Below are 115,343 nucleotides of genomic sequence, written 5' to 3'. Positions count from 1 at the left end.
AAGCCTTCGGCGTGGCGTGTGAGGACGTCGATCTCGTCCTGGCGGGAGGGGAGGGGGATGGTGAGTTTCAGGAGGAAACGGTCCAGCTGGGCTTCGGGGAGGGGGTAGGTGCCCTCGTATTCGACCGGGTTCTGGGTGGCGGTTACCAGGAACGGCTCGGGGAGGGGGCGTGGGGTTCCGTCGACGGTGACCTGGCGTTCCTCCATGGCTTCGAGGAGGGACGACTGGGTCTTCGGTGGGGTGCGGTTGATCTCGTCGGCGAGGAGGAGGTTGGTGAAGACCGGGCCGGGCTGGAAGGAGAACTCGGCGGTGCGGGTGTCGTAGACGAGGGAGCCGGTGATGTCGCTCGGCATGAGGTCGGGGGTGAACTGGACGCGTTTGGTGTCGAGTTCGAGTGCGGAGGCGAGGGCGCGGACGAGCAGCGTTTTGGCGACTCCGGGGACTCCTTCAAGGAGAACGTGTCCGCGGCAGAGGAGGGCGACGACGAGTCCGGTGACGGCGGGGTCCTGGCCGACCACGGCCTTGGCGATCTCGGCGCGCAGGGCTTCCAGGGAGGCGCGGACGTCGCCCGGGTCCCCGGTGTTCCCGGCGTTGTCAGTGGTCGGGTCCATCATGGACGGCGTACCTCTCTTTCGAGGGCGTCGAGTTGGTCGGCGAGGGCGATCAGGGCTGTGTCGTCGCCGGGTGGCGGGCCGAAGAGGAGGGAGTGCAGGGACTGTCCGTCGCCGTTCAGATGGGCGGACAGGGCAGGGATGAGGGCTTCGGGCGTGTGCGCCTGGGTGACGGGGATGCCTACGGGAGGGGCGAGGCGGGTGCGGGTCGTGGAGCGAAGAGCGGTGGCCGCGCGGTCGCGCGCGTTGGCCTTGCGGTAGAGGCGGGCGCGGCCTTCGACGGTTTCGGAGGCGCGGATCGCGACGGGGAGTTTTTCGGGGACGAGGGGGCCGAGTCGGCGTGCCCGCCAGAGGGCGGCGAGGGCTGCCGCGACGAAGAGCTGCAGTGTGGCCCAGAGCCAGCCGGAAGGAAGCAGTTCGGCGAAGCTTTTTTCGTCTTCCGGGTCGGCGGCGGAGGTGTCGGAGAGCGAGGGGAGGTACCAGACCAGATGCGGGCGGGAGCCGAGGAGTTGGAGGGCGAGCGAGGCGTTGCCCTGCTTGTCGAGACGGTCGTTGTGGAGGATGTCGGGCGCGCCGAGGACGATGGTGTCGCCGTCGCCGGAGGCGTCCGGGACACGCAGCAGGGTGGCCAGGCGGTTGCTGGGGTAGCACTCGTCCACGTCGAGGTGGAGCGTGGTGTAGCGGACGCCGCCGGTGTCGGCGGTGCCGGCCCGTTGAGCGGCGGGAAGGTCGCAGTCGGGGGAGAGCGTGGAGCCGCGGCTCGTGGCGGGGTCCGCGGTGACGCCGGGGGCGAGTGTTTCCACGGACCAGCTGCCGGGGGCGACGAGGACGGTACGGCCGCCGGAGCCGGCGGTCACCGAGTGCAGTTCCTTCTGTTGACGTTTCGTCAGGAGGTCGGGGGTGGCGACGAGGAGGGTGGTGTCCGGGGCTGTGGCGGCGCGGGCCTCGGCCAGGGTGGTGACGATGCGGGTGGAGACGCCGCGGTCGGCGAGGAGTTCGGCGACGGCGCGGCTGCCGTAGGGGTCGGCGGAGCGCGGGTCGAGGGCGCCGTGCCGGGCGTCGGAGCGGAGCACGGCGAGGGCGACGGCCCCCGCCAGGAGGAGTACGAAGGCGAGTGCGATCCCTCGCGTGCGGGTCCACAGGTGGCGGGCGGTGGGCGAGGCCGAGGTGGACGGGAGCGTGGCCTCGTCGGTCATTCGGCGGCTCCCTGGCGAGGGTGGTGGTCCGCGGTCGGGGCGCTGCTGTGGGCGAGTTGGGGCTTGGTGTTGTCCAGGTCGTGGTCGAGGTCGGCGATGCGGTGGTATGCCTGCTCGGTCGCCGTGCGGCCACCGTATGTGACGTCGTCGAAGTCGCGGGCGGCGGCGCGCAGTCGGTCGGTGTGGGCCGGCAGGGTGCGGCCGGCCTCGGCGGCGGCCTCGTCCGCGGTGCGGCCTGGGCGGACGTCGAGGAGGGCGCGCTCCTCCAGGGATCGGACGATGGCACGCATGCGTTCCTGGACGGCCTGGTTCCAGTGGCCCTGGGCGGCGTGTGCCTCGGCGGCCGCGCGGTGGTCGGCGGCGCTGCGGGGGCGATCGTCGAACAGGGCGGCGGTGGAGGCGGGTTGGCGGCGGGGAGTGCCGAGGCGCCACCAGAGGGCAGCCACGACGGCGACGACGGCCAGGACGATGACCACCAGGCCGAGTGTCCCGCCCGGGGCGGCGGTGGAGGCGGCGCCGAACAGGCTGTCGATCCAGTCCCACAAGGTGTTGAGGGCGCGCTCGAAGAGGCTGGGGTCGTTCTCGTGGTACAGCTGCTTGGACAGCTCGCGCCGGGCCGCTTCCCGTGCGGGATCGCGGGGGATGGTCACCGGCGGCTCGTCGCTGCGGACCCATGACAACGCGGAGCCGTCGCCGGCCAGGGGGTTGTGCGAGCCGTCGTCGGCCCGTAGGAGGGCGTGCACCGCCCGGCCGGCGGCGTGTGACAGGGCCGCCGGGGCCGGGGTGCCCGTGCCGGGCAGCGCCGGGGCGGGCATGCCGCCGCTCGGTGCTGCCGGCAGGGCCGTGAGGACTGCCCCCGTCAGGCTCACCGCATCAGCTCCCCGGGGTGGTGCCGGGGGTGGGGTTCCCGTAGCCCTGGACGCCAGCGGCGCGGGCCAGGTCGAGGTCGAGGGCCTCGCGGCGGATGCGCTGGTCGATGTAGAGGAGGACGGTGACGCCCGCGGTGATCGGGAACGTGATCAGGGAGCCGATCACCGAGCCGACCCCGCTGACGATGAGGTACGTCCACCCGAGTTCGCTGCTGCCGTCCGCGAAGGCGCCGAGGCCGCCGTCGCTCAGAGCGGCACCGAGGAGGGCGAAGGGGACGGCGACGATCATCGCGACCATGTTCGCGATGAACAGGGACAGCAACTGGATGCCGAAGACCCGCCACCAGGAGCCGCGGACGAGCTTCGCGGAGCGGCTCAGCGCCTTCTTGATGCCCTGCTTCTCCAACATCAGCGCGGGGGAGGCGAGGGAGAAGCGGACCAGCAGCCACACCACGGCGACAAGCCCGCCGATGATGCCCAGCGCCGACAGCCCGCTGCCCGCGTCGCCGCCCACCAGGCGACCCGGCAGGGCGCCGAGGACGAGGACACCGGCGGCGATCAGCAGTACGAAGAAGATCAGGCCGAACAGCCTGAGCACCTGGGGGCGGGCGTCCCGCCAGGCCTCGCCGGTGGTGACCGGCTTGCCGAGCACGGCGCGGCTGGTGACGGTCGTCAGAAGGGCGGTCGCCATGATCGTACCGATCAGGGCGATCAGAGCGACGACACCGGAGTTCCGCATGACGTCGCCCATCGCGCGGGTCTGCTCGTCGAGAGTGGCGCTCGGGTCGGTGAGGGCGGTCGTGCTCGTCGTGTCGTTCAGGACCAGGCCCTGAAGCAGGACGACGATGATCTCGATGACGAGGGCGACCGCCAGCGAGATGCCCAGGACCGTACGCCAGTGGGTGCGCATGGTGGAGACGGCGCCGTCGAGGATCTCGCCCACGCCGAGCGGGCGCAGCGGGATCACTCCGGGCTTGGCCGCGGGGGGAGGGCCGCCCCAGCCGCCGGGAGCGCCGTAGCCCCCGTATCCGCCGTATCCGCCGGGGCCTGTGGGGCCGCCGTAGCCGCCGGGCGGGCGGGGGCCCCAGCCCGGGCCGGGCGGGGGAGGGGGAGGAGGCTGGGCGGGGTTCTGGGGGCCTGTGGGCGCGGACCACTGGCCCGGTGGCGGCTGCTCCTTGGACCACTTCGTGCCGGTGCCCTCTGGGTTCGCGGTCGGCTGGTCCGCGGGCTGCGTGCCGCCGGGACGGTCGGCGGGCTCGGCGGGGTGGGACGCACCGGGCTCCTGTCCGTCGGACGGGGCGGATCCGGGCGAGGCCCAGCCCGGAGTGTCTTTCATCGTCGCTCCTTCACGGTGCCCGTCCGCGGGCGCGGCGGCAGGTTGGGAGCCATCGTGCCATGGGGTGGTCATCGAGGGTCCGGCTGCGGTCGGGGCTGCACACCTTCAATTGTCCGCCGGATAACGGGCAGACTGACCGCATGGCTGATCAGTACGCGCAACCCGGCGAGGACAAGCGGCCCACCGACATACCGGCGATCCGCTGGGAGGAACCACCCGAAGGTCCCGTACTGGTGCTCCTGGACCAGACGAGGCTGCCGGCCGAGGAGGTCGAGCGGGTCTGTACGGACGCGTCCGCGCTGGTGGAGGCGATTCGTTCGCTCGCCGTGCGCGGAGCGCCGCTGCTCGGTATCGCAGGGGCGTACGGCGTCGCGCTCGCCGCCGCGCGTGGCTTCGACGTGGACGAGGCCGCGATGGCGCTCGAGGGCGCCCGGCCCACCGCGGTGAACCTGTCGGTCGGCGTGCGGCGGGCCCGGGCCGCCTACCGGTCCGAGCTCGCCGGGGGAGGTGATCCCGAGCAGGGCGCCCGGGCCGCGTTGGCTGCCGCGCGACAGCTGCACCAGGAGGACGCCGAGGCCAGCGCGCGGATGGCGGAGCACGGTCTGGCGCTCCTCGGCGAACTGCTGCCCGGCGGCGGGCATCGGGTCCTCACGCACTGCAACACCGGCTCGCTGGTGTCGGGCGGTGAGGGGACGGCGTTCGCGGTGGCGCTCGCGGCGCACCGGGCGGGACAGCTGCGGCGGCTGTGGGTGGACGAAACGCGTCCCCTGCTGCAGGGCGCTCGTCTGACGGCGTACGAAGCGGCCCGCAACGGCATGGCGTACACCCTGCTCACGGACAACGCGGCGGGTTCGCTGTTCGCGGCCGGGGAGGTGGACGCGGTGCTGATCGGGGCGGACCGCATAGCGGCCGACGGTTCCGTGGCGAACAAGGTGGGGAGCTATCCGCTCGCGGTGCTCGCGCGGTACCACCATGTGCCGTTCATCGTGGTGGCGCCGGTGACGACGGTGGATCCGGACACCCCGGACGGGGCGTCGATCGAGGTCGAGCAGCGTCCCGGGTTCGAGGTGACGGAGGTGACCGCACCACAGGCGCCGGTGTCGGGAGCGGGCGGCGGGGCTCCGGTGGCGCCTCTGGGGACGCAGGCGTACAACCCGGCGTTCGACGTGACGCCGCCCGAGCTGGTGACGGCGATCGTCACGGAGGAAGGCGTCGTGTCACCCGTGACGGCCGGGGCTCTGGCCGAGCTGTGCGCGAGGTCGCGGCAGGCGACCGCCGGATGAGGGACGATGCCGGCCCTGAGCGCCGGGGACGGCCGTTCCACCCGGCGCGGTCCGCAGGAGGGGCGGTCGCGGCATCGTCCCAGCAACGGAACCGATGAAGGGGAGCAGTGCGGGCACGTGCAGCGTCACCGTGCCGGAGCAGGCGGCCGCGCAGAGGTGGACGGTGAGCGCGCTCCCCGGTAGGACTGCGCCCCTGAGGCTCTGCATGGCCTGTCACGGCGGCACCATGCAGGCCTGATCATCAGTGCTGAGATCAACGCCGACCGAACGGGGCAGACAGTGACGGTTCCCTACGACTATCGTCACGGGCCAGTGACCCTGCTCACCAGCGCCACTGTCACTGTTATGAGAATGGGATGCTCCCAGCCTGATCGATGAAAACGACCCCTCTACCTGCGACGATGCGCGGGGAGAGGGGCCGTGACATCCAACGGCTACATCAAGCGGCGGTTTCCAGGTCCGATCCGGCCTCCAGTTCCCGGATGCGGGCTGGCTGCCTAAGCAGACGATCGAGCTGGCCGACGGCCTCGACGACGTCCTGGTCTAGGGCCTCAGCGTAGATGTCCATGGTCGTCGCGATCCGGCTGTGCCGCAGGATCGTCTTGACGATGCGCGGGTGCACCCGCAGGTGGACCAGAAGGGTGCCGCAGGACTTCCGGAGCCCCTTCGGGTTCATCTTGGTGAGCCCCTCCACCCTGATGATCCGTTGCAGCACCAGGTAGAGCTGATCCGGCGTGAGCGGCCGACCGGTACGGGTCACGAACACGTGGCCGTCGGGGTCCTCGAACCAAGGCTTCCCCTGGCTGATCGCACGCTCCCGCAGCATGGCCGTGCGCATCCGCGTCCAGCGCAGAGGCGCGATGCACTGCGCGGGCAGAGGCAGAGGAGCCTTGGATGTCTCGGTCTTCAGTTCCGCGTCGATCGTGCCAGCGCTGGCGCGTTGCCGCTGCTGCTCCACCCAGATGATCCGGTTATCCAGGTCGATGTTCTCCCATCTCAGCCCGCACACCTCAGCGCGGCGCAGGCCGAGGAGACAGAGCAGGAGGAACGTCGGGTAGTACGGGGTGAGACGCCGGGCAGCGGCCAGGAAGCGGAGTACCGTCACGGCATCCCAGCTCTTCCCGCTATCCGTGGAGGCCCGCACGTGGACGAGCTTGGTCACGTTCCGGGTCAGGCCGATGTCCTCAACCATCGCGGCCGTGAGAGCCGCTGAGAGGACCCGCAGCGCCCGCTTGGCGGTCTTGGCCCCCTCATCCTCTGCGAGCGCCTGTATGGCCCCTCGTAGCTCCTTGACGCCGAGCCTCACCATGATCTTGGAGCCCAGACGTGGGCGGAGGTGGTGACGCACTGCTGTCTCGTAGGCCCGATAGCTGTTCGCCGCGAGGTTGGGCTTGACGACGATCTCTAGCCAGTAGTCGAACCACTGGCCCAAGGTCATGTCGCGGGTGGGTGTCGGGATGCCGCCGTTGGAGCGGTCGATCAGCTCACGGCGCTTACGGTCGCATTCCTCGTAGGTCTTGCCGTACGCGTACTTCCGCTTTGTGGTGCCGTCTGGCTGAGGGACGTACACCGCAGCTTGATACCGGCCGTCAGCCCGCTTCGTGACGGTGCCAGAGCCGTTGGGGTTGCGCTTGCGCGGAGGCATTCAGCAGGCCTCCTCAAGCTGCGTGCGGATGTAGTCCTGGAGGGCACTTTCCGGGATGCGCCGGCACCGGCCCTCCGTGAACGACGCGAGACGCTTCGAGCGGATCAGGTCGTACACCTTCGAACGGCTGTACTTGAGCCTGCCCATCACCTCAGGCACCGTGAGCAGCACCGGGACAGCGGTGGTCATGCGGCGGCTCCTTCCAGGTGGAGCAGGGCAGGTAGCTCCTCACGGGCGGTTTCGCGGTTGCGTTGGAGGTCGCGGGCGATGGTGGCGGCGAGGGCGGATTCACCGGGGGTGTGGCCGTGTCCGGCGTACTGCCAGTCGGCCAGGACCAGGACGGTGTCCGGCTCGATGTCGTCCAGGCCGAGGGCGGCGTGTTCCTGGGCGGCTCGGTAGTCGGCGCGTTCCTGGCGGAGGGCGCCGAGGGTGGTGGAGTAGCGGCGGGACTTGGAGGAGAAGTGGCCACGGAAGCCGAGCATGTGGGCCCAGGCCCACAGGCGGCGGTCGGGGTAGAGCGGGTCGAGTTCCTTGCAGGCCTTGATGAGGCGGCGGGCGTGGTCGGGGACCTGGTGGCGGTCGAGTTCGGAGAGTTCGCCGATGCGGTGGTCGAGGGTGCCGGTGGTCTCGGCGGCTTTGGTGGCGTACTTGGCGACGTAGGCGGCGACGGCCTGTTCGGTGATGTCGGAGCCGTCGCCGAAGGCCTTGACCGGGCGGACGTCGAGCTGGGCGCCCCAGCGGAAGGTTCGGGCCGGTTGGTCGTCGGCGGCCGGGACGGAGACGGACGTGTAGGAGTGGGCGGCGGCAGCTCGGATCGCGTCGGTGAGGAGGTCGACCGTCGCCCAGGCCGGGGGCGGGGTGTCCGGTCCGTCGGGACCGTCGAGACGGATCACGGCGTGAAAGTGGAGAGCACCGCGCTTTTGGAACTCGGCGACCTTGCCGTAAGAGACGCGGACGTGGTCGGGGAGTTCGCGGCGGGTGAGCCCGGCGCGGACGGCGATCTCACGGCGCAGGCGGGTGGTGAAGCGCTGCCAGAGCTGTCCGGCGTGGTTGTTGAAGAGGACGGCGCCCGCATAGTCGTAGGTGGCCGGGTCGAGAGGGGTGCCGAGTGCGGGGTCGTCGGCCGGGTGGCGGGTGCCACAGCGGCAGGTGCCACGGTCGGGGCGGTTGTGGACCGGGCCGAAGGACGGGGCGGTGAGGGTGGCGAAGACGCGGGGGTGGTCGCGGACGGTGGCGGGGATGTCGCGGCGGTCGTCTCCGGCGAGGCCTGCGCGGATGAGGTGGTAGGTGTCGCCCGCGTACGTCCAGGCGCAGGACGGGCAGCGGGAGGCGCGGCGGTTGCCGCAGGCGAGGCGGAGGCGTCCGCCGGGCTCGTTCTCGGTGGAATAGTGGTGCAGGGTCTGGCCGGTGGTCTTGTCCTTCGTGAGGGTCCAGCCGGTCAGGTGGATGGGGTCGGCGCAGCCGCCGGTGCGGCGGATCTGGTCTTCCCAGCGGGTGTAGTCGGAGGCCGAGGCCACCCTCAGCAGGTCGCCGAGGGTGGCCGGGTCGAGCAGGTCAGGCACGGGCGCCCTCCCGCGTGTGGAGGGTGCGGGCGACGATGCCGAGGCCGTTGCAGGCCGGGCAGTGCGCGGTGATGGTGCGCAGGTGGCCGTGGCGGTCACGTCCGCCGAGTGTGATGGCGACGGAGGCGAAGCCGTCGCAGGCCGGGCAGATCCTCACCGGGGGCGCGGAGTGGTGGGCCATGATGGTGATTCCTTTCGATTGCGGTTGGAAGGAACGGCCCCGGGTGGCGGCGTGCTTGGCGGCTTGTGCGCCACCCGGTGGCCGGTCAGCGGCGCTTGGTCTCGGCGTTGATCAGGGAGCGGATCACCAGGGCGCAGATGGCGACGGACGCGCCGGTGATGGCGACGGCGAGGAGCATGGAGACGAGGACGGCGCCGACGACCAGGACCACGGCCGTGCCGCCGCCGACGAGGGCGAGGACTGCGCCCGGGGTGAGCTGGATGGTGGGCCGGGGCGGGGCCTGAGCGGCCGGAGCCGGGGCCGGGGCGGGCGTGGTGGGGGTGTGCTGGACCACGGTGGTCGGCTCGACGGGGGCGGGCGGGGTGACGAGTCCGGTCGGGGTGGGCATGGTGGGGATCTTCGGGCGGAGCATGGCGGTTCTCCCTTCGCAGGCGGTTACTTGGTGAGGGCGGTGTCGATGGCGGGGGCGAGGACGCTGTCGGCGAGGAGGTAGCCGCCCAGGAGGAGGACGGCGACGAGCCACCAGGGCGGGCGGAGGAACTTGACGCCGAGGTAGCCGACGACGGCGAGGGCGAACCAGAGCGGGACGTCCATGACGGGTGGTCTCCTAGCGGACGCGGCAGCGGTGGGTGCGGGCGGCGAGCTGGGCGGCACTCTGGCTGGAGTAGTCGGCGGACCAGCCGCAGCGGTCGGCGGTGCACACGGCGGCGTGCTTGGTCTGGCCGTTGCGGTCGCGGTGGGTGCCGATCTGCACGGGGCCGATGCGCATCACGGAGTGGAAGTTGTCGCGGGCAGGCATGTCAGTTGCTCTCCTTCCGGGCGGTGGTGGGGTCGGGGAAGCTGGCACGGATGCCGGCGGCGGTGGCCGGGTCGGTGGTGCGCCGGGCGGCTTCCTCGGCGAGCAGGTGGGCGAGGTAGAACCGGCCGACGGCGGTCATCTCGCGGGCGCCGTCGAGGTAGTCGGCAGCGGTCAGGTCGGCGGGGTCGGAGGTCATCTGTCGTCCTGCCTTCCGGGTCAGGCGAGTTGGGCGGCGATGGCGTCGGCGAGGTGGGGCGGGACGCCGAGGCGGGTGCGGAGGGTGTCGGTGTCGATCGGGGCGCCGGTGCGGTCGCGGTACTCGGCGGCGACCTTGCGGGCGTGGTCGACGAGGACGGCGGGAACTGCGGGCGCCGGGTCGGCGGGCGGAAGGGCGGGGGGCTCTTCCGCCGGAGCGGGTGTCGGATCCGGTTCGGGCACGGGCATGGGCTCGGAATCGGGCTCGACGACGTCGGGCTCTCCGGCCGGGTCGGGTGCCGGCGGGGCAGGTGTCGGGTGCTTGGTGGAGTGGGCGAGGAGGGTGCCGCCGAGGAAGGCGAGGGCAGGCCATCCGGCGATGCCCAGGCGCAGCAGGGCGGGCGGGTCGGCCAGGTCGAGGAACCCGGCCGTGGCGACGTTGGCACCGAGCGAGGCGAACAGGGCGATGAGGAACCAGCACCAGGCCAGCCGCGACGGCCCTTCCGAGCGGAGTCGTCGCCAGGCGGCGACCAGGAGCAGGTCCACCGAGATCGGGTAGGCCCAGGCCTTCCAGCCGTCCTGTCCGGCAGCGGCGGCCAGGTCGTGCAGGTGGGCGAAGGACAGGGCTCCGGCGATGACGGCCTGGACCAGGACGGCGTCGACGCGCAGGCCGTGACGGGCGGCCATCAGGACTCCTCACCGGTCGGCGGCTCGGGGAGCGAGGCGGCCAGGGACGGGCTGACGGCGTCGACGAAGTCGAGGTCAGCGCCGGTCGTGTCGGCGTAGAGGGCGAGCTGGCCCAGCAGCAGGACGGTGCGGGCGAAGTCCTCGCAGTCGGGGCACATGGCGGGGGTTCTCCCTTCATCAGGCATGGCGGGGGTAGGGACCTGGCGCGAAGGCGGTCACGCCGACCGGAAAGCGGGGGATGGTCAGGCCGTGGCGGGAGCCGTCTTGGACAGCGGCACCGGGGCTTCCGGGGTGCCAGTCAGCTCGGGCCGGAAGGGTGCCAGTTCGGGCAGGGCCGGGGTGCGGTCGGCGTGCCGGTTGCAGGTGTTGACGGCCTGGCGCAGGGAGGTGTGCGGGGCGCGGATGCGGTGCCAGCCTCCGGTGGAGTCCCCGGCAACAGCGAGGCCGCGCAGTTCGGCGGGGATCTGGATGGCGGCCAGGACGGCGTCCGGGGAGATGTCGCCGAAGGCCATGTTGGCGGAGGTCTCGTCGTTGACGCGGTGGGCGGTGCGGCCGGTGAGCTGGGCGCGGAGCATGGTGATGCCCTTGCCGAGTTCGGAGCCGAAGCGCTGCCCGCAGATCTCCAGGTAGATGCCGGCCGCGCGGCCGAGCTGGGCGAGGCGGACGAGGGCGGTGATGATGCGGTCCCGCCGTTTCTCCTCGTCCTTGCTGGCGAAAAGGGCGAGTTCGGCGACCTCGTCGACCAGGACCACGACCGGCACCGGCTGCAGGTGTTCGGGCAGGTCCCAGATGTCGGCGGCTATCTCCGCATCCGGCACGTCAGCGGTGATGCGCTGTTCGGCCCGGATGAGCTGGTAGACGCCTTCCATGCGGGACACGAGCGCATCGAGCAGCTCGGCGGCGGTGTCGGGGTTGTCGGCCAGGGCGGAGAACCTGCGGGCGAGGGGGAACAGCTCAACTCCCTGTTTGCAGTCGATGCCGACCAGGGCCACGTCCATGGGAGCGAGACCGGCGACGAGGTTGCGCTGGTAGACGGACTTGCCGGACTCGGTGGCGCCGAGGGTGAGGGCGTGCGGGACGGCGCGGTAGTCGCGGTAGTGCACCGAGCCGTCTTCGCGGAGGGCGACCGGGACCCGCAGGGGGCGGGTGTCGAGCTTGGCGGGCATCTGCACCCGCTTGAGGACGTCGTAGCCGGTCATCCGCACTTCCACGACCCCGGAGCGCACCTCACGGGAGGTGACCCCGTATATGGAGAAGGAGTGGCGGAGCCGGTCCGAGGCGGCGGCGATGTCGAAGGCGTCCTGTCCAGGACGCAGGCCCAGCCGCAGGACCAGGCCGGTCCGGGTCGGGCGGAAGCGCAGGATGCGCGGCGGGCGGGACTCCGGCACAGGCCGGTTGGTGACCCGGGCTAAGGCCAGGCGCCAGCGGGAGGGCGGGACCGTCAGGCCGCACGCGTCCATGACGGAGGCGTAGCGGACCAGGACCCGCAGGCTCGCGAGGGTGACGCCGAAGGTCATCCAGTACCAGGCGGGGCGCCGCCACCGCAGGAGACCCGCAGCAGCGACGACCAGCACCAGCGCGACCATGAAGGCGGTCATGATCAGGCCGCCTTCGAGTTCGAGGCAGCGGCGGCAAGAGACGTGACCGCGACCGCGCGGAAGGCGATGCCGTGCCGCTTCTGCCCGTTGAAGTCGTTCTCCCACGGACGGGCGATCAGACCGGTCAGCGCGACCGGCGTGCCCATGGTCAGCTCACCGGTGATGCCGGTCTCGGGGACGGTGATGGACAGGATCTCCACCTCGTCGTTCGCCGCGAACATCACGTCGACGGTCATCAGCTTCGCGCCGGTCTCCATGTCGGTCGCGATCTCGCCGGTACGGCGGTCGCGGATCTTGGGCTGCGGGATCTTGGCGACCATCACGGTCGCGGCGGAGGTGTCGACGGGGATCTGACGCATGACGCGCTCCTTGGCTCGAATTCTTAACGTACTTAGTACGTCATCTCTGGTCTGAGCATGAACCTGTACTACTTGGTGTGTCAAGTGGCTGTTCTCGACTCCTGTCACAGCGATGTGCTGCACTAGGTACGACAACCACGGAGAGGGGCCATGGCCGACTTCACTGCCGGACGCGCTGCCTACTTGCAGATCGCTGATGAGTTCAAGCGCAGGATCCGGGACGGAGAGATGGAGCCAGGCGAGAAGCTGCCCTCAGAGGCGGAGCTGATGGCTCAGCACTCGGTGTCGCGTACGGTCGCCCGGCAGGCGATCGCACGGCTCCGCGAGGACGGTTACGCCATCTCTCACCAGGGCAAAGGCAGCTTCGCCGCGATGCCGGGCGAAGGTGGTCCGAGCAAGCGCAGCCCTGAGTTCGAGCAGATCACGGAGTACCTGTCGGAGGTTCGCCGTGATGTGCGCCGTCTCGCGGAGCGGATGGACCAGCTTGAAGATCTGGTTCGGCAGCAGGCGCAAGGACGTTGACCAAGGCGTCGGACCGACGCGCGAGATCTGCCAGCTCATCAACAAGTCCCCTTATCAGGTCGATCAGTTCGCGCTTCTCTGCCGGGGTCAACACGCTCACAGTCCTTTCGTCGCCCTGTTGGTCTGACAGCCCCTCGGCCTGTCAGCAACGCTAGGACCGGTCGGACTCACCACCCCGGAAAGTCCTTCCGGGGCCGTAGAGAGAGACGGGTGGACGCTCTTCCCATGCGAGGAATGACGACGAACCTGACGATCGGTGAGCGAGTCGCGTGGTACCGCCGCAGGCGCGGCATGTCCCAGGAGGTCCTGGCCGGACTCGTCGGCCGGACGGTCGACTGGCTGAGCAAGGCCGAGAACAACCGGCTGGAGCTGGACCGGCTATCGGTCATCAAGTCACTGGCAGACGCACTCGACGTCTCACTCGGGGACCTGCTCGCCGAGCCGACCCTCATGGACTGGACCCCGGAGAGCGGCAACCGCACGGTGCCGGCGCTTCGGTCGGCGCTGATGAACTACCGCCAGCTCACACCCCTGCTAGGGGTGCCCACTGAAGGCGAACCGACGCCGCTGGCGGAGCTCCAGACCAGCGTGACGGACGTGCTGGACGCCTACCAGGCGTCGCGATACGGCTTCGCGACCCGCCGCCTGCCCCTGGTGCTGGCCGATGCGCTCATCGCGGCGCAGTCGTACGAAGGCGTCGACCGCGAGCGCGCCAACGCGTTGCTGGCGATGACGTACCAGAGCGCGGCAATGGTGCTTGGCAAGGTGGGCGAGGTGGATCTCGCGTGGATCGCGGCGGACCGCGGGCTGGGGGCGGCGCAGCAGAGCGGCGATACGGCGGTGACCGGCTCCCTCTTCCGGTCCGTGGCTTTCTGCCTCCTGTCGACCGGCCGGTTCGATGCTGCTGTGCAGCTGGTCGGCGACGCGGCCGACTACCTCCGCCCAGGGCTCACGGATGCCAGCCCGGAGTTCCTGTCGATCTACGGCACGCTCTTCCTGTCTGGTTCCATGGCCGCCGCCCGCTCAGACGACCGCTCGACCGTGCGTGAGTTCCTCGCCGAGGCCGACCAGGCAGCGCGGCAGCTCGGGCAGGACGCCAACCACATGTGGACCGCATTCGGCCCTACCAACGTCGCCATCCACCGGGTGGCCACCGCCGCCGAGCTGGGCGACATGCAGATCGCCGTGGAGCTGGGCCCCCAGATCGACACCAGCAGCCTCCCGACGGAGCGACGGACCCGGCACAACATCGAGGTGGCCCGAGCGCTCAGCGCCCACAACCGCGTGGACGACGCACTGGCGATGATCCTTGAAGCCGAGTCCTGGGCCCCTGAACAGGTACGGAGTCACTACCTCGCTCGCGAACTCGTGCTCTCGTGGGTCCGGAACTACCGAGGCCGACCGAGCCCGGCCATGACAGGACTCGCCGACCGGCTGCACGTGGTCTAGGTGGGTACGCTCGGCTGCATGGCAGTGAACGAGCACGAAGCGAAGATGGCGCATCCGCGCATGGCCGCGGGTGCGCTTTTCTTTGATGCCGGCGGGCGCGTCCTCATGGTGGAACCCACGTACAAGGACTACTGGGACATCCCAGGGGGCTACGTCGAGACCGGCGAATCGCCGCTGCAGGCCGCCAGCCGCGAGGTACAGGAGGAACTCGGGATCACGCCGAAGCTCGGCCGCCTCCTGGCGGTCGACTGGGCTCCCAACGCCGCCGAGGGCGACAAGGTGCTGTACCTGTTCGACGGCGGCCAGCTCGACCCGGAGACCGTAGAAGGCATCCGCCCGCAGGCCGAGGAGCTGAAGGGCATCAGGTTCGTAGCACCGAGCGAGGTTGCAGATCGCACGATCCCTCGACTGGCCCGCCGCATCCTTGCGGCCATCGAGGCCCGGGCGGAGAACGCCCCGGTGTATCTCGAGCACGGTCAGGCGCCGAGCCCCGCAGCGGCGTAGCGCAGCCAAGACGACGAGCCCCGGGAGCCGGGTCAGCGGCAGAGCTCCATGATGGTGTCATCGAAGTCGGGGAACTCACGGGTCGCCTGCTCAATGACGGCAGTTGCCGACTGCTGCCGGTCGGCTGCGAATCGTTCCGCGACGGCCACCAGCTGGCGGTTGGGAGACGGGGTCCAGTCTGGTTCGTCCGAGGTGGCTGCTTCCCAAGGGCCGAAGCCGCCAGCCAACAGCCACAAGAAGGCACCCAGATCACGCGCCACGACACCGGTCTCGCCCTCGGAACCGAGGAAGACCACAGGCTGGTCGACGAGCGGACAGCTCGGGCGGACCAACCAGAACGCCGCGTATCCGCCCGAGCCGTCCTGGCCGAACACACGGAAGTCGTCGCCACTTAGCTCCGCGTTGCCCGTCCAGGCCCGGAGCCAGTCGGTGGTCTCGTCCGCGGACAGGAAGGCTGGGAAGGGCTCGAAGTCGACCCCCTCGCCGCCGTTGTAGTCGAACGGAATCGCCAGCGCGGCGGCGAGGGCAGCAGGGAACTGCCGATCATCGGTATGAATCACTCGGACAGGCTAGCGACCACCAATGTCACTGGATGACCGCGGCGCAAGGATTGCCCTGGTCGGCACGTGCCTTGCCCGACACTCCACCCGGCGTCAAGCATCTCCCGGGACCGGACAAACGAGCCCCATCCCAGCGGGATAAGACTTTCCCTACTTCATCAAGGCCCGCGCACGGCGCGGGCGCGCGCCGCCTCTGCGGCGCGGCCTGCCTCCTGTCTGCGCCCCGGCTGGCCGCGCCCGGCGGCGCGCTGCGTGCAGCAGGCAGAGGCGGGAAGGTCACCCGCGGGCCAAAGACATGCCTCCGGCGGGGGCACTCAGGCTCCGAGATGGAGGGGGCGCCGTTCGCGAGTGCCGGCCGAGTGTGGCGTGCGCAGGGGAGCTCCCATCCCGCCTGCCGTCGACCCAGGCAGAGCCGAGCAGACGCGACCCCTGGCGTCCAGGTCGTTCGTACAGTGGCGCGCTCCACCTGGACGCCAGGGACCACGTCCGCTCCACGGTGTGTGGGTCGACGGCAGACGGGATGGGAGCTGGGGAGGGTGGTGGGCCGAGGAAGGAATTGGGCTGGGCCCTATGCTTCGGCCCGGGGGTGCCATGACCAATCGAGACTGGTACGACGACAGCGACTACCAGCGCGCAGTCGAACAGGCCGAGCGTATGACCCGGGTCAGTTGGAAAGCGATCGCGGGCGTGACGGGACTTCTGGGCGTCGCAATGATTGCTGTTGCCGTTGCCTGTCTGGTTCTCGCCGTCGCCCTGGCGTACGCCGTGGCCGGGCCTTGAGTCTTTGCCGACCTAGCGATCATGCAGGGCAAGCAACACGGTGCCGAAGGGGCGCCAGGGGAACGAGCCCTGGGCGGTCGATCTGACATCAGTGCTGACATCAACGCCGACGGACGGGGGCAGACAGTGACGGTCCAGTACGACTATGGTCACTGGCCGGTGACCCTGCTCACCTGCGCCACCTTCACCGTTATGAGAATGGGATGATGTCGTTTATGAAGGGACGAGTCCTTGTCGTCGACGACGACACCGCACTGGCCGAGATGCTCGGCATTGTGCTGCGTGGTGAAGGTTTTGAGCCGTCTTTCGTAGCCGACGGCGACAAGGCGCTGGCCGCTTTCCGTGAGACCAAACCCGACCTGGTGCTGCTGGACCTGATGCTGCCCGGGCGGGACGGTATCGAGGTGTGCCGTCTGATCAGGGCGGAGTCCGGGGTGCCGATCGTGATGCTCACGGCCAAGAGCGACACCGTCGATGTCGTCGTGGGGCTGGAGTCGGGCGCCGACGACTACATCGTGAAGCCGTTCAAGCCGAAGGAACTGGTGGCCCGCATCCGGGCGCGACTGCGGAGGTCGGAGGAGCCCGCGCCGGAGCAGCTCGCCATCGGTGACCTCGTCATCGACGTGGCCGGTCACTCCGTGAAGCGGGACGGGCAGTCGATCGCGCTGACACCGCTGGAGTTCGACCTGCTGGTCGCGCTGGCGCGCAAGCCGTGGCAGGTGTTCACGCGCGAGGTGCTGCTGGAACAGGTGTGGGGCTACCGGCACGCGGCCGACACCCGTCTGGTCAACGTGCACGTACAGCGGCTGCGGTCCAAGGTCGAGAAGGACCCGGAGCGGCCGGAGATCGTGGTGACGGTTCGTGGCGTCGGATACAAGGCAGGGCCCAGCTGACATGTCGGGAGACAGTGCCGCTTCGGCGCCCGGCCGGTCCGGGGCCGGCGCGGGGCGGCCTGTCGGCCGGAAGTCGGCGGGTTCGCGCCTCGGGCACCTTTTCGACGGCGGGTTGCTGCACGGCGGAATCCACAACAGCCCCGTCCTGAGGTTGCTGCTGCGCTGGGTGCGCCGGCCGCTGCTGCCCCTCATGCGGCTGTGGCGGCGCAACATCCAGCTCAAGGTCGTCGCGACGACCCTGCTGATGTCGCTGGGCGTCGTCCTGCTGCTGGGCTTCGTCGTCATCGGACAGGTGCGCAACGGGCTGCTCGACGCCAAGGTCAAGGCCTCCCAGAGCCAGGCCACCGGCGGATTCGCCGTCGCCCAGCAGAAAGCCGACGAGGCGGCCGGCGCGGCCGCCGGCGACGGGACCACGGTGGACGGCGGCTCCTCGCAGAACGTCATCCAATGGATGAGCGAGCTCGTGTCGTCGCTCTCCAGCGGCGGCCAGGGCGCCTTCGACGTCGTGACCCTGCCCCCCGGCGGCGGGCGCGGCCCGCGCGCCTCCGGCGACGTCAACCCCGACAAGAGCATCCCCCAAGCCCTGCGCACCCGTGTCAACACCAACACCGGCGCCGCTCAGAGCTACACCCGCATCGTCTACTTCAAGGACAAGGAGTCCCAGCCGGCCCTCGTCATCGGCAAGCAGGTCAACGACCCCAACGACGACCCCTACGAGCTGTACTACCTCTTCCCGCTCACCCAGGAGGAGAAGTCCCTCAGCCTGGTCAAGGGCACCCTCGCGACCGCCGGGCTCTTCGTCGTCGTACTCCTCGGAGCCATCGCGTGGCTCGTGGTGCGGCAGGTCGTCACGCCCGTGCGGATGGCCGCCGGGATCGCCGAGCGGCTGTCCGCCGGACGCCTGCAGGAACGGATGAAGGTCACCGGCGAGGACGACATCGCGCGGCTCGGCGAGGCCTTCAACAAGATGGCGCAGAACCTCCAGCTGAAGATCAACCAGCTGGAGGACCTGTCCCGGATGCAGCGACGGTTCGTGTCCGACGTGTCACACGAACTGCGGACACCGCTGACGACCGTCCGCATGGCCGCCGACGTCATCCACGAGGCACGCGAGGACTTCGACCCGGTGACCGCACGGTCGGCGGAACTACTCGCCGACCAGCTCGACCGCTTCGAATCGCTGCTCGCCGACCTGCTGGAGATCAGCCGCTTCGACGCCGGAGCCGCCGCCCTCGAGGCCGAACCGATCGACCTGCGGGAGGTCGTGCGCCGCGTCGTCAGCGGGGCCGCGCCGCTCGCCGAGCGCAAGGGCACGACCATACGTGTCCTCGGCGACCAGCAGCCCGTGGTCGCCGAGGCCGACGCACGCCGGGTGGAACGCGTCCTGCGCAACCTCGTCGTCAACGCCGTCGAGCACGGCGAAGGCAAGGACGTCATCGTCAAACTCGCCGCGGCCGGCGGCGCGGTCGCCGTCGCGGTACGCGACTACGGCGTCGGACTCAAACCGGGCGAGGCCACCCGCGTGTTCAGCCGCTTCTGGCGGGCCGACCCGGCACGCGCGCGTACCACGGGCGGCACCGGACTGGGGCTGTCCATCGCCCTGGAGGACGCGCGGCTGCACGGCGGCTGGCTCCAGGCCTGGGGCGAACCGGGCGGCGGCTCACAGTTCCGGCTGACCCTGCCCAGGACGGCCGACGAACCGCTACGGGGTTCGCCGATACCCCTGGAACCCAAGGACTCACGCCGCAACCGCGGACTCAACGACGCCGGCCTACCGCGCGGAGGAGGCGAGAAGAGCGCCACCGTGCCGGTGCAGCCCGCCCGGGAACAGCGGGCCCCGCTCACGCCCCGGCTGGCCACCGTCGCCCCCACGGCCGACCCCACGGCGCTGCCCGGCAACGGCGCACGCGTCGTGCCCCGGCCCTCCTCCGGCGCACGCCCGCAGGACGACCCGCCCGCCACAAGGACGGCACGCGGCGAGATACCGGACCGGACGACGGACACGGGATCCGACGGCCCGGACGAGCAAGGGGAGGCATTTCGTGGGCGCTGACCGCCCGAGGAGCCACCGGCGCACGCCGGGGCGCACGGCGGCGTACGCCGCCTGCGGCGTCGTACTGCTGGCAGGATGCGCCTCCATGCCCGACAGCGGGGATCTGCGGGGCGTCGAGTCCACCACGCGCCAGGACACTCAGGTGCGGGTGTTCGCGATGCCGCCCCGGGACGACGCACTGCCCTCCGAGATCGTCCAGGGCTTCCTCGAAGCGCTGACCAGCGACGACCCGCGCTACTCGACGGCGCGGCAGTACCTGACCACCCGCGCCGCCCAGAGATGGGAGCCGGAGCGGTCCACCACGGTCCTCGCCGACGGGCCGGTCACCGCTCCCGGCCGGTCCGGCGGCCGGGAGGAGGGCGACGACCTCACCTTCACCCTGACCGGCACGAAGGTCGCCACCGTCGACACCCAGCAGTCGTACGCGCCGGCCTCCGGCAACTACAGCCAGACCGTGCACCTCACCCGCGACAAGAAGACCGCACAGTGGCGCATCGACGCGCTGCCCCAAGGCGTCGTCATGGGCAAGTCGGACTTCCAGCGCAACTACATGTCCGTCAACAAGTACTACTTCGCCTCCGACACCACCTCCGCCGGCTCCGGGCAGCCCATGGCCGTCGCCGACCCCGTCTACGTGCGTGAACGCGTCGACCCCATGACCCAGATGGTGCGCTCCCTGCTCAACGGACCCACCAGCTGGCTGCGGCCCGTCGTCAGATCCAGCTTCCCCACCGGCACGGCGCTGACCAAGGGCGTCACCTCGCTCACCCCCGACGACCAGAACAAGCTCACCGTGCCGCTCAACGACAAAGCGGCACGCATCGGCCACGGCAAGTGCGACGAAATGGCCGCCCAGCTGCTGTTCACGCTGCAGAGCCTCACCCCGACAGTCGACGAGATCGAGCTGCGAGCGGGCGGCAGACAACTGTGCGTCCTCAGCGACGACCGGTCCACGGCCGTGGCCGAACGCGGCGCGGAGATGAGCCCCGACCACCTGTACTTCATCGACGGCCGCCACCGGCTCGTCCGGATGACCAACAGCGGCGGCAACAGCGCCAGCCCCGAACCCGTACCGGGAGCGCTCGGCGACGGCAGCAAGGCACTGCGCTCCGTGGCCGTGGCCCGTGACGAGAACAGCGCCGCCGGAGTCGCCCTCGACGGCAAGGCCCTCTACGTCACCTCGACCGTCACGAGCGGCGCCCTCCCCCAACCGGTCCTGCAGAGCAAGGGCCAGACCGAGGCCGACCGGCTCACCACACCCAGCTGGGACGCCCAGGGCGACCTGTGGATCGCCGACCGCGACCCTGCCGCGCCTCGGCTGCTCCTTCTGGAGAAGGGCGGCGGCCAGCCCCTGGAAGTCCGCACCCCGGGGCTGGACGGGCGGATCAACGCCGTACGGGTGGCCGCCGACGGCGTACGGATCGCGCTCGTCGTGGACAAGGGCGGCAAGCAGTCCCTGCTCATCGGACGGATCGAACGGGACAAGAGCGCAGAACGGCCCACCGTCTCCGTCCAGGAACTGCGCTCCGCGACCCCTGACCTGGAGCGGGTCACGGCCGTGTCCTGGGCCGGGGACAGCCGGCTCGTCGTCGTCGGCCGCGAGGCCGGCGGAGTCGAGCAGGTGCAGTACGTGCAGTGCGACGGCTCCATCCCCGAGACGGGAACTCTGCCCGGCCTCACCGAGGTGACCAGCATCGCCGCCTCCGAGGACAGCGAAGCCCCGCTCTTCGCAACCTCCAAGGACGGGCTGCTGTGGCTGCCCGGGGGGAGCGGGTGGCGGACGTTGAAGGAGGCCGCCTCGGTCGCGTTCTACCCGGGGTGACCTGCCTCTTCTGCCGCGTTGATCTGCTCGTTCTCGGGGGCTGACCTGCTCGTTCTCCGGGGCTGACCTGCCTCCTGCCGGAGTCGCCGAGTTATCCACAGGCAGTTTTCCACAGGGGTGGCCGGTCACTGCCCGTGCGGGCACAGTGGTCGGCGTGGAAGGCGTTCGGCGGTGGTGGCAGGAGCTCACCGGCCTGGTGCTGCCGGCCGAGTGCGGAGGCTGCGGACGGGCCCGTACGGTGCTCTGCCCCGCGTGCCGCGCCGCGCTCGGCGGGACCGCGCCTCGCCGGGTGCGGCCGCTGCCCGAGCCGCCCGGGCTGCCCGCCGTGCACGCGGCGGCCCGGTACGCGGACGAGGTACGGGCCGTGCTGCTGGCCCACAAGGAACGCGGGGCGCTGGCGCTGGCGCGACCGTTGGGGGCGGCGTTGGCGGGGGCAGTGTGGGTGGGGCTGGGGTGGGGGGAGGGGGAGGGGCCCCCACCCCCCGGACACGTACTTCTCGTCCCCGTACCCTCCGCCCCCCAAGCCGTCCGAGCCCGCGGCCACGATCCCGCCCGTCGTATCGCTCTCGCGGCCGCCGGTGAGTTGCGCAGGGCGGGGGCGTCGGTGCGGGTGGCCGCGGTGTTGCGGCAGCGGCGGGTGGTGGCCGATCAGTCGGGGCTCAACTCCCGGCAGCGGCTGGAGAACCTGGTGGGCGCGCTGACGGTGGTGCCCGGGGGCGCGCGGGTGCTGTGCGGCGGTTCGGTGGTACTCGTCGACGACCTCGTCACGACGGGTGCGTCTCTCGCGGAGGCGGCGCGGGCCGTGCGGGCGGCGGTGGCGGCCGAGTGGCGGGCGGCCGGTGATGTCATGTGGACGGAACGTGATGAAGGCGCGGCGGCTGTGTACGGGGGCGTCACTCGGGAAGGCAGAGGGGTACGTCGATCCGGAGCGCGGGAGGGAGGTGCGGGCCGGGTGCCGGCCGGGCCGGTGGGCGTGGCTGCCGGCGGTGACGTGGTGTGCGCGGCCGTCGTCGCAGCGCCGCCGGACTCTTTCGAAATAAACCGGAACTGAGGGGGATCTTGAGTCGTTGCAGGTAATGAGAAGGCCATTTCACCTGAACGGAGGTACGCCGCAGTAGAGGGTGACGACATCCGTCCGGGCGAGATATGTTCGGTTGTGAGGGAAAGCCGCAGGCCACACCTCTCAATTCCGAATGCCGTGCTGCGGTTTTCGGCAATCACCCGCAGCACCTGGGTGGAGATCTTGTCCATGGGGGAGGAGGAGGTGGAAGTCACCGAGTCCGAGGTTCCGGTGCTCACCGGAACCTGGTGCAAAAGGGAGATGCTCCGCCGCTGATGCGGAGCGATCCGGGAACGGAGTTCTGCGTGGACATCGTCGTCAAGGGCCGCAAGACCGAGGTGCCCGAGCGGTTCCGCAAGCACGTGGCCGAGAAGCTGAAGCTGGAGAAGATCCAGAAGCTCGATGGCAAGGTGATCAGCCTCGACGTCGAGGTGTCCAAGGAGCCCAACCCCCGACAGGCCGACCGGAGCGACCGAGTGGAGATCACGCTCCGCTCGCGTGGTCCGGTGATCCGGGCGGAGGCAGCGGCCAGCGACCCGTACGCGGCACTCGACATGGCGGCGGAGAAGCTGGACGCCCAGCTGCGCAAGCAGCACGACAAGCGTTACACGCGACGCGGCGCACGCCGACTTACGGCAGCGGAGGTCCCCGACCACGTCCCGGGCGTCGCGACACTCAACGGCAACGGCCACGCCGTCCCGGCCGAGGAGTCGGACAGCGTGCCCACCAAGAGGATCGGCTCGCTGGAGGTGCAGGGCGACGGTCCCCTCGTGGTGCGCGAGAAGACCCACGTCGCCGCCCCGATGACCCTTGACCAGGCCCTCTACGAGATGGAACTGGTCGGGCACGACTTCTACCTCTTCGTCGACTCCGAGACGAAGGAACCCAGCGTCGTCTACCGGCGGCACGCCTACGACTACGGCGTGATCCATCTCAGGACGGACACGATGGTCACACACGCGCACTCGCCCGAGGCGGGCGGCGCGCTGGGCGGCTGACCCGACCCGGCCCGTGGCAGCTCGGCAGGTGCCCCTGGAGCGCTTGTGCGCCCCCAGGGGCATCCGTGTGCGACCCCTTCGCGCACCGCTCTGTCACCGCGTTGCCGTCCGGGCATGGAATCATGGCGAGCAACGGCTCAATCGGTGGGCCGTTGCCTTGCGTTGGCGATGGCACAGGACCACGGCCGCAGCCTTCAGGGGGAGGAACGATGGCGGACAGCTTCGGACCGTTGCATGACGGGGATGCCGACGACGGCGTCGTCGGCATGGGCCCGGATGCGGGCACTCCCCGCAAGGAGCCGATCAGAGTCCTTGTGGTGGACGACCACGCCTTGTTCCGTCGCGGACTGGAAATCGTGCTCGCGGCCGAGGAGGACATCCAGGTCGTGGGTGAGGCGGGCGACGGTGCCGAGGCCGTGGAAAAGGCGGCCGATCTGCTGCCGGACATCGTGCTGATGGATGTACGGATGCCCAAGCGCGGTGGGATCGAGGCGTGCACGTCCATCAAGGAGGTGGCTCCGAGCGCGAAGATCATCATGTTGACGATCAGTGATGAGGAAGCCGATCTCTATGAGGCGATCAAGGCGGGTGCGACGGGATATCTCCTGAAGGAGATCTCCACGGACGAGGTCGCGACGGCCATTCGCGCGGTGGCCGACGGGCAGTCGCAGATCAGTCCGTCCATGGCGTCGAAACTGCTCACCGAGTTCAAGTCGATGATCCAGCGAACCGACGAGCGCCGGCTCGTTCCGGCGCCGCGGTTGACGGACCGTGAGCTGGAAGTGCTCAAGCTTGTCGCGACGGGGATGAACAATCGGGACATCGCCAAGGAGCTGTTCATCTCCGAGAACACCGTGAAGAACCATGTGCGCAACATCCTGGAGAAGTTGCAGCTGCACTCCAGGATGGAGGCGGTGGTGTACGCGATGCGGGAGAAGATCCTCGAGATCCGGTAGTTCCGGTGGCCCAGCGGCCCAGCGGCCCAGCGGCCCAGCGGCCCAGCGGCCCCAGTGGCCTGGTGCCGGTCAGGCGAGGGTGCGGGCGAGTTCCGTCGTGAGAGGTTCGCGCAGTTCCGGGGCGTCCACGCGTTCGACGCGTACGTCCGTGCAGTCGACCCAGGTAGCCGCCTCGATGAGGGCCTGTGCCACCGCCGGGACGGCCTTCGCGTTGTCCAGGGTGACCTGTTTGGCGACGAGGGTGCGGCCCTCGCGGGCGGGGTCGACGCGGGCGACGAGTCGTCCGCCGGCCAGCACCGGCATGGCGAAGTAGCCGTGGACCCGCTTCGGTTTGGGGACGTACGCCTCCAGGCGGTGGGTGAAGCCGAAGATGCGCTCGGTGCGGGCCCGTTCCCAGACGAGGGAGTCGAAGGGGGACAGGAGTGTGGTGCGGTGGCGGCCGCGGGGCGCTGTCTCCAGGGCGGCCGGGTCGGCCCAGGCCGGCTTGCCCCAGCCTTCGACGGTGACGGGGACCAGGCCCGAGTCGGCGATCACCGCGTCGACCTGTTCGCCCTTGAGGCGGTGGTAGTCGGCTATGTCCGCGCGGGTGCCGACGCCGAGGGACTGGCCGGCCAGGCGGACCAGGCGGCGCAGGCATTCGGTGTCGTCCAGTTCGTCGTGCAGGAGGTCGGCGGGGACGGCGCGTTCGGCGAGGTCGTAGACGCGTTTCCAGCCGCGGCGTTCGACGCAGACCACCTCGCCGTACATCAGGGCGCGCTCCACGGCGACCTTGGTGCCGGACCAGTCCCACCATTCGCTGGTCTTCTTCGCGCCGCCCAACTCGGTGGCGGTGAGGGGGCCTTCGGTGCGGAGTTGCTTGATGACCTGGTCGTAGGTGCCGTCGGGGAGGGGGTGGTTCCAGTGGGGGCGGTTGCGGTAGGCGCGGCGGCGGAAGGCGAAGTGGGGCCATTCCTCGATGGGGAGGATGCAGGCGGCGTGGGACCAGTACTCGAAGGCGTGGGTGTCTTTCCAGTAGGCGTTCTCGATGGTCTTGCGGCCTATGGCGCCCAGGCGGGCGTAGGCGATGAGTTCGTGGGAGCGGGCGAGGACGGAGATGGTGTCGAGTTGGACGGCGCCGAGGTGGCGCAGGACGCCGCGGACGCCGGCTCTGCGGTTGGGGGCGCCGAGGAAGCCTTGTGCCCGTAGGGCGATGCGGCGGGCTTCGTCTGCGGAGAGCTGTGCGGGGCGCGGGGTCGTCATGGTCCGCACGATAGGGGGTGGGGCTGACAGTGGGCTCCGGGTCTCGTCCTCGAACTCCACCGGAGGGGGTGGCCCGGGCGGGCTGATCTCATCGTGCCTCGCTCACGCGCCGGCCGGGCCCGCCGGTGCCGGCAGGTACGGGGCCGCTGAGGGCAGGCCCAGGTCTGAGGGGAGGAGGGAGGCCACCCAGCAGTCTCGGCGTACGCCCTTGTTGTTGATCGCGGAGCGCAGCGTGCCTTCCAGGGTGAAGCCGGCGTTCTGTGCCACGGCGAGGGAGGCGGTGTTGCCTACTTCGGCGCGCCATTCGACGCGGTCGACGGCGAGGTCGGTGAAGGCCCAGCGGGAGGCGGTGAGGGTGGCCTCGGTGGTGTAGCCGTGGCCGCGGTGTTCCTTGGTGGCCCAGAAGCCGACCTCGGCGGTGCCCAGGGAGCGCATCGTGAGGCTGAGCACGCCGGTGAGGGTGTGGTCGGGGAGGAACACGCCGAAGGTGAACATCGAGCCGTTGGCCCAGCCTTCCGGGGCCAGTTGTTCGGTGAAGTTGCGGGCGTGTTCGGGGAGGTAGGGGGAGGGGATGGTGGTCCAGCGCTGGATGTCGGGGTCCTGGGCGGCGGCGTGGACCGCGTCGGTGTCGTGCGGGCCGACCGGGCGCAGGACGAGGCGGTCGGTGGTGAGGGTGACGGGCTGCATCGGCTGATTCTGTGCGGGGGCGTCGCGCGGGCGCCATGTTTTCGCGGTGTGTGAGCGGGTGATCACACTTCGCGCAATTCGTTTGCCGGATCCGGCACCATCCGCGCGGCCCGGCCGTTGTCCTCTGTGAAGAAGGAAATTCCAAGCCGTGCGCGGCTGAGTGCGGTCCTCGTCGTGCCAGGCCTCCCGGCGTGGTGGTGTCCTCGCATACGATGGCCGTTGCTCAGTAAGTCAAATGGAAACCGACCGTCCCAGGCCCGACCGGCAAGGAGACCAACCCCCGTGTCCGTCCTCTCGAAGATCATGCGTGCAGGCGAAGGCAAGATCCTGCGCAAGCTGCACCGCATCGCGGACCAGGTCAACTCCATCGAAGAGGACTTCGTCGACCTCTCCGACGCCGAGCTGCGGGCCCTCACCGATGAGTACAAGCAGCGGTACGCCGATGGTGAGAGCCTCGACGACCTGCTTCCGGAGGCGTTCGCCACGGTGCGTGAGGCGGCCAAGCGCGTCCTCGGCCAGCGGCACTACGACGTCCAGATCATGGGCGGCGCGGCGCTCCACCTCGGCTACGTGGCCGAGATGAAGACCGGTGAGGGCAAGACGCTCGTCGGCACGCTGCCCGCATATCTGAACGCGCTGTCCGGCAAGGGCGTCCACCTGATCACGGTCAACGACTACCTGGCCGAGCGCGACTCCGAGATGATGGGCCGCGTCCACAGGTTCCTTGGCCTGAATGTCGGCTGCATCCTCGCCAACATGACGCCGGCCCAGCGACGCGAGCAGTATGCGTGCGACATCACGTACGGCACGAACAACGAGTTCGGCTTCGACTACCTGCGCGACAACATGGCGTGGTCCAAGGACGAACTCGTCCAGCGCGGCCACAACTTCGCCATCGTCGACGAGGTCGACTCCATCCTCGTCGACGAGGCCCGTACGCCGCTGATCATCTCCGGTCCGGCCGACCAGGCCACCAAGTGGTACGGCGACTTCGCCAAGCTGGTCACGCGCCTGAAGAAGGGCGAGGCGGGCAACCCCCTCAAGGGCCTCGAGGAGACCGGCGACTACGACGTCGACGAGAAGAAGCGCACGGTCGCCATCCACGAGGCCGGTGTCTCCAAGGTCGAGGACTGGCTGGGCATCGACAACCTGTACGAGTCGGTGAACACGCCGCTGGTGGGCTACCTGAACAACGCCATCAAGGCGAAGGAGCTCTTCAAGAAGGACAAGGACTACGTCGTCATCGACGGCGAGGTCATGATCGTCGACGAGCACACGGGCCGTATCCTCGCCGGCCGTCGTTACAACGAGGGCATGCACCAGGCGATCGAGGCGAAGGAAGGGGTGGACATCAAGGACGAGAACCAGACGCTCGCCACGATCACCCTTCAGAACTTCTTCCGCCTCTACAAGCGCCAGGACCACGACGGCAAGGAAGTCCCCGGCCTGTCCGGCATGACCGGTACGGCGATGACCGAGGCCGCCGAGTTCCACCAGATCTACAAGCTCGGTGTGGTGCCGATCCCGACGAACAAGCCGATGATCCGTAAGGACCAGTCGGACCTGATCTACCGCACCGAGGTCGCGAAGTTCGAGGCGGTCGTCGACGACATCGCCGAGAAGCACGAGAAGGGTCAGCCGATCCTCGTCGGCACGACGTCGGTCGAGAAGTCCGAGTACCTGTCGCAGCAGCTCAGCAAGCGGGGCATCCAGCACGAGGTGCTGAACGCCAAGCACCACGAGCGTGAGGCGCAGATCGTCGCCCAGGCCGGCCGCAAGGGCGCGGTGACCGTGGCCACGAACATGGCGGGTCGTGGTACGGACATCAAGCTCGGCGGCAACCCTGAGGACCTCGCCGAGGCGGAGCTGCGTCAGCGCGGCCTCGACCCGGAGGAGCACATCGAGGAGTGGGCGCACGCCCTGCCTGCCGCCCTGGAGAAGGCCGAGCAGGCCGTCAAGGCGGAGAAGGAAGAGGTCGAGGAGCTCGGCGGCCTGTACGTGCTGGGTACCGAGCGGCACGAGTCGCGTCGTATCGACAACCAGCTGCGTGGTCGTTCCGGCCGTCAGGGCGACCCGGGCGAGTCGCGGTTCTATCTGTCCCTCGGTGACGATCTGATGCGGCTGTTCAAGGCGCAGATGGTCGAGCGTGTGATGTCCATGGCGAACGTGCCGGACGATGTGCCGATCGAGAACAAGATGGTCACGCGCGCGATCGCGTCCGCCCAGTCGCAGGTCGAGCAGCAGAACTTCGAGACGCGTAAGAACGTCCTGAAGTACGACGAGGTCCTCAACCGTCAGCGTGAGGTCATCTACGGTGAGCGGCGCCGTGTCCTGGAGGGCGAGGACCTGCAGGAGCAGATCCAGCACTTCATGGACGACACGATCGACGCGTACGTCGCCGCCGAGACCGCCGAGGGCTTCGCGGAGGACTGGGACCTGGACCGTCTGTGGGGGGCGTTCAAGCAGCTCTACCCGGTGAAGATCACCGTCGACGAGCTGGAGGAGGCGGCCGGTGACCGGGCCGGTCTGACGGCTGAGTTCATCGCCGAGTCCATCAAGGACGACATCCACGAGCAGTACGAGGCGCGTGAGGCGCAGCTCGGCTCCGAGATCATGCGTGAGCTGGAGCGGCGGGTCGTGCTGTCGGTGCTGGACCGCAAGTGGCGTGAGCACCTCTACGAGATGGACTACCTCCAGGAGGGCATCGGTCTGCGCGCGATGGCGCAGAAGGACCCGCTGGTGGAGTACCAGCGTGAGGGCTTCGACATGTTCACCGCGATGATGGACGGCATCAAGGAGGAGTCCGTCGGCTACCTGTTCAACCTGGAGGTCCAGGTCGAGCAGCAGGTCGAGGAGGTCCCGGTCGAGGCCGCCGCGTCGCCGGTCGACATGGAGAAGCAGGACGCGGTGCCGGCGCAGGCGGGCGGGCGTCCGGAGATCCGTGCCAAGGGGCTGGACGTTCCGCAGCGGCGGAACCTGCACTTCTCGGCGCCGACCGTGGACGGTGAGGGCGGCACCATCGAGGGGGACTTCGTCGGCGACGACGAGCCGGTTCGTTCCGAGGCCGACGGTCTCACGCGCGCGGAGCGGCGCAAGCAGGCGAAGGCCGGGCGGCGTCGTAAGAAGTAGCCGCAGGCAGCGGCAGAAGTAAGGGTCTGCAGGGCTTGAGGGCCGGGTCACCTGAGGGTGGCCCGGCCCTTCGGTGTTGCCGGGTCAGTCGTCGGTGGTCCGGGGCCTGCGGGGGCCGCCGAGTTCGACGGCCGTGCAGCGCCAGCGGCGGTCGGGGCCGCGTTCCAGGCGGAAGGCCATCGCGCGCAGGCGGTCGCCGGCGCCGATGCGGGCGAAGGCCTCGATCGCGCCGGGGCGGGGGACGTAGTAGCCGATGTCGCGGACGACCGGGCGGGTGCCGTGGGCGGTGCGCAGGGGGCCGCGTTCGGCGAGGTGCGCGAGGTCGTCGTAGGCGCGGCCGACGGTGTGGCGGAGCATGGAGTGGACGGGGCGTTGGCCGCTGAGGACGGCGAGGAGGCGGTCGGCGAAGAGGTCGGTGGGGCGGGGCTGGGGCTGCGGGGGCTGGGCGAGGGGGCTGCGTGGGGTGGGGGCGGGGTCGGGCGTGCGGGGCGGTGAGGGGAGGGCGGGGACGGTCGTGGGGCGGTTGTCGGTGGGGCGGGTGCGGGAGGAGTTGCCGGGTGAACCCGGTGGGCGGCCGCCGGTGGGTGTCGTGCGGGAGCTGCCGCCCGGGGTGCGGGGTGGGGCGCCGGCGGGGCGGCGGGTGTCGCGGCGGCCCGGTGGGCGGGTGCCGTGGGTGTGCTGGGCCCTCGTCATGACCTTGTTCATGGGTGTCCCCGTTCGCTGGGCCCGGTCGGCGTCTCTACCGGGCGGTAACTTGCGGTGCTGATCTTGTACGGGGACGCGGTCCGTGACGGCAAGGAAGCGGACGGTCGCGGTGGCGGTCCGGCGGGATTCACCTATCAGGGTGGTCGGCGGCGGGAAAAGCGCGGGAAGGCGGGGTGCGCGGGGTGAGTTCCGAGGCCTGGGGCTGACGCTTTCCGGGGTGCGGGCGGGGACCCGAAAGGGGACTCCCGCACGTATCCTGAAGCCCTCCGGGAGGCGCGGGACCCTGCCCTCCCCGGGGCACCGAACGGAGCCTCCGATCAGGAAAGAGCGGCCCACCATGCGCGTCTACGTCCCCCTGACCCTCCCCGGTCTCGCCGAGGTGCACAAAACGGGGGAGCTGGGGTCCGGGCCGCTCGTCGCGTACGCCGTCACGCCCGCCCTGCGCGAGTGGTACCTCTCCGACGACATCGAGGAACTGGAGTACGCCGCCCTCAGCCGGGCCGCGCTCGCCTCGCTGCGGCTGCTGGCGGCCGACCCCGGTGCGCCGCGCCGGCGGGTCGTGGTCGCCGTCGACGTACCCGACGGCGCGGCCGCGGCCGACCCCGACCGGGGGCTCGACCCCGCGGCGCTCGGCGAGGTGCGGGTCGCCCGGGCCGTACCGCTGGCCAAGGCCGCGGCGGTGCATGTCGACGCCGGTGACGCGGAGGCGGACGTGGCCGCCGCGGCCGAGGCGCTCGCGGCGGCGGACGCCGGGGACGACGACGCGCAGTTCGTGGTGGACGGCGCCGAGGACCATGAGCTGCTGTGGTTCGCCACGCAGGAGATCCCCAACCTGGTGGGGTCCGGGGACTGAGGCCGTCGCCGGCGACACCGGGGCCGATGCGCCGGCGTTCTCTTGATTGTCAGTGGCGGCGGGTACGTTTGCGGGCATGGGGAAGTCAGCGGCGCACATCGTCTGGGACTGGAACGGGACGCTGTTCCACGACAACGACGCGATCATCGGGGCGACGAACGCGGCGTTCGCCGAGTTGGGGCTGGAGCCGATCACCTTGGAGCGGTATCGGGCGCTGTACTGCGTGCCGGTGCCGAAGTTCTACGAGCGGCTGATGGGCAGACTGCCCACGGACGCCGAGTGGGAGATCATGGACGAGGTCTTCCACCGGTACTACGCCGAGCACCGGGTGCGGTGCGGGCTCACCGAAGGGGCGGCCGAGCTGCTCGCCGGGTGGCGGTCGGCGGGACGCAGTCAGTCCCTGCTGAGCATGTACGTGCACGAGGAGCTGGTCCCGCTGGTGCGCGGCTTCGGGATCGAGCCGCACTTCGTACGGGTCGACGGGCGGACCGGGCCGTCCGGGGGGAGCAAGGCGGAGCACATGGTGCGCCACCTCCGGGAGCTGGCCGAGGTCGACGCGGAGCGCACGGTGGTGATCGGGGACGCCGCCGACGACGCGGTCGCGGCGCTGCACGTGGGGGCGCGGGCGGTGCTGTACACCGGCGGTTCGCACAGCCGGGCCAGCCTCGAGGAGGTGGGGGTGCCGGTGGTGGACACGCTGGAGGAGGCCGTCGAGGTGGCGGAGTGGGCAGCCGCGTGAAAGGGTGCGGCGCCCCTGGAGGCGCCGCACCGACAGTGGTTGCGGGGTGGGTCAGGTCGCCGGTGCCTTCGCGCGCAGGACCGTGAGGAACTCACGCATCCAGGCCGGGTGGTCCGGCCAGGCGCGGGAGGAGACCAGGGTGCCGTCGACGACCGCCTCGCTGTCCTGGAAGGTGGCGCCGGCGGTCTGCATGTCCAGCTCCAGCGCCGGGTACGCCGTGACGCGGCGGCCGCGGAGGCTGTCGGTCGCGGCGGTGAGGAGGGGGCCGTGGCAGATCTGCGCGACCGGCTTGTCCGCGTCGAAGAACGACTTGAGGATCTTGCGCAGTTCGGGGTCGTTGCGAAGGTACTCGGGGGCGCGGCCGCCGGGGATGACCACGGCGGCGTACTCGCCGGGGTCGACCTCGGAGAAGGCGAGGTCGGCGGGCCAGGTGTAGCCGGGTTTCTCGGTGTAGGTGTCGAAGCCGGGCTCGAAGTCGTGGACGACGAACCGGAGCTGTTTACGGGTGGGGGCCGCGATGTGGACGTCGTAGCCCTCCTCGCGGAGGCGCTGATAGGGGTAGAGGACCTCCAGGGACTCCGCTGCGTCGCCGGTGACGATGAGGATTTTCGCGGTCATGTCGGGCGGCTCCTCTCGGGCGGGCGCTCTTCATGGCAACGTGCCTCTTGGGGGCGGCCTTGCCAAGAGGTGCGGTGCTTTCAGGGTGCCTCCGGGGCGGGGCTCGCGGCGACTTTTCGAAAGGGTCCCTTCACACAGCGCCCCCGCTCCCGCCCCTGTGCAGAACGTCAAACTTCCACCCCCGGTTTTGTACACATACGGCTCATGACGGGCCCCCCGTGGGGAGCGATAGCCTTGGTGGCGTGATCAGCGCGATATCTCGCGGGGGTGCTGTTGCCCCTGCCCTGCGCCCGGTGACCTCGGACGACATCCGTGGCCGGGCGGCAGTCGCTGGTCCTCGCGGGCGGGGCGGGGTCGCAAGGGCCCCCAGGACGCCGTACACCCCCTGGGAGCAGGCGACGCAGAGAGCAGCGTCACACCGCCGGGGAGCGTCGAGAATGGCTGATAACCCCCCGCTCATCTCACCTTGCGGCATAGCGTCGGAACAGACCGGAGATCCCGGGCCGTGGCGTCGAGCCGCAGGGGAAGAGACCGTACTTCCTTCTACGTCACGCAACGGCGCGCGACAGGAGTCAGAGGACAATGCAGACCAAGCTGGACGAAGCCAAGGCCGAGTTGCTCGAGAGGGCGGCCCGGGTCGCTGAGAACAGCCCGGTCGGGGGGCACCTACCGACCGGGACGACGGGCGAGGGCGGTCCGGGGACCCCGGGCATCCCCGACCACGACTCCGTGCTCTCGTTCCTCCAGCGCTACTACCTGCACACCGCCCCGGAGGACCTCACCGACCGCGACCCGGTCGACGTCTTCGGAGCCGCCTTCTCCCACTACCGGCTGGCCGAGAACCGGCCGCAGGGCACCGCGAACGTACGCGTCCACACCCCGACCGTCGAGGAGAACGGCTGGACCTGCAGCCACTCCGTCGTCGAGGTCGTCACCGACGACATGCCCTTCCTCGTCGACTCCGTGACGAACGAGCTGACCCGGCAGGGGCGGGGCATCCACCTCGTCATCCACCCGCAGATCGTCGTCCGCCGCGATGTCACCGGCAAGCTCATCGAGGTGCTCGCCGTCCCGCCCGCCTCCCGGGATCTTCCGCACGACGCGCACGTCGAGTCCTGGATCCACGTCGAGATGGACCGCGAGACCGACCGCGCCGACCTGAAGCAGATCACCTCCGACCTGCTGCGTGTCCTGTCCGACGTCCGGGAGGCCGTCGAGGACTGGGAGAAGATGCGGGACGCGTCCGTGCGGATCGCCGACCGGCTCGGAGAGGAGCCCGTCCCCGCCGACCTGCCCTCGCCCGAGGTCGAGGAGGCCCGTGAGCTGCTGCGCTGGCTCGCCGCCGACCATTTCACCTTCCTCGGCTACCGGGAGTACGAGCTGCGGGAGGACGACTCCCTCGCCGCCGTCCCCGGCACCGGCCTCGGCATCCTGCGCTCCGACCCGCATCACGCCGGCGGCGACAGCCACCCCGTCAGCCCCTCCTTCGAACGGCTCCCGGCCGACGCCCGCGCCAAGGCACGTGAGCACAAGCTGCTCGTCCTGACCAAGGCCAACAGCCGGGCCACCGTGCACCGGCCCTCCTACCTCGACTACGTCGGCGTCAAGAAGTTCGACGCCGAGGGCAACGTCGTCGGTGAGCGGCGCTTCCTCGGCCTGTTCTCCTCCGCCGCCTACACCGAGTCCGTCATGCGGGTCCCGGTCGTCCGGCGCAAGGTCGAGGCCGTCCTGAGGGGCGCCGGCTTCTCGCCCAACAGCCACGACGGGCGCGACCTGCTCCAGATCATGGAGACCTACCCGCGCGACGAGCTGTTCCAGACGCCGGTGGACGAACTCCGGTCCATCGTCACGTCCGTTCTCTACCTGCAGGAGCGCAGGCGGCTCCGCCTCTACCTGCGGCAGGACGAGTACGGCCGCTACTACTCCGCCCTCGTCTACCTGCCCCGCGACCGCTACACCACCGGCGTCCGGCTGCGCATCATCGACATCCTCAAGGAGGAACTGGGCGGCATCAGCGTCGACTTCACCGCCTGGAACACCGAGTCGATCCTCTCCCGCCTGCACTTCGTCGTCCGCGTCCCGCAGGGCACCGAACTGCCCGAGCTGTCCGACAGCGACAAGGAGCGCATCGAGGCCCGGCTGGTCGAGGCCGCCCGGTCCTGGGCCGACGCGTTCGCCGAGGCGCTCAACGCCGAACTGGGCGAGGAGCGGGCCGCGGAGCTGCTGCGCCGCTACAACAACGCCTTCCCCGAGGGCTACAAGGCCGACCACACCGCGCGTGCCGCGGTCGCCGACCTCGTCCACCTCGAACGGCTCACCGAGGAGCAGAACTTCGCCCTCAGCCTGTACGAACCGGTGGGCGCCGGCCCCGGTGAGCGCCGCTTCAAGATCTACCGCAGGGGCGACGCGATCTCCCTGTCGGCCGTGCTGCCGGTCCTCAACCGCCTCGGCGTCGAGGTCATCGACGAACGGCCGTACGAGCTGCGCGCCGCCGACCGCAGCGTCTCCTGGATCTACGACTTCGGTCTGCGCCTGCCCCGCTCGGCGGGCGGCGCCAACGGCGACTACCTCGGTGACGACGGGCGCGAGCGGTTCCAGGAGGCGTTCGCCGCCACCTGGACCGGCAAGGCGGAGAACGACGGCTTCAACGCCCTCGTGCTGGGCGCCGGGCTGACCTGGCGGCAGGCGATGGTGCTGCGCGCGTACGCCAAGTACCTGCGGCAGGCCGGTTCCACCTTCAGCCAGGACTACATGGAGGACACCCTCCGCACGAACGTCCACACCACCCGGCTGCTGGTGTCGCTGTTCGAGGCGCGGATGTCGCCGGAGCGGCAGCGCGCCGGACTCGAGATCGTCGACGCGCTCCTGGAGGAGCTGGACGCCGCCCTCGACCAGGTGGCCTCCCTCGACGAGGACCGGATCCTGCGGTCCTTCCTCACCGTCATCAAGGCGACCCTGCGCACCAACTTCTTCCAGCGGACCGCCGCGGGCACGCCGCACGACTACGTGTCCATGAAGTTCGACCCGCAGGCCATCCCCGACCTGCCGGCGCCCCGCCCCGCCTTCGAGATCTGGGTGTACTCGCCGCGGGTCGAGGGCGTGCACCTCAGGTTCGGGAAGGTCGCGCGCGGGGGTCTGCGCTGGTCCGACCGGCGTGAGGACTTCCGCACCGAGATCCTCGGCCTGGTCAAGGCACAGATGGTGAAGAACACCGTCATCGTGCCGGTCGGCGCCAAGGGCGGCTTCGTCGCCAAGCAACTGCCCGACCCGGCCGCGGACCGCGACGCGTGGATGGCCGAGGGCGTCGCCAGCTACAAGACCTTCATCTCCGCGCTGCTCGACATCACCGACAACATGGTCGCCGGGGAGGTCGTGCCGCCGGCCGACGTCGTCCGGCACGACGAGGACGACACCTACCTGGTGGTCGCCGCCGACAAGGGCACGGCGACGTTCTCCGACATCGCCAACGCGGTCGCGCAGTCGTACGACTTCTGGCTCGGGGACGCCTTCGCCTCCGGCGGCTCCGCGGGCTACGACCACAAGGGCATGGGCATCACCGCCCGCGGCGCCTGGGAGTCCGTGAAGCGGCACTTCCGGGAGCTGGGCGTGAACACGCAAGCCGAGGACTTCACGGTCGTCGGCATCGGCGACATGTCCGGTGACGTGTTCGGCAACGGCATGCTGCTCAGCGAGCACATCCGCCTGGTCGCCGCCTTCGACCACCGGCACATCTTCATCGACCCGCACCCCGACGCGGCGACCTCGTACGCCGAGCGCCGCCGCCTGTTCGAGCTGCCCCGCTCCAGCTGGGCCGACTACAACACCGAACTGCTGTCCGCCGGCGGCGGTGTCTTCCCCCGCACGGCGAAGGCGATCCCGGTCGGCAGCCACATCCGGGAGGCCCTGGGCATCGAGGCGGGCGTCACCAAGCTGACCCCGGCCGACCTGATGAAGGCCATCCTCAGGGCGCCGGTGGACCTGCTGTGGAACGGCGGCATCGGCACGTACGTCAAGTCGAGCACGGAGTCGCACGCCGACGTCGGCGACAAGGCGAACGACGCCATCCGCGTCGACGGCGCCGACCTGCGCGTCAAGGTCGTCGGCGAGGGCGGCAACCTGGGCCTGACCCAGCTCGGCCGCATCGAGTTCGCCCGGGGCGGCGGCAGGATCAACACGGACGCCATCGACAACAGCGCGGGCGTCGACACCTCCGACCACGAGGTGAACATCAAGATCCTGCTCAACGGCCTGGTCTCCGAGGGCGACATGACGGTCAAGCAGCGCAACAAGCTGCTCGCCGAGATGACCGACGAGGTCGGCCGGCTCGTCCTGCGCAACAACTACGCGCAGAACACGGCCATCGCCAACGCCCTCGCCCAGTCCAAGGACATGCTCCACGCCCAGCAGCGCTTCATCCGCCACCTGGTGCGCGAAGGCCACCTCGACCGGGCGCTGGAGTTCCTGCCCACCGACCGGCAGATCCGTGAGCGCCTCGGCGCCGGTCACGGCCTGACCGGCCCGGAGACGGCCGTGCTGCTGGCGTACACGAAGATCACGGTGTCGGACGAACTGCTGCAGACCTCGCTGCCCGACGACCCCTACCTGCGCGGTCTGCTGTACGCGTACTTCCCGACCGCCCTGCGTGAGCAGTTCGCCGAGCAGATCGAGCACCACCCGCTGCGTCGCGAGATCACCATGACCGTCCTCGTCAACGACACGGTCAACACCGGCGGTACGACCTATCTGCACCGGCTGCGGGAGGAGACCGGCGCCTCGCTCGAGGAGATCGTGCGGGCGCAGACCGCGGCCCGGGCGATCTTCTGCTCGGCGCCCGTGTGGGACGGGGTCGAGGCCCTCGACAACCAGGTCGAGGCCGACGTGCAGACCCGTATCCGCCTGCACTCGCGCCGCCTGGTCGAGCGCGGCACGCGCTGGCTGCTCAACAACCGGCCGCAGCCGCTCGAGCTCGCCGAGACGGTCGACTTCTTCGCCGACCGTGTCGAGCAGGTCTGGTCGCAGCTGACGAAGCTGCTGCGCGGCGCCGACCTGGAGTGGTGGCAGAAGATCTACGACGAGCTGACGGGCGCCGGCGTGCCCGACGAGCTCGCCACGCGGGTGGCCGGGTTCTCGTCCGTCTTCCCGGCGCTCGACATCGTGTCGGTGGCCGACCGTACGGGCAAGGACCCGCTGGACGTCGCCGAGGTGTACTACGACCTCGCCGACCGGCTGCACATCACAAAGCTCATGGACCGCATCATCGAGCTGCCGCGCGCCGACCGCTGGCAGTCCATGGCCCGTGCCTCCATCCGTGAGGACCTGTACGCGGCCCACGCGGCGCTGACCGCGGACGTCCTGGCCGTCGGCAACGGCACCTCGACGCCCGAGCAGCGCTTCAAGGCCTGGGAGCAGAAGAACGCGGCGATCCTGGGCCGTGCACGGACCACGCTGGAGGAGATCCAGGGGTCGGAGACGTTCGACCTGGCCAACCTGTCGGTGGCGATGCGGACGATGCGAACGCTGCTGCGGACGCATTCGTAAGCTTGTATGCATTGAGAGGGTGCCCCCCGATGGTTCGGGGGGCACCCTTGTGTCTGCCCGGCCGCGCGGCCGACCGGCTAGGCGGCAGGCTTGGGGGCGGGCTTCTTCTTCGCCCCGCCGGTGAACGCCTCGTAGGCCTGCATGACCTCCTCCGTCGGGCCGTCCATGCGCAGCTCGCCGCGCTCCAGCCACAGCACCCGGTCGCAGGTGTCGCGGATCGCGGCGTTGCTGTGGCTGACCAGGAAGACCGTGCCGGCGTGCGCCCGCATCTCCTGGATGCGCTCCGCGGAACGCGCCTGGAACCGCGCGTCACCGGTGGACAGCGCCTCGTCGATGAGCAGGACGTCGTGGTCCTTGGCGGCCGCGATGGAGAAGCGCAGGCGGGAACCCATGCCGGAGGAGTACGTGCGCATCGGCAGGGAGATGAAGTCGCCCTTCTCGTTGATGCCGGAGAAGTCGACGATCTCCTGGTAGCGCTCCTTGATCTGCTCCCGGGACATGCCCATCGCGAGGCCGCCGAGGTAGACGTTGCGCTCTCCGGTCAGGTCGCCCATCAGGGCCGCGTTGACGCCGAGGAGGGAGGGCTGGCCGTCGGTGTAGATCTTGCCGCGCTCCACCGGCAGCAGGCCCGCGACCGCCTTGAGCAGCGTCGACTTGCCGGAGCCGTTGGTGCCGATCAGACCGATCGCCTCGCCCTTGTACGCGACGAAGGAGACGTTCTTGACCGCGTGCACCGTGCGCACGCCCGCCGCCTTGTCGGCCTGTTTGCGGCGCAGGATGCGGTTGAGGGCGGCGGTCGCGGAACCCCGGCCGCCGCTGGTGCCGTTGACGCGGTAGACGATGTCGACGCCGTCCACGACGACGGTGGGGTCGGGCTCGTCGGTGGGTTCGGTGAGCTTCGCGTTGTCAGCCACGGCCGTACGTCTCCTCAGCCTTCCAGAAGTAGATGAAACCGCCCACGCCCGCGAGGAGGGCCCAGCCGGTCGCCCACGCCCACACGTGCGGGGGCAGCTGGCTCGCGTGGAAGCTGTCGATCAGCGCGAAGCGCATCAGGTCGATGTAGACGGCGGCCGGGTTGGCCCGCAGCACGTCGTCGGCCCAGACCGGCAGGTCCTGGTGCTTGCTGAGCAGGTTGTCGATGCTCCACATCACGCCCGACACGTACATCCACGTGCGCAGGAAGAACGGCATCAGCTGGGCGATGTCCGGGGTTTTCGCCCCGAGCCGGGCCAGGATCATCGACACGCCCGCGTTGAAGACGAACTGCAGCAGCAGGGCCGGGACCGCGAGCACCCAGGAGGCGGCGGGCGGCACCCCGACGACGAGCAGGATGATCACCAGGGCGGCCATCGAGAACAGCAGCTGCTGCAGCTGCTGCAGACAGAACGAGATCGGCAGCGCGGCCCGCGGGAAGTGCAGGGCCCGCACCAGGCCGATGTTGCCGGAGATGGCCCGCGTGCCCGCCATGATCGAGCTCTGTGTGAACGTCCAGACGAACACCCCCGTGACCAGGAACGGGATGTAGTCCGGCACGCCCTTCTTGGTCTGCAGCAGCACGCCGAAGATGAAGTAGTACACCGCCGCGTTCAGCAGCGGGGTCATCACCTGCCAGACCTGACCCAGCTTCGCCTGGCTGTACTGGGCGGTGAGCTTGGCGGTGGCGAACGCGCTGATGAAGTGGCGGCGTGCCCACAGCTGGCGGACGTACTGCGGCAGGGACGGGCGGGCGCCGCTGACCGAGAGGCCGTGACGGGCGGCGAGGGCCGCGAGGTCTTGGGGGGCCTCGGCCCGCGTCCGGGTCCGGGGCGGTGTGTGGAGGACCTGGCTCACATCCGCTGCTTTCACTCGGGGGAGGGGGTGGGTGCGCTTCGGGCACCGGTGACCGGCGTTTCCTTACGTTTCTCTTGACGTCTTCTTACGTCGGGACGGGACCGTATCGTCGCAACGTGAGCGTAGGCCGAGTGGGCGTCGGAACGCAACCGTTTCGTCGTGACGGCGGCGCGGTTCCGTTGCGGCGCCGAGACCGTTCCGTCGTGAGGGCGAGACCGTTTCGTCGTCGCGCCGAGACCGTTGCGTCGCGGCGACGACACGGACCCGTCGCGGCGTTATGCGTGGGGACGGGCCCGTATCGTCGTAACGCCCTATGCTGTTCCGCATGACGACGAACGCCGACGGGCACCAGACGCGTCCGCGCCGCCGGACCCCCGCGGGAGCGGCCGTGCTCCGGGAGGATGTGACGGAAGCCATCCGGGCGGCCGTGTTCGAGGAGCTCGCGACCGTCGGCTACGCGCGCATGTCCATCGAGGGCATCGCCCGGCGCGCCGGTGTGGGCAAGACCGCGGTGTACCGGCGCTGGCGCTCCAAGCTGCACCTGGTCCTGGACATTGTCTCGGCGATCGCCGTGCAGGGCCTGCCGGCACCGGAGACGGGGAGTCTGGAGGGCGACCTGCGGGTGCTGTACGAGGTGACGTCACGGGCGCTGCGGCATCCGGTGGCCTCGCAGATCATCCCCGACCTCCAGGCCGAGGCGGCCCGCAATCCCGAGATCGCCGAGGCGATGCAGAAGGCGCTGCGCGACGGGCAGGAGGGTGTCGCCCTGAAGATCGTGGCGGCGGCGACGCGGCGCGGCGAGGTGAGTGAGGACCTGGACGACGAACTGGCGCTCGATCTGATCTCGGGTCCGCTTTACTGGCGTTCGGTGGTGATCCGCAGTCCGAAGCTGCCCAAGGGATACCTGGACGCGCTGGCGCGGGCCACCGCCGAGGCGATCAAGGCGCTGTGAGCGGAGGGCTCGGACGCCGTGACCGGGGTCGAGGTGGCATGAGAGTCGTGATGGCCGAGGACAACGCCCTGCTCAGAGAGGGCCTTGTCCTGCTGCTGACGTCGGCCGGGCACGAGGTGGCGGCCGTCGCCGGCTCCGGCCCCGAGATCCTGCCGGCACTGCTGGAGCACCGGCCGGACGTGGCCGTGCTGGACGTCCGGATGCCTCCCGGCTTCCGGGACGAGGGACTGCGGGCCGCCCTGGAGGCCCGCGAACGCATCCCGGGCCTGCCGGTGCTGGTGCTGTCCCAGTACGTCGAGGAGTCCTACGCCGCCGAACTCCTCGGTGGCGGAGCGAGCGGTGTCGGCTACCTGCTGAAGGACCGCGTGGGCCGAGTGGACGAGTTCCTCGACGCGCTGGAGCGGGTCGCCGCCGGGGGGACCGCCCTCGATCCCGAGGTCGTCACCGAGCTGATGAGCCGCCGCAAGGACTCGCCCCTGGACTCCCTCACGCCGCGCGAGCGCGAGGTACTGAAGCTGATGGCCGAGGGCCGCGACAACACCACCATCGCGAACACCCTCGTCATCACCGAGCGGTCGGTCAGCAAACACATAGGCAACGTCTTCCTGAAACTGGGCCTCCCCCCGAGCGACAGCGGCCACCGCAGGGTGCTGGCGGTACTGGCGTACCTCAACAACGCGTAGCCGGCCCAGCTGCGACGGGACGGCCGTAAGGCCCGCCCCGGAAGGGACCCCCTAGTCGCTCAGCCGCCGCGCCAGTTCGCTCAGCTCCTCCACCCGGAGCACCCGGAGCACCCGTTCGCCGAAGCCGGGCAAAGGGACGTGCAGGATCCGCGTCCACCGTTCCGGGACGGCCGCGGCGCCGTACACCGCGCCGGCGAGGCCGCCCGTGACCGCGGCGACGGTGTCCGTGTCGCCGCCGAGGTCGACGGCGGCGCGGACGGCGTCCTCGAAGGAGGCGGTGGTGCGCAGAGCCCAGACGGCGGAGCCGAGGCAGGGCCAGACGGCTCCGTTGAACTCGGTGGCCAGGTCGGGGTGCCAGTCGGGGGCGAGGACGGTCGCGTAGCGGGCGCGGTGGTCGGGGTGGACCTCGGCCAGGGTGTCCGCAAGTGCGGCCAGCGGGTCGGCTCCCGCCAGGGCGGTCCGCAGCAGCTCGTGGAAGATCGCCGTGCCCTCCCAGGCCGCGCGGTCGCCGTGGGTGAGGGCGGCGAGGCGGCGGGCGGCGTCCATGGTGGCGGCGCGGCCCCGCCGGGCGAAGTGCACGCCGGAGGTGGTGGCCCGCATCAACGCGCCGTTGCCCGCCGCCCGTTGGCTCACCTGGAAGTGCAGGGCGGCGGCCGTGTCCCACGGGTCGCCGCTGCTCAGGACCGCCTCCGTCTGCAGGCCGATGTCCTTGGGCTCGGCGGCCGCCCACCGCTGGAACCGCCGGAAGACGTCCGCCGGTTCCAGCCCGCCGCACTCCAGCAGGGACTCCCCGACGAGCACCGCCATCTGGGTGTCGTCGGTCGCCTCACCCGGGTCCCAGCCGCCGCCTCCACACATCTCACCGCCGTCCCCGGTGGACGGGAAACGGGCGGAGAAGGCGCCCTCCGGCCCGAACTCGAAGGGTGCGCCCAGCGCGTCCCCCACGGCGGAGCCGACGACGGCACCCACGGCGCGCACGAGATCGATCACCGGGTCAGCTTCCCACTCCTTCGCACCCGAGCCCCTTCACACCCGAGCCGCCTCCGGATGCAGCCGTACCCACCCCTCCCACGCCGAAGTGATCATGTCCTGGACGTCGTACTTGGCCTTCCAGTCCAGCTCTGTGGCGATGCGGTCGGCGGAGGCGACCACGCGGGCCGGGTCGCCGGGGCGGCGGGGGGTGACCGTGGGTGGGCGGTCGTAGCCGGTGACGGCGTTGACGAGGTCGATCATCTCGCGGACGGAGACTCCCTCCCCGCGGCCGATGTTGAGGGTCAGGTGGTGGCCCGGGGAGGACTGGAGGGCGCGGGCGGCGGCGACGTGGGCCTCGGCCAGGTCGACCACGTGGATGTAGTCGCGCACGCAGGTGCCGTCCGGGGTCGGGTAGTCGTCGCCGAAGATGCGCGGCGGCGCGTTCTCCGTGAGGCGTTCGAAGACCATGGGGACGAGGTTGAAGACGCCGACGTCCGCCAGCTCGGGGCTCGCCGCGCCGGCCACGTTGAAGTAGCGCAGCGAGGCAGTGGACAGGCCCGTGGCCCGGCCGGTCGCGCGGACCAGCCACTCGCCGGCCAGCTTGGTCTCGCCGTAGGGGGACAGGGGAGCACAGGGGGTCTCCTCCGTGACCAGGTCGACGTCCGGCATGCCGTAGACGGCGGCCGAGGAGGAGAAGACGAACGACGGGACCTCGGCCTCGGTGACCGCGTCGAGGAGGACTCTCAGGCCCTCCACGTTCTGCCGGTAGTAGTGCAGGGGCCGGTTCACCGACTCACCGACCTGCTTCTTCGCCGCCAGATGGACGACGCCGGTGACCTCGTGCTCGGCGAGTGTGCGGGCCACCAGTGCCCCGTCCAGCGTCGAGCCCTCCACCAGCGGCACGCCGGCCGGTACGCGTGCGGCGATGCCTGTCGACAGGTCGTCGTAGACCACCGCCCGCTCGCCCGCCTGGGTCATCGCCCGTACGACGTGCGTGCCGATGTAGCCGGCGCCGCCTGTGATCAACCAGGTCACTCGTGACCTCCCCCTAGTCGGTCGGCCTCGTGGTCGTGCGCTTCATCCGTGACGGACCGCAGTCGGCCGCGGTTGCCCGCAGTCGACCGTAATGATCCGCTTGGATCCGCAATGGTCTTGTCTCACAGTGAAGCAGGCACCGGCCTCTCCCGCAGGACCTGTGGACGACTCCCCGTGTCCCGCCCGGTACGTGCCGTGCCCGAGCGCCACAGGCGGGCGAAGGACAGCGCGGCGGCCGCGGCCAGCAGCCCGTTGCGGACGAGCATCAGCGTGACGCCCGTCCAGGTGCAGGTCGTGACCTCGTGGTACAGCGCCGGGTATACCGCCGCGCTCACCGCGGTCGCCGCCGTGACCAGTGCCGCGACCGGGCGCTGTGTGGTGTGCCGGGAGGTCAGGCATACGGCGGCCAGGCCCAGCAGCCAGATCATGTACTGCGGGCTGATGACCCGGCTGGTGACGGTGAACAGCAGTACGGCGCTCAGCGCGGCGTCGTGCGGGGTGGTAGGCGTCCAGTGCCGGCAGCGGAGCCGCCACAGGAGCAGCAGGCCGAACGCGACGGCGGTGAGGGCGAGGGAGGCGTCGGCGACGAGGGCGACATGCGGGCCGGTGAACTCCATCGCCCCGTACTGGTAGCGCACCTCGCCCGGCCAGCCGGCGTGGGTGGCCAGCAGCAGGACCGTGCCGCCGAGCGACTCGATCTGCACGCCCCGGCCACCCTGGTGGCGCAGGAACGCGAACGGGTGGTCGAACAGGGCGGTGACGAGCGCGAGGAGCACGGTGGCCGTCACCGCGGCCGACGCCCACGCCGCCGCCCCCGTCCGCGGCCCCTTGAACCCCGTCCACGCCCCGGGCTCTTTCCGCCGGTCCGTCCGCCGCTTCGCCCCCTCCCGGCCCTTCTGCCTCCTGTGAATCCCCAGCAGCACCAGCACCGGCCACACTTTCACCAGCGCCCCCAGCGCCGCGAGCGCGCCGCACGCGCGCGTGGAGCGCGGCAGGGCCAGCAGTGACAGCACGGCGAGGGCGGTGACCTGCACGTCGTAGCGGGCGAGCGGTACGTGCAGCAGCAGGGGCAGGCCGCCGACCCACAGGGCGGCCCCGCGCAGGGAGCGGCCGGGGCGTGCGCCCGCGCGGGCCAGGGCGAGCGCGGTCACGGCGTCGGCGGCGAGGGTCAGCGCGACGAACGCCTGGAAGTACGTCAGGCCCGGCAGCAGCGCGGGTGACAGCAGGAGCGGGCCGGCGCCCGGCGGGTACTGCCACAGCGGGTCGTCCGCCGGGAAGGCGCCGTGCGTGAGGACGCCGTACCAGTGGTGGTACCGGTGCCAGACCTCTCGCGCGACACGGCCCTCGCCCAGCCGCGGCAGGGTGGCGTCGTGGGCGAGCAGCCACAGCATCAGGGCACGGGTGGCGAGCCAGGCGGCGGCGAGGGTGAGTGAGTGACGTCGCGTCAGCAGGGTTGTCGCCGTGGGCATCAGGGCGTTCGGTACGGCATTCATCACGTCGGATAGTAAGTCCGGCGAATGACATGAAAGTGCTTAAATGCCGTCAATCGTCACTAATCGCTCGCCAGCAGCACAGAATCGGGTGTGTGGTGAGCGGACAGACGAGGAAAGCCGGCGTTACGGAGGCCGTGGCCGTGGCCGTCCCCGCGGCCGTCATGCTCGTGGTCGGCCTCTGGGGGGTGAACCGCGGGGGCATGTGGCGCGACGAGGGGGTCACCTTCCAGGTCGCGCGGCGGACGGTGCCGGAGATCTGGCGGCTGCTGCACGGCGTGGACGCGGTGCACGGCCTGTACTACTTCCTCATGCACGCCGTCCTCGCCGTCCGCCCCGGCGAGATCGCCCTGCGTCTGCCGTCGGTCCTCGCGGCGGCCGCCACCGCGGGCCTGGTCGCCGCCCTCGGCGTACGACTGTGCCGCCCGCGCGTCGGCCTGTGGGCGGGCCTGCTGTACGCGGTGAACCCGCTGGCCGGCCACTACGCCCAGGAGGGCCGGTCGTACGCGCTGGTCGCGGCCGGGGCGGCGGGTGCGACCCTGCTGATGGTGCGACTCGTTGACGGACCGGCGGGACCGGCGGGACCGGCGGGGCGGGCGGAGCGGGCGGGGTCGGTGGGGCGGGGGTGGTGGCTGTACGGGGGTGTCGTCGCCGTGACCTGTCTGCTGCACGAGCTGGCGGTGCTCGTGCTGTGCGCCCACGCGGTCACGCTCGCGCTGCTGCGGGTGCCGAGGGCGGTGTGGTGGCAATGGGGACACGCGGCCGGAGCGGTGGGCGCGGTGGTGCTGCCGCTGGTGCTGGTGTCGCGGAACCAGTCGGCCCAGGTGGGGTGGTTGCCGGTGCCGGACTGGGAGAGCGTGGAGCGGTTGTTGCGCGGCTTCGCCGCGGGGCCGAGGGGGGTGGTGTTCTGGGGGTGCGTGGTGTTGATGGCGGTGGGGTTCCTGGCCGGGCGTGCGGCGGCTTTCGCGGCGCCGTTGATGCTGGTGCCGCCGGGGATCCTGATGCTGCTGTCGCAGGTCAGGCCCCTGTACCACGACCGGTATGTGCTGTACGCCCTGGCGGGAGCGCCGCTGCTGATCGCGGCCGGCGCCGACCGGCTCGCCCGGATCGCCGGGCGACGGTCGCGTTCACGGGCCGTCGCCGTCGCGGGTGTCCTCGCCGTCTCCCTCGTCTTCCTGCACGTCCTCCCCCTCCACCGCCACTACCGCACCCCCGCCCACCGCCCCGACAACCTCGCCTCGGTCTCCGCCCTGGCCGCCCGTCAGGTACGCCCCGGCGACCCGGTGTTGTTCCTGCCGTCCCTCGGGCGGCGCGCGGCGCTCGCCTATCCGAAGGGGTTCCAGGGGGTGCGGGATCTGGCACTGGAGGTGCCCGGTGCCCGGTCGGGCACGCTGTACGGCCGCGAGGTCGGGCCCGGGGAGCTGCGGCGCCGGCTCGCCGCGGTGAACCGGGTGTGGGTCGTCGCCGCACCGTACGCGCTGGGCACGCGCTGGTATCCGCGCGACCTGACCGAGCGCGTCAAGCTCGTGGCCGTGGAGGAGTGGTTCGTCCCTGCGTCGGAGTCCGTACGGGACGGCGTGACCCTCCGGCTCTACGTCCGCCGTCCGGCTACCGGTTCCCCGGCAGTTCCTGAGCCGCCGCGGCGTCCAGTGCCGCGGTGAGCTGGTCGAGGCGCTCGCGCAGTGCGCCGATCTCGGCGAGGTCGAAGCCGGTTGCCGTGACGATCCTGCGCGGTACCTCCAGGGCCCGGTCGCGCAGCGCGACGCCCTCCTCGGTCAGCCGCACCTCCACCGAGCGCTCGTCGCGGGCGCTGCGCTCGCGCCGTACGAGGCCGGCCGTCTCCAGGCGCTTGAGCAGCGGCGAGAGGGTGCCGGAGTCCAGGCGGAGGTGTTCGCCCAGCTTCTTGACGGGCAGGGTGCCCTGCTCCCACAGGACCAGCATCACCAGGTACTGGGGGTACGTGAGCCCAAGGTCCTTGAGGATCACGCGGTAGACGCCGTTGAAGGCGCGCGAGGCGGCGTGCAGGGAGAAGCAGATCTGGCTGTCCAGGTGGAGCCAGTCCTCCGTGGCGTTCTCCTGGGCGGTGGAGGGCGGGGTGACGGTCATGCCTCCCAGAGTAGCTCTTGCCCGCCATTTAGTTGTGCCCAATTGAATTGTGTGCTCTACTTATGGCTGTGAGGCGGCCGGACCGGGCCGCCGGAACGTGACCTGAGAGGGATGGTTTTCCATGGACGCGCTCTACACCGCTGTCGCTACCGCCACCCACGGCCGTGAGGGTCGCGCCGTCACCAACGACGGCAAGATCGACCTCGCCCTGGCCATGCCCGTGGAGCTGGGCGGCAACGGGCAGGGCACCAACCCGGAGCAGCTGTTCGCCGCCGGTTACGCCGCCTGTTTCGGCAGCGCCCTCGGTCTCGTCGGCCGCCAGGCGAAGGTGGACGTCAGCGACGCCGCCGTCACCGCCGAGGTCGGCATAGGCAAGCAGGGCGAGGGCTTCGCGCTGAAGGTGACCCTGCGCGTGGAGCTGCCCGACTCCCTGGACGAGGCGACCGGCCGCAAGCTCGTCGAGCAGGCCCACCAGGTCTGCCCCTACTCCAACGCCACCCGCGGCAACGTCCCGGTCGAGCTCGTCATCGAGTAGTCCCCGGGGCCTCAGGGCTCCTCAGGACCGCACGGCTCCACAGCCTCGGGGCCTCACGGCCCCGCCCGCTTGATCCGCCGCGCCGCCCCCTCGTGCACAGGGCGGCGCGGCGGCTGTGTTCCCGGCCGGACGCGGCACGCGCGCGTGATCACCCGTGCGGGTTACGCCGCGCGGTGGATCTCGGCGGCCGGGACGGCGCCGGGGCGCGTTCCCGGCGGGATCGGGCCGACGGGCGTGATAGGCCAATCGACCATGTGGAGAACTGAGAGGTTCCTTCGACCGCCGTCGCCGCCCCACGAACGGCGTCTGCTCCTTTTCTGGTTCTTCGTGTTCGCCCTGCTGTTCGCCGGCGCGCAGTCGGCGCAGATCCAGGGGCGTGCCGCCATGGACACCCGTCAGTACGTGGCACACAGCTACATGCTGCAAGGGCTCGGCCGGGAGGAGGCCTCCCGGCGAGCGCTCGAGTACTTCTGCGACAGCGTGCGCGTCGGGTCCGCGCGGAAGGCGAGCGCGGATCTCGCGCACTACCGGGACAACGACGCCGGCAGGACCGCCCAGCGGAAATGCCGCGAGACGATGGAAGCCCGCGTCGCACGGAATGCCGAACGCACCGACGTGACGGGGTACATGGCGCTCTTCAGCCATCCGCGCGTCTCCGAGATCTTCGCGACCAGACCCGGATACCCCCTGTACACGATCCCGTTCACCCGTGTGTTCGGCCTGGTCCTCGGCCTGTGGGCAGCGTCGCTCGTGGCGACGGTCCTGGCCAGTGGCCTCGTGGTCGTCGTCCTGCGGATGCTGGGCGTCTCCGTTCCCGTAACCCTGCTGGGGCAGGTCCTCTACTACGCGCTGCCGACGGGGAAGGAGGCCATGCTGCCCCTGTGCGAGGGGCTGCTGCTGTGTGCCCTCCTCGCCGCCGTCGCCGGGTGCGTCCGCACGCTGCAGGGGCGCATCCGGTCGGGAACGGTGCTGTCCGTCTCGGCATTCGCCGGCGCGGCCTGTGTCAAATACGCGCAGACCCTGCTGGCCGTCGCCGGAATCGCGGCCATGACCGCACTGCTCGTCGGGGTGCGCTGGGTACGGCGGCGTGAGTTCTCACGGCCGGAATGCGCGGTCCTCGCCGCGACGGCGGCTTTCGCGGTGGCGCTTCAGCTCGTCATCTCCGTCCTCGGACTGCCGAGTACCCGGTCGAGTCTCCAGGACCTGTTGTCCGTTCACTACACGAGGAGCATGGTCCCCGATCCCGGGCCCGAGTTCCTGCGCCTGAGCGTCGCCTTCTGGAGGGAGTGGCTGCGCGACGCGCTGGTCCAGCCGCTGGTGCTGCTGCTCCTCGCGGCGGGGGCCTGGGGGGCGTTCCGCCACCACCGTGCGTTCGGCTGCCTGATCGCCGGCGTCGCCGTCGCGGGCGTCGTGAACCAGGCCGGGCACCCCGAGATGTCCATGGGACCGCGGTTGATGGTGATGGCGATGCTGCTCCCCGTGTGCGGCATCCCGCTCCTGGTCGAGAGCCACGCGCGACGGTACGGCAGAAGGGGACCGGACCCGGTCCGGCCCCCTCGCCCGGGCCGTCGGCTGCCGACGGCCGAGGCCGCCTCGCGCTGAACTCGCGGCCGGCCGGGTCGGGTCGAGCTCCCGGTGGGCCGCGGCCGGGTCAGCTGTACTCGGGCTGGCGGGCCGAGCGGTCGGCGGCCGACGGGATGGTGAGCGCCGCCCGGTCGCCGCCGGCCGCCGGGTCGGGCGCCTCGCCCAGCAGGACCTGCCGTACGACGCGTTCCGCGGCCCGCCCGTCGTCGTACTCGCAGAAGCGCTCCCGGAACACCTTGCGCAGCCGGGCCGACTCCGCGTCCCGCCAGGCGCCCGATGTGAACACCGTCGCCAGTTCCTCGTCGGTCCGGGTCACATGGCCCGGTGGCTCGGCGGTGATGTCGAAGTAGGCGCCCCGGGCCGCCAGATACGCGGCCCAGTCGTCGGCGTGCACGACGATGGGCCGGTCGAGGTGGGCGTAGTCGAACATCAGGGCCGAGTAGTCGGTGATCAGGGCGTCACTGGCCAGCATGAGGTCCTCGACGTGCGGCTCGTCGGTGACGTCGGTCAGCGTGCCGCGGCGGTGCAGATCCCGCAGCAGCAGCGCCCGTTCGTGATGACGGGCCAGGCTCGGGTGCAGCCGCACCAGCAGCCGGTGCCCGGCGCCGAGTGAGGCGGTCAGCGCCTCCAGGTCGACCCGCCAGACATGGCGGCCCTTGCGGTAGTCGCGCGGCGTCGGCGCGTACAGCACGACCGTCTCGAACGGCCCGATGCCGAGCCTGTCGCGCACCCTGGCCGCACGCGCGGCGTCGCCCCGGACCAGGACGTCGTTGCGGGGGCTGCCACTGCGCAGCGAGGTGAAGTGGCAGGGGTAGGCCCGCTGCCAGATCTCCTCGGAGTGCCGGTTCGCGACCAGGCTGACGTCCCACCGGTCGCTGCGGCGGAGCATGCCCCGGACGTCCGTGCCGTGCCGGGCGCCCGGACGGTCGAGGAGGTCCAGCGCCATGTACTTGAGCGGGGTGCCCTGATGGGTGTGAACATGTACGGTACCGGGCCGTTTCACCAGGTCACCGGCCCAGTTGCAGTTGTTGATCCAGTACTTCGCGCGCGCCATCACCCGGTAGTAGCGCCAGGATCCCGTCGTCACGTGGTCCGTGCCCGGCGGCAGCAGCCCCACCGCGTCGGGCTGCACGACCCACACGCCCCGGATGTGCGGTGCCAGCTCGGCGGCCCGGGCGTGAATCGCACGGGGATCGCCGTTCACGGCACGGCTGTGCCCGGCGGAGTACACGGCGAGACACGGGTCGAGGGGACGCATCGACTGGACCCGGTACCAGCACCGCTTGATCCGCCGGGCGACCGCCTCCCGTACCTGCTGCGCCCTCCTCCCGGCCGCTCCGCTCGCGCGCCGCAGAACGCCGACCGCGAGATGGACACGGAAAGGAGCGACGGCCAGGAGCCGGATCTCGCCACGGCGGGCTTCCTGCGGCGGCACGAAGCCCCGGGGGGCGCGCTTGCGGTAGAACGCCCGGATCCGCCGGTAGAACGCCTTGCGGTCGCCGCGCAGCACCCGCTCCGGGCGGGCCAGCGTGAACAGCATGTGGTCCAGGGCCCGCTCGAACAGCAGCGGCCGGGCCCAGTCGAGGCCGGGCCGCCCGGCGAGGAAGGCGAAGAGCCCCTCGTACTGCTCGAAGATGTCGAAGTGCCGGCGTCCCGGAGTACGGGTGATCGCGCCCTGGCGTCGCTGCCGGTACTCGACGCCCACACGGTCCAGGCAGGCGATCCGCTCCGCCGTGACCATCGCCTGGTAGGTGACCGGGGCGTCCTCGTACAGCCCCGGCCGGTACTGGAAGCCGTGGCGGAGGAAGAAGTCCCGGCGGTACGCCTTGTTCCAGGCGACGAGGAACAGCCGCAGGTACTCGGGGTGCTCGCGGATGGTGAACGTGCGGGTGCCGGCCTGTTCGAGGAGTCCGGCGGCGTCGCTGCGGCCCCCGCGGCCCCACCAGTGGGTGCGGACGTGGTCGAAGACCAGGATGTCGGGGTCGCCGGTCGCGTCGAGCCGGTCGGCGACCGCCCGCAGCAGACCGGGCGTGTACCGGTCGTCGCTGTCGAGGAAGAGGACGTAGTCGCCGGTGGCGTGCGGCAGGCCGGCGTTGCGGGCGCGGCCGAGGCCCACGTTCTCCGGCAGGTGCACGGCCTTCACCCGGGGATCGCGGGCCGCGTACTCGTCGAGGATCGCCCCGGAGCCGTCGGGCGAGCAGTCGTCGACGGCGATCACCTCGAGGTCGGCGAAGGACTGGCCGAGCACGGAGTCCAGGCATGCGCGCAGGAAGCCCTGGACCTTGAAGACGGGGACGATGATGCTGAAGCGGGGCACGGTGTCAGCTCCTCGGAGCGGTCGTCACGGCGGCGGGCGCGGGCATGCGGTGCGCGAGCGGAACGGGCGGCTCGATGGCCTCGGCCGGTTCCCCGAGCAGGACGCGGCGGACGACGCGCTCGGCGGCACGACCGTCGTCGAACTCGCAGAACCGGGCACGGAACCGGGCGCGCAGCCTGGCCGACTCCGCCCCGGCCCAGCGACCTGAGCGGAAGACGGCGGCCAGTTCGTCGGCGCTGCGGGCGACCGGGCCGGGCGGGGAGCCGAGGAAGTCGAAGGTGACCCCGCGTGTCTCGCGGTACACGTCCCAGTCGTCGGCGTACACGACGATGGGCCGGTCGAGGTTGGCGTAGTCGAACACGATCGACGAGTAGTCGGTGATGAGGGCGTCCGCGGCGAGACAGACGTCCTCGGACGAGCGGTGCCCCGTCACGTCGATCACGCGTTCGTCGTGCAGGTGCTCGCGCTCGTCCTCGTAGAAGTAGTGGGCGCGCAGCAGCACCACGAAGTCGTCGCCGAGGGCGTCGCACAGGGCCCTCAGATCGAGGTGCGTGCTGAAGCCCGTCCGGTAGTCGCGGTGCGTCGGCGCGTACAGGAGCGCGGTGCGGCCCTCGGCGATGCCGAGCTTCGCGCGGACGCGGCGCACATCGGCCGCCGACGCCGTGTAGTAGACGTCGTTGCGCGGATAGCCGTACTCGAGCATCTCGTACGAGGACGGGAAGGACCGCTCCCACACCTCCGTGGAGAGCCGGTTCGAGCTGAGGTTGTAGTCCCAGCGGTCGACCCGGCTCAGCAGGCGGTCGAAGCTGCCGGTGGCGGCGGCGACCACCGGGTACTCGGCCTGCTCGACGCCCATCTTCTTCAGCGGGGTGCCGTGCTGCGTGGACAGGTGGACGGAGCCGGGGCGTTTGACGACGGTCCCTTCGAAGTTGGCGTTGTTGATCAGGTACTTGGCGCGGGCCAGCACCTCCCAGTAGCGGCGGCTGCCGATCACCGCGTGGTCGACGCCCTGCGGCAGCGTCGCCACCGCCTCGGGCTCGACGAGGAACACCGAGCGGATGTGCGGGGCGAGTTCGCGCGCCTTGGCGTGGATCGCGGCCGGGTTGCAGGCATAGCCGCGGCCCCAGTACGCGCAGTACACGGCGAGGTTCGGGTCGATGGGGCGGCGCAGCTCGCGCCGGTAGAACAGGCGCGTGCGCAGCCCGCGCGGGCGGGGCACGCGCTGCAGCGCCTGTGCCGCCGACCGGTTGGCGCCCCGCAGCGCACGGAACAACGCGTACGCCCTGGCCGCCAGCAGCCGGTGCTGCACGCCCAGGCTGCCCCCGGGAGGGCGGAAACCGGCGGGGCGGTGGCGCCGGTACAGCCGGCCCGCCCGCCGGAAGAAGGCGCGCCGCCGGCGTGCGGGCAGCCGCTCCGGATGCGCGGCCGTCCTGAGCACGGCGGCGAAGAGCTGCTCGAACAGCGGGCCCGACCGGTCCCGCGCGAGCCCCTGCTCGGCGGCCCGCGTGAGCACCAGCTCGGCCTGGTCGAGGAGTTCGGTGTGGTGCTCGCCCGGCCTCTCCAGGCGGCTGCCCTGCCTGCGCAGCAGATGCCGTACGACGACGGAGCGCAGCACCGCCAGGCGCTCGGCCCGCAGGGTGACCAGGCCGCCGAAGCCGACGTCCGTGAAGTGCCCGTCGGGGAAGGTGAGGTCGTGCGCGGTGAGGAACGCCCTGCGGTAGGCCGCGCTCCACGCCGGGAGCTGCACGCCGGTCACCCGGGGCGCCTGGTCGGGGGAGAAGGCACCCGCCGGTGTCCCGGCGAGAAGCGGCGCGGCCGGGTTCGCCGGCTCGCCCTTCCACCAGTGCGTCCGCTCGTGCTCGAAGTACAGGACGTCGACGTCACCCGTCTCGTCGAGACGTGCGTCCAGCGCCGCCAGGGCACCCGGCACCAGCACGTCGTCGCCGTCGAGGAACAGCACGTACGCGCCGCCCGCCGCCCGCATCCCGGCGTTGCGCGCCCCGGCCAGCCCGGCCGACGGCGGCGACTGCACCGGCACCACCCGGGAGTCCCGCCCGGCGTGCCCGGCGACGACGGAGGCCGCGAGGGAGCCGGGCGCGTCGCAGACCGGGATCAGCTCGAGGTCGCCGAAGGACTGGGCGAGGACGGAGTCCAGCGCCAGGGACAGCCGGCCCACGGCCTCATGGGTCGGGACGATGATGCTGAAGCGGGGCATTCTGCTCTTTCTCTGTCGAGGGTCCTGAGCTGTCGAGGGTCCTGAGGGTCTGCTCAGGCAGCCGTACGGGCCAACGGCCCTCAGAGGGGATCGGTGACGGTGCGAGGACCGGAAGGTTGCGGCACGGTGGCGAGCGGGGAGCGCGTGAGCGCCGACGGCACGGGCCGGCGCTCACCGAGCGGCACGATCGGCGGCTGCTCCGTCTCGCCCAGCACCACATGCCGTACGACGCGCTCGGCGGCGCGTCCGTCGTCGTAGGGGCAGAACCGCTCGCGGAACGCGGCGCGCAGCCGGGCGGAGCGGGAGCCGCGCCAGTGGCCGGTGGTGAAGATGTCGATCAGCTCGTCCTCGCTGCGGGCGACCGGGCCCGGCGGGAAGGCCCGCAGGTCGAAGTAGGTGCCGCGGACCGCCTCGTAGGCCTCCCAGTCGTCGGCGTGGATGACGATCGGGCGGTCCAGGTTGGCGTAGTCGAACATGAGCGACGAGTAGTCGGTGATCAGGGCGTCCGCGGCCAGGCAGAGGGACTCCACGCTCGGGTGGTCGGAGACGTCGAGGACGCGGCCGCCGCGGGAGAGGGCGCCGGGCTGCCAGTAGTGGGCGCGGGCGAGGATCACGAAGCGCGGGCCCAGCCGGCGCAGGATCCGCTCCAGGTCGAGGGTGGTGCGCTGGGTGCGGCGGTGGTCGCGGTGGGTGGGCGCGTACAGGATGGCGACCGAGTCGTAGGGGATGCCGAGCGCCTCGCGCAGCCGGGCGACGTCCGCGGCCGTCGCCTGCTGGAAGACGTCGTTGCGGGGGTAGCCGTACTCCAGGGTCGTGTAGGTGCCGGGGTACACGCGCTCCCAGGTCAGGGTGGTGTGGCGGTTGGCGGACAGGACGTAGTCCCATTTGTCGACGCCCCGGAGGAGTTCCTCGAAGTCCATGTCGCGTGCCGCGGCCGGGTGTTCCTGCAGGTCGAGGCCCATGTGCTTCAGGGGGGTGCCGTGCTGGGTCTGGACGAACACCTGGCCGGGGCGCTTGACCAGACGGCGGTCGAAGTTGACGTTGTTCACGAGGTACTTGGAGCGGGCCAGCGCCGTCCAGTAGGCGGCCGTGCCGGGGCGCACGCGGCGCGGGCCCGGCGGGACCGTGTTCTCGTGCTCGGGGCGCGCGATCCACGCCGTGCGCACCTGGGGCGCGAACGTACGGAACGCGGTCTCCAGCGCGCCCGGGTTGCAGCCGTGGCCGCGGCCCCAGTAGGCGGCGAAGACGGCACGGTCGGCGCGCAGCGGCAGGCGCAGCTGGATCCGGTAGTGCGCCTGGAGGAGGCCTGCCCGCAGGGCGCGGACGAGCTTCGTGGCGAGCTTGTGCGTACGGCGCCGCACGGTCGCGGCCACCTGGATGGCCCGGTAGGTGCGGTGCAGGCCCAGGTGGACGAGGGTGTGGCGGAGCCGGGAGCGCAGCGGGACGGGCGCGCCGGGCGTGCGGTAGCGGCGGTAGTGGGCGCGCGCCCGGCGCAGGAACTCGGCGCGCGCGCCCCGCGGAAGGCGGCCCTGCTTGGTGAAGACCGTCGTGAAGTGGTCGACCATGCGGCGGAACAGCACCGGCCGCCATCGCGCGAGCTCGGGCCGCTCCTCGATGAACGCGAAGACCCGGTCGTACTGGTCGAAGACGTCGAAGTGCCGGCGGCTGGTGGTGGAGAGGATGTTGCCCCGGCGGCGCTGGCGGTAGTGCACGCAGACCCGGTCGAGGGTCGCGATCGACTCGGCGGCCATCAGCGCCGGGTACGTCCACGGGGTGTCCTCGTAGTAGCCGGACGGGAAGGTCAGGCCGACACGCTCGACGAACTCCCGCCGGTAGGCCTTGTTCCAGGCCACCATCAGCACTCTGAGCAGGCCCGGCCGGTCCTCCAGCCGGAAGGGCGCCGGGCCCTGCTCGGTGAGATGGGCGGCGAACTTGTTGCGCTCCGCCTCGCCCGTCCAGTATGTGTGCGCGTAGTCGTAGACCAGGACGTCCGGCTCGTCGGTCTCCTTCAGCCGGTCGGCGATCGCGTGCAGCGCGTCCGGGGTGAGCGTGTCGTCGGAGTCCAGGAACAGCAGATAGTCGCCGGTCGCCTCCGCGAGACCCGCGTTGCGCGCCCGGCCCAGACCGACGTTCTCCGGCAGATGCACGGGACGGACCCGCGGGTCACGGGCCGCGAACTCGTCGATGATCTCGCCGCAGGCGTCCGGCGAACGGTCGTCGACGGCGATCAGTTCGAGATCCGGGTACGACTGGCACAGCACGGACTCGAGGCACTCGTGCAGGTACGCCTGAACCTTGTACGCGGGGACGATGACACTGAACCTGGGCAAGGTGACATCCATGGGTCGGCGCGGGCAGCAGGCACTTTCGGGCCTGGCCCGGCAACGGCCGATGGAGTGACTTGGTTACGTTTGCCTACGTCATTCGGGGGACACCGGGTGAACGGCGAGGGGTGGGCCGGTGACGGCCCACCCCCCTTGACCACCCTTTCGGTCCACCCCCGTACGGAGTCGCCTACTTGACCGCGCCGGCCATCACGCCGGACACGAACTGCCGCTGGAAGGCGAAGAACACCGCCAGCGGGATCACCATCGAGATGAACGCGCCGGGCGCGAGCACGTCGATGTTGTTGCCGAACTGACGTACCTGCGTCTGCAGGGCGACCGTGATCGGCTGGCTGTCGGCGTCGGTGAACACCAGCGCGACCAGCATGTCGTTCCACACCCACAGGAACTGGAAGATGCCCAGGCTGGCGATCGCCGGCCCGCCCAGCGGCATCACGACCCGCGCGAACAGCCGCAGCTCACCGGCGCCGTCGAGACGGGCCGCCTCCAGCAACTCGCGGGGGATCTCCGCGAAGAAGTTCCGCAGCAGGAACACCGCGAACGGCAGACCGAAGCCCACGTGGAAGAGGATCACGCCGAGCACGGAGCCGAACAGGCCGATCTTGCCGAAGAGTTCGGCGATCGGGATCAGCGCCACCTGCACCGGCACCACCAACAGGCCGACCACGCCCAGGAACCACCAGTCCCGGCCCGGGAACTCCATCCACGCGAACGCGTATCCCGCGAGCGAGCCGATGACGACGACCAGGACCGTCGCCGGCACCGTGATCAGCACCGTGTTGACGATCGAGTTGGTGATGTCGCTGTTCTCCAGCAGCTTCTCGTAACTGTCGACGGTGAGTTGGGACGGCTGCGAGAACACCTTCCACCAGCCGCTCGCGCTCATGTCCTCCGGCGAGCGCAGCGAGGAGATCAGCAGACCGATGGTCGGCACCAGCCAGAACAGGCCGACGACGATCAGGAAGACGCGGACCAGGCCGCCGCCGAGCTTCTCGACGATCCTCGCGCCGAGCGACTGCTTCGCCCGCACGGTCTCGACGGGAGCCGTCATCGCCGCACCTCCCGCCTCAGCCTACGGACGTTGAACCACATCACCGGGATCACCAGCAGCAGCAGGAACACCGCGATCGCGCTGGCGATGCCGGGCTGGTCCTCGGAGAAGCCCTTGCGGTACAGCTCCAGCGCCAGCACGTTCGCGTCGTCCTGGGAGGAGCCCGGGGCGATGATGAACACCAGGTCGAAGACCTTCAGGACGTTGATCATCAGAGTGACGACGACGACCGCGAGGACCGGTGCGAGCAGCGGCACCGTGACCCTGCGGAACACCTGCCACTCGTTCGCCCCGTCGACCCGCGCCGCCTCCATGAGCTCACGCGGGACACTCGCCAGACCGGCCGCGATCAGCACCATCGCGAAGCCCGCCCACATCCAGATGTACGACCCGATGATCGCCGGGGTGACCAGCGACGGGCCGAGCCAGTCCAGGCCGTTGTACGGCTCCTTGAAGTTGCTCGCGGGGAGCCGGAGTTGAGCCCCGTCGGCCGCCTCGGGGAGCGTGAACGTGCCGTCGTCGGCGGCCTTCGTGGACGCGACGACCTTGCCGTCCTTGACCGCCTCGATCCGCATCCCCGCGTAGCCCAGCTCGGACGGGTCGACCTGGCCCAGCCGGCCGACGCCCTTGCCGCGGGTGAAGTCCTGCCAGGTCGTGCCCGTGACCTTGCCGAGCTCGGGCCGCGCCTGGACGGCCCGCTCGGCGTCGTCGGGCATCCGGTCGGGGGCGACACCGACCAGGGGCAGGGCGATCGAGTCGCCCATGGAGACGGTCGCCTTCGTGATGAAACCGCCCCGGTCCGGCTTCAGCGGCGACTCCCGGCCCGGGTGGGCCTTCGGGAACGCCGAGGACTGCGCGAACGTGTCGTGCACTCCGACCCACACCGCGTTCGCGACACCCTTGTCCGGATCCTGGTCGTAGACCAGCCGGAAGATGATGCCGGCCGCGAGCATCGAGATCGCCATCGGCATGAAGACGACCAGCTTGAACGCCGTGCCCCAGCGGATCCGTTCGGTCAGCACCGCGAAGATCAGACCGAGCGCGGTCGCGACCGTCGGCGCGAACACCACCCAGATCACGTTGTTCTTCAGAGCCGTGCGGATGCCGTCGTCCGTGAACAGGGCCTTGTAGTTGTCGACGCCGGCGAAGCCGTCGCCGGACTGGTCGTAGAAACTGCGGACGACCGAGTACCCGATCGGGTAGACCACGAGCGCGCCCAGCAGCACCAGGGCGGGCAGCAGGAACAGCGCTGCCACCGTTTTCCGGGTGCCGGTCACGCTCTTGCGCGAGCGAGGAGGGGCGGGGGCTCCCGGAGCCCCCGCCACCGCAGCCGATTTCATCCCCGGCTCAGTTCCCGTACGCCGCCGCCGCGGCCGATTCCAGCTTCGCCTGCGTGCCGGCCACGTCCGTCGGGTTCTTCAGGAAGTCCTGCAGGTCCTTCCACTCGCCCTTGCCGGGCGTGCCGCCGAAGGCCTGCGGGGCCTGGTCGGACATGTCGAAGCGGAAGTCGTCGCCCGCCTCGATCAGCGACTGGGCGATCTTCCGCTGCACATCGTTGGGGTAGACGGAGAAGTCGACGTTCTTGTTCGGCGAGAGGTAGCCGCCCAGCTTCGCCTGGATCTCCGCCGCGTCCGGCGAGGCCAGGAAGGTCGCCAGGGCCTGCGCGCCCTTCGAGTCCTTCAGGATCACAGCCGCGTCGCCGCCGGAGACCACGGGCGCGGTGTCGCCCACGGCCGGGAACGGGAACGCCTTCGCGTCCGTGCCGACCTTCGCCCCCGCCTGGCCGATGTTGACCTGCGCGAAGTCGCCCTCGTAGACCATCGCCGCCTTCGGCTGGTCGCCACCGGTGAAGGTCTGCGTCACCGAGGCCGGGAAGTCCGTCTGCAGCGCGCCGGTCGCGCCGCCCGCGACGTAGTCCTTCTTGCCCCAGACCTGCGCGAGCGTGGTCAGCGCGTCCTTCACGGACGGGTCCGTCCACTTGATCTCGTGCTGGGCGAGCTGGTCGTACCTCTCCGGGCCCGCCTGGGAGAGATAGACGTTCTCGAACCAGTCGGTCAGGGTCCAGCCCTCGGCGCCGCCCACGGAGAACGGGGTGACACCGGAGTCGTAGACCGTCTGCGCGGTGCTGAGCAGTTCGTCCCAGGTCTTGGGTTCGGTGGCCCCCGCGTTCTCGAAGACCTTGGCGTTGTACCAGACCAGCGACTTGTTGGCGGCCTTGTAGTAGACGCCGTACTGCTTGCCGTCGATCTTGCCGATGTCCTGCCAGCCCTGGGAGTAGTTCTTCTGGACCTCCTTCAGGGCTTCGGCGCCGAGGGGCTTGGCCCACTTCTTGTCCACGGCCTGCTTGATCGCGCCCGGCTGCGGGAGCATCGCGACGTCCGGCGGCTGGCCGCCCGCGACCTTCGAGCCCAGGAAGTTGATGATCGGGTCCTGCGCGGGCACGAACGTCACCTTGGCGCCCGTCCGCTTCTCGAACTCCGCGAGAACCTTCTTGAAGTTGGCCTGCTCGGCGCCGGTCCACACGGCGGCGACCTCGAGCGTCGTGCCGTTCAGCTTGGGGAGGGTGAGGGTGCTGCCCGACTCCTTGGCCGTCGGGCTGCCGTCGGTTCCGCTGCTCTTGTCGTCGTCGCCGCCGCACGCGGTGAGCGAGAGCGCGAGCGCTCCCGCGAGGAGCGTGGCGGCTGCCTTCACGGTCCTGCGTGTCCGGATGGTGTGGCTCGTGCTGCGCATCACTTCCCCGTTCTTCGTTCCTCGTCGAACGTTCGAGCGCTGTCCCGTGGCACTGGTCTACGCCGGGTGCCAGGGGTCGGCAAGAGCGCCGGTACTGTCAACAAGGGGATCGTGACCGCGTCGTGACTGCGGGGTGCATGTGTCTTTGCCCGGACGTTGCGCGCGCCGCATCCAGGGCCGAACGGTGGACACCCCCCTACGACACGGTGGAGACCCCCTACGACACGGTGGACACCACTACAACAGCGACGGCACCTCCGCCGCCGACACCTCGCGAGCCGCCCGCTCCACCGCGCTCGCCAACAATGCGAGGTCGGTCGGGCCGTTGCCCAGTTCGCGGACGGGGCGGCGGGTCGGGGGGTCGCCCATGCGGTGCCACTCCAGGGGGACCACCGTGGGGCGCAGGGTCGCCGTGCGGGGGATGCGGCCGGTGACACGGCCGCCCTGGAAGGGGGTGAGGCGGCCGTCCGCGCCCTTCAGACGGCCTCGGCCGGGGGCGGGTTCGTCCGCGCCCGAGCCGGGGGCTTCGAGGGCGATCCGCAGGGTGGCCCGGCGGGCGGGCTCCGACTCGGCCGTACGGCCTCCCGGTCCGGCCGCCGCCACCAGGTGCACGCCGAGCCGCTCGCCGTCGCGGGCGACCGCCTCCAGCGCACGCATGACGGAGCCCGCGGCGGGGCGGCCGGGGGAGCCGAGGGCGGGGGAGACCAGGGCGTCAAGGTCGTCGACGACAACCACGAGGCGAGGCAGCGGCGGTGCCGCCTCCGTCCGCTGCCGGGCCGCCGCGCCGGGGCGCAGGCGCAGGGTCGAGCTGGGCGGGGTGTCGAGGTCGGCGGCGCCGGCGCCTGGACCGCTCGGCTGGCGCTGCGGGACGATGCGGCCGGAGACCGCGCGGTGCGTGTGCCACTCGGCGAAGTCGGACCGCCCGAGCAGCTCGGCCCGCCGCTTCAGCTCGGCGCTCAGCGACTGCGCGAACTCCCGCATCCGGACCGGGTCGTTGGTGGTGAGATGTGTGGTGACGTGCGGTACGTCCGTACAGACGCGCAGGCCGTCGCCGTGGCCGCCGCCGCCCTTGCCGACGGTGTCCCGGCCGTCCACCAGCACGATGCCCAGCCGGTCGGGGCGCTCGGCGGCGGCCAGCGAGGCGACGACCGCCCGCAGCAGCTCCGTCCGCCCGCTGCCGGGCGGCCCATCGATCAGCAGGTGGGGGCCCTCGGCGGCCAGGTCCACGGAGACCGGGCCGCGTGGTCCGGCGCCGAGGACGGCCCAGGCGCGGCCGCCGAGTGCTTCGGCGTCGTCGGCCGCGTCCGCCCAGCGGGCCATCAGGGAGGCTGGGGTCGCCCGGGCGAGGCCCAGTTCGTCGAGGAGGCGCGCCGACGCGGGGAGCGGTGCCGACACGCGCGTGGGGCGCTCGCCGCCGGCCGTGCCGTCCGGGCGCAGGGGTGCGAGGGCCCGCGCGAAGCGCTCCGCCCAGGCCGGGGAGACCGCGTCCACCGCACCGACCGTGCCGTGGCCCACCGGGCCGGGCCGCTCCGAGTCCGAGCCGGCCGGTGCGACCCGCAGCAGCCGCAGCGCGGTCGCCACGTCCCCGCTGAGCAGCGCGACCGCCCCGCACGCGCGGAACGTCGGCGCCGCCGCACAGGCCGCCTCGTACGTCTCCGTCACCGGCGACGCGGGGGAGGCGGCGGCCGTCTCGGCGAGGCACACGACGTGTATGCCGGCCCGGGGGCCCGCCGTCGCCAGCCGGGCCGTCGCCTCGCGAAGGTCGGCGCCGCCGGGGTCGCCGTCCACGACTACGACCGTGTACGGGCCCGGGAAGCCGTCGGCGGTGTCGTCCGCCAGCGCCCAGGAGGGGCGGCGGGCGGTGCCCCGGGGTGGAGGAACGGGCGCGGGGGCCGCGGTGCCGGCGTCTGCGAGGTCCTCCAGCCGGCGCAGCAGCTCGTCCACGCGGGCCGTGGCCTGGTCGCGGTCGTAGGCCAGGAGGAGGCGGCAGTCCTGGCCGTGCCCGGGGCGCAGATGGGGGAGCCAGCCCAGCCAGGACCACTCGGCGGTGCGCTCCTCCTCGGAACGCGCGCGGTCGGTGCTGATCAGGACGATCTCCAGGATGTCCGGGGAGTGCAGCGCGGCGAGCTGGGCCAGCACCGCGCGCGCCAGCCCGGCCAGGCGCGGGCGCGGCCCGGCCAGCCCCAGCGCCCCGACCTCGCGCAGCCCCGCGGTCACCGGTACGGCGGGCAGCAGGCCCGAGCCGTCGGGCGCCGTCCGGTCCGCCGTACCGAGCCGGACCGCGAGGGTCTCCGGGTGACGCGGCCCGCGCTCCCACAGGCGGGGGCCCGGGCCCAGCGCCGTCAGCAGCAGCGCGGCAGGGTCCGGCCAGGTGTCCGGTATGGGGGCCGCCGGGCCGGCCGACGGCACCACCGTGGTGTCGGCCGCCTCCTCGCCGTAGGGCTCCGGTGCGGCCGTCTCCTGGTCGCCGCCGCGTCCGCCGGTCAGGCGGCGTGCCCAGGCGGAGAGGCCGCCGCGTTTGCGGAGGCCCTGCGGTACGTCGGTGCCGCGCAGGGGGGTGCCCTTGCGGCGGGAGGCGGTGCCGCCCGCGTCGTCGCGGGAGTCGTGGGGGGCGTGGGAAACCTGGGAGCCGTGGGCGTCGCCGGGCGGGGTGGGGACCGGGGATCCGGCGCGGGGCGCGGAGGTGTGCGGGCCGCGGGCCTCGGGGGCCGTCGTGAAGGAGCCGAGGCCCGAGCGGCCGGCGTGGGTGTCGCCGGAGCCGTCGGCCCCGGCGGGGGGCCGTGCGTCTGTGCGGCGCTCGATGGGGGGTGCGCCACCCTGGCCCGGCACCAGGGGGACGTCCCCGGTCTTGCGCGGGCGGTCGCCGCGGCTGGGGGCGGAGCCGGTCCAGTCGACCGTGCCGTAGGTGTGGCCGGTGGGTCCGGTGGGGGCGGCGATGTCGTCGTTGCCGGGCACGCGCGGGTGGGACGCGCTCGCGGTACCGGTGCCGTCGGTGGCCGTTCCGGGGGCGTGGGCCGCGCCTGTCCGGCCGCCGTCTCCCTCCGAACGCCCGCCGCCGGGCACGCGCGTGTGCCCCCCGCCGGCTGCGCCCGCCGGGTCGGCTCCGCCGCTGTCGCCTGCCCCACGCGCGTGGGCCGCACCCGGCGTCGGTGCCGGGCCGTCACCGGCTCCCGCGTCCCCGCACGGCACCCGGACGTGTCCCTCGCCGTCCGGTGTCGTCGCCACCCGCGCGCCCGGCCCTCCGGGCGGAGCGAGCCGCAGGGCCGACTCTCCGACCCTGAGCAGGGCACCGGGGGTGAGGCGGAGGGGGCGGGACCGGACGTGGGTGCCGTCCAGGGTGGTGCCGTTGGTGGAGCCGAGGTCGGCGACCGTGACCCGGCCGTCGGGGGAGAGGGTCACCGCGCAGTGGAGACGGGAGACGTCGGGGTCGTCGAGCGGGACGTCGGCGTCGGCGGAGCGGCCGACGCGGATCTGACCGCCGTGCAGCAGGTGCACCCCGCCCGCGTCCGGGCCCGCCACCACGTCCAGCCGGGCCGGGGCGTCGTCGACCTCCGGATGCGGCTCGGGGTCGGCCGGGGCGCCCAGCGACAGCACGGCGCCGTCGATCAGCGGTGGCTCGCCGAGCGTGCACCGCCCGGCGTCGAGCCGCTCCCCGCCCGCGTACAGCACGGGCTGCGCTCCGCCGGACGGAGCGGCTCCGCCCTCCCCGGAGACCGCCGCGGCCAGGGCGGACACCACCGCGGCCAGAGCCGTGCCGGCGGGCGCGGTGACCAGCACGTCGCAGCTCGCGGCACGGCCCCGGGCCTCGGCGGGCGGGCCCTGCGGGTCTACGACGGTCAGCCGGATCTGCATCGCCGTCAGCGGTCCCTTCTGCCCGGGCGCGGACTTCCCCCACCCCACACGAGCACGTCGGCCAGTACTGCAGGCATCCTCGCACCTGTCACTGACAATGCGCCCGCCACCGAGGGACAAGTGATCTTGATTGGTCGGCTCTGCCCGCAAAAGTGCCTGACCGGTGACCCACCGATGCCCGCTTGAGATCGGTCACGTCCGCCTCCGGCAACCAACGGACCGAGGCGAGCGTCTTTCCTTCGAACATGGACGGGAAGGGGCGCGTAACCGTACGTAAGGCCCATAGGAAGACGACAGCCCGGTGTCGGTGACACGGCACTACAGTGGGTCGGAACAAGTGGGTCCGAACAGATGGCAAGCAGCCAAGCAAGCAGCAGGGAGCGCATGACGTGCGTCCGGTAGGGAGCAAGTACCTCCTTGAGGAGCCGCTCGGACGCGGCGCCACGGGCACCGTCTGGCGCGCCCGCCAGCGCGAGACCGCGGGCGCCGAGGCGGCCGTGCCCGGTCAACCGGGGGAGACCGTCGCGATCAAGGTCCTCAAGGAGGAGCTCGCGAGCGACCCCGATGTCGTGATGCGCTTCCTCCGGGAGCGCTCCGTCCTGCTGCGCCTGACGCACCCGAACATCGTCCGGGTCCGCGACCTGGTGGTCGAGGGCGATCTGCTGGCGCTGGTCATGGACCTCGTCGACGGCCCCGACCTGCACCGCTACCTGCGCGAGAACGGCCCGTTCACGCCCGTCGGCGCCGCCCTGCTGACCGCGCAGATCGCCGACGCGCTCGCCGCGAGCCACGCGGACGGCGTCGTCCACCGCGACCTGAAGCCGGCGAACGTTCTGCTGCGGCAGAACGGCGGCGAGATGCACCCGATGCTCACCGACTTCGGCATCGCCCGCCTCGCCGACTCCCCGGGCCTGACCCGCACCAGCGAGTTCGTCGGCACGCCCGCGTACGTCGCCCCGGAGTCCGCCGAAGGCCGCCCGCAGACCTCCGCCGTCGACATCTACGGTGCCGGCATCCTGCTGTACGAGCTGGTCACCGGCCGTCCGCCGTTCTCCGGCGGCTCCGCCCTGGAGGTCCTCCACCAGCATCTGAACGCCGAGCCGCGCCGCCCGTCCACGGTGCCCGAACCGCTGTGGACGGTCATCGAACGCTGCCTGCGCAAGAACCCCGACGAGCGCCCCAGCGCCGAGAACCTCGCGCGCGGGCTGCGCGTCGTCGCCGAGGGCATCGGCGTGCACGCCAACTCGATGCAGATCGCCGCCGCCGAGGGCGTGGGCCACCTCCTCGCGCCCGACCCGGCGCCCGCGAGCGTGCCGGGCGCCCCCCAGGGCGCTCCCGGGGGCGCGTACGACCCGAACGCCGCGACCAGTGTGCTGCCGCACACCTCCGGCCCCGGGAACCCGCCGGGCGCCGCCGACCCCACCGCCGTCCTGCCCCACACCGGGGGCCCGGCGGGCGCGGCCGATCCGACGGCCGTCCTGCCGCCGGTGCCGCCGCACCAGCCCGGCCAGCAGGGGCAGCAGCCCGAGCAGCCGCACCCCTGGCAGACGCAGCTGCGCGCCGCCCGCGACCGCAACGAGCAGACCCAGGTCCAGTACCTGGACCCCAGCGAGGACCCGCTGCGCCGCCGTCCCCAGCGGCAGGTCGCCCGCCCGCAGCAGCAGCCGCGCCAGCAGCAGCCGAGGCCGCAGCAGCGCCCGCAGCAGCGGCCCCAGCCGCAGGGCGGCTACGGCCACTCGCAGCAGCAGCCGCAGCAGTACGCGCCGCCGCAGCAGCCCCAGCAGCAGCCGCAGCGGTACGCCCCGCCGCCGCAGCCCCAGCAGCCCCGGCAGCGGCCCGCGCCGGAGCCCCGGCAGCCGCGGGAGCCGCGGCAGCGCAGCGCCAACCCGATGAGGATCCCCGGGCTCGGCTGCCTGAAGGGCTGCCTGTTCACGATCGTCATCCTGGTCGTCGCCGGATGGCTGATCTGGGAGTTCAGCCCCCTCCAAGACTGGATCGGCACGGGCAAGGGCTACTGGGAGCAACTCGGCGACTGGTTCGAGAAGGTCACCAAGTGGATCGGCAACCTGGGCGGGGACTCGGGCGGCGGCGGGGCCTGACGGATGGGTCGCCTGACGGACGGGGCGCCTGACGGCGTCCGGAAGCCTCGCCGGGTGACGGAACCCGACCGTGAGTTTGGGGATTTGTCGACATCTGGCGGGTGATTTCCGTCTCCGCGGTGAAGGTTGGCTCTTCGGGCGCGTAGTTTTGTCGGCCGGGGGTTCGGTGGCCCGTGGCGTCAGCCGCTGATGTCGCGGCCCCCGGATGGCGCAGCGTCGGCAACACGCGTCGGTAGGAGCAGTCTTGGCACGGAAGATCGGCAGCCGGTACACCGCCCACCAGATCCTGGGACGGGGCAGTGCCGGCACGGTGTGGCTGGGCGAGGGGCCGGACGGGCCCGTCGCCGTCAAGCTGCTGCGCGAGGACCTCGCGTCCGACGAGGAGCTGGTGGGCCGCTTCGTGCAGGAGCGCACCGCCCTGCTCGGACTGGAGCACCCCAACGTGGTCTCGGTACGGGACCTGGTGGTCGACGGCAACGACCTCGCGCTGGTCATGGACCTCGTCCGCGGCACGGATCTGCGCACCCGCCTGGACCGCGACCGGCGTCTCTCCCCCGAGGCCGCCGTGGCCATCGTGGCGGACGTCGCCGAGGGCCTCGCCGCCGCGCACGCGGCCGGCGTCGTCCACCGGGATGTGAAGCCGGAGAACGTGCTGCTGGACATGCAGGGCCCGCTCGGCCCCGGCGGCTCGCACCGGGCGCTGCTGACGGACTTCGGCGTCGCCAAGCTGATCGACACCCCGAAGCGGACGCGCGCCACGAAGATCATCGGCACGCCGGACTATCTCGCCCCCGAGATCGTGGAGGGCCTTCCTCCGCGCGCCTCGGTCGACATCTACGCGCTCGCGACCGTCCTCTACGAGCTGCTGGCCGGCTTCACGCCGTTCGGCGGCGGGCATCCGGGGGCGGTACTGCGCCGGCACGTCACGGAGACCGTCGCCCCGCTCCCCGGCATCCCGGACGAGCTGTGGCAGCTGATCGTGCAGTGCCTGGCCAAGGCGCCGGCGTCGCGGCTGCGGGCCTCCGAGCTGGCGGCGCGGTTGCGGGAGCAGCTGCCGATGCTGGCGGGGATGCCGCCGCTGGACGTGGACGAGCCGGACGCGGAGGCGGCGGAGGAGGGGACGCGGGGGGAGCCGGACGAGGCCGCGCCGTCCCCGGCGTCCTCGGCGGGGGTGCGGCGGGGGTCGGTGCCGCTGGTCCCCGGGGCCAGGCCGGACTCCAACCGGGACACGCACACGTCCATGCGGGTGCCCGCGCCGGACGAGCTGGCGGGTGGGGCGCACGGGACGGCTCGGGTGCCGCGGGCGGCGGGGGCGCCGCGGCCGGGCTCGGCGAGGAACCGGGCGTCGACGCGGAGGCGGAGGATCACGCTGAGCGTGGCGGGGTTGGTATTGGCGGCGGCAGTGGGCGTAGGCACCTGGCTGGCGACATCAGGAGACGACGCCGGAGCCACACCCCAGGAAACGGGCACCTCCGCCCCGGCAATGCCCTGATCGTCCTGACCGTCGCCCTCGTCCTGGGCGTCCTCGCTTCGGTTATGTAGTGGCGGCCTGGACTGAGGCGCGGTTCTGCCGCTCCGCTAGGAACGTTGAGACGTTTGCGATACATGCGGGGGAATGCTGCGCGTCGTGATTCTCTCTTGACGGAAGGTGACGGAGGGCTCTTGAATGTGATCACTTTATGAGGATCTTGTGACTCTGGGGGCGGGGTTCAGTGCCGATAGGGCTGGGCATGAGAGGCACGGCGGGGCGTCGCAGGTCTGAGTGGCGCAGGGGGAGTGGGACTACGGCGGCTGTGTTCGCCGTGCTGCTGGGGGCGTTGGCGTTGCCCGCCCAGCAGGCATCCGCATCCGCTGGCGAGTCGGATTACGTGCCGCTGACCGAGGGGCAGCAGGTGCTTGCTCAGGCCAAGGAGTCCGGTCGGCAGGTGGAGGTGACGGGAGAGCGGTCGGAGCGGACGACGGTCTTCGCCAACCCTGATGGTTTCACCTTCACGTTGGAGGAGTCGGCCGTTCCGGTGCGTGTGGCTGCGCCGGGCGGTGGTTGGCAGGCGCCGGACGCGACGCTGGAGAAACGTTCCGATGGCTCGGTGGGCCCGAAGGCGGCTGCGGTGCAGATCGCGTTCTCGGCGGGTGGTGACAAGGCACCGTTGGCGTCGATCGAGGATCAGGGCAGGTCGCTGGAGCTGCGGTGGCCGGGGAAGCTCCCGGCGCCACAACTGGACGGTCCCAGCGCTCTGTACTCCGAGGTGCTGCCGGGTGTTGACCTGAAAGTGACGGCGACGCCGGAGAGTTTTCAGCAGGTGCTCGTGGTCAAGACGCCTGAGGCTGCGGCGAACGACGAGCTGAAGAAGCTCACCTTCGGGCTGAAGGCTGAGGGGTTGGACATTCGTGAGGGGGCGCTTGGAAACCTCGCGGCCGTCGACGACAGCGGTCGTACCGTGTTCAAGGCACCACCCGCGCGGATGTGGGACTCGGCGGGCGAGGCGTCCGGGCCGCAGACGCAGCTGGTGATGGCCGACACGCCGGGAACGGCTCAGGCGGTGCCTTCGGATCCTTCGGAGGCAAGGCCGTCGGGTTCGGGGCTGGAGCCCGGCCAGGGTGACAAGGTGGCCCGGATGGATGTGGCCGTCACGAAGAACTCCCTCTCGGTGGTGCCGGATCCGAAGATGCTCGCGCAGACCCAGGCGTCGGCGTTCCCGCTGTTCATCGACCCGACTGTGACATGGGGCGAGTCGGAGCGGACGCTGCTGCGCAGCGACGGCTACGAGTCCTACGGGTGGGGCAACGGGGATGACGACCAGGGCAAGGGCGCGGGCAAGTGCGGTACCTGGAACGGGTATTACTGCGGTCCGGGCTATGTGCAGAAGCTTTACTTCGAGTTCTCCCCGGCGAGCCTGAAGGGCAAGAAGATCCTGGACGCCACGTTCCGGGTGACCGAGCCGTGGGCGTTCCAATGCGACCCACGTTGGGTGGATCTGGTCCGCACCAACAACATCTCTTCCTCCACCACCTGGTCGTCGCGGCCGGCGGAGCTGGATCTGATGGTGGACCGCAATGTGTCGGCGGGCCGGGGTTCGCTGTGTGACCCGGACGCGCCGGACGCGCCGATCGAGTTCAACGACAACCCGGAGGAGACGAACGAGAATCTGACGCCGACGGTGGCGAACTTCGCGGCGGGCAAGTTCTCCCGGCTGACGCTGGAGATCAAGGCGCACGACGAGACGGACCCGTCTGCGTGGAAGCGGTTCAAGAACGACGCCGTGCTCGCGGTGAAGTACGTGGGGGTGCCGGCTACGCCCACAGAGGTTGGTGTGGTCGCGGGCTCTTCCTATGTGTGCTCGACCAACTCGGCCGTTCCGAGCATCGTGTCCGATCCGACGCCGCTGGTGCAGGGGAAGCCGCGTACGGCGTCCGGTGGTTCTGTCGGCGCGAGCCTTCGGATCAGGTGGCGGACGGAGAAGTCCACCGACAACGGTTCGACGTGGACGGTCGCCCACACGGACATCGACGGTCCGACCTCGGGTTATGTCGGGAACCTGGTCAAGCAGTCGCGGAGCTTGCCCACGCTGCAGGAGGGCCAGTTGTACCGGCTGAGAGCGCTCACCCTGTCGTACTACGAGGATGGCAGCAACCGGCTGAACTCCGCTTACAGCGCAGCCTGTTACTTCAAGGTTGATCCGACCGCGCCTAAGGCGCCGCAAGTGACCTTCGGGTCCCCATACACAGAGTGCGTGACCAACGACTGTGTGGCCCATGGCGGCCCGGGTGTGCCGGGTACGTTCACGTTCACGCACGACGCAGCCGACACGAACGTCGTCGCCTACCAGTACAAACTGTCCGCGGAAGACGAGTGGTCACCCGACCAGTCCTCCTCGACGATGCCGATCACCATCACACCCCAACGTTCTGGCACGCACCGCCTGTATGTGCGTGCCAAGGACAACGTCGGCAGCGGCCGCTATGGCGCGGAGAACGTGGTTGACTTCCTGGTGAGCGCTGGTGACGGGCCGGTCGGGCGGTGGAACTTCAGTGAGGCGAGCGGTGCCGCACGGGACTCGGCAACGTCTGACGGAGAGGACAACGCCACGCTGGGCGGTGGTGCGGTGCGGGACGACAGGGGTCGCCGCGGATTGATCACCCACGATGCGTCCGGCGTGCCGCTGGAGAACCGGGTAACGGACAAGGGCATGGCGCTGAACGGCACCAGCGGCTACGCGGCGACCAGTGGGCCGGTGCTGGAGACCCGCTCGGCCTTCACCCTCTCCGCGTGGGTGCGGTTGGAGCGCGACGACCGCAATGCAGCGGTGCTCTCGACGAAGGACAGCGTCAGCAGCCCGTTCCTCCTTTACTACGAGGCCAGTAAGAAGACCTGGGCCTTCGCCATCCGCCAGCCAGGCCAGACCGACTTGTACCAAGGCCAGCTCGCGGCCTACCCGGCGCAGGTCGGCGTATGGACGCACCTTGCCGGTACCTACGATCCGGCGACTGGCAAGCTCATGCTCTATGTGGACGGCCGTATGCAGTACAAGGGCCAGACCGTGCAGGGTTCGTATCCGTCGACCGCGCCGCTGGACTTCGGCCGGCACCAGTACAGCACCGGCCCCGGAATGTACTTCCAGGGCTCGATTGACGAGGTCGCCGTCTGGCAGCGCGCGCTGAGCACGCAGGAGATCGTGAACGAGGCCCGCCTGCTGACCTCCGATGAATTCGCCGGCGTCGAATTGGTGGCGGACTGGTCGGCGGACCGAGGCAGTGGCACCACCATCGCGGACACCATGTCCGGCTACGGCAAGACCCTGAACCTGGCCGACGGGGCTGCGCTGGTAGGTGACGCGATTGAACTGGACGGGATGAAGGCCGCGGCGAGCGTGCAGGGGCCGCTGGTGTATGAGCACGGTGCGTTCACCGTGACCACCCTGGTGCAGTTGGACGGGGCGAAACTCGCAGCCAAGGATGTCGGCTACACCGGCCAGGTCCTCGGGCAACAGACCGCGGACGGCTCGTCCTGGGGCTTCTGGTACGAGCTGACCGGTAAAGACGTCGTCTGGGACGAGGAGACCCTGGAGGAGCGCACCGTGCTGGACGGCAAGTGGCACTTCGGGCGGCTGAACAACGATGGCACCTGGAGCTCCGTGGTCTCCGACCAAGTCGCCGCGGTGGGCAGCCCGGTCCGGCTCACCGGCATCTACGACCCGCTGACCGGGACCATCAGCCTCTATCTGGGCCACAACCAGAACGGCGACAACAAGGCTTACACCGTCAAGCTCGGCTCCGGCGACTTCACGGTCGGCAAGGGCTTCAGCAACAGCACCTGGCAGCACTATCTGCCAGCCAGGGTCAACGAGATCCGGGTCTGGGCTGGCGCGATGGCCAGCAGCGAACAGATCGACGAGACCGTGGGCGACTGACGGCAGTGGGTGAGGACAGCTTCCTCAGGGCTGTCCTCACCCACAACACCCGACAGGCGCGGTACGACAGCCCGCAGCTGGCTTAGGGCACTCTCTGAACGGGACTGGGTGGGCGAGACGTGATTCTTGGCATAGGCACATCAAGGGCGAACCGCGGGAGCATGCGGAGCCGCGCCGGTCGGCTGTTGGCGCGGTCGCTGGCCCTCGCACTGGTCGTGCCAGTGGGCGTGGCGCAGGTCGCCGAAGCCGCGGGGCCTGGCGGTCTGGGACGTCCCGATGTCCCCAAGTCCCGTGTGAGCAAGGTCGAGGAGTTCGACGGCCCTGGCGCGAAGGAAGCCCGTCGGCAGGTCGCCCAGGACAGGAAGACCAACAAGGCTCAGGCGGACCGGGCCCGGGCGGAGCAGCAGGCTGCCTGGCCACGGCAGGGTCAGGCCACGCTCGAGCTGTCCACCGGCAAGAAAACTGGTGCAGCTCCGGGCGGCGTACCGGTCACCCTGGCGCCGCTTGCCGGTGACAAGGCTACGGCGGGCGGTACGGCGCGTGTCGCCGTGCTGGACCAGAAAGCTGCCCGCGAGGCGGGCGTCACTGGCGTGCTTCTGACCGCCGCAGCAGACACCGCCGGCACCGCCGACGTCAGCATCGACTACAGCGGCTTCGCCTCGTCGATCGGCGGCGGCTGGGCCCACCGCCTGCGCCTGGTGCAGATGCCTGCCTGCGCTCTGACGACCCCGGAGAAGGCCGAGTGCCGCACCCAGCGTCCGCTGGCGTCGGACAACGACCTCACCGGCCAGTCGGTGTCGGCGAAGGTCCACCTCGCCGATTCGGCGAGCGGTCCCTCCGCACAGTTCCTGCGCGCCGCTGACAACACTGCACCGGCTGCTACCGTGCTGGCCGTCACCGCGGCGGCGGCCGGTTCCGGCCAGTCGCCCAAGGGTGCCGGGGACTATTCGGCCACCCCGCTGGCCGAGTCCTCGTCCTGGCAGGCGGGCGGCAGCTCGGGATCCTTCACCTGGTCCTACGCCTTCACCATGCCGCCTGCGGCCGCCGGCCCAGTCCCGCCCGTGTCACTGTCGTACGACTCGGGCAGTGTCGACGGCCGCACCGCGACCACCAACAATCAGGGCACGTCGGTCGGTGAGGGCTTCGCGCTCACCGAGTCGTACGTCGAGCGGACCTATGGCTCCTGCGATGAGGACGGCCACGAGGACGTCTTCGACCTGTGCTGGAAGTACGACAACGCGCGCCTGGTGCTGAACGGCAAGTCCACGCGCCTGGTCAAGGACGACGACAGCGGCCAGTGGCGGCTGGAGAACGACGACGCGTCGACGGTGACCAGGTCCACTGGCGCGGACAACGGCGACGACAATGGCGAGTGCTGGACCGTCATCACGGGCGACGGCACGAAGTACGTGTTCGGCCTGGACAAGCTTGAGGGCGCGGGTGCCCAGCGCACCAACTCCGCCTGGACCGTTCCGGTGTTCGGCGACGACTCGGGCGAGCCGGGCTACTCCGCCGGTGACGCCTTCAGTGACCGGGCGCTGACCCAGGCCTGGCGTTGGAACCTCGACTATGTCGAGGACACTCGCGGCAATGCCGCCACCTACTGGTACTCCAAGGAGTCCAACTACTACAAGAAGAACAAGTCGGAGGCCGCCAACGCCTCCTACGCGCACGGCGGTTACCTCAGCCGGATCGAGTACGGCCTGCGCAAGGGTGCTCTGTTCACCGACAAGGCGGATGCGAAGGTCACCTTCGGCTATGCCGAGCGCTGCACGGCCTCGGACTGCTCCAGCCTGACCGAGGACACCGCCGACAACTGGCCGGACGTGCCGTTCGACGCGATCTGTTCCCAGGGCGACGATGAGTGCAACGCGGCCGGCCCGTCGTTCTTCTCCCGTAAGCGCCTGACCGGGATCGACACCTTCTCCTACAACGCCACCACGGTTGCCTACGACCCGGTGGACTCCTGGGACTTCGCTCAGGAGTACAAGGACGGCGGAGACATCGGCGACAGCTCCGACCAGGTCCTCACCCTGAAGGCGATCAAGCGGACCGGCAAGGCGGGCGACACGAGCATCGCGCTCAACCCGATCTCGTTTACGTACCAGATGCGGCCCAACCGCGTGGACGCCACGGACGACATCCTGCCCCTGACCCGGCCGCGGATCTCCACCGTCACCTCGGAGACCGGTGCGATCACCACGGTGACGCTGTCGGGAGAGGAATGCGTGCGCGGCGATGTCCTGGGCGCAGCCCCCGACACCAACGCCCGCTCCTGCTACCCGCAGTACTGGCACATCAACGGTGCCGAGAACGCCTCGATCGACTGGTTCCACAAGTACCGGGTGCTGGCCGTCACCGTCTCCGACCCGGCAGCCGCCAACGAGTCGGTCGAGCACGCCTACTCCTACGGCGGCGCCGCCTGGCACCACAGCGACGACCCGTTCGTCCCGAAGGACGAGCGGACCTGGTCGGACTGGCGCGGCTACCGCCAGGTCACCGCCTGGACCGGCGCGACGGACGTCACCCGCTCGCGAACCGTCTCCGTCTACTTCCAGGGCATGGACGGCGACAAGAACCAGGACGGCACCACCAAGTCCGTCTCCGTCGCCCCCCTGACCACGCCGACCCTGGGAGCTCCGACCTTCAAGGACAGCGACGAGTTCGCAGGCCAACTGCGCGAACAGGTCACCTACAACGGCTCCACCGCGATCTCGGCCACGGTGAACGACCCCTGGTCGCAGGAGACCGCCCGCCAGAGCCCGCCCGGCGCAGGCGACCACGTGGCCCGGTACGTCCGCACAGGAAAGACGCACGACTACACGTACCTGACCGCGGCCCAGACCTGGCGAGAACGGCTGACGAGCACGACCTACGACGACTACGGCATGGCCGTCCGGGTCGAGGACTCCGGTCAGGTCGGCAAGGCCTCGGACGAGACCTGCACCCGCACCTGGTACGCCCGCAACACCGATCTCGGCCTCACCAGCCTGGTCTCCCGCACCCGCACGGTCGCCCGCACCTGCGCGACCGTGGACACCTCGCTCGGCCTGCCCGCGACCATGGACCCCGCCAACCCCCAGCGAGGCGACGTGCTCGCCGACGCCGGCACGGTCTACGACACGACGAACGCCACCACCTGGTCGGCCGCTCAGAAGCCCACCGAGGGACAGGTGACCTGGACCGGCCGCCCGACCGGCTACGCCGCCACCGCGGACGCCAACGGTGAGCGGCTGCCAGCCGGCTGGCAGAAGGTCTCCGCCACCACGTACGACACCCTGGGCCGCCCCGTGAGCGTCAGCGACGCCTCCACGAACCCCCCGACCACCACCACCTACACCCCCGCCGACGCAGGCCCCCTGACCAGGACCATCACCGCGGACCCCAAGCAGTACAAGAAGGTCAGCTTCCTCGACCCGCGGCGCGGCGTGCCCCTGCGTACCTACGATCCCAATAGCAAGAAGACCGAGCTGAGCTACGACGCCCTCGGCCGGCTGACTCAGGTATGGCTGCCGAACCGCTCAAGCAGCAGCCAGGCACCCAACATGAAATTCGCCTACCACGTGGACCCCACCAAGCCCTCCTGGGTGTCGACCTCGACGCTGAAGAAGGACGGCGAAACCTACAACACCACCTACGCGCTGTACGACTCGCTCCTACGCCCCTTGCAGACCCAGTCGCTGACCCCGCAGGGCGGCCGCCTGCTGACCGACACCCGCTACGACACCCGGGGCCTGCCCTACGAGACGTACGCCGACATCTTCGACACCACGAGCACCCCCAACAGCACCTACACCCGGGCCGAGTACGGCGAGGCACCCAAGCAGACGCAGACGGTCTTCGACGGGGCGGGCCGCGCGACGACCAGCACCCTGATCGTCTTCGGCGTCAAGAAGTGGTCCACCAGCACCAGCTACACCGGAGACTCGGTCGCGACCACAGCCCTCGAGGGTGGCTCGGCCCAGCGCACCATTACCGACGTACGCGGCCAGACCACCGAGACCCGCGCATACGAGAGCAGCAGCCCTGCCGACGCCGCCTTCGGCACCAGCCCCGGCGCCGCGTACACGCCCACGAAGTTCACCTACACCCTGGACGGCAAGCAGGAGACGATCACCGGCCCGGACGGCGCCAAGTGGTCGTACGTGTACGACCTGTTCGGCCGCCAGGCCAAGGCCACCGACCCGGACAAGGGAACGGCTGCCACCGAGTACGACATCCTCGACCGTCCGACCAAGAACACGGACTCCCGGGGCACGTCGATCCTGACCGGATATGACGAACTGGGCCGAATAACCGGAACCTGGAAGGATTCCAAGACCGACGCCAACCAGCTCACCGGCTACGTCTACGACACCCTTCTCAAGGGCCTGCCCACCTCCTCCACCCGCTACGTCGACGGCAAGGCCGGCGCGGCGTACACCCAGGCCGTCACCGCCTACGACAGCCTCAACCGCGCCACAGGCACCGAGCTGCGGCTGCCGGACAGCGACCCGTTTGCGAAGGCCGGCGTATCCACCCTGGCGTACGAGACGTACTACAACGTCGACGGTACCCAGCAGTACAATCGCGAGCCCGCCATGGGCGGCCTGCCGTCCGAGATCATCGAATACAAGTACGACGGCCTCGGTAACGTCACCTCGATCGGCGGCGCGACCGGATACCTGCTGGACGTGTCCTACTCGGCCCTCGCCCAGCCACAGCAGCTGACCCTGGGCACTGGCGGCAGCGGCAACAAGAACATCTACGTCGGCAACGACTTCGAGGAAGGTACCGGCCGCCTGACCCGCAGGCACGTGACGGACCAGACCCACCCGTACATGCTGCAGGAGCTCAACTACACCTACGACCAAGCCGGCAACGTCACCGCGATCAGCGATCCCACCACCCTGGGCGGCACCAGCTCCGCGGACACCCAGTGCTTCACCTACGACGGCCACCAGCGCCTCATTGAAGCCTGGACACCCGCCTCCCAGAACTGCGCCGACACCCGCAGCGCGTCCAGCCTGTCAGGACCAGCCCCCTACTGGACCAGCTACACCTACAACAACGCCGGCCAGCGGACCAGCGAGACGGCTCACAAGAACACCAGCACCACCAAAACCACCTATTGCTACACCAGCACCATCCAGCCGCACACCCTGACTGGAACCACCACCGGCACTGACTGCACGAACCCCGAGCGCCCCTACAAGTACGACAAGACCGGCAACACCTGGCAGCGCCCCGGAACCACTCAACCGCAGACCCTGGAGTGGTCACCCGAAGGCAAGCTGACCAAACTCACCGAGAACGCGACGTCAACCGACTACCTCTACTCCGTCGACGGCACTCTTCTCATCCGCAGCACGCAGAACGGTGAACGCGTCCTGTACGCCGGCACCACGGAACTCCACCTGCGTGCCAACGGAACGACGTGGGCTCAGCGCACCTATGGGGCCGGCGACATCACAGCCGCTGTACGCTCGAACCAGTCAGGGACCAACAAGCTCACCTACCTGACCAGCGACCACCACAACACGGCCTCGCTGGCGATCAACACCGACACGGGCCAGACCTTCACAAAGCGCTACACCACCCCCTTCGGTGCCGACCGCGGCACTCCGCTTTACGGGCCTTGGCCCGACGACAAAGGGTTTCTCGGCAAGACGCGGGACACCACCACCGGCCTGACCCACATCGGCGCCCGGGAATACGACCCCGTCATCGGCCAGTTCATCAGCGTCGACCCCGTCCTGGCCCCGGACAGCCCGCAGCTTCTCAACGGCTACAGCTATGCCGGCAACAATCCCATCACCAACTCCGATCCCAGCGGCCTCTGCCCGAAGGACGTTTGCGACGGACACGGCCAGATTACGGGATCAAAGCCACACCCCCTGCCTGGAGGCTCTGGCGGCAGTAACTCGTCCGGAGGGGGCACGAGCGGCACGGCCTCGTCGACCAGTGGCGGCGCCGCCGGAGCGATGGACGGATACGGAGTCGGCGGGAACACAGTCGCTCCGATCACCGGCACTGTGACGGATGACCCCTACTATGCGATTCGCATGCAAGCCGCTCAGATCTGGGCAGGGCTGCCGGGCTTCTGCGCCAACTCCCCCGTCTGGTCCTTCTGCGGAGGAGCGGTCGCGAGCAGCCCTGCAGCAGCAGAGGGCTATACGCCGGATACGCTCGTATGGAATTGGCTGCTGGGACGGGGGCCGAAGCGGGTCGTGTATGGAGACGAGAGTCTGATGTCTGAGTACATGGCCGCGACGTCGGAGGCAAAGGAAGCGCGCGCCAACGCAGTCGCCGCTTGGAAGAGCAGTCACAAGAAGGACCTGGAAACTCTTGCGACGTACAGTCTCGGTAAGATGAGTACCAAGGAAAAGGCGAAGCACGTCGGAGCCGACCTCTGGAGTCTCTATAGGTACGTCACGAGCGCTGGAACGGTGGCGGATGTGAACTCGACCAGAGTGGCGCTCGGGTCATACGCAATTAAAGGAAAGATCCTCGGGGCAGATAAAAGCGGCATCAATGTTCGCTTCACGGTCGAGGAGACTCTGAGTATTCACTCTGCCGCTCACATCATCACCGGGTACGGAACCCGAGCGGAGCGGGTGGCGAAGGGGCTTGACAGGGAGTCGGGCATGATGGCGAATGTCACTCATGTGATCACCTGGAAGGAAACCATCCTCTTCGATCAGAATTAGCTTGATGTGCGGGGCGGCGGGGTGAGCCGTCCCGCACATGGCTTGGGAGTGAACTGGATAGCATGAATATTTTCCGCATGGGCCGTAGAGCGGCCCGGGTTGTACTGGCGTGTTGCACGCTAGGAATTTTCTGCTCCGGCTGCGCGCTTCTTTCTTCAGATCTTCCGACAGGGTCGAATCAGGTCATGTCTCGAGATGGTTTGGTGGGTACCTGGAAAGACGCGCAAGGTGGGTCCGTCACATTTGGCGAGTCGGGAACTTTCACCGCGGATAAAATCTGTGGCGATTCGGTGGTCAGGACGGGTTCGTGGTGGATATTTACTCCGAGCCCAAGTGTCGAGCCGAATGCCGCTACACAGGTGAAATTGGATTTCGCGGGCGAATCCGGTAAAGTTCGGGAGTATACAGCTGGCGGATCGTCCAATAAGGTCATCCTGTGGGCTGCCATCGGAGACCTCGATGACTCGAATTACTGTCTCCTGGGCAAGGAGTGAGCCTCCTGAACGGCTACGGCCCCCTGCGCCGATGGCTCCGGCGTCCAAGCTCGTCTCCGTCGTGCCGTTCTCCCAGGGACTTCGTTGCTCGTCTCAGCCGACTTCACGCCCCCAGCCGGATCCTTCAACCTGAAGGCAACCCTGACCAGCTACAACAGACTGAACCAGTGCGGAACAGTGGAATTCGAGATCACTCGGAAGATGACCGTTGAGTCGCTTACCCGTGGGGTGCCGAAGGAAAGGTGCGAAAGCGGAGTAAAGGACCGATGGCGACGGCCATATCCAACGTCACCTGCGCGGCCTTCCCAATGGTCAACAGCTGCGCCAGGTGCCGGTGACTTTCGCCGCTGGAGGGCGAACGCCAATGCGTCAACCGTGAAGCTGGACGGCCGGGAGTTCAGCTTCGACGACGACGGGAGGATGACGGGAACGGGAACCTGGCGCCTCCTGAACCCGGGCGCCTATCGCGGCGGCCTTGGAGGTCAACTCCGCGGCGGCCAGCAAGCCGACAGCATTGCCTGTGCCCTCCGCCGTCCGGACCCGACAATCGCTGCGTCCCGCACCGCATCACCGCCCAAACGGGCGACCTGGGACCTGGGCGTCACCAAGGGCAAGAAGGGGGAACTGCTCCTCGTCTTCTTGACGGCGGACACTGACATGCGTGACACCTATTACCTCACGAAGGACGGTGTGGGGACCTCGTAGCTCACATGCAGGAAGAGGTGCGGCGGCCTTCAGGGTGTCCCCGCGTTCGCCGTCGCCCGGGCGGTGTGCCGCCAGGCTTCCTCCACTTCTCGATGAATTACGGGTACGACGATCCCTACCCCGCCGTGTAGGACCTCGCCCTCGGGACGGCAGTCCCAGTCGGCGAGCAGGTCGTCGACGAGGCGAGGGAGTCGGCCGAGCCAGTCGGCGCCCGGCTCTCCCTCGCGCTCGATCGTTCCCCGTACGAAGGTCTCGGGGACCTGGATCATGCCTTCGCGGCGGCGTACGGGAGGAAGCCGGCCCAGGCGGTGGGGGAGAGGTTCAGTTGAGGGCCGGTGGGGTTCTTGGAGTCGCGGATGTGGATGGTCTGCGGGCAGGCGGCGACTTCGAGGCAGTCGCCGCCTTCGCCGTCGCTGTACGTCGACTTGCGCCAGGTGTAGGCGGCCTCCAGGCAATCCCCGCCTTCACCGCCGCTGTAGCTGGACTTGAACCAGGTGAGGTTCCGGCTGTTCATAGCTCCTCCAGCTTCTTTTCGATGAGCCTTTGGGTCTCCCTGGGCGAGAGAGCCATCGCCCGCATGATCCCATAGCGGTCTGCGATCTTCCGGACCTCGTCGCAGTCGGTGATCAGGCGGGGGTAACCCTGGATCTCGGTGTACGCCACCTGCCCGTGCTTCTTGGGGGTCAGCAGGTTGAACGCGCCGTCCATATTGGGGTGTTCTTCCACGCCGGTCGGCATCACCTGGATCTCCATGTTCCGCAGGGCGCTGACCCTGAGCAGGCGCTCCAACTGCTCGGCGTGGACCTTCCGTCCGCCGATCGGCCGGTCCAGTACGGCCTCCTCGATCACGTAGCTGACGAGGGGCGCGGGCCAACGCTCGAAGACCTGCTGTCGGGAGAGTCGGTCGGCGACTCGCTTCTCGATCGTCTCCTCGCTCAGCAAGGGACGCCGTTTGGCGAACACCGCGTGGGCGTGGGCCTCCGTCTGCAAGAGCCCGTGCAGCGCGTGGCTGGAGTAGTGGTGCAGCTCAACCGCCTCCGCCTCCAACGCCGCATACCCCCGATACCACTCCGGATGCCGAGTCCGAGCCCTGCTCATCGCCTCCCGCACCTCGGGAATCGCGTCCTTCAGCATCCCCCCGGCATCCAGCAGCGCATCCGCCTGTTCCAGCACCTCAGGCCGGATGATCCGCACCCCTCGCTCCATGGACGAGATCGCGTCCGGTCCGTATCCGACGAGCTGCCCGAACTCCTTCTGTGTGAGTCCCTTGCGCTCCCTCAGCCGCTTCAGGATCTTCCCCAGGGCCGTGAACAGCCCCGTCGTCCCATCAGCCTCCGCCGGCGTCTCCGGCCTCCGCTCCCGTTCGTCCGTCGTCATGCGACCCCACCGCCTTCACGCCCTCGTGGTCACGGTCGACGACCCGTACGGGCACCCCACAGCAGCCGTACGGCTACGCAGAGTCGCCGAGTCGCCCCTGGCCAGCGTAGATACAACCGAGCACGCTCAGTCAGGCGAACTCACAAATCTCCACCCAGAGCTCTACGTCAGCAAGCTCACTGGGCAGGCCGCTGCCTGCTTCGGTACTTCCGTCGGCAAGATCTGTGGTCCGCGCGACTGAGCGCATGCTGATGCATTCGGTCGGCAGTGGCACTGCCTCTTTCGCAACAGTGAGTGGGACCTCCACCCCTCGACCGGCAGAGTCGGGTGGTGGGGGCAGGATCCGCGGGATTTCGGAGGGTGGAGTCCCCGGTGACGCCCGCGCCGGTGCCGGGTGCCTTCTCGGCCGGGGTCGCCCGGCCCTGCTTTGCTCGGCGGAGCCGTTACGCTGGAGGCGTGGCAGTCGTCGATGTATCCGAAGAGCTCAAGTCCCTCTCCTCGACCATGGAGTCGATCGAGGCCGTTCTGGACCTCGACAAGCTGAGGGCAGACATCGCCGTGCTCGAGGAGCAGGCGGCCGCGCCGTCCCTGTGGGACAACCCGGACGAGGCGCAGAAAATCACCAGCAAGCTGTCCCACCTCCAGGCCGAGGTCAGGAAGGCCGACACGCTGCGCGGCCGGATCGACGATCTCGCGGTGCTGTTCGAGATGGCCGAGGAGGAGGACGACCCGGACACCCGCGCCGAGGCCGAGGCCGAGCTCTCCGCCGTCCGGAAGGCGCTGGACGAGATGGAGGTCCGGACGCTGCTCAGCGGGGAGTACGACTCCCGCGAGGCGCTCGTGAACATCCGCGCCGAGGCCGGTGGCGTCGACGCCGCCGACTTCGCCGAGAAGCTGCAGCGGATGTACCTGCGCTGGGCGGAGCAGAAGGGCTACAAGACCGAGATCTACGAGACCTCGTACGCCGAAGAGGCCGGCATCAAGTCGACCACCTTCGCCGTGCAGGTGCCGTACGCCTACGGCACCCTCTCCGTCGAACAGGGCACCCACCGCCTGGTCCGTATCTCGCCCTTCGACAACCAGGGGCGCCGGCAGACCTCCTTCGCGGGCGTCGAGGTCCTCCCCGTCGTCGAGCAGTCCGACCACGTCGACATCGACGAGAGCGAACTGCGCATCGACGTCTACCGGTCCTCCGGGCCGGGTGGTCAGGGCGTCAACACCACCGACTCCGCCGTGCGCATCACGCACCTCCCCACCGGCATCGTCGTCTCCTGCCAGAACGAGCGGTCGCAGATCCAGAACAAGGCGACGGCCATGAACGTTCTGCAGGCGAAGCTGCTCGAGCGGCGCCGGCAGGAGGAGCAGGCCAAGATGGACGCCCTCAAGGGCGACGGCGGCAACTCCTGGGGCAACCAGATGCGTTCGTACGTCCTGCACCCCTACCAGATGGTCAAGGACCTGCGCACCGAGTTCGAGGTCGGTAACCCCGAGGCCGTGTTCAACGGCGAGCTCGACGGGTTCCTGGAGGCCGGAATTCGCTGGCGCAAGCAGCAGGAGAAGTAGGTTTGTCGACAAGGCAACTGCCTCCGAGTCGGGGGCAGTTGCCTTTTGTCTGCCCTGCCGCTCCCGTGATGTCTGGGTTTTGCATCACAATCACGGATCCCAACACACGGCAAAGCGTGCCGACTTGGACATTGCGTGCGCAATGACCTTGACGTTGCTTTGAAAAATGGGAAGGGTGAAGTGTGGCATGCGTATCTCTGGGGCGCATGTGAACCGGGGGGCTTCAGCTACATCTCAGCTACCAGCTATCCCCGTCGATCACCGCCCCGAGCGCGGCCTCATCGACAATTCGGCTACTGGGGGTAGCAACCATATGACCAAGAAGACGCGGATCCGGGTCGCGCGCATCGCCGCCGGCGCCGTGATCGCGGCGGGCGCCTCGCTGACCGTGGCGGGTGTGGCTTCGGCCGCCGGTGACGAGGGCGGCCTGAGCGGCCTCGTCGAGACGTCCGTCGACGTCGACGTCACCACGCAGGACTGCACCATCGAAGTCACTCCGGACTGCGACCCCGGTGGTACCGCCGCCGGCAACGACGGCGGTGCGGGCAACGACGGCGGTGCCGGTAACGACGGCGGTGCCGGTAACGACGGTGGCGCGGGCAACGACGGCGGTGCCGGTAACGACGGTGGCGCGGGCAACGACGGTGGCGCGGGCAACGACGGCGGTGCCGGTAACGACGGTGGCGCGGGCAACGACGGTGGCGCGGGCAACGACGGCGGCGCGGGCAACGACGGTGGCGCCGGTAACGACGGTGGCGCCGGTAACGACGGCGGTGCCGGTAACGACGGCGGTGCCGGTAACGACGGCGGTGCCGGTAACGACGGCGGTGCGGGCAACAACGGTGGCGCCGGTAACGACGGCGGCGCGGGCAACAACGGCGGTGCCGGTAACAACGGCGGTGCCGGCAACAACGGCGGTTCGTCCAGCACCGGTGGTAGCTCCACCACGGGCGGCGACTCCACCGGCGGCAGCACCAGCACCACCGGCGGCTCCGGCACCACCCCCGACGGCACCTCCGTCCAGGAGGCCGGCAGCTCCGCGCTGACCGACACCTCGGACTCCACCTCCGACGCGGCCGCCCAGGGCGGTGGCAAGGAGCTGGCCGAGACCGGTGCCGGTCAGACCACCTTCCTGATCATCGGCGCCGCGACGATGATCGCCGGCGGCATCGGCTTCCGTGTGCTGCCGCGCCTTGTCGAGGGCCGTGGCGGGGCGGCCGCCGCCTGACGGTAGTCGCGTCCGTACGTACCGTACGCGCGCATGTGAAGGGGCCCGGAGCTTGCCTGCTCCGGGCCCCTTCGGCGTCGTACGACGTCTTTACGCGGTCTGGTGGGCCAGCAGCGCCACCGCCGCCACCAGCACCGCCAGCAGCGCGATCAGCGCCATCGGGTTGAGACCCGCGAAGAAGTTCTCCTGCTGCATCCGCTCGCGGTTCGCGCGGCACACGGGGCACCGGCCCTCGCTCACGGGCGCCGCGCAGTTAGCGCACACCAGCCGGTCGTACGTCATGCGCTCGCCCTCCTTGCACCGGTTCCATGTACACAACGCTCACAGAAGCGCGAACGTTCCCCCTCACCACTGTGCCAGGTTCCTCCGGAGGCTGCGCGGGCGCCGGGAGAGCTGCCCTGCGACCACTCCAGAAGCCCTGCCCGGTACAAAAGTGCACAAGCCCCGCGCAACCGCAACCGGTGACTGCGCATGCGTACCCGGTTCGCGTATGGTCACGCTCATCTACCCCCGGCGACCCGTGGTGCATCCGTGATCCGATTCGACAACGTCTCCAAGGTCTACCCCAAGCAGACCCGCCCCGCACTCAGGGATGTGTCCCTCGAGGTGGAGAAGGGCGAGTTCGTGTTCCTCGTGGGGTCCTCCGGCTCCGGTAAGTCCACCTTCCTGCGGCTGATCCTCCGCGAGGAGCGGTGCAGTCACGGTCAGGTGCACGTCCTGGGCAAGGACCTCGCGCGTCTCTCCAACTGGAAGGTGCCGCAGATGCGCCGCCAGTTGGGGACGGTGTTCCAGGACTTCCGGCTGCTGCCGAACAAGACGGTGGCGGAGAACGTCGCCTTCGCGCAGGAGGTCATCGGCAAGTCGCGCGGCGAGATCCGCAAGTCCGTGCCGCAGGTGCTCGACCTCGTCGGGCTCGGCGGCAAGGAGGACCGGATGCCCGGTGAGCTGTCCGGTGGTGAGCAGCAGCGGGTGGCCATCGCGCGGGCCTTCGTGAACCGGCCCAAGCTGCTCATCGCCGACGAGCCCACCGGCAACCTCGACCCGCAGACCTCCGTCGGCATCATGAAGCTGCTCGACCGCATCAACCGGACGGGCACCACCGTGGTGATGGCGACGCACGACCAGAACATCGTGGACCAGATGCGCAAGCGCGTCATCGAGCTGGAGAAGGGCCGCCTCGTCCGCGACCAGGCACGCGGCGTCTACGGCTACCAGCACTGACCGCGACCGTCCACGGAAAGGCCTCAAGAACACGCCATGCGCGCCCAGTTCGTACTCTCCGAGATCGGTGTCGGTCTCCGTCGCAACCTGACGATGACCTTCGCCGTCATCGTCTCCGTCGCCCTGTCCCTGGCGCTCTTCGGCGGCTCGCTCCTGATGAGCGACCAGGTCAACACGATGAAGGGCTACTGGTACGACAAGGTCAACGTCTCGATCTTCCTCTGCAACAAGAGCGACGCCGAGTCCGACCCCAACTGTGCCAAGGGCGCGGTGACCGACGACCAGAAGAAGCAGATCAAGACCGACCTGGACAAGATGTCGGTCGTCGACACGGTCAGCTACGAGTCGCAGGACGACGCCTACAAGCACTACAAGGAGCAGTTCGGCGACTCCCCGCTGGCCGCCTCCCTCACGCCGGACCAGATGCAGGAGTCGTACCGCATCAAGCTGAAGGACCCGGAGAAGTACCAGGTCATCGCGACCGCCTTCGACGGGCGGGACGGGGTGCAGTCGGTGCAGGACCAGAAGGGGATCCTGGACAACCTCTTCGGGCTGCTCAACGGCATGAACTGGGCGGCGCGGGCCGTGATGGCGCTGATGCTCGTCGTGGCCCTCATGCTGATCGTCAACACCGTGCGTGTCTCGGCGTTCAGCCGACGGCGTGAGACCGGGATCATGCGGCTCGTCGGTGCCTCCGGCTTCTACATCCAGGCGCCGTTCATCGCGGAGGCCGCGGTCGCCGGTCTCATCGGCGGTACGGTCGCCTGCGGATTCCTCGTCGTCGCGCGGTACTTCATCATCGACCACGGGCTCGCCCTGTCCGAGAAGCTGAATCTGATCAACTTCATCGGCTGGGACGCCGTCCTGACGAAGCTTCCGCTCATCCTCGCCACCAGCCTGCTGATGCCGGCGCTGGCCGCGTTCTTCGCGCTGCGCAAGTACCTGAAGGTGTGACGCATGCCAAGGGGGTCGTACGGGCAAGCGACCGTGCGGCCCCTTCGCGTTCCCCTAGACTCACCGCCATGTCAGGCCGTGACCCGTTCTGTCCGTCCCGCCGCTTCGGCCGTGGGGCTGCCCTGACGTTGGTGTTCGCGAGTGTGCTCGTCGCGGGCGCGGCGACCGGCTCGTTGCCGGGCGACGGCGGCGGGAGCGCGTCCGGCGAGGCCCGTGCCGCCGCCCCCGTCGGCAACCCCGAGGCGGTGACCAGGGCCGCCGAGGAGGCGATGGCCGACGGAAAGTCGCCCCTGGAGGCCGCCGAGCGGGCCGTCAGCCGCAGCGGGGACCGGTGGGCCGCGGTGTACTCCGAGGGCGAGTACGAGGAGTTCGCGGAGTCCCTCGACGGCCGGTACACCGGTGTCGGTCTTGAGGCGCGGCGCGAGCGGGACGGCCGGATCGAGGTCACCAAGGTGCAGTCCGGGTCGCCCGCGGCCGCCGCCGGGATCCGCGCGGGCGACCGGCTGCGCAGCGTCGACGGGCAGGCGGTCGACGGACGCCCGGTCACCGAGGTCGTCTCCTTACTGCGCGGTGACGCCACGGACGCGCCCGCCGGCACCACCGTCCGTCTCGGCCTGGAGCGCGGCACACGCGCGTGGACCGAGACGCTGCGCCGGGCCCGCCTGTCCACCGACTCGGTCACCGTGCGCACCCTCGCCGGCGGCGTCACCGTCATCAGGATCGCCGCGTTCACCAAGGGCGTCGGCGACACCGTCCGTACCGCCGTACGCCGGGCCCCGGCCGGCACCGGGATCGTGCTGGATCTGCGGGGGAACTCCGGCGGCCTGGTCACCGAGGCCGTCTCCACCGCCTCCGCCTTCCTCGACGGCGGCCTCGTCGCCACCTACGACGTCGAGGGCGAGCAGCGCGCCCTGCACGCCGAGCCGGGCGGCGACACCACAAGACCGCTGGTCGCGCTGGTCGACGGCGGCACGATGAGCGCGGCCGAGCTGCTCACCGGCGCCCTGCAGGACCGCGGCCGCGCGGTCGTCGTGGGCTCCCGCACCTTCGGTAAGGGCTCGGTCCAGATGCCGAGCCGGCTGCCCGACGGCTCCGTCGCCGAGCTGACCGTCGGCCACTACCGCACCCCCTCCGGCCACACCGTCGACGGCACCGGCATCACCCCGGACCTGGAGGCCGACGACAGGGCGCTGGAGCGCGCCGAGACCGTCCTCAGCGGCCTCGGGGACGCGTCCTGAGCGTGCGGTTCCCCGGCCGTCCACCGGCCTCGTAATCGGCTTTCCCCCAGGCCCCCTCCAGGTGCGAAAATGGCCGCACTATGAGCAAGGGAATGTACGTACCGAAAGAGTCCCAGCCGAAGCAGGGCAAGCCGGCCGCGGACAAGACCAAGGGCCAGCGCAAGATTGTCGCGCAGAACAAGAAGGCCCGGCACGACTACGCGATCATCGACACCTACGAGGCCGGTCTCGTGCTCACCGGCACCGAGGTGAAGTCGCTGCGTCAGGGACGGGCCACGCTGACCGACGGCTTCGTGCAGATCGACGGCGGCGAGGCCTGGCTGTACAACGCCCACATCCCGGAGTACTTCCAGGGCACCTGGACCAACCACTCCGTGCGCCGCAAGCGCAAGCTGCTCCTCCACCGGGAGGAGATCGACAAGCTGGCGGCCAAGTCGGAGGAGACGGGTCACACGATCGTGCCCCTCGCCCTGTACTTCAAGGACGGCCGGGCGAAGGCCGAGATCGCGCTGGCGCGAGGCAAGAAGGAGTACGACAAGCGGCAGACCCTGCGGGAGAAGCAGGACCGCCGGGACACGGAGCGGGCGATCGCCGCGGCCAAGCGGCGGCAGCGGGGCGCGTAGCCGGCCGTTCACCGTCCGCTCGCCGGTGGCTCGCCGGGCGCTCACCGGGCGGCGGGAATAAGGTGGCATCGGTGCGCGTTGGTCACGTACGATGGCACCTGCACTCCACGCGGGTGCGAGAGCCCCTCTTCGGAGGGATTGAAAAATCAACATGGGGATGATCGGTTTCGACAGCGGTTGTCGAAGCAGGGGAAGCGTGTCGAGGAAGCGGCCATGATCTCGTAAACCACAGGCCGAAAAAAATAATCGCCACTATCAAGAGCGATTCTCCCAAGGCGACGCAGTTCGCCCTCGCTGCCTGATCTCAGGTAGCTAGGCAACTGCCCCTTACATAGGGAGTGTCAGCCCGGGCTCGTTCCCGACCCGGATCCTGGCATCAGCTAGGGAACTAAACCTTGATCCCGGTCACGGGGTGAAGAGGGAAACCAAACAGTGACTGGGCCCGTCGGCGACTTGTTCGCGTGATCGCCGGGGCCGAGAAAAGCACAGCGAACTGCACACGGAGAAGCCCTGGTTCCGCACCGTTGGACGCGGGTTCGATTCCCGCCATCTCCACGAGACATCCCATGTGAACAGAAGACCCCGCCCCTTTCGAGGGGCGGGGTCTTCTGTTGTGTGCGGCTCAGCTCAGGCTGAACGTCGACAGGCGCAGCCCCTCGCTCAGCACCAGGTACACGTCCGTACGGCCCTTCGCAGCCGCCGACAGGTCCGCAGTCACCGTTTCGTACGTGTACGGCGATCCCGTGCCGGCCGTGTGCGCCGTGCCGGCGAGCGGGCCGGTGGGGGAGCCCAGGCGGAGTTCGACTGTGCCGGGTGAGGTGCCGGCCACGCGGGCGGTGAGGCGGGTGATGCTGGGGGCGAGGCGGGTGTCCTTGAAGCGCAGCCAGGCTCCGTCGGCCGTCGCCTCCACCGCCGTGCCGCGCACCTTGGACTCGTCGACGAGGCGGGTGGCGTCGTAGTCGTCGAAGTTCTCGGCGCGGGTGACCCGGGAGAGGTCACGGGGTGGGATGGTCTCGCCTCTGACCTGCCAGGTCGTGCTCGTGCGGATGTCCGACGAGGAAGCGCCGACCAGGACGTCGTACGTGCCCGTCTCCACCGCCCACTTCGAGCGGGTGACGTCCCAGTGGGCGAGGTCGGACGGGGTCAGCTTCAGGCGGACCGTTCTCGTCTCGCCGGGTTTCAGCGACACCCGCTGGAACGCCTTCAGCTGCTTCAGGGGCTGTTCGTCGCGGGAGACACGCTGGTGGACGTAGAGCTGGACCACCTCGTCGCCCGCCCGGGTGCCCGTGTTGGTGACCTTCACCTGATAGCCGTCGGTCACGCGCCGCAACTCACCGTAGCGGAAGGTCGTGTACGACAGGCCGTGGCCGAAGGGGTAGAGGGGGCGGCCCTTGAAGTACTGGTAGGTGCGGTCGGACTTGATGATGTCGTAGTCGAGGATCGAGGGGAGGTCCGTCTCCGAGCGGTACCAGGTCTGGGTGAGGCGGCCCGAGGGGTTCGCGTCCCCGTAGAGGAGGTCGGCCAGCGCGTTGCCCGTCTCCTGGCCGGCGTGGGAGGTCCACAGGAGGGCCGGGACCTCCTTCTGCAGTGCCCCGAGCGTGGTGGGGTAGCTGTTCTCGACGATCACGACCGTGTTCGGGTTGGCCTTGCGGACCGCTCTGACCAGGGCTTCCTGGGCGGGGGCGAGGGCCATGTCGGTGCGGTCGTGGGCCTCACGGCCGTTGATGGAGGGGTTGGAGCCGACCACGACGACCGCGGTGTCCCTGCCCTTGACCGCGGCCACGGCCTCGTCCAGGCCGCTCCTGACCACGTTCTTCGTGTAGTGCGCCGCCTGCTCCTTCGGGACCAGGCCGAGGGTGCCGTCCGGGCCGGTTGGGCCGAGGTAGACCGGGTTGGACCACCAGGGCTCCTCGGTCTCGTAGCCCGCGTAGCGCAGGAGGTGCGTGCCGTCGGGCTGCTGCTCCAGCTTGAACTGCTGCTGGGCGAACCAGCCGCCGGGCTGGATCTGGTCGTTGACGAAGTTCGACCAGTTGTAGCCGACGTAACGGCCGTTGGCCGCCGAGCGCAGGGTGAGCACGCCGTGGCCCCAGTCGAACACGTCGAACTGGGCCTGCGCGGTGGGCTCTTCGGCGCTCTCCTTCAGCGCTCCGCCCGCCGTGCCCGTGCCCGCCGTGACGTACTTGCCCGTCGCCGCGTCCCTCAGCGTGATGCGGTCCACGCCCTCGCTGGTGGTGACGGCCGTGCCGAGCTTGGCGGCGATGCCGTCGGCGGGGGTGACGGCGTAGGGGAGGGTGCCCGAGTACCAGTCGGTGTAGAGGGTGTCGGCGAGGGGGCCGACCACGGCCACGTCCTTGCGGGAGGGCTTCAGGGGGAGCGTGTTCGCCTGGTTCTTGAGGAGGACCGCGCCCTCGGTCGCCGCCTCGCGGGCCAGTTTCCGGTGCTTCGGGCTGTTGATCACCGACTTGTCGATCCCGCCGTACCTGCCGCCGCCCGGATCGAACTCGCCCAGGCGGACCCGCACCGAGAGGATGTGGGAGACGGCCGTGTCGACATCGGCTTCTTCGAGCAGGCCCTGCTGCAACGCCGAGTTGATGGCACCGACCGTCGGGCCCGAGTCCGCGCTGTTGTCCGTGAAGCTGTCGATGCCGGCCTTCAGGGCGGCCGCGTCGCCCTCGGCGAGGGTGGGGTAGTAGCGCTGGTCGCCGGGGAGGTTGGCGGGGGCGAAGGCGTCGGTCACGTTCAGCAGGTCGCGGTCGGTCCAGGTGCGGACGACGTCGTTCAGGTCCGGGTTCACCGTCGCGGGACGGCCGTTGACCAGGTTGTAGGAGGACATCACGCCGGTGGCCGCGTCCGCCTCGATCGCCGGTCTGAAGGCCGCCTCGTCGTACTCCTTGGCCACGCGCGGGCGCAGCTCGGAGGAGGTGGTCGTGCGGTGCCACTCGTTGTTGTTGGCGAGGTAGTGCTTCAGCGTCGGAGCCGTCTTGAGGTGGTCCGGATCGCCGCCCGTCAGACCCTTCCCGTACGCCGTGGACAGGGCGCCGGTGAGCGTCGGGTCCTCGCTGTAGCCCTCCTCGTTGCGGCCCCAGCGCGGGTCGCGGAGGAGGTTCACCACCGGGGCCCAGAGGTTGAGGCCCCAGCCGTCGGGGCGTTCCTGCTGGAAGCCGCGGGTCTCGTCACCGACCGCCGAGCCGACCCGTTCCATCAGCTCCGGGTCCCAGGCCGAGGCCAGGCCGACGGCCTGCGGGAAGACGGTGGTCTCGCCGAGCCAGGCGACGCCGTGCAGGGCCTCGGTGCCGGTGCGGAAGGACCGGATGCCGAGGCGCGGGATCGCGGGCTGGTGCTGGTGAAGGAGGGAGATCTTCTCGGGGAGGGTCAGCCGGGCGAGCAGGTCGTCGACGCGTCGGTCCACGGAGAGGCTCGGGTCGCGGAAGGGGTACGAGGGTTCGGCCGTCGCGGGGACGGTGGCTCCCAGGCCGGCGATCAGGGCGAACGCCAGCGTCAGCGTGGTTGAGCGGCTTCTTCGTCTGCCTTTCATGTCACGGCTCCTTCGATGTCTCGTTGCGGCAGGGCCTTGCACATCGGGGCGGTTCAGGCGGGGCGCGGTGCCGTGCTCGCCCGCTTCGTCAGCCGGGGCGGCAGCAGGGTCGCCTCGGGCACCTCGTCACCGGCCAGCTTGGCCATCAGCAGCTCCACCGCCCGCTCGCCCACCTCCGCCGACGGCAGGGCGATGGAGGTGACGGGGACGCGGAGGCTCTCGGCGAGTTCGTCGGGGCAGATCGCCGTGACCGACAGGTCGGCGGGGACCCGTAGGCCGAGTTGCTCGAAGGCGTCGGTCAACGGCTCCAGGACCGCCTCGTTGTGAACGACCACCCCGGTCAACGCCGGTTGTTCACGCAGGAGTTGCTCCGCCACCCGGCGGGCCGCGCCGGGCGTGGCCTCGCAGGGGTGGACGGCGGAGGCGAGCCCGCTGCGGTCGGCGGCCGCGGTGAAGCCCTGCACGACGCGCTGGGCGAACGCCGTCCCGCGCACGTACACCTCCGGTGGTGACCCGACCAGCGCCACCACCCGGTGTCCGAGCTGCGCCAGATGCTCCACGCAACGCTCGCCCGCCGTCCGGAAGTCGAGGTCGATGCAGGTCAGCCCGGCGGCCTCCTGCGGGAAGCCGATCATCACGGACGGCCGGTCGAGGGAGCGCAGCAAGGGCAGCCGGGGGTCGTGGAGCTGGACGTCCATCAGGATCAGGGCGTCGACGAGGGCCGTGTCCGCGACCCTGCGCAGTCCGTCCTCGCCCTCCTCCTGCGTCAGCAGCAGCACGTCGTGGTCGTAGCGCCGGGCGGCCGTCACCACGGACACGGCGAACTGCATGACGACCGGGACGTGGATGCCGGCCCGCAGCGGTACGACCAGGGCGAGCACGTTGGAGCGGCTGCTGGCCAGGGCGCGGGCGCCCGCGTGGGGCCGGTAGCCCAGTTCGCGGATGGCCGCCTCGACCCGCTGCCGGGTCTCCTCGGAGATCGGGCGCTTGCCGCTGAGGGCGTAGGACACGGTGCTGGGGGAGACCCCCGCCTGCCGTGCCACGTCGGTGATCTTCACCATCAGTCCAGCTCCAGGGTCAGGAAGCCGGTGCCCGCCTGCGCGCGCGCGAGCCGGTCCCCGGCCGCCAGGCTCCACGGTGCCGAGGGATCACTGGAGGAGGCCCGCAGGGTGTCTCCCTCCCGGACGACGGTGAAGGTGACCTCCCCGACCCGCACGGTCACCTGGGCGCCGCGCCGCAGGCCGTACGTGCGCAGGGTGACCCCGTCGGCGTGCGCGTAGTCGGGCCGGTCGGCGTGGGCACCCACCGGGATCACCGCGCCCGGCCGTACCAGCAGGGGCAGGCTGAGGACGTCGTGCCGTTCGCGCACCCAGCGCGGTCCGGTGACCGTGCGGCCGGTGAGGTAGTGGGTCCAGGTGCCCTCGGGGACGTAGTAGGTGACGTCTCCCTCGTCGCTGAAGACGGGCGCGACCAGCAGGTCGGGGCCGAGCATGTACTGCCGTTCCAGGTGCGCGCAGCCGGGATCGTCCGGGAACTCCAGGATCATCGCCCGCATCACCGGCGTCCCCTCCTCGTGGGCGACGCGTGCGGCCTCGTACAGATAGGGCATGAGCCGCAGCTTCAGCCGGGTGAAGTGCCGCAGCACGTCCACGGACTCGTCGTCGAACAGCCAGGGGACCCGGTAGGAGGAGCTGCCGTGCAGGCGGCTGTGCGAGGACAGCAGGCCGAAGGCCAGCCAGCGCTTGAACAGAGCGGGTGTCGGTGTCCCCTCGAAGCCGCCGATGTCGTGGCTCCAGAAGCCGAAGCCGGACAGGCCGAGCGACAGCCCGCCCCGCAGCGACTCCGCCATCGACTCGTACGTCGCCTCGCAGTCGCCGCCCCAGTGCACGGGGAACTTCTGGCTGCCGGCCGTCGCCGACCGCGCGAAGACGACCGCCTCGCCCTCGCCGCGGTGCTTGCGCAGCACGTCGAAGACGGTGCGGTTGTAGAGGTACGTGTAGTAGTTGTGCATCCGCTCCGGGTCGGAGCCGTCGGACCAGACCACGTCGACGGGGACGCGCTCGCCGAAGTCGGTCTTGAAGCAGTCGACGCCCTGGGCGAGCAGCGCCTCCAGTTTCTCCGCGTACCAGTCACGGGCGGCCGGACTGGTGAAGTCGACCAGTGCCATGCCCGGCTGCCACAGGTCCCACTGCCAGACGCTCCCGTCCGGTCTGCGAAGGAGATGCCCGAGCGCCTTGCCCTCCGCGAACAGCGGGGACCGCTGGGCGATGTACGGGTTGATCCACACGCACACGTGCAGGCCCTTCGCCTTCAGCCGGGCCAGCATCCCCTGCGGGTCCGGGAACACCCGCGGGTCCCACTGGAAGTCGCACCAGTGGAACTCCCGCATCCAGAAGCAGTCGAAGTGGAAGACGGAGAGGGGCAGTTCACGTTCCCGCATGCCCTCGATGAAGGAGGTCACGGTCTCCTCGTCGTACGACGTCGTGAAGGACGTCGACAGCCACAGGCCGAACGACCAGACGGGCGGGAGCGCCGGGCGGCCGGTGAGGGCCGTGTACGTGCGGAGGATGTCCTTCGGGGTGGGGCCGTGGACGACGTAGTACGTCAACTCCTGTGTCTCGGCGCTGAACTGCACCTTCGACACCGTCTCCGAGCCGACCTCGAACGACACCTTGCCCGGGTGGTCGACGAAGACGCCGTAGCCCGCGTCGGTGAGGTAGAAGGGGACGTTCTTGTAGGCCTGTTCGGTGGCGGTGCCGCCGTCGGCGTTCCAGATGTCGACGACCTGGCCGTTCCTGACCAGCGGGCCGAAGCGTTCGCCGAGGCCGTAGACGCTCGTTCCGACGCCGAGGTCGAGTTGTTCGCGCAGGTAGTGGGTGCCGGTCGCGTCCCGCATGATGCCCATGCCCTTGGGGCCGCTGGAGGTCAGGACCCGGCCGTGGGCGAGGAACTCGACGTGCCAGGGGCCGCCGCGGGTCACGCGCACCGAGAGCGCGCCGGAGGTCAGGGTCGCGTGCTCGTCGTCGTAGGAGATCTGGGGGACCGTCTCGCCCCGGGTGAGGTCGAACCGGGGCTCGCGTGGCTGCTCGCCCGTGAAGTGGGTCAGGGTGAGACCGATGACGTCGGGCATCGGGGTGTGGGCGGTGATCGTCATGACCGGTCCCGTCATCAGGTCGCCGCGCGAGCGGATGGGCCGGGTGGGCGCGTGGATCTCCAGGACGCCGTCCGACTCGCTCACGTCGAGCACCTCGGCCGGGTAGGCGGCCGTGACGCCCTCGCGCAGCAGCCAGTAACCATCGGTGAACTTCATGTGTGGGGGGTCCTTACTTCACGGCTCCCACCGCGATGCCGCGGGTGAGCGTCCGCTGGAAGACGAGGAAGAAGACGAGGGCCGGGAGCACACCGAGGAGCGCGGCCGCGTTGGTCATCGTGGCGTCCATCAGCCGCTGGCCCTGGAGGACGCCGAGGGCCACCGACACCGTCTGGTTGTCGTTGGAGATCAGCATGACCAGCGGGAGCAGGAACTCGTTCCAGGTCCAGATGAAGAAGAAGACCAGGAGGACGCCGAGGGTGGGGCGGCTGACGGGGACGACGATCCGCCACAGCACCTGCCACTTGGTCGCGCCGTCGATCCGCGCGGCCTCGATGATCTCGCGGGGGAACTGGCCCAGCACCGAGGAGAGCAGGTAGGTGCCGAAGGCCGCCTGGATCACCGTGAACACGATGATCACGCTGAGCCGGGTGTCGTACAGGCCGGCCTGCTTGCTCAGGTAGTACACGGGGTAGACCAGCGCCTCCTGCGGCAGCATGTTCGCCAGCACGAAGAAGGCCAGGACCCAGGTGCGGCCCCTGATCCTGCCGATGCCGATCGCGTACGCGTTCAGCACCGACAGAACGACGGCCAGGACCGCCACCGAGCCGCTGATCAGGACCGAGTTGATCAGCTTCTGGCTGTAGTCGACGCGCTCCCAGAAGTCCTTCAGGCCGTCCAGGTAGAGGCCGTCGGGGAGGCTCAGCGGGCCGTTCTGGGAGTACTCGGCCGGGGACTTGACCGCGTTCACCGCCACGATCAGAAACGGGACGATCATGAAGAGGGCGGCCAGGCACAGCGCCACGAGGACCGGGTAACGGCGTAGGGCCGTCGTCATGCGCGTACCCCTTCCTCCGCGTCCTCCGCCCTGGTCTGCAGCTTCAGCCCGACCAGTGACAGGGCGAGGATGATCACGGTCAGCACGGTGGAGATCGCGGCGCCGTAGCCGACCTGGGTCTTCTCGAAGAAGGTGGTGAAGGAGAAGTAGGAGGGCACATTGGTCGCGCCGCCGGGGCCGCCCTTGGTCAGGACGTACACCGCGCCGAACACCTTCAGCGCGGCGATCGTGCACCAGGTCAGGACGACGTAGATCTCCGGGCGGATCTGCGGCAGCGTGATGTGTGCGAAGCGGCGCCACCAGCCGGCGCCGTCCAGTTCGGCCGCCTCGTACAGCTGCGGGTCGACGCGCTGGAGGCCGGCCATGAAGACGACCAGCGGGAAGCCGAGCTGCACCCACACCATCACGCCCATCACGCTGTAGAGGGCGAGGTCGGGGTCGCCGAGCCAGTCCTGCTGCCAGGAGCCCAGGCCGATCGCCTTCAGGACCTCGTTGAGCGAGCCGTTCTCCGGGGCGAGGATCCAGCTCCAGACGATGCCGGCGACCGCGATCGGCAGCACCTGGGGGAGGTAGAAGCAGGCGCGGAGCACGGCCGCCGTCCTGCTGCCGAAGTGCTTGCCGACGTAGTCGAACAGGGCGGCCGCCAGGACCAGGCCGATCGCCGTGGGGACCGCCGCCATCGCGACGACCATGAACAGGCTGTGCCGGAAGGACTCCCAGAACTCGGCGTCGTCCATCAGCTCGCGGTAGTTGGCGAGCCCGGACCAGCCGGGGCTGCCCACGCCCTGCCAGTCGGTGAAGCTCACGCCCGTGTTCATCAGGAACGGGACGACGACGACCGCGAGGAAGGCGAGGGCGCCCGGGAGCAGGAACAGCGCGTAGGAGTTCCGGGGGCGGCGCGGGTGAACGGCCCTGTCCTGCTTGCCGGTCACCCGCCCGCCCCGTTCGACGGCCACCGTCATCGCTTCGGCGCGCCCTTGTCGTACGCCTCCTGCAAGGCGTCCAGGTAGGCGTCCGGCTGCGCGCTGCCGGTGATCAGCTTCTGGGTCTCGGAGACGAGGACGTCGTAGAAGCCGGGGACCGGCCAGTCCGGGTAGAACGCGAGGCCGTCGCGGTCGGAGAGGGTGTTGAAGTTGGTGATGAGGTCCTTCGACCTGGGGTCGGTGATGGCGGCGGCGTCGGCCGCCACCGGGACACCGCCCTTGTTGCCGAGGAGGTTCTGGATCTTCTTCGACATGGTGATGTCGATGAAGTCGTAGGCGAGGTCCTTGTTCTCGGCGCTCTTGGGGACCACCCAGAGGTTGCCGCCGGAGCCCGGGGTGAGGTTCGAGCCGGGCCACAGGGTCGTGCCCCAGTCGAACTTCGCCTCGTCCTGGAAGCGGCCGTACCACCAGCTGCCGGAGAACAGGATCGGCGCCTTGCCCTGGATGAAGGAGACGCCGGCCTCCTCGGCCTTGGTGCTGGTGGAGTTCTTGCCGATGTACCCCTTCTTCACCCAGTCGGCGAAGGTCTCGGCGGCGTACGTCCAGGCCGCGTCGTGGAAGTCGACCTTGCCCTGGTACAGCTCGTAGGCGTCGACCCAGGCGCGGTCGGCCTTGGACAGGGCGAGCTGGTAGACGTACTGCTGGGCGAGGTACTCGGCGCCGGAGTTGGCGAGCGGGGTGACCTTGTTGTCGACGAACGTGTCCATCGCGGAGACCAGGTCGTCGAACGTCTTCGGCTCGGGGATCCCGTACTTCGCGAAGAGGTCCTTGTTGAAGTAGACCATCGTGTACTCGGCGTAGTTGGGCACGCCGTACCACTTGCCGGAGCCCATCACACCGTTCGTGTCGTACTGGCTGGTGGTGCGCACGCCCGGGCTGAGCAGCTTGTCCCAGCCGCGCTTCGTGGCCTCGGCGGACAGGTCGGTCAGCAGCCCCTGCTTGGAGAGCAGGCCCGCCGTCGCGTTGCCCTTGTTGTACTCCATGAGGTCGGGGGCGTCCGAGGAGTTCAGGACCATCGGGGCGGTCTTCTGGATCTGTTCGAAGCTCTTCTCCTCGAACTTCACCTTCACGCCCGGGTGCTTGGCCTCGAACTCCTTGATCGCCTCCGCCCAGGCGACGCCCATCGCGCTGTTCGGAGCCTCGTAGTGCCACAGTCGCAGGGTCTTGGCGTCGGAGGAGCCGCCGCCGTCCGAGTCACCGCAGGAGGCCAGGAGCAGGGTCCCCGCAAGGGCCGCCGCCGCACTCGCCACCACACGCCTTCGTGCCGTCAACATCCTGTGCCTCCAGGGGAGCCGGATGGTTCTCGAGCTTTCGGTAGGCAGGAACGGTCGTCACGCAGCGTTCGTCGAATCGATTCGATGCGTGACGTCGAAGCGCTTCGACGGGCGAAGGTAGGTGGCCGTCGGGAGCGCGTCAATGGGGTGCGCGGGAAATGGCGGCCTTCGTGGTGGCGGTGAGGGAGATCAGCAGGGCCGTCGCGGCCGCCGTCACGGGCACCCCGAATCCGGCCGCCGGGGAGACCTGCTCGGCGATCCAGCCGCCGGTCGCGCTGCCACAGGCGATGCCGCCGAGCAGGCCGGTCACGGCCAGGGTGATGCCCTCGTTGAGCCGGCCCTCGGGGGTGCGTTCCTGGACGAGGGCCATGGTGGTGACCATCGTCGGCGCGGTCGCCATGCCGGTGACCAGCAGGGCGGCGGCCAGCAGCGGGAGCGAGCCGACGACGGCGGCCGCGAGCAGCGGCAGGGTGAGCAGGACGGTCATCGCGGCCACGGTCCAGGGATGACGCCGGGCGGCGGGACCGGCCGGCTTGAGCGCCCCGTACACCAGCCCGGCCGCGCACGAGCCGGCCGCCTGGAGCGCGAGCACGACCCCGGCCGCCGCGGAGTGCCCCCGCGCGTCCGCGAACGCGAGCGTCGCCACCTCCGTCGCCCCGAACACGGCCCCGAGCGCGAGACAGACGGCGAGCAGGGGCCGGATCCCGGGGGAGCGCAGCGGCGACACGGCCTTCGTACGGGGGTGGGGAGGCGGCTCGGTCGAGCGCTGGGCGGCGAAGACCAGGACGCCGGTGACCAGCAGCACCGCGCCGACCAGCGTGCCCGCCTCCGGGAAGAACGTGCCGCAGAGGAAGGCCGCGACGACCGGGCCGAGCATGAAACACAGCTCGTCGGCGGCCTGTTCGAAGGAGTTCGCGGTGTGCAGGGCGTCTTGGTCGCCCTTCAGGAGGTGGGTCCAGCGGGCGCGGGACATGCCGCCGGTGTTGGGGGTCGTCGCGGTGGCGGCGTACGCGGCGAACAGGGTCCAGTCCGGGGCGCCGTACCGCACGCACAGCACGAGCGCGAGGCTGCCCAGCGCCGCGAACAGGGTGGCCGGTACGGCGATCCGGGCCTGGCCGTACCGGTCGACGAGCCGAGCCGTCCAGGGCGCGACCAGCGCCGTCGCGGCGAGGCCGGTCGCGGTGACGGCGCCGGCGAGGGCGTACGAGCCGCGCGAGCCGGCGATCATCACGACCGCGCTCACGCTGAACATGCCCATGGGCAGGCGCGCGATCAGGTTCCCGGCGGTGAAGGCGCGGGCGCCGGGGAGGGCGAGGAGGCGGCGGTAGGGGGCGAGGGGGTGGGTGTGGGTGCGGGTGTGGGTGTGGGTATGGGTGCGGGTCTTGGGCGTTCCGGGCGTTCTGGGTGTTCGGGTTCGAGGCGTTCGGGTCCGAGGGGTTCGGGTTCCGGGTGTTCGGGTTCTGGGTGCGAAGTCGACGGCCACGAGGGTGTCGGCGGTGACGGTGTAGTGGCGGGTCTCGGGGCTGGGGTGCGGCATGCGTCCACCGTCACCCGCCGGTGATCACGCGGTCCAACACCTTCCGGGCGCCGATTCACGCACCGGTGTTGTGAGTTGCCGGGTGCCTTGTAGGTTCACCGGATGCCCGCTCATCTCGACCCCCGACTCCTGCGCGCCTTCCTCGCCGTCGCCGAGGAACTGCACTTCACGCGCGCCGCGGCCCGCCTCTACGTCGCCCAGCAGGCGCTCAGCCGGGACGTACGGCGGCTGGAGCGCGAGCTGGGCGCCGAGCTGTTCGTGCGGACCACCCGGCAGGTGACGCTCACCGCTGACGGGGAGCGGCTGGTACCGCACGCGCGCCGGGTGCTCCAGGCGCAGGACGACCTGCTCGCGGCCTTCGGCCAGGCCCGCCCACTGCTGGTCGACCTGAACTCGCCGGGTCTGGAGACCGGGCGCCGCGTGCTGTACCGGGCCCGTGAACTCGCCCCCGAGCACGAGCTGATGGCCCGCTACGAGAGCGGGCTGACCGGCGCGGCCGTGGAGATCCTCGCGGGCCGGCTGGATGTGTCGTTCGGCCGGTTCGCGGGCCTGGACCCGGCGTTGCGGGCCCAGTTGGACCATCAGCCGGTGCGCCACGAGCCGATGGCGGTCCTCCTGCCCGAGGGGCACCGGCTGACGGAGCTGGCGGAGGTGCCGTTGGACGCGCTGGCGGGGGAGACCGTGTACGCGGGCGCCGGCAATCCGCGGACGCCGGAGTGGACGGATCTCGCCCGCCTGCTGTTCGAGGGGCGCGGCATCGAGGTCGCGCCGCCGGTGCCGCTGGCCGTCGGGATCGAGGAATTCCAGCGAGTCATGGCAAAAGGGGCCAATCCGATCCTTGCCGTGGTGGGCTTTCCGGCCATGCCTGGAACGGTGCTGCGGCCGCTCGTCGACCCGGTCCCGCTGTCCCCGGTGTCGCTGGTGTGGCGAAAGGGGCTGGTCCATCCGGCCCTCGACGCGCTGCGCCGGGCGGCGGTCGAACTCGGGTTCGCCGAGTCGTGGCTCGAGCGGCCTGTCACGGGATGGATTCCAGCCATAGACATGAACATGACCTCTCCCCATAAATAGGACAACGTGAACAAAGGCGGGGTGCCTGCGCTAGATTCGGCGACCTGAGCAAGTAGGGGTAAAAGGGGGCGCGCGGACCGGGTGGGGGCCCGGTTTCGCCAGTATTCGCGGCATCTGACATGCCGCTGTATGCGCTCCCGAAGACCGGCCCCTGGTGTCCCGTGGGGGGAAACGCGCACGTGAAGAAATGGCGGGAAGATGCCCAACCGGAGTGGCCGGAACCGGCATCGTCGACCGGGAACGTACCGGTCCTGGAGGGGAACACCCAGGCGTTCTCCGAGGCCGTGGGGGAGCCCTTGGCGGGCATCCCGGAGGGTGACGCCCTGGGGGTGTCACGGGATGTGCCTCCGCGTGACGGGCGGAGAGCATTACCGGATGTTCCGGTGGAAACGGGTGGATCGTCGACCTCGAACACCCTTTCCGAAAATGAACGGTCGAGCGGCATCCTCCGGGATCCCTGGGAGGAGGCGTCCACAGGTGCCCCGGAGGGGCTCCTCGACGGGTCGCCCGCAGTGCCCGGCGGGGGCGAGGAGGGGCACGACCCGGCCGAGGTGACCGTCCAGCTCGACTCCCCGCACGGCGTCCCGGGCGCGCGCGGCGACGGCCAGGAGGCCTCCGACGCACCCGTGTTCGTCGACGAGTCCGGCCGCCGCAGCCGTACCTTCCGCCGGATCGGCATCGCCGTCGCTCTCGCCTGCGGGGCCTACGCCGTCGTCATCGTCGCCACGCTCCTGTCGGGCAGCGCCGGCGCGCCCTGGCTGCCGGTGCCGGGCCAGAACGACGACAAGCCGGCCGAACAGGTCGACACCACCCGGCCGCCCAGCTCCCCGGCGACCCCGACGCAGCCGGGCTTCGCGGCTCCCGTGCACCCCGGCGTCACCGCCTCCGGCTCCGCGTCGGAGGCGCCCGGGGCCGGCGGGGCGCCCCGCGCGTCGGGCAGCGCCGTACCGCCGAGCGCGTCCGCGGCGGTTCCGCGGCCCTCGCCGAGCGCCTCCGTACGCCGGCCCAGCCCGGCACCCACCGGCGAGTCCCCGGCCCCCGCGTCGAGCAGCCCGGCCGCGTCCCCACCACCGGACGCGTCACCCTCGCCCAGCACCCAGCCCTCACCCGACTCCTCACCGTCCCCGGCGGGAGGGGCCGACGGGCCGGTCGCTTGATCGTTGCCCCGGGGGCCGGGGCCGGGGCCGGGGCCGGGGGCGGGGGGCCGGGGTCCGGGGTCCGCGTCCGGGGTCCAGGGTCCAGGGTCTGGGGTCCAGGGGCCTGGGGGCCCGGAGGCCCGGGCCGGGAGTCCGGAGGCTCTCGGAGCCCTCGAGGGCCCGGGAACCCCCGGAATGCCGGGAGCTCCGCAGGCTCTGACGGTCAGAGGCTCGCGGGGCCCGGGGCCCGGAGCCCGGAGTGCCCGGGAACGCCGGGAAGCCGGAGCCGGAACGCCGGAAGCCCGGAAGTCCCGGAAAGCCGCAAGGCCCACAGACTCTGACGGCAGAAACTCCGGGAGTCCGGAGCCGGGCTCCCCTGGAAGCCCGACAGCCCTGGAACCCCGGAACCTCCGGAAAGCCGGAAGCCCCGAAGGCTTTGCCGGCCGGAGCCCTGCCGGCCCGAAGCCCCGAAGCCCTGAAGCCCTGAAGCCCTGAAGCCCTGACAGTCCAGGCCCTGGCGACAGTCCAGGCCCTGACAGCCAAGCCCTGTTGGCCCCAAGCCCTGATGGCCCGAAGCCCTGACAGCCCAGGCCCTGACAGCCCAAGCCCCGACGGCCCCAAGCCCTGATGGCCCGAATCCCCGAATCCCCGAAAGAACGTCCTCTCATGGCACCACGCACCAGCCGGCGTACGACCCGACAGTCCGCCGGTCAGTCCGTCCATCCGTCAACCGGCGAGCGCGGCGAGCCCCGTGCGAACGGCCGCCGTTCCACCCGGCGCCGTTCACGCGGTCGCCGGATACCCGCCCAGGCGTCCGGCGAGGGCCAGGCTCCCGGTGGGGGCCGGGCGAACGTCCGCCGGCGTCTGCTGCCGCCCTTACGCCTGCGCCGCCTGCTGCCCCTCCTCGTCCTCGTGGCGATGATGGCGATGCTGATGCTGCGCGGCTACGTCCACAGCGAGGTCCTCGCCGACTACCGCGTCCGCCCGGAGGCCGCCGCCGACCGGGTGCCGCGCACGATCCTCGACGGCGGCCCGGTGGTCGACACCCGGGGCGGGCAGGCCACCAGCATGGACGTACCGGACGGCCGGATCGTCCTCACCTTCGACGACGGCCCCGACCCACGCTGGACCCCGAAGGTCCTCGACGTCCTGAAGAAGCACGACGCCCACGCCGTCTTCTTCATCACCGGCACCATGGCCTCCCGCTACCCGGACCTGGTCGAGCGGATGGTGGACGAGGGCCACGAGATCGGCCTGCACACCTTCAACCACCCCGATCTCTCCTACCAGTCGAAGAAGCGCATCGACTGGGAGCTGACCCAGAACCAGCTCGCCCTCGCCGGCGCGGCCGGCATCCGCACCTCCCTCTTCCGCCCGCCGTACTCCTCCTCCGCCTCCGCCCTGGACAACAACTCCTGGCCGGTGACCCAGTACGTCGGCAGCCGCGGCTACCTCACCGTCCTCACCGGCGTCGACAGCGAGGACTGGCGCCGCCCGGGCGCCGCGGAGATCATCCGCAACTCCACCCCGGACAAGGGCAAGGGCGCGATCGTCCTCATGCACGACTCCGGCGGCGACCGCAGCCAGACGGTACGGGCACTCGACACGTATCTGCCCCAACTCCAGCGGCAGGGTTACGCGTTCGAGAACCTCACCGAGGCCCTCAACGCCCCGAGCGCGCACACCGAGGTCACCGGTCTCGAGCTGTGGAAGGGCCGGGCCTGGACCGCCCTGGTCAAGGCCGCCGACGACCTGACCGGCGTCCTCGTCGTGGGTCTCGCCGTCATCGGCTTCCTCGTCTTCGCCCGCTTCGGCCTGATGCTGCTGCTCTCCGCGCTCCACACCCGCCGTACCCGCCGCCGGGACTTCGTCTGGGGGCCCGACGCGCCGGTCACCGAACCGGTGTCGGTGCTGGTCCCGGCGTACAACGAGGCCAAGTGCATCGAGAACACGGTCCGTTCCCTGGTGAAGAGCGACCACCCGGTCGAGATCCTCGTCATCGACGACGGCTCGTCCGACGGCACCGCCCGCATCGTCGAGGACCTGAGCCTGCCCGGCGTACGCGTCGTCCGCCAGCTCAACGCGGGCAAGCCGGCCGCCCTCAACCGCGGTATCGCCAACGCCCGCCACGACCTCATCGTGATGATGGACGGCGACACCGTCTTCGAGCCGTCCACCGTCCGCGAACTCGTCCAGCCCTTCGCCGACCCGAAGGTCGGCGCGGTCGCCGGCAACGCCAAGGTCGGCAACAAGGACACCCTCATCGGCGCCTGGCAGCACATCGAGTACGTGATGGGCTTCAACCTCGACCGCCGTATGTACGACGTCCTGCGCTGCATGCCGACGATCCCGGGCGCCGTGGGCGCGTTCCGGCGCACCGCCCTGAACCGGGTCGGCGGCATGAGCGACGACACCCTCGCCGAGGACACCGACATCACCATGGCCATGCACCGCGACGGCTGGAAGGTGGTGTACGCGGAGAAGGCGCGGGCGTGGACGGAGGCGCCGGAGTCGGTGCAGCAGCTCTGGTCCCAGCGGTACCGCTGGTGCTACGGCACCATGCAGGCGATCTGGAAACACCGCCGCGCCCTCATCGAGAGGGGCCCGTCGGGCCGCTTCGGCAGGGTCGGCCTGCCGCTGGTGTCCCTGTTCATGGTGGTGGCCCCGCTGCTGGCCCCCCTGATCGACCTGTTCCTGGTCTACGGCCTGCTCTTCGGCCCGACCGGGAAGACGATCGCGGCCTGGTTCGGCGTCCTGGCCGTCCAGGCGGCGTGCGCGGCGTACGCGTTCGTCCTGGACCGTGAGCGTCTGACCCCGCTGGTCTCGCTGCCCCTGCAGCAGCTGCTCTACCGCCAGCTGATGTACATCGTCCTGCTCCAGTCCTGGATCACGGCTCTCACCGGCGGCCGTCTGCGCTGGCAGAAGCTGCGCAGGAAGGGGCAGGTGGCGGCGCCGCCGGGAGAGGTGGCGGTGGACGGGGGTGGGGCGCGATGAGTACGCGGTCCTCGGATGTTCCGGTGCCGGCGGCGGAGTCGTCTCCGAACGGGCCGGTGAAGGAGTCAGCAGAGGGGACGGAGTCGGGGACGGGGACGGAGCCGGAGTCGGGAACGGAGCCGGAGTCGGGGACGGGGCCGGGCCGGGACCGTTACTTCGACCTCCTCCGCGCGATCGCCCTCTTCCGTGTCGTCTTCTACCACCTGATGGGCTGGGCCTGGCTGCCGGTCGTCTTCCCGTCCATGGGCGTGATGTTCGCCCTGGCCGGCAACCTCATGGCCCGTTCCCTGGGCCGACGCGGGGCGGTGGAGGTCGTCGGCGGCCGTCTGCGCCGCCTGCTGCCCCCGCTGTGGCTGCTGGGCGCGGTGGGCGTGACGGGCATGCTGCTCGGTGGCTGGGGCCCGGACGAGGAGGGGCACCCCGGCTGGTGGTGGCTCCACCTCACGTACTGGATCCTCCCGCTGAGCGACCCGCCGTACGGCGAGGACCTGCCCGGCGTGCAGGGCCTGATCGGCGACGACTGGGCGACCGCGATGGCGGTGCCCCTGTGGTACATCCGCGCGTACCTCTGGTTCGTCCTGCTGTCCCCCCTGTTGCTGCGGGCCGTGCGAGCGGCCCCCTGGCCGACGATCCTCTCCCCGGTCGCCCTGTCGGCGGCGCTGGAGTTCGGCCTGCTGTCGGTGCCCGGCTGGCGCCTGGAGGCGGCTCTCAGCGACGTCGGCGCGTTCGGCGCCTGCTGGCTGCTGGGCATGGCCCACCGGGAGGGCGTCCTGCGACGCCTGCCGCGGTACGTCGTCCCGTCCCTGGCCCCGGTGGTGGCCGGGGTGGGCCTCTGGTACGCCCTGACCCATGACTTCCGCGAGGGTCACGACCTGGACGACATGCCGTTCGCCCAGTCCCTCTGGTCCTTCGCGGCCGTCCTGCTGCTTCTCCACATCAGCCCCTCCTGGCGGGAGTGGCCGCCGGGCCTGCGCCGCTGGGACCGTCTGATCACCCTGCTCAACTCCCGCGCGGTGACGATCTACCTGTGGCACACCCTGTGCATCGTGGTGACCGAGTCCCTGTGGGACCACCTGTGGAGCGTCTCCGCGCTGGAGGAGAACACACCGTGGCTCCTGGAGAGCCCCTGGCCGCAGCTGCCGTTCATCTGGCTGCTCACCGCCGGGTGCGTGGTCTGCTTCGGGTGGGTGGAGGACCTGGCGGCGGGGAGGAGGCCGCGGCTGTGGCCGGACGGGAGCGCACAAGGGGACGCGCGCGCTGCTCGCCGAACAGTCCTCGATCCCGCCGGCACGCCGCCCCGCTCCTGACTTTTTCCCAAAACCTCTCACCCAGCCCCCGCCGGAGGTGAGAGCATCGTTCCCTTCCGGTCACCCACAGGCACAGGCCGGAAACGCGCCCTCCCTACCTTCGGGACTCATCACCGCTCATCACCGCGAACCACCCGAGCCCCGGAGCACGTGGAGGCGTCATGACAGCCCCTGGTACAGCCCCCGCACCCCCGTCCCCCACCAGGAAGGGGAGTCGCTGGATCGAGGAGTGGGACCCGGAGAACGAGGCCTTCTGGAACGCGAAGGGCGAGAAGATCGCCCGCCGCAACCTCGTCTTCTCCGTCCTCTCCGAGCACATCGGCTTCTCGATCTGGACGATGTGGTCCGTGCTGGTGCTCTTCATGGGGCCGGAGTACGGCCTCACCCCGGCCGACAAGTTCCTGCTCACGTCGGTCGTGACGCTGGTCGGCGCGGTCGTCCGGGTGCCGTACACCTTCGCCGTCGCGATCTTCGGCGGCCGCAACTGGACGATCGTCTCCGCCGCGCTGCTGCTGATCCCCACGGTCGCCGCGTTCGCGGTGATGGAGCCGGGGACCTCCTACAACACGTTCCTCCTCGTGGGCCTGCTGGCGGGCATCGGCGGCGGCAACTTCGCCTCCTCGATGACCAACATCAACGCCTTCTTCCCGCTCCGTAAGAAGGGCTGGGCGCTCGGCCTGAACGCGGGCGGCGGCAACATCGGGGTGCCGGTCCTCCAGCTGGCCGGCCTCGCCGTCATCGGCGCCAGCGGTGGCCCGCGTGTGCTGCTCGGGATCTACATCCCGCTGATCGTGATCGCCGCGACCCTCGCCGCGCTGTACATGGACAACCTCTCGTCCGTGAAGAACGACACCGGCGCCGCGATCGACTCCGCGAAGGACGCCCACACCTGGATCATGTCCTTCCTCTACATCGGCACCTTCGGCTCGTTCATCGGCTACAGCTTCGCCTTCGGCCAGGTCCTCACGAACCAGTTCGGCCGTACGCCGCTGCAGGCCGCCTACCTCACCTTCATCGGCCCGCTGCTCGGCTCCCTGATCCGCCCCGTCGGCGGCTGGCTGGCCGACCGCTACGGCGGGGCCCGCATCACCCTCTACAACTACGTCGGCATGGCCGCCGCCACCGCCGTCCTGGTCTACGCCAGCATGCAGAAGTCGCTGCCGCTCTTCGTCTCGGTCTTCGTGGTGCTGTTCGTGCTCAGCGGCCTCGGCAACGGGTCGACGTACAAGATGATCCCCGGCATCTTCCATGCGAAGGCCGTCGCGAAGGGGCTCGAGGGCGAGGAGGCGGCCGCCTACGGCCGGCGTCTCTCCGGTGCCTCCATGGGCCTCATCGGCGCGGTCGGCGCGCTCGGCGGTGTCGGCATCAACCTGGCCTTCCGGCAGTCCTTCCTCTCCTACGGCTCCGGAACCGGCGCCTTCGTCGCCTTCCTCGCCTTCTACGCCGCGTGCTTCGCGGTCACCTGGGCCGTATACCTTCGCCGCTCCGCCGGGCGGATCACGGCCTCCGGCCCCACCTCCGAGGCGAAGCCGCAGCTCAGCTACGCCGAGGTGTGACGTAACACTGACGACATGAAGCCGAACCGAGCCTGTCACGCACCGTTGACAGGCTCGATCGGCATGCAGGTGGATCAGCACCTCGTGTAGGGCAACGACTCGAGTGCGGGACGAGAGTTATGCAAGAACGACAGCAGCGACCGGACCAGGGCACCGCCGAGGTCCGGGACACCGAGCAGCACGGGCCCCTCGCCGGGTTCACCATCGGCGTGACCGCCGCGCGCCGGGCCGACGAGCTCGGAGCGCTGCTCCAGCGGCGCGGGGCGGCGGTGCTGCACGCGCCCGCCCTGCGGATCGTGCCGCTCGCGGACGACGGTGAACTGCTCGCCGCCACCAAGGACCTCATCGACCAGGCGCCGGACGTCGTCGTGGCCACCACGGCCATCGGCTTCCGGGGCTGGGTGGAGGCCGCCGACGGCTGGGGCCTCGGCGAGCAGCTGCTCGCCCGGCTGCGCGACGTCGAGCTGCTCGCGCGCGGGCCCAAGGTCAAGGGGGCCATTCGCGCCGCGGGTCTCACGGAGGACTGGTCGCCGTCGAGTGAATCGATGGCGGAGGTGCTCGACCGGCTGCTGGAGGAGGGCGTCGACGGCCGCCGTATCGCCATCCAGCTGCACGGGGAGCCGCTGCCCGGGTTCGTGGAGGCGCTGCGGGCCGGGGGAGCGGAGGTCGTGGGGGTCCCCGTCTACCGGTGGATGCCCCCGGAGGACGTCTCGCCGCTCGACCGGCTCCTCGACGCCACCGTCTCGCGCGGACTGGACGCGGTGACGTTCACCAGCGCACCCGCCGCCGCCTCGCTCCTGTCGAGGGCGGAGGAGCGGGGCCTGCTCGCCGAGCTGCTCGCGGCCCTGAACCACGACGTCCTGCCGGCCTGCGTCGGCCCGGTCACCGCGCTGCCCCTCCAGGCACGCGGCGTGGACACCGTCCAGCCGGAACGCTTCCGGCTCGGCCCGCTCGTCCAGCTCCTGTGCCAGGAGCTGCCCGCCCGGGCCCGGTCCCTGCCGATCGCCGGGCACCGGGTGGAGATCCGGGGCCACGCGGTCCTGGTCGACGGCTGCCTGAAGCCGGTCCCCCCGGCCGGCATGTCCCTCCTGCGGGCCCTGTCCCGCCGCCCGGGCTGGGTCGTCCCGCGCGCCGACCTCCTCCGTGCCCTCCCGGGTGCCGGCCGCGACGAGCACGCCGTCGAAACGGCGATGGCCCGCCTCCGGACGGCCCTGGGCGCACCGAAGCTGATCCAGACGGTGGTGAAGCGGGGGTATCGACTGGCGCTGGATCCGGCGGCGGACACGAAGTACGCGGACGTGTGAGCGGGGTGTGAGGGCGGCCGGCGTCGGTGTCGCCCTCACCGGGGGTTGCCGCACCCGGACCCCGTTTCGGCCCTGAGCGGGATGCGTCCTCGAACTTCCCCGAGGAATGCCCGGTGTGGGGGGCGGCCTCACCGGGGGCTGCTGCCCCTGGTCTCCGTTTCGGCTGCGAGCGGGATGCGTCCTCGAGCTCCCCGGAGGGGGTGTCCCGGGCGCGATGAAACACCGGACGGGCCTCGCCCTGGACGCCCCGGAGAGGGCGCCCCCGCCGGGCTGAAACACCCGCACCCGGTACGAGGGGTTCCGGCGACCCGCTCTCACCCGGCACTGTGAAAGGAACGCTTCCCCCAGGAGCCTTCCCTAGGCGGTGACAGGCACATGGCAGTGGTTACGCCCGCGGCGCCCTACGACCTGCGGTTCGACACCGGACGGATCTGCCTGGACCTTCTCGCCACCGCCCATCCCCTCGAACGCCTCGACGCGCTCCCGCCGTTGTGCGCGTGGATCACCGGGTCCGGGCTCGTCCCGCCGGGCACGCCGCTGACGCACGCCGATGCGTCCTGGCCGGTCGCCTTCCGGGAACTGCGGGGAAGTGTCGGTCAGTTGGTGCACGGCTGGCTGGCCAGGGATGCCCGCCCCTACGACCTCGCCCTCGCCCGCGTCAACGACGTCGCCCGCGCCGCGCCCCCGGCCCCCCGTGCCGTACGCGGGGAAGACGGCACGCTCGTGCGGGAGTTGGACGGGCCGCCGGAGTGCGCGGCGCTGCTCGCCGTGGTCGCCCGGGACGCGGTGGAGTTGCTCACCGATCCCGTCGCGCGGGCGGGGCTGCGGCAGTGCGAGGGGGACAACTGCCCGATCGTGTACGTCGACACGTCGCGGGGGCGCCGCCGGCGGTGGTGCTCCAGTGAGGTCTGCGGGAACCGCGAGCGGGTCGCCCGGCACCGCAGACGTGTCGCACTCACGCGTGCGTGACGCGCGTTCACCATGCTTTCACCGCTCGCCCGTGCCAACTCGCCTGTCCGGTATGCCGTGTTCGTGACAGCGCTGTCGAAGTGATTTCGATTACACATCGTTTACCTTCGCCGTCCGCCGGGCAGCGCGCGCCGTCTTGACTGTGTGGCGGAAATGTAAAGGAAGAGGGGCGGGAATGTGCTCTCATGTCCGCCTCCGTCACGGCACCCGGAGAAATCTGTCGGCGCGGTTTGAACACTCAACGGGTCACTTCCGTACGGGTGGTGGAGCGACCGACTCGGGGGAACCCCCGGACACCGGAGGTGGGCGTGCGCAAGGATGCGGCCGTGGCCAATGAACGTGGAACGAGGGCCCGACATCGCATGTCCCAGCCCTCGGAACCTGATGAGGAGCTGATGCGCGCCCTGTACAGGGAGCACGCCGGACCTCTCCTTGCTTACGTCCTTCGCCTGGTCGCGGGTGACCGCCAGAGGGCCGAGGACGTGGTGCAGGAAACACTCATCCGTGCCTGGAAGAACGCCGGTCAGCTCAATCGAGCGACCGGATCGGTACGCCCCTGGCTGGTGACGGTCGCACGCCGCATCGTCATCGACGGCCACCGCAGCCGGCAGGCCCGGCCGCAGGAGGTCGACCCGTCGCCGCTGGAGGTCATCCCCGCGGAGGACGAGATCGACAAGGCGCTGTGGCTGATGACGCTGTCGGACGCGCTCGACGACCTGACACCGGCGCACCGGGAGGTGCTCGTCGAGACGTATTTCAAGGGGCGTACCGTCAACGAGGCGGCCGAGACGCTGGGCATACCCAGCGGCACCGTGCGCTCACGGGTGTTCTATGCCCTGCGGTCGATGAAGCTGGCTCTGGAGGAGCGGGGGGTGACGGCGTGATGAGCATTTACGGGGGGTTCGGAACAGGTGGTTCGGGTATGTCTGGCCCCATGCAGGGATCTATGCAGGGATCTCAGAGCCCGAGCGAACACGAGACCGTCGGCGCCTACGCCCTCGGCATCCTCGACGACGCCGAGGCGACAGCCTTCGAAGCGCACCTCGCCGGATGCGAGTGGTGCGCGCAGCAGCTCGACGAGCTCGCCGGGATGGAGCCGATGCTGGCCGCGCTCGCGGACCTGCCGGGCTCCGGGACCCCCGCGATCGGCGAGTCCCTCTCCGCCAAGCCCAACCCACGGTTCGTGGAGAAGCTCGTCGACGAGGTCGCGGACCGCCGCGCCCAGAAGCGCCGGCGCAGCTTCTACATGATCGCGGCCGCGGCCGCGCTGATCGTCAGCGGCCCGATCGTGGCCGTCGCGGCGAGCGCCGGCGACAGCGGCGGCGACAGCGCCCAGGTCCTGGCGGACAAGAACCCCGCCAAGACGGTCTTCGACACCCTCTCCGACCGGGTCACGGCGACCGACGCGAGCACCAAGGTCACGGCGACCGTCGCCACGCAGGAGAAGGCCTGGGGCACCGAGGCCGTCGTCGAGCTCAAGAACGTGGCCGGTCCCAACAAGTGCTCGCTCATCGCCGTCGGCAAGAACGGCGAGCGCGAGACCATCTCGTCCTGGTCCGTCCCGGAATGGGGCTACGGTCTGCCCAACGCCAAGACCGAACAGGCCAAGAACCCGCTGTACGTCCAGGGCGGCGCGGCCTTCGCCCCGAACGAGATCGACCACTTCGAGGTCATGACCTTCGACGGCAAGAAGCTCGTCGAGGTCGACGCGTAAGACGGAGCCACAGTCGCATCACCTGGCCTGCCTGGCGGTTTCCGCCGGGCAGGCCCCTCGCTTCTCGGGCCCCCCTTCGCGTACGGTTGACGGCTGCCCAGCACGTCAGAAGGGGGCCCGGTGGCCGCTCAGGCTCAGCAGGAAACCGCGGTCGACTCGGTTCAGGACTCAGTTCGCGACCGGGAGATCAGCGTCGAACAGGAACACCTCGACCGGGTGTACCAGCGCCTCGAGGAGAAGATCCACGAGGCGGAGTTCCTCATGCACGACGCGGCCCAGCGCGGCCACGTCGGCACGCCCGGTGCCCTCGCCGAGCGGGACGCGCAGGTCTTCCGGGCGGGTATCCACCTCAACCGGCTCAACAACGAGTTCGAGGACTTCCTCTTCGGCCGGATCGACCTGCTGCCGGGCAAGGACGGCAAGAAGGGGCCCGACGGCGCCTACACCGCCGTGGAGCCCGCCGAGGGCGCCGTGCGGGACGACAACACCGCCGACATCGCCGAGACCCTGCACATCGGGCGCATCGGTGTCCTCGACGAGGACTACGCCCCGCTGGTGATCGACTGGCGGGCCCCCGCCGCCGCCCCCTTCTACCGCTCCACCCCGGTCGAACCGGGCCGCGTCGTGCGCCGCCGGGTCATCCGCTCCAAGGGCCGCAGGGTGCTCGGCGTCGAGGACGACCTGATGCGCCCCGAGCTGAAGGCCTTCCTCGACGGCCACGAGCTGCCCGTCATCGGCGACGGCGCCCTGATGGCCGCCCTCGGCCAGGCCCGCAGCCACACCATGCGGGACATCGTCGCCTCCATCCAGGCCGAGCAGGACCTGGTCATCCGCGCCCCCGCCGCCTCCGTCACCTACGTCGAGGGCGGCCCCGGCACCGGCAAGACCGCCGTCGCCCTGCACCGGGCCGCCTACCTCCTCTACCAGGACCGGCGCCGGTACGCGGGCGGCATCCTGATCGTCTCGCCCACGCCCCTGCTGGTGGCGTACACCGAGGGCGTCCTGCCCTCCCTCGGCGAGGAGGGCCAGGTCGCCATCCGCGCCATCGGCTCCCTCGTCGACGGCGTCGAGGCCACCCTGTACGACTCCCCGGCGGTGGCCCGCGCGAAGGGGTCGTACCGCATGCTGAAGGTGCTGCGGAAGGCGGCGCGGGGCGCCCTGGAGCTGGGGTCGGGCCGCGGCGCGCGCGAGACCGGTTCCGCCGCTGCCGGGCAGCTCACCCTGGCCGACGTGGACGACGGCGCTCTCACCCGGGCCCCGGCCGGCCCGCCCACCCGCCTGCGCGTCGTCGCCTTCGGCCGCCGGCTGGAGCTGGAGGCCGAGGACCTCGACCGTGTCCGCCGCACCGCCCTCGGCGGCACCGCCCCCGTGAACCTGCTGCGCCCCCGCGCCCGCAAGCTCCTCCTGGACGCCCTCTGGGAGCGCTCCGGCGCCGCCGGCCGGCACACCGACCCCGAACTGGCCGCCGAGCTGCGCTCCTCCTTCGACGAGGACGTGACCAGTGAGGACAGCTTCATCGAGTTCCTCGACGCCTGGTGGCCCGAGCTGACCCCGAAGGCCGTCCTCGTGGCCATGGCGGACGAGCGGCGCCTCGGCCGCTGGGCCCGCCGCATCCTCAACCCGGGCGAGGTCCGCAGGGTCGCCCGCTCCCTGAGGCGCGACGGCCACTCGGTGCACGACATCGCGATGCTCGACGAGCTCCAGGCGATCCTCGGCGCCCCGGCCCGCCCCAGGAAGAGACGCGAGCTCGACCCGCTGGACCAGCTCACCGGCCTGGAGGAGCTGATGCCGGTCCGCGAGGAGTCGCAGCGCGAGCGGGCCGAACGCCTTGCCCAGGAACGCATCGAGTACGCGCACGTCATCGTCGACGAGGCCCAGGACCTCACCCCCCTGCAGTGGCGCATGGTCGGCCGCCGCGGCCGGCACGCCACCTGGACGGTCGTCGGCGACCCGGCACAGTCCTCCTGGTCGGACCCCGACGAGGCCGCCGAGGCCCGCGACGAGGCCCTCGGCACCCGCCCGCGCCGCCGCTTCCAGCTCACCGTGAACTACCGCAACCCGGCCGAGATCGCCGAGCTGGCCGCGAAGGTCCTGGCCCTGGCCATGCCCGGCTCCCAGTCCCCGGCCGCGGTCCGCTCCACGGGTGTCGTCCCCCGCTTCCGTGCCGTGACGGACTCCCTGGCGTCGACCGTCCGCGCGGAGGCCGAGCGGCTGCTGGAGCGCGTCGACGGCACCGTCGGCGTCGTCGTCGCCATGAACCGCCGCGAGGAGGCCCGCCGCTGGCTCGCGGGACTCGGCGACCGCGTCGTCGCCCTCGGCAGCCTGGAGGCCAAGGGCCTGGAGTACGACGCGACGGTGGTCGTGTCGCCCGCCGAGATCGCCGACGAGTCACCGGCCGGCCTGCGGGTGCTGTACGTCGCCCTGACCCGGGCCACCCAGCAGCTGACGGTCGTCTCGGGGGAGCGGGACGAGCCCGACGCGCACGGCGTGCCCGACCTCCTGCGCGACTGAGCGGGGCCACTCGGGGGGGCGTTCCTGTGAACTCCGCGGACGGGAATGGCCCTACGGGATCCGTTTGTTAGCCTGGATGTGGCACCGGCCCGATCCAAGCCCCCGGGCCCAACCTTCGTCGCTACGAGCGACCACTTGCCGCGAGGCGAGCATGGCGGGTCGGTGTCATGAACGGTGAGAGAGGCTCACGTCACGATGTGACGTGAGCCTCTTTCGTTGTGAACAAAACGTTCGCAATGCACCGCGGCTAACGCCTACTCGACAGTAGGTGCGACGATCGGACGGCAATCCGCGTCACAGGTGAAAGCAGAGGAAGTCGGCCATGGCAACGGCGCCCAGCGTCTCCTACTCGATGACGGTCCGGCTGGAGGTCCCCGCGAGCGGAACCGCGGTCTCCCAGCTCACCACGGCCGTCGAGTCCCACGGAGGCTCGGTCACCGGCCTCGACGTCACCGCCTCCGGCCACGAGAAGCTGCGCATCGACGTCACCATCGCGGCCACCTCCACGGCGCACGCCGAGGAGATCGTCGAGCAGCTGCGCGGCATCGAGGGCGTCACGCTCGGCAAGGTCTCCGACCGTACGTTCCTGATGCACCTCGGCGGCAAGATCGAGATGGCGTCGAAGCACCCCATCCGCAACCGTGACGACCTCTCCATGGTCTACACGCCGGGTGTGGCCCGCGTCTGCATGGCGATCGCCGAGAACCCCGAGGACGCCCGCCGCCTCACCATCAAGCGCAACTCCGTTGCGGTCGTGACGGACGGCTCCGCCGTGCTGGGCCTCGGCAACATCGGCCCGAAGGCCGCGCTGCCCGTCATGGAGGGCAAGGCGGCCCTCTTCAAGCGGTTCGCCGGCATCGACGCCTGGCCGATCTGCCTGGACACCCAGGACACCGACGCGATCGTCGAGATCGTCAAGGCGATCGCCCCCGGCTTCGCCGGCATCAACCTCGAGGACATCTCCGCACCCCGCTGCTTCGAGATCGAGGCGCGCCTGCGTGAGGCCCTCGACATCCCCGTCTTCCACGACGACCAGCACGGCACCGCGATCGTCGTCCTCGCCGCGCTCACCAACGCACTTCGCGTCACCAGCAAGGCAATTGAGAACATCCGCGTCGTCATGTCCGGCGCCGGCGCGGCCGGCACGGCCATCCTCAGGCTGCTGGTCGCGGCCGGCGTGAAGAACGCCGTCGTCGCCGACATCCACGGTGTCGTCCACGCCGGCCGCGAGGACCTCGTGGACGCCGCCCCGGACTCGGCGCTGCGCTGGATCGCCGACAACACCAACCCCGAGGGCCTCACCGGCACTCTGAAGGAGGCCGTGCACGGCGCCGACGTCTTCATCGGCGTCTCCGCCCCGAACGTCCTCGACGGCGCCGACGTGGCCGCCATGGCCGACGACGCGATCGTGTTCGCGCTCGCGAACCCGGACCCCGAGGTGGACCCCGCAATCGCCCGCCAGACGGCGGCGGTTGTGGCCACCGGCCGCTCCGACTTCCCGAACCAGATCAACAACGTGCTGGTCTTCCCGGGCGTCTTCCGCGGCCTGCTGGACGCGCAGTCCCGCACGGTCAACACCGAGATGATGCTCGCGGCCGCGAAGGCCCTCGCCGACGTGGTGACCGAGGACGAGCTGAACCCGAACTACATCATCCCGAGCGTCTTCAACGACAAGGTCGCCGGCGCGGTGGCCGGTGCGGTGCGTGAGGCGGCCAAGGCGGCGGGCGCGTCGGCGTCGTAGCGACGCGTTCCGTACGATTGCGGGGTATGGAGATCGACTGTGCGGGTGCTGTGAGGATCGCCACGGCGGCCTTCGGCACCGGCGCGTCGTGGAACCTCGCGCCCTGAGCCGCCCTCTAGGGTGGCGGCCGGGCAAGGCGCTCTTCGTGTGACTCCCAAGGGTGTTCTCACGACTCCTGCGGGTGCCGGATTGGCTTTCCCGCCGCAGGTAGGGGCAGGATGCGTCCCTGGGCGCGAGCGCATCGGCTTCACGGCGCCCGACATGCGGCTCCGCCGCGTGGCACGCCTCAATGGCAAGAAGAACACGGGAGTAACAACATGAACCGCAGTGAGCTGGTGGCCGCGCTGGCCGACCGCGCCGAGGTGACCCGCAAGGACGCCGACGCAGTGCTGGCCGCGTTCGCCGAGGTCGTCGGCGACATCGTCTCCAAGGGCGACGAGAAGGTCACCATCCCCGGCTTCCTGACCTTCGAGCGCACCCACCGTGCCGCTCGCACCGCGCGCAACCCGCAGACCGGCGACCCGATCCAGATCCCGGCCGGCTACAGCGTGAAGGTCTCCGCGGGCTCGAAGCTCAAGGAAGCGGCCAAGGGCAAGTGACGCTCCGCTGAGAGCGCCGTGGGCAACCGGCGCTGTGGGCAACTGCGGGCCGCCCGTGGCCGGCCGCGCAGTGCCCCGCAGCGCATGTGCCGAGGGCGCAGACGCCGAGAGCGCAGACAACGCCGATGGGGCGGCCACCCGAGTCCGGGTGGCCGCCCCATCGGCGTTCGTACGAGGGCTGTTGGCTATCCGAGCGCCTTGCCGGGCAGCTCGACCTTCGCGCCCAGTTCCACGAGCTTCTCCAT

Annotated in this window: 87 protein-coding genes and 1 other RNA gene (1 of these 88 running past the window's edge); 44 read left to right on the top strand and 44 right to left on the bottom strand. The window is 70.5% G+C overall.

The genetic code is table 11. The features are described from left to right. The 4 genes in view from IE263_RS41315 to IE263_RS41300 are tightly spaced (at most 4 nt apart) and all read right to left on the bottom strand, a layout consistent with a single transcriptional unit that may run on beyond the window. A protein-coding gene (locus IE263_RS41315; protein WP_189943259.1) for an AAA family ATPase crosses the window boundary here: on the bottom strand, positions 1-611 show its 5' portion. The gene continues 379 nt to the left of window position 1, outside the view; only the first 611 of its 990 coding nucleotides appear in the window; it begins with the start codon at positions 609-611; its stop codon lies off the left edge, out of view. Beyond that, positions 611-1,807 (bottom strand): DUF4350 domain-containing protein, encoded by a 1,197-nt coding sequence (locus tag IE263_RS41310; RefSeq protein WP_189943253.1) that lies wholly within the window; start codon positions 1,805-1,807, stop codon positions 611-613. Before IE263_RS41310 ends, IE263_RS41315 begins: the two co-directional genes overlap by 1 nt. Then, on the bottom strand, positions 1,804-2,676 hold the full coding sequence (locus IE263_RS41305) for a DUF4129 domain-containing protein (protein WP_229911452.1): 873 nt from the start codon (positions 2,674-2,676) through the stop codon (positions 1,804-1,806). Before IE263_RS41305 ends, IE263_RS41310 begins: the two co-directional genes overlap by 4 nt. A 4-nt stretch (positions 2,677-2,680) precedes the next feature. Continuing rightward, positions 2,681-4,012, bottom strand: coding sequence for a DUF7847 domain-containing protein (locus tag IE263_RS41300; RefSeq protein ID WP_189943252.1), 1,332 nt, complete (start codon positions 4,010-4,012; stop codon positions 2,681-2,683). A gap of 140 nt (positions 4,013-4,152) precedes the next feature. Here IE263_RS41300 and mtnA point away from each other — a divergent pair, with 140 nt between their 5' ends. After that, positions 4,153-5,295 carry an S-methyl-5-thioribose-1-phosphate isomerase gene (gene mtnA / locus IE263_RS41295; protein WP_189943251.1) on the top strand — a complete coding sequence of 381 codons (1,143 nt, stop codon included), beginning with the start codon at positions 4,153-4,155 and terminating at the stop codon, positions 5,293-5,295. A gap of 439 nt (positions 5,296-5,734) precedes the next feature. Here the strand turns inward: mtnA and IE263_RS41290 are convergent, their stop codons facing one another. The 12 genes from IE263_RS41290 to IE263_RS41235 form a co-directional block, all read right to left on the bottom strand. Then, the gene (locus IE263_RS41290; RefSeq protein WP_189943250.1) at positions 5,735-6,940 is read right to left on the bottom strand and encodes a tyrosine-type recombinase/integrase; all 1,206 of its coding nucleotides are present in this window, start codon (positions 6,938-6,940) and stop codon (positions 5,735-5,737) included. Beyond that, a complete protein-coding gene (locus tag IE263_RS41285) occupies positions 6,941-7,129 on the bottom strand; it encodes a helix-turn-helix domain-containing protein (RefSeq protein WP_189943249.1) in 189 nt (62 codons plus the stop codon). It lies immediately after the preceding gene. Then, positions 7,126-8,502, bottom strand: coding sequence for a replication initiator protein RepSA (gene repSA / locus IE263_RS41280; RefSeq protein WP_189943248.1), 1,377 nt, complete (start codon positions 8,500-8,502; stop codon positions 7,126-7,128). The genes IE263_RS41285 and repSA overlap by 4 nt, the downstream gene beginning before the upstream one ends. Then, positions 8,495-8,683: a hypothetical protein gene (locus tag IE263_RS41275; protein WP_189943247.1), complete on the bottom strand. Its 189-nt coding sequence runs from the start codon at positions 8,681-8,683 to the stop codon at positions 8,495-8,497. Before IE263_RS41275 ends, repSA begins: the two co-directional genes overlap by 8 nt. Positions 8,684-8,768: 85 nt before the next feature. Continuing rightward, on the bottom strand, positions 8,769-9,095 hold the full coding sequence (locus IE263_RS41270; RefSeq protein WP_189943246.1) for a SpdD-like protein: 327 nt from the start codon (positions 9,093-9,095) through the stop codon (positions 8,769-8,771). A 23-nt stretch (positions 9,096-9,118) separates the two neighbouring features. After that, a complete protein-coding gene (locus IE263_RS41265) occupies positions 9,119-9,277 on the bottom strand; it encodes a hypothetical protein (protein ID WP_189943245.1) in 159 nt (52 codons plus the stop codon). 13 nt (positions 9,278-9,290) lie between these two features. Beyond that, complete coding sequence (locus IE263_RS41260) at positions 9,291-9,482, bottom strand: mobile element transfer protein (RefSeq protein WP_189943244.1); 192 nt, start codon at positions 9,480-9,482, stop codon at positions 9,291-9,293. Position 9,483: 1 nt separating this feature from the next. After that, positions 9,484-9,678, bottom strand: coding sequence for a hypothetical protein (locus IE263_RS41255; RefSeq protein WP_189943243.1), 195 nt, complete (start codon positions 9,676-9,678; stop codon positions 9,484-9,486). A gap of 20 nt (positions 9,679-9,698) precedes the next feature. Next, entirely contained in the window at positions 9,699-10,364 is a 666-nt protein-coding gene (locus IE263_RS41250; RefSeq protein ID WP_189943242.1) for a DUF2637 domain-containing protein, read from the bottom strand. Further along, entirely contained in the window at positions 10,364-10,522 is a 159-nt protein-coding gene (locus IE263_RS41245; RefSeq protein ID WP_167396220.1) for a hypothetical protein, read from the bottom strand. The genes IE263_RS41250 and IE263_RS41245 overlap by 1 nt, the downstream gene beginning before the upstream one ends. An 84-nt stretch (positions 10,523-10,606) precedes the next feature. Beyond that, positions 10,607-11,962: an FtsK/SpoIIIE domain-containing protein gene (locus IE263_RS41240; RefSeq protein WP_189943241.1), complete on the bottom strand. Its 1,356-nt coding sequence runs from the start codon at positions 11,960-11,962 to the stop codon at positions 10,607-10,609. Between the two features lie 2 nt (positions 11,963-11,964). Continuing rightward, positions 11,965-12,321 carry an SCO3933 family regulatory protein gene (locus IE263_RS41235; RefSeq protein ID WP_189943240.1) on the bottom strand — a complete coding sequence of 119 codons (357 nt, stop codon included), beginning with the start codon at positions 12,319-12,321 and terminating at the stop codon, positions 11,965-11,967. A gap of 150 nt (positions 12,322-12,471) precedes the next feature. Between IE263_RS41235 and IE263_RS41230 the strand changes: the two genes are divergently transcribed. From IE263_RS41230 to IE263_RS41220, 3 genes are all read left to right on the top strand, one after another. Continuing rightward, the gene (locus IE263_RS41230) at positions 12,472-12,843 is read left to right on the top strand and encodes a GntR family transcriptional regulator (protein ID WP_189943239.1); all 372 of its coding nucleotides are present in this window, start codon (positions 12,472-12,474) and stop codon (positions 12,841-12,843) included. 234 nt (positions 12,844-13,077) lie between these two features. Further along, positions 13,078-14,292: a helix-turn-helix domain-containing protein gene (locus IE263_RS41225; RefSeq protein WP_229911451.1), complete on the top strand. Its 1,215-nt coding sequence runs from the start codon at positions 13,078-13,080 to the stop codon at positions 14,290-14,292. A gap of 18 nt (positions 14,293-14,310) precedes the next feature. Beyond that, a complete protein-coding gene (locus tag IE263_RS41220; RefSeq protein WP_189943237.1) occupies positions 14,311-14,796 on the top strand; it encodes an NUDIX domain-containing protein in 486 nt (161 codons plus the stop codon). 32 nt (positions 14,797-14,828) lie between these two features. Here IE263_RS41220 and IE263_RS41215 read toward each other — a convergent pair whose 3' ends face one another. After that, positions 14,829-15,356 carry an SMI1/KNR4 family protein gene (locus IE263_RS41215; protein ID WP_189943236.1) on the bottom strand — a complete coding sequence of 176 codons (528 nt, stop codon included), beginning with the start codon at positions 15,354-15,356 and terminating at the stop codon, positions 14,829-14,831. Between the two features lie 591 nt (positions 15,357-15,947). On the opposite strand from IE263_RS41215, the gene IE263_RS41210 reads away from it, so the two are divergent. The 7 genes from IE263_RS41210 to IE263_RS41180 all read left to right on the top strand — a co-directional run bounded on the left by IE263_RS41210 (position 15,948) and on the right by IE263_RS41180 (position 23,918). Then, positions 15,948-16,136, top strand: coding sequence for a hypothetical protein (locus tag IE263_RS41210; protein ID WP_189943235.1), 189 nt, complete (start codon positions 15,948-15,950; stop codon positions 16,134-16,136). Positions 16,137-16,339: 203 nt separating this feature from the next. Further along, on the top strand, positions 16,340-17,029 hold the full coding sequence (mtrA, locus tag IE263_RS41205; RefSeq protein WP_015659998.1) for a two-component system response regulator MtrA: 690 nt from the start codon (positions 16,340-16,342) through the stop codon (positions 17,027-17,029). Between the two features lies 1 nt (position 17,030). Beyond that, a complete protein-coding gene (mtrB, locus tag IE263_RS41200; protein ID WP_189943234.1) occupies positions 17,031-19,082 on the top strand; it encodes an MtrAB system histidine kinase MtrB in 2,052 nt (683 codons plus the stop codon). Continuing rightward, positions 19,072-20,904, top strand: coding sequence for an LpqB family beta-propeller domain-containing protein (locus IE263_RS41195; RefSeq protein WP_189943233.1), 1,833 nt, complete (start codon positions 19,072-19,074; stop codon positions 20,902-20,904). Before mtrB ends, IE263_RS41195 begins: the two co-directional genes overlap by 11 nt. A gap of 154 nt (positions 20,905-21,058) precedes the next feature. Further along, positions 21,059-21,955, top strand: a complete 897-nt coding sequence (locus IE263_RS41190; protein WP_189943232.1) for a ComF family protein — start codon at positions 21,059-21,061, stop codon at positions 21,953-21,955. A 314-nt stretch (positions 21,956-22,269) separates the two neighbouring features. Next, positions 22,270-22,962 (top strand): ribosome hibernation-promoting factor, HPF/YfiA family, encoded by a 693-nt coding sequence (gene hpf / locus IE263_RS41185; protein ID WP_229911450.1) that lies wholly within the window; start codon positions 22,270-22,272, stop codon positions 22,960-22,962. Between the two features lie 209 nt (positions 22,963-23,171). After that, positions 23,172-23,918 carry a response regulator gene (locus IE263_RS41180; protein ID WP_189943231.1) on the top strand — a complete coding sequence of 249 codons (747 nt, stop codon included), beginning with the start codon at positions 23,172-23,174 and terminating at the stop codon, positions 23,916-23,918. Positions 23,919-23,987: 69 nt separating this feature from the next. On the opposite strand, the gene IE263_RS41175 is transcribed toward IE263_RS41180, so the two are convergent. Together IE263_RS41175 and IE263_RS41170 are read right to left on the bottom strand one after the other, a co-directional pair. Continuing rightward, a complete protein-coding gene (locus IE263_RS41175) occupies positions 23,988-25,157 on the bottom strand; it encodes a winged helix-turn-helix domain-containing protein (RefSeq protein WP_189943230.1) in 1,170 nt (389 codons plus the stop codon). Between the two features lie 102 nt (positions 25,158-25,259). Then, positions 25,260-25,844, bottom strand: coding sequence for a GNAT family N-acetyltransferase (locus IE263_RS41170; protein WP_189943229.1), 585 nt, complete (start codon positions 25,842-25,844; stop codon positions 25,260-25,262). A 282-nt stretch (positions 25,845-26,126) separates the two neighbouring features. Between IE263_RS41170 and secA the strand changes: the two genes are divergently transcribed. After that, positions 26,127-28,973, top strand: a complete 2,847-nt coding sequence (gene secA / locus IE263_RS41165) for a preprotein translocase subunit SecA (protein ID WP_189943228.1) — start codon at positions 26,127-26,129, stop codon at positions 28,971-28,973. A gap of 84 nt (positions 28,974-29,057) precedes the next feature. On the opposite strand, the gene IE263_RS41160 is transcribed toward secA, so the two are convergent. Beyond that, on the bottom strand, positions 29,058-29,678 hold the full coding sequence (locus IE263_RS41160) for an Rv3235 family protein (RefSeq protein ID WP_189943227.1): 621 nt from the start codon (positions 29,676-29,678) through the stop codon (positions 29,058-29,060). A gap of 337 nt (positions 29,679-30,015) precedes the next feature. Here IE263_RS41160 and IE263_RS41155 point away from each other — a divergent pair, with 337 nt between their 5' ends. Continuing rightward, positions 30,016-30,531, top strand: a complete 516-nt coding sequence (locus IE263_RS41155; protein ID WP_189943226.1) for a DUF6912 family protein — start codon at positions 30,016-30,018, stop codon at positions 30,529-30,531. A 76-nt stretch (positions 30,532-30,607) separates the two neighbouring features. Next, a complete protein-coding gene (locus IE263_RS41150; RefSeq protein ID WP_189943225.1) occupies positions 30,608-31,270 on the top strand; it encodes an HAD family hydrolase in 663 nt (220 codons plus the stop codon). Positions 31,271-31,321: 51 nt separating this feature from the next. Here IE263_RS41150 and IE263_RS41145 read toward each other — a convergent pair whose 3' ends face one another. Beyond that, the gene (locus IE263_RS41145) at positions 31,322-31,888 is read right to left on the bottom strand and encodes a DJ-1/PfpI family protein (RefSeq protein WP_189943224.1); all 567 of its coding nucleotides are present in this window, start codon (positions 31,886-31,888) and stop codon (positions 31,322-31,324) included. A gap of 582 nt (positions 31,889-32,470) precedes the next feature. Between IE263_RS41145 and IE263_RS41140 the strand changes: the two genes are divergently transcribed. After that, entirely contained in the window at positions 32,471-37,426 is a 4,956-nt protein-coding gene (locus IE263_RS41140; RefSeq protein WP_189943223.1) for an NAD-glutamate dehydrogenase, read from the top strand. A 77-nt stretch (positions 37,427-37,503) separates the two neighbouring features. Here the strand turns inward: IE263_RS41140 and IE263_RS41135 are convergent, their stop codons facing one another. Continuing rightward, a complete protein-coding gene (locus IE263_RS41135; RefSeq protein WP_189943222.1) occupies positions 37,504-38,340 on the bottom strand; it encodes an ABC transporter ATP-binding protein in 837 nt (278 codons plus the stop codon). After that, positions 38,333-39,256 (bottom strand): ABC transporter permease, encoded by a 924-nt coding sequence (locus IE263_RS41130; RefSeq protein ID WP_189943221.1) that lies wholly within the window; start codon positions 39,254-39,256, stop codon positions 38,333-38,335. The genes IE263_RS41135 and IE263_RS41130 overlap by 8 nt, the downstream gene beginning before the upstream one ends. 325 nt (positions 39,257-39,581) lie before the next feature. Here IE263_RS41130 and IE263_RS41125 point away from each other — a divergent pair, with 325 nt between their 5' ends. Beyond that, positions 39,582-40,208, top strand: a complete 627-nt coding sequence (locus IE263_RS41125) for a TetR/AcrR family transcriptional regulator (protein WP_229911449.1) — start codon at positions 39,582-39,584, stop codon at positions 40,206-40,208. Between the two features lie 38 nt (positions 40,209-40,246). Then, a complete protein-coding gene (locus IE263_RS41120) occupies positions 40,247-40,891 on the top strand; it encodes a LuxR C-terminal-related transcriptional regulator (protein WP_189943219.1) in 645 nt (214 codons plus the stop codon). Between the two features lie 51 nt (positions 40,892-40,942). On the opposite strand, the gene IE263_RS41115 is transcribed toward IE263_RS41120, so the two are convergent. The 3 genes from IE263_RS41115 to IE263_RS41105 form a co-directional block, all read right to left on the bottom strand. Continuing rightward, positions 40,943-41,881 (bottom strand): ADP-ribosylglycohydrolase family protein, encoded by a 939-nt coding sequence (locus tag IE263_RS41115; protein WP_189943218.1) that lies wholly within the window; start codon positions 41,879-41,881, stop codon positions 40,943-40,945. A 36-nt stretch (positions 41,882-41,917) separates the two neighbouring features. Beyond that, entirely contained in the window at positions 41,918-42,898 is a 981-nt protein-coding gene (galE, locus tag IE263_RS41110; protein ID WP_189943217.1) for a UDP-glucose 4-epimerase GalE, read from the bottom strand. A gap of 122 nt (positions 42,899-43,020) precedes the next feature. Then, complete coding sequence (locus IE263_RS41105; protein ID WP_229911455.1) at positions 43,021-44,367, bottom strand: glycosyltransferase 87 family protein; 1,347 nt, start codon at positions 44,365-44,367, stop codon at positions 43,021-43,023. A gap of 185 nt (positions 44,368-44,552) precedes the next feature. On the opposite strand from IE263_RS41105, the gene IE263_RS41100 reads away from it, so the two are divergent. Then, the gene (locus IE263_RS41100) at positions 44,553-46,049 is read left to right on the top strand and encodes a glycosyltransferase family 39 protein (RefSeq protein WP_229911454.1); all 1,497 of its coding nucleotides are present in this window, start codon (positions 44,553-44,555) and stop codon (positions 46,047-46,049) included. Here the strand turns inward: IE263_RS41100 and IE263_RS41095 are convergent. Next, positions 45,997-46,494, bottom strand: coding sequence for a MarR family winged helix-turn-helix transcriptional regulator (locus tag IE263_RS41095; RefSeq protein ID WP_189943214.1), 498 nt, complete (start codon positions 46,492-46,494; stop codon positions 45,997-45,999). The genes IE263_RS41100 and IE263_RS41095 overlap by 53 nt on opposite strands. Before the next feature lie 121 nt (positions 46,495-46,615). Here IE263_RS41095 and IE263_RS41090 point away from each other — a divergent pair, with 121 nt between their 5' ends. Further along, complete coding sequence (locus IE263_RS41090) at positions 46,616-47,029, top strand: organic hydroperoxide resistance protein (protein WP_189943213.1); 414 nt, start codon at positions 46,616-46,618, stop codon at positions 47,027-47,029. 327 nt (positions 47,030-47,356) lie between these two features. Next, on the top strand, positions 47,357-48,631 hold the full coding sequence (locus IE263_RS41085) for a hypothetical protein (RefSeq protein WP_189943212.1): 1,275 nt from the start codon (positions 47,357-47,359) through the stop codon (positions 48,629-48,631). A gap of 49 nt (positions 48,632-48,680) precedes the next feature. On the opposite strand, the gene IE263_RS41080 is transcribed toward IE263_RS41085, so the two are convergent. The 7 genes from IE263_RS41080 to IE263_RS41050 form a co-directional block, all read right to left on the bottom strand. Beyond that, positions 48,681-50,930 carry a bifunctional glycosyltransferase/CDP-glycerol:glycerophosphate glycerophosphotransferase gene (locus IE263_RS41080; protein WP_189943211.1) on the bottom strand — a complete coding sequence of 750 codons (2,250 nt, stop codon included), beginning with the start codon at positions 50,928-50,930 and terminating at the stop codon, positions 48,681-48,683. A 4-nt stretch (positions 50,931-50,934) separates the two neighbouring features. Continuing rightward, entirely contained in the window at positions 50,935-53,145 is a 2,211-nt protein-coding gene (locus tag IE263_RS41075; protein ID WP_189943210.1) for a bifunctional glycosyltransferase/CDP-glycerol:glycerophosphate glycerophosphotransferase, read from the bottom strand. 80 nt (positions 53,146-53,225) lie between these two features. Beyond that, the gene (locus IE263_RS41070) at positions 53,226-55,475 is read right to left on the bottom strand and encodes a bifunctional glycosyltransferase/CDP-glycerol:glycerophosphate glycerophosphotransferase (RefSeq protein WP_189943209.1); all 2,250 of its coding nucleotides are present in this window, start codon (positions 55,473-55,475) and stop codon (positions 53,226-53,228) included. 184 nt (positions 55,476-55,659) lie between these two features. Continuing rightward, entirely contained in the window at positions 55,660-56,541 is an 882-nt protein-coding gene (locus IE263_RS41065) for a carbohydrate ABC transporter permease (protein WP_189943208.1), read from the bottom strand. Continuing rightward, entirely contained in the window at positions 56,538-57,818 is a 1,281-nt protein-coding gene (locus IE263_RS41060; RefSeq protein WP_229911448.1) for a carbohydrate ABC transporter permease, read from the bottom strand. The genes IE263_RS41065 and IE263_RS41060 overlap by 4 nt, the downstream gene beginning before the upstream one ends. Positions 57,819-57,888: 70 nt before the next feature. Next, entirely contained in the window at positions 57,889-59,271 is a 1,383-nt protein-coding gene (locus tag IE263_RS41055; protein WP_189943206.1) for an ABC transporter substrate-binding protein, read from the bottom strand. Between the two features lie 237 nt (positions 59,272-59,508). Beyond that, positions 59,509-63,123: an FHA domain-containing protein gene (locus IE263_RS41050; RefSeq protein ID WP_189943256.1), complete on the bottom strand. Its 3,615-nt coding sequence runs from the start codon at positions 63,121-63,123 to the stop codon at positions 59,509-59,511. Between the two features lie 389 nt (positions 63,124-63,512). Between IE263_RS41050 and IE263_RS41045 the strand changes: the two genes are divergently transcribed. The 5 genes from IE263_RS41045 to IE263_RS41025 all read left to right on the top strand — a co-directional run bounded on the left by IE263_RS41045 (position 63,513) and on the right by IE263_RS41025 (position 78,518). Beyond that, on the top strand, positions 63,513-65,222 hold the full coding sequence (locus IE263_RS41045; RefSeq protein ID WP_189943205.1) for a serine/threonine-protein kinase: 1,710 nt from the start codon (positions 63,513-63,515) through the stop codon (positions 65,220-65,222). A 244-nt stretch (positions 65,223-65,466) separates the two neighbouring features. Beyond that, a complete protein-coding gene (locus tag IE263_RS41040; protein ID WP_189943204.1) occupies positions 65,467-66,714 on the top strand; it encodes a serine/threonine-protein kinase in 1,248 nt (415 codons plus the stop codon). Between the two features lie 238 nt (positions 66,715-66,952). Then, positions 66,953-70,630: a laminin G domain-containing protein gene (locus IE263_RS41035; RefSeq protein ID WP_189943203.1), complete on the top strand. Its 3,678-nt coding sequence runs from the start codon at positions 66,953-66,955 to the stop codon at positions 70,628-70,630. 161 nt (positions 70,631-70,791) lie between these two features. Beyond that, positions 70,792-77,319 (top strand): RHS repeat domain-containing protein, encoded by a 6,528-nt coding sequence (locus IE263_RS41030; protein ID WP_189943202.1) that lies wholly within the window; start codon positions 70,792-70,794, stop codon positions 77,317-77,319. 869 nt (positions 77,320-78,188) lie between these two features. Beyond that, entirely contained in the window at positions 78,189-78,518 is a 330-nt protein-coding gene (locus tag IE263_RS41025) for a hypothetical protein (RefSeq protein WP_189943201.1), read from the top strand. Between the two features lie 265 nt (positions 78,519-78,783). On the opposite strand, the gene IE263_RS41020 is transcribed toward IE263_RS41025, so the two are convergent. Both IE263_RS41020 and IE263_RS41015 read right to left on the bottom strand, forming a co-directional pair. Continuing rightward, complete coding sequence (locus IE263_RS41020) at positions 78,784-79,032, bottom strand: DUF397 domain-containing protein (protein ID WP_189943200.1); 249 nt, start codon at positions 79,030-79,032, stop codon at positions 78,784-78,786. Continuing rightward, complete coding sequence (locus IE263_RS41015; protein ID WP_189943199.1) at positions 79,029-79,895, bottom strand: helix-turn-helix domain-containing protein; 867 nt, start codon at positions 79,893-79,895, stop codon at positions 79,029-79,031. Before IE263_RS41015 ends, IE263_RS41020 begins: the two co-directional genes overlap by 4 nt. Positions 79,896-80,351: 456 nt before the next feature. Between IE263_RS41015 and prfB the strand changes: the two genes are divergently transcribed. After that, positions 80,352-81,458 carry a peptide chain release factor 2 gene (prfB, locus tag IE263_RS41010; protein WP_189943198.1) on the top strand — a complete coding sequence of 369 codons (1,107 nt, stop codon included), beginning with the start codon at positions 80,352-80,354 and terminating at the stop codon, positions 81,456-81,458. A gap of 313 nt (positions 81,459-81,771) precedes the next feature. Further along, complete coding sequence (locus tag IE263_RS41005; protein ID WP_189943197.1) at positions 81,772-82,686, top strand: hypothetical protein; 915 nt, start codon at positions 81,772-81,774, stop codon at positions 82,684-82,686. 90 nt (positions 82,687-82,776) lie between these two features. On the opposite strand, the gene IE263_RS41000 is transcribed toward IE263_RS41005, so the two are convergent. Continuing rightward, positions 82,777-82,968 carry a hypothetical protein gene (locus IE263_RS41000; protein WP_189943196.1) on the bottom strand — a complete coding sequence of 64 codons (192 nt, stop codon included), beginning with the start codon at positions 82,966-82,968 and terminating at the stop codon, positions 82,777-82,779. A gap of 249 nt (positions 82,969-83,217) precedes the next feature. Here IE263_RS41000 and ftsE point away from each other — a divergent pair, with 249 nt between their 5' ends. The 5 genes from ftsE (at position 83,218) to ssrA (ending at position 87,280) form a co-directional block, all read left to right on the top strand. Next, a complete protein-coding gene (gene ftsE / locus IE263_RS40995) occupies positions 83,218-83,907 on the top strand; it encodes a cell division ATP-binding protein FtsE (protein ID WP_004000799.1) in 690 nt (229 codons plus the stop codon). A gap of 36 nt (positions 83,908-83,943) precedes the next feature. After that, positions 83,944-84,861, top strand: coding sequence for a permease-like cell division protein FtsX (ftsX, locus tag IE263_RS40990; RefSeq protein ID WP_189943195.1), 918 nt, complete (start codon positions 83,944-83,946; stop codon positions 84,859-84,861). A gap of 68 nt (positions 84,862-84,929) precedes the next feature. Beyond that, positions 84,930-86,099 carry a S41 family peptidase gene (locus tag IE263_RS40985; RefSeq protein WP_189943194.1) on the top strand — a complete coding sequence of 390 codons (1,170 nt, stop codon included), beginning with the start codon at positions 84,930-84,932 and terminating at the stop codon, positions 86,097-86,099. A 92-nt stretch (positions 86,100-86,191) separates the two neighbouring features. Continuing rightward, positions 86,192-86,722: an SsrA-binding protein SmpB gene (smpB, locus tag IE263_RS40980; RefSeq protein WP_189943193.1), complete on the top strand. Its 531-nt coding sequence runs from the start codon at positions 86,192-86,194 to the stop codon at positions 86,720-86,722. Between the two features lie 153 nt (positions 86,723-86,875). Continuing rightward, positions 86,876-87,280, top strand: a transfer-messenger RNA (tmRNA) gene (ssrA, locus tag IE263_RS40975). 64 nt (positions 87,281-87,344) lie between these two features. Here the strand turns inward: ssrA and IE263_RS40970 are convergent. The 7 genes from IE263_RS40970 to IE263_RS40940 form a co-directional block, all read right to left on the bottom strand. After that, positions 87,345-90,257, bottom strand: coding sequence for a glycoside hydrolase family 3 protein (locus IE263_RS40970; protein WP_189943192.1), 2,913 nt, complete (start codon positions 90,255-90,257; stop codon positions 87,345-87,347). A gap of 53 nt (positions 90,258-90,310) precedes the next feature. Beyond that, on the bottom strand, positions 90,311-91,318 hold the full coding sequence (locus IE263_RS40965) for a LacI family DNA-binding transcriptional regulator (RefSeq protein ID WP_189943191.1): 1,008 nt from the start codon (positions 91,316-91,318) through the stop codon (positions 90,311-90,313). After that, complete coding sequence (gene yicI / locus IE263_RS40960; RefSeq protein WP_189943190.1) at positions 91,318-93,567, bottom strand: alpha-xylosidase; 2,250 nt, start codon at positions 93,565-93,567, stop codon at positions 91,318-91,320. The genes IE263_RS40965 and yicI overlap by 1 nt, the downstream gene beginning before the upstream one ends. A 13-nt stretch (positions 93,568-93,580) precedes the next feature. Then, the gene (locus IE263_RS40955; RefSeq protein ID WP_189943189.1) at positions 93,581-94,405 is read right to left on the bottom strand and encodes a carbohydrate ABC transporter permease; all 825 of its coding nucleotides are present in this window, start codon (positions 94,403-94,405) and stop codon (positions 93,581-93,583) included. Beyond that, a complete protein-coding gene (locus tag IE263_RS40950) occupies positions 94,402-95,367 on the bottom strand; it encodes a carbohydrate ABC transporter permease (RefSeq protein ID WP_189943188.1) in 966 nt (321 codons plus the stop codon). Before IE263_RS40950 ends, IE263_RS40955 begins: the two co-directional genes overlap by 4 nt. Next, positions 95,364-96,662 (bottom strand): ABC transporter substrate-binding protein, encoded by a 1,299-nt coding sequence (locus IE263_RS40945; protein ID WP_189943187.1) that lies wholly within the window; start codon positions 96,660-96,662, stop codon positions 95,364-95,366. Before IE263_RS40945 ends, IE263_RS40950 begins: the two co-directional genes overlap by 4 nt. 139 nt (positions 96,663-96,801) lie before the next feature. Continuing rightward, on the bottom strand, positions 96,802-98,199 hold the full coding sequence (locus IE263_RS40940) for an MFS transporter (protein ID WP_189943186.1): 1,398 nt from the start codon (positions 98,197-98,199) through the stop codon (positions 96,802-96,804). 102 nt (positions 98,200-98,301) lie between these two features. On the opposite strand from IE263_RS40940, the gene IE263_RS40935 reads away from it, so the two are divergent. From IE263_RS40935 to IE263_RS40880, 12 genes are all read left to right on the top strand, one after another. Continuing rightward, a complete protein-coding gene (locus tag IE263_RS40935) occupies positions 98,302-99,267 on the top strand; it encodes a LysR family transcriptional regulator (protein WP_189943185.1) in 966 nt (321 codons plus the stop codon). A 512-nt stretch (positions 99,268-99,779) separates the two neighbouring features. Beyond that, positions 99,780-100,424 (top strand): hypothetical protein, encoded by a 645-nt coding sequence (locus IE263_RS40930; protein WP_189943184.1) that lies wholly within the window; start codon positions 99,780-99,782, stop codon positions 100,422-100,424. Between the two features lie 897 nt (positions 100,425-101,321). Then, positions 101,322-103,397 carry a bifunctional polysaccharide deacetylase/glycosyltransferase family 2 protein gene (locus IE263_RS40925; protein ID WP_229911453.1) on the top strand — a complete coding sequence of 692 codons (2,076 nt, stop codon included), beginning with the start codon at positions 101,322-101,324 and terminating at the stop codon, positions 103,395-103,397. A gap of 56 nt (positions 103,398-103,453) precedes the next feature. Next, positions 103,454-104,704, top strand: coding sequence for an acyltransferase family protein (locus IE263_RS40920; protein ID WP_229911446.1), 1,251 nt, complete (start codon positions 103,454-103,456; stop codon positions 104,702-104,704). A 161-nt stretch (positions 104,705-104,865) separates the two neighbouring features. Next, positions 104,866-106,260 carry a nitrate/nitrite transporter gene (locus IE263_RS40915; protein WP_189943182.1) on the top strand — a complete coding sequence of 465 codons (1,395 nt, stop codon included), beginning with the start codon at positions 104,866-104,868 and terminating at the stop codon, positions 106,258-106,260. Between the two features lie 119 nt (positions 106,261-106,379). Next, positions 106,380-107,564, top strand: coding sequence for a uroporphyrinogen-III synthase (locus IE263_RS40910; RefSeq protein ID WP_189943181.1), 1,185 nt, complete (start codon positions 106,380-106,382; stop codon positions 107,562-107,564). A gap of 375 nt (positions 107,565-107,939) precedes the next feature. After that, on the top strand, positions 107,940-108,533 hold the full coding sequence (locus IE263_RS40905) for a CGNR zinc finger domain-containing protein (RefSeq protein WP_189943180.1): 594 nt from the start codon (positions 107,940-107,942) through the stop codon (positions 108,531-108,533). A gap of 362 nt (positions 108,534-108,895) precedes the next feature. Beyond that, positions 108,896-109,417 carry a sigma-70 family RNA polymerase sigma factor gene (locus IE263_RS40900; protein ID WP_010039908.1) on the top strand — a complete coding sequence of 174 codons (522 nt, stop codon included), beginning with the start codon at positions 108,896-108,898 and terminating at the stop codon, positions 109,415-109,417. A gap of 50 nt (positions 109,418-109,467) precedes the next feature. Beyond that, a complete protein-coding gene (locus IE263_RS40895) occupies positions 109,468-110,247 on the top strand; it encodes an anti-sigma factor family protein (RefSeq protein WP_308430815.1) in 780 nt (259 codons plus the stop codon). A 120-nt stretch (positions 110,248-110,367) separates the two neighbouring features. Continuing rightward, positions 110,368-112,758: a HelD family protein gene (locus IE263_RS40890; protein WP_189943178.1), complete on the top strand. Its 2,391-nt coding sequence runs from the start codon at positions 110,368-110,370 to the stop codon at positions 112,756-112,758. A gap of 322 nt (positions 112,759-113,080) precedes the next feature. Then, on the top strand, positions 113,081-114,499 hold the full coding sequence (locus tag IE263_RS40885) for an NAD-dependent malic enzyme (RefSeq protein ID WP_189943177.1): 1,419 nt from the start codon (positions 113,081-113,083) through the stop codon (positions 114,497-114,499). Positions 114,500-114,816: 317 nt separating this feature from the next. Then, entirely contained in the window at positions 114,817-115,098 is a 282-nt protein-coding gene (locus tag IE263_RS40880; RefSeq protein WP_004000874.1) for an HU family DNA-binding protein, read from the top strand. The last annotated feature ends 245 nt before the right edge of the window (positions 115,099-115,343 follow it).

Source organism: Streptomyces aurantiogriseus (genome assembly GCF_014649375.1).
GTDB classification, from domain to species: domain Bacteria; phylum Actinomycetota; class Actinomycetes; order Streptomycetales; family Streptomycetaceae; genus Streptomyces; species Streptomyces aurantiogriseus.
This window is presented reverse-complemented; position numbering and strand designations above follow the sequence as displayed.

What these genes read in the sequence shown, in the direction of transcription:
- IE263_RS40935 (WP_189943185.1), top strand. Translation starts at nt 98,302, where the DNA reads ATGCCCGCTCATCTCGACCCCCGACTCCTGCGCGCCTTCCTCGCCGTC.
- smpB (WP_189943193.1), top strand. Translation starts at nt 86,192, where the DNA reads ATGTACGTACCGAAAGAGTCCCAGCCGAAGCAGGGCAAGCCGGCCGCG.
- IE263_RS41030 (WP_189943202.1), top strand. Translation starts at nt 70,792, where the DNA reads ATGCGGAGCCGCGCCGGTCGGCTGTTGGCGCGGTCGCTGGCCCTCGCA.
- IE263_RS40985 (WP_189943194.1), top strand. Translation starts at nt 84,930, where the DNA reads ATGTCAGGCCGTGACCCGTTCTGTCCGTCCCGCCGCTTCGGCCGTGGG.
- IE263_RS41230 (WP_189943239.1), top strand. Translation starts at nt 12,472, where the DNA reads ATGGCCGACTTCACTGCCGGACGCGCTGCCTACTTGCAGATCGCTGAT.
- IE263_RS40880 (WP_004000874.1), top strand. Translation starts at nt 114,817, where the DNA reads ATGAACCGCAGTGAGCTGGTGGCCGCGCTGGCCGACCGCGCCGAGGTG.
- IE263_RS41015 (WP_189943199.1), bottom strand. Translation starts at nt 79,895, where the DNA reads ATGACGACGGACGAACGGGAGCGGAGGCCGGAGACGCCGGCGGAGGCT.
- IE263_RS40895 (WP_308430815.1), top strand. Translation starts at nt 109,468, where the DNA reads ATGCAGGGATCTATGCAGGGATCTCAGAGCCCGAGCGAACACGAGACC.
- IE263_RS41065 (WP_189943208.1), bottom strand. Translation starts at nt 56,541, where the DNA reads ATGACGGCTCCCGTCGAGACCGTGCGGGCGAAGCAGTCGCTCGGCGCG.
- IE263_RS41000 (WP_189943196.1), bottom strand. Translation starts at nt 82,968, where the DNA reads ATGACGTACGACCGGCTGGTGTGCGCTAACTGCGCGGCGCCCGTGAGC.
- IE263_RS40965 (WP_189943191.1), bottom strand. Translation starts at nt 91,318, where the DNA reads ATGGTGAAGATCACCGACGTGGCACGGCAGGCGGGGGTCTCCCCCAGC.
- IE263_RS41235 (WP_189943240.1), bottom strand. Translation starts at nt 12,321, where the DNA reads ATGCGTCAGATCCCCGTCGACACCTCCGCCGCGACCGTGATGGTCGCC.
- IE263_RS41180 (WP_189943231.1), top strand. Translation starts at nt 23,172, where the DNA reads ATGGCGGACAGCTTCGGACCGTTGCATGACGGGGATGCCGACGACGGC.
- IE263_RS41255 (WP_189943243.1), bottom strand. Translation starts at nt 9,678, where the DNA reads ATGACCTCCGACCCCGCCGACCTGACCGCTGCCGACTACCTCGACGGC.
- IE263_RS41245 (WP_167396220.1), bottom strand. Translation starts at nt 10,522, where the DNA reads ATGTGCCCCGACTGCGAGGACTTCGCCCGCACCGTCCTGCTGCTGGGC.
- IE263_RS40950 (WP_189943188.1), bottom strand. Translation starts at nt 95,367, where the DNA reads ATGACGGTGGCCGTCGAACGGGGCGGGCGGGTGACCGGCAAGCAGGAC.
- IE263_RS41260 (WP_189943244.1), bottom strand. Translation starts at nt 9,482, where the DNA reads ATGCCTGCCCGCGACAACTTCCACTCCGTGATGCGCATCGGCCCCGTG.
- IE263_RS41090 (WP_189943213.1), top strand. Translation starts at nt 46,616, where the DNA reads ATGGACGCGCTCTACACCGCTGTCGCTACCGCCACCCACGGCCGTGAG.
- IE263_RS41210 (WP_189943235.1), top strand. Translation starts at nt 15,948, where the DNA reads ATGACCAATCGAGACTGGTACGACGACAGCGACTACCAGCGCGCAGTC.
- IE263_RS41160 (WP_189943227.1), bottom strand. Translation starts at nt 29,678, where the DNA reads ATGAACAAGGTCATGACGAGGGCCCAGCACACCCACGGCACCCGCCCA.
- IE263_RS41265 (WP_189943245.1), bottom strand. Translation starts at nt 9,277, where the DNA reads ATGGACGTCCCGCTCTGGTTCGCCCTCGCCGTCGTCGGCTACCTCGGC.
- IE263_RS41020 (WP_189943200.1), bottom strand. Translation starts at nt 79,032, where the DNA reads ATGAACAGCCGGAACCTCACCTGGTTCAAGTCCAGCTACAGCGGCGGT.
- IE263_RS41240 (WP_189943241.1), bottom strand. Translation starts at nt 11,962, where the DNA reads ATGACCGCCTTCATGGTCGCGCTGGTGCTGGTCGTCGCTGCTGCGGGT.
- IE263_RS41300 (WP_189943252.1), bottom strand. Translation starts at nt 4,012, where the DNA reads ATGAAAGACACTCCGGGCTGGGCCTCGCCCGGATCCGCCCCGTCCGAC.
- IE263_RS41055 (WP_189943206.1), bottom strand. Translation starts at nt 59,271, where the DNA reads ATGCGCAGCACGAGCCACACCATCCGGACACGCAGGACCGTGAAGGCA.
- IE263_RS41095 (WP_189943214.1), bottom strand. Translation starts at nt 46,494, where the DNA reads ATGACCGTCACCCCGCCCTCCACCGCCCAGGAGAACGCCACGGAGGAC.
- IE263_RS40910 (WP_189943181.1), top strand. Translation starts at nt 106,380, where the DNA reads ATGCAAGAACGACAGCAGCGACCGGACCAGGGCACCGCCGAGGTCCGG.
- IE263_RS41155 (WP_189943226.1), top strand. Translation starts at nt 30,016, where the DNA reads ATGCGCGTCTACGTCCCCCTGACCCTCCCCGGTCTCGCCGAGGTGCAC.
- IE263_RS41035 (WP_189943203.1), top strand. Translation starts at nt 66,953, where the DNA reads ATGAGAGGCACGGCGGGGCGTCGCAGGTCTGAGTGGCGCAGGGGGAGT.
- IE263_RS40915 (WP_189943182.1), top strand. Translation starts at nt 104,866, where the DNA reads ATGACAGCCCCTGGTACAGCCCCCGCACCCCCGTCCCCCACCAGGAAG.
- IE263_RS41150 (WP_189943225.1), top strand. Translation starts at nt 30,608, where the DNA reads ATGGGGAAGTCAGCGGCGCACATCGTCTGGGACTGGAACGGGACGCTG.
- IE263_RS41120 (WP_189943219.1), top strand. Translation starts at nt 40,247, where the DNA reads ATGAGAGTCGTGATGGCCGAGGACAACGCCCTGCTCAGAGAGGGCCTT.
- IE263_RS41285 (WP_189943249.1), bottom strand. Translation starts at nt 7,129, where the DNA reads ATGACCACCGCTGTCCCGGTGCTGCTCACGGTGCCTGAGGTGATGGGC.
- IE263_RS41175 (WP_189943230.1), bottom strand. Translation starts at nt 25,157, where the DNA reads ATGACGACCCCGCGCCCCGCACAGCTCTCCGCAGACGAAGCCCGCCGC.
- IE263_RS41100 (WP_229911454.1), top strand. Translation starts at nt 44,553, where the DNA reads ATGCTCGTGGTCGGCCTCTGGGGGGTGAACCGCGGGGGCATGTGGCGC.
- IE263_RS40905 (WP_189943180.1), top strand. Translation starts at nt 107,940, where the DNA reads ATGGCAGTGGTTACGCCCGCGGCGCCCTACGACCTGCGGTTCGACACC.
- IE263_RS41125 (WP_229911449.1), top strand. Translation starts at nt 39,582, where the DNA reads ATGACGACGAACGCCGACGGGCACCAGACGCGTCCGCGCCGCCGGACC.
- IE263_RS40945 (WP_189943187.1), bottom strand. Translation starts at nt 96,662, where the DNA reads ATGTTGACGGCACGAAGGCGTGTGGTGGCGAGTGCGGCGGCGGCCCTT.
- mtrA (WP_015659998.1), top strand. Translation starts at nt 16,340, where the DNA reads ATGATGTCGTTTATGAAGGGACGAGTCCTTGTCGTCGACGACGACACC.
- IE263_RS41075 (WP_189943210.1), bottom strand. Translation starts at nt 53,145, where the DNA reads ATGCCCCGCTTCAGCATCATCGTCCCGACCCATGAGGCCGTGGGCCGG.
- IE263_RS41170 (WP_189943229.1), bottom strand. Translation starts at nt 25,844, where the DNA reads ATGCAGCCCGTCACCCTCACCACCGACCGCCTCGTCCTGCGCCCGGTC.
- IE263_RS41005 (WP_189943197.1), top strand. Translation starts at nt 81,772, where the DNA reads ATGACCAAGAAGACGCGGATCCGGGTCGCGCGCATCGCCGCCGGCGCC.
- IE263_RS41270 (WP_189943246.1), bottom strand. Translation starts at nt 9,095, where the DNA reads ATGCTCCGCCCGAAGATCCCCACCATGCCCACCCCGACCGGACTCGTC.
- IE263_RS40955 (WP_189943189.1), bottom strand. Translation starts at nt 94,405, where the DNA reads ATGACGACGGCCCTACGCCGTTACCCGGTCCTCGTGGCGCTGTGCCTG.
- IE263_RS40925 (WP_229911453.1), top strand. Translation starts at nt 101,322, where the DNA reads ATGATGGCGATGCTGATGCTGCGCGGCTACGTCCACAGCGAGGTCCTC.
- IE263_RS41140 (WP_189943223.1), top strand. Translation starts at nt 32,471, where the DNA reads ATGCAGACCAAGCTGGACGAAGCCAAGGCCGAGTTGCTCGAGAGGGCG.
- IE263_RS41220 (WP_189943237.1), top strand. Translation starts at nt 14,311, where the DNA reads ATGGCAGTGAACGAGCACGAAGCGAAGATGGCGCATCCGCGCATGGCC.
- IE263_RS41250 (WP_189943242.1), bottom strand. Translation starts at nt 10,364, where the DNA reads ATGGCCGCCCGTCACGGCCTGCGCGTCGACGCCGTCCTGGTCCAGGCC.
- IE263_RS40940 (WP_189943186.1), bottom strand. Translation starts at nt 98,199, where the DNA reads ATGCCGCACCCCAGCCCCGAGACCCGCCACTACACCGTCACCGCCGAC.
- IE263_RS41145 (WP_189943224.1), bottom strand. Translation starts at nt 31,888, where the DNA reads ATGACCGCGAAAATCCTCATCGTCACCGGCGACGCAGCGGAGTCCCTG.
- IE263_RS41105 (WP_229911455.1), bottom strand. Translation starts at nt 44,367, where the DNA reads ATGCCCACGGCGACAACCCTGCTGACGCGACGTCACTCACTCACCCTC.
- yicI (WP_189943190.1), bottom strand. Translation starts at nt 93,567, where the DNA reads ATGAAGTTCACCGATGGTTACTGGCTGCTGCGCGAGGGCGTCACGGCC.
- ftsX (WP_189943195.1), top strand. Translation starts at nt 83,944, where the DNA reads ATGCGCGCCCAGTTCGTACTCTCCGAGATCGGTGTCGGTCTCCGTCGC.
- IE263_RS41225 (WP_229911451.1), top strand. Translation starts at nt 13,078, where the DNA reads ATGACGACGAACCTGACGATCGGTGAGCGAGTCGCGTGGTACCGCCGC.
- IE263_RS40900 (WP_010039908.1), top strand. Translation starts at nt 108,896, where the DNA reads ATGTCCCAGCCCTCGGAACCTGATGAGGAGCTGATGCGCGCCCTGTAC.
- IE263_RS40885 (WP_189943177.1), top strand. Translation starts at nt 113,081, where the DNA reads ATGGCAACGGCGCCCAGCGTCTCCTACTCGATGACGGTCCGGCTGGAG.
- IE263_RS41310 (WP_189943253.1), bottom strand. Translation starts at nt 1,807, where the DNA reads ATGACCGACGAGGCCACGCTCCCGTCCACCTCGGCCTCGCCCACCGCC.
- IE263_RS41050 (WP_189943256.1), bottom strand. Translation starts at nt 63,123, where the DNA reads ATGCAGATCCGGCTGACCGTCGTAGACCCGCAGGGCCCGCCCGCCGAG.
- mtrB (WP_189943234.1), top strand. Translation starts at nt 17,031, where the DNA reads ATGTCGGGAGACAGTGCCGCTTCGGCGCCCGGCCGGTCCGGGGCCGGC.
- IE263_RS41275 (WP_189943247.1), bottom strand. Translation starts at nt 8,683, where the DNA reads ATGGCCCACCACTCCGCGCCCCCGGTGAGGATCTGCCCGGCCTGCGAC.
- IE263_RS40970 (WP_189943192.1), bottom strand. Translation starts at nt 90,257, where the DNA reads ATGAAAGGCAGACGAAGAAGCCGCTCAACCACGCTGACGCTGGCGTTC.
- mtnA (WP_189943251.1), top strand. Translation starts at nt 4,153, where the DNA reads ATGGCTGATCAGTACGCGCAACCCGGCGAGGACAAGCGGCCCACCGAC.
- IE263_RS41290 (WP_189943250.1), bottom strand. Translation starts at nt 6,940, where the DNA reads ATGCCTCCGCGCAAGCGCAACCCCAACGGCTCTGGCACCGTCACGAAG.